Raw genomic sequence first — 86468 nt, 5'->3', positions numbered from 1 at the left:
CTGTCCTTTGTGATCCAGTCAAAGGAGGCAAAACCGCGTGCCGCTTTGCCTGTCGCAGTGGCTGCGTCACAAACCTCGGCGGACAGGGAGGCAATCCGGTCATACAGGCGGGTGTTTCCTGCAAGCCCGAACAGGAAGTCAACGTGGTTGTCTTCGCACCATGTCATCAGACTGTCCCGGGCGAAACCGCTGTCCCCACGCACCAGGATACGCACCCGGGGCCAACGGCTCCTGATCTGCTCCACGATCCGGCGGATGTCTGCCAGTGCTTCCTTCCCCGGGTCCCTGTCTGCCGTGCGCAGGGTAGCGCTGAGGAGATGGTCCCCGCAGAAGACATACAGGGGAAGATAGCAGTTATGGCCGTAATATCCATGAAAGGCGCGGCCTTCCTGATGGCCATGGATACGGTCATCGGTGGCATCCACATCCAGAACGATCCGGGCGGGTGCGTGCTCATGCTGGTCAAGGAAGAGCGTGACGAACAGGGTAGCCAGGGCCTCATGATCAGCAATGATCCGACAGTAACGATCTGCCTTGTGCCCACTGCGCTCCAACCGGTTCAGTGTAGATTTGCCAGCCAATGCTGCGCAGTTTGCCCGGCCTCCTGACAGACGGCCCGAGGTCAGACCAAAGATCAGGTCATGCCGCAGGGCATCGTGATCATTGAGATCTTCATAGCCCAGTGCCAGGCCCATGATCCGCTGACGGACAAGGTCTTCAACCCGGTATTCCACAAAGCCGGGATGCCGCTTATCGCGAAAACAGGCAGCAAAGCGGCGGCTGAGACCCAGAATGTCATCAGCCTGCTTCACCAGAATGACGCCCCCATCCGAACTCATGCGACCCCCGTCAAAACGGGCCACAACACGCCGTCCACAGGAGGCTGGAAACTCATACGCGCCTGCGCTACACTCTGTCTGCATCGGGTTTTCTTATAGCTTACGAAAATTTCTTTTGTGCAAAACAGACTTTTTCATAATCTAACCCGATGTACAACCCTTCTGTGAGATTTCCGCGTCGAGCAGATGTTTGGGGGCGTGGGCCAGTGCGTAACGGTGTGCAACGCCACCATTGGCCTCATGATGGCGCTCAAATACGTCACGCGCCACACCAATCCTGAGCGGCAGCGCTATATCATCATGCCGTCCTTTACTTTTGCCGCGGCAGCGCATGCCGTATTGTGGGCGGGTTTCGTGCCGCTTTTGTGTGATATCGACCCACAGGACTGGATGGCATCGCATGATGCGGAACAGGCATTATTGCAACAGTACAAAAACCAGGTCGCGGCAATATTCCCTTACGCCACCTTTGGTAACGCCGCCGATATGGAATACTATACGGAACTTGAAAGGCGCACCGGCATTCCCGTCGTCATTGATGCCGCAGCCTCGCTTGGCGCGCGCGATGGGCAGGGCCGTGGCTTTGGCCAGGGCTCGCCGCATGCCATTATCTGTTCGCTTCACGCAACAAAAACAATGGGGATTGGCGAAGGCGGCTTCATCTACGCCAACAACCCCGAGATGATCGACGCCCTGCGGGCCATGGGCAATTTCGGGTTTGGCCGGGTCCGCCACGCCACCATGCCGGGCCTCAATTCCAAGCTGCCTGAAATCGGGGCGCTGCTGGCCCTGTCGGGGCTGGAGCAGCTTGATGCGGTGGTCGAGAAAAAATGCAGCATCGAACGACTGTATTACGACCTGCTGCCCGAATTCACGTTCCAGCGCCAGCATGGCACGCGCACGGCCTACCAGTTCCTGCCCGTGCGGCTGCCCGCGCAGTACGCGCCGCACCGCCGCGCCATACTGGAGCGCATGAAGCAGAGGCGCATTGGCACCTCCACCTATTTTTCACCCCATCTGCATGAACAGAGCTATTTCGCCGCCAATAGCGTAGCAGGCGACCTGAGCGCGACAGAAGCCCTGGCCGCCTCCATCGTGTCGCTCCCGCTATGGCATGAAATGACCCCTGAAATGGTGCATTACGTGTGCCGTGAATTCAGGGCCGCCTGCCATGCCCAGATTGTCTGAGCCCCCGTCGTTCCTTCCAACCACGGAAAACGGACCCATGCCCCATGTCCACCCACGCGACAACGCCCATCCTCATTGCTGGCGGCGGCCCCGCGGGCATCGCCATCCTGCTTGCCGCCTCGCGCATCGGCCAGTTGCCCCACCTCCTTGATGCAGGCGTGACCCTGGTTGAACAGGGCAGCACGATCGGCTCCGGCATGCTGGGGCGCTATGTCATCAATTCCGACAGTGCTGCCGAAACCTTTGTCGATGCGATTACAGCCAACCCCGTGCCCGAGTTGGCCCGCCTGACCCATCACCCCCTGGTGGAAATGATCCGCAGCCACGGCAGGCAGCCCCTGCCGCTGCGCATCGTTGCGGATTTTCTTGATGTGGTGGGCCATGTGCTGACCGAACTCATCGCAGCCCATCCCGCCTCGCGCCTGCTCACCGGCTGGCGGCTTGAAACCCTGACCCGGCAGGAAGATGGCAACTGGCTGGCCGACCTTGCCACGACCCACGGGGCGCACAGGCAGCAGGTGTTTGCTGGCAAGGTGGTGCTGGCCCTTGGCGCCTGCCAGCCCGAAGCCCGGCTTTATACCGAGAACGTGGCAGGCCGGCCCCTGCTGCCGCGCTATGCGGGGCGTATCGTACAATCCGATGCCCTGCTGGCGCCTGAAGGCATGCACACGCTGCGCGCCATGCTGGCGGGATGCGAAAAACCCAGGATCACCATTATCGGCGGCGCCAGCAGCGCCCTGTCATCGGCCAATGTCATTCTGCGCGACATGGGCGAGCAGATCGCGCCGGGGCACCTGACGCTCCTGCACCAGTCCCGGCTCAAACTGTTCTACCGCACGGCTGAGGAAGCACAGGCGGACGGGTATGCCGATTTCAGCGCCAGTGACATCTGTCCGGTCAGCCAGTTCGTGCATCGCTTTGGCGGCCTGCGTTATGATTCGCGCACCCTGGCCATGCGCCTGCTCGGCATTGCAGGCGCAGCACCTGAGCCCCGCCTGCACGCACTGCAAATGACACCGGACAATACAGCCCGGATACAGCACATTCTGGATCAGTCCGATGCCATCATCGCCTGCCTTGGCTACAGCCCGCGCCGCGTGCGCGTGCGCGACACTGATGGTACGCCCATCCCCCTTGCGGCAGACCAGCCCCATGCCGCCCTGACCGGGCCGAACTGCGGCATTCTTGATCAGGCGGGGCATGAAATTCCGGGCCTGTTCGGCATTGGCCTGGCCTCGGGCTTCAGGCCATCGGGGGCGATGGGGGGGGAAGCCAGCTTCCGCGGGCAGGTCAACAGCCTGTGGTTGTGGCAGAACGCCATTGGCGAGCGGATCCTCACGCATATCCTGCCCCCTGCGGCCCGTGCGCGTTCATCCCCCGTGCCCGCGCGCCCGTTTGACCTCGCGCGCGGACATGTGCATCTTTGAAAATGAAAGTTTCTGGTGAAGCTTTTTTCAAAAAGCTTTGAATAACGCCGCCTTTAAAAAAAGGCGGCACCCATGCCTACTTCAGGTTCAGCGCAACCGGTCGAAGGCGCCTGCCTTGAGGGCGGTCTCGATTTCCTCAAGCGAACGCCCCCGGGTTTCAGGCACGTAGCGCCAGATGAACACGAAGGCCAGCACGTTCAGCCCCGCATACATCCAGAACGTGCCCGCCGCCCCGAGCGCCTGCACCAAAGAGAGCGTAGTGAGTGAGATCAGCAGATCCGCCGTCCAGTGGGTTGCTGCCACAAGACTCATGCCCTTGCTGCGACACGAGAGCGGATAGACCTCAGCCCCCACCAGCCAGATCGCCACCGACAGGCTGCCCACGTTGAAGATGGCGTAACAGACAACCGCCGCTGCCGTAATCCATGTATTGATTCCATGCGTTGCACCTTGTGCAAACATTGCGCCAAGCACCATGAGCGATACCGCAGCACCGGGCACCAGCCGCAACAGCAGCCTGCGCCGCCCCCACGCATCAACCGCCCAACTGCCGAACGCGGTGGAAATGACCATGGCCACGCCAATGGCGATCGAGGTCAGCAGCGCCGACCCCTCGCCAAATCCTACGCCTGCGAAAATGGTGGGCGCGTAATACAGCACCGCGTTGATGCCGGTAATCTGGCAGAACAGCGCCACCCCTACCGATGCCACCACCGCAGGCCGCACCCAGGGTTGCAGCAGGGCCGACCAGGGGGCCTGCTCATCATGCATGGCCACGATGGCGTCCAGTTCCGCGCGCGCGGCCACGGGGTCACGCCGCAGGCGCTGCAGCACGTCAAACGCGCTTTCCAGCCTGCCCTTCATGGCCAGCCAGCGCGGGCTGCGCGGCAGGAACGACATGCCAGCCAGCAGGATCACCGCCGGAATGACCCCCAGCCCGAACATGAGCCGCCACGACTGCGCGCGGAACAGATAGCCCACGATAAACGAGACCAGAATGCCGGTCACGACGGCCAGCTGGAACAGCACCACCATCTGACCGCGTTTTTCACGCGGGGCAATTTCCGCAATATAGACCGGCACGATCTGCGAGCACATGCCCACGGCCAGCCCCAGGATGAAACGCGCCGCAACCAGCACCCCCACGCCTGGCGCAAACGACGCCACCAGCGTGCCCACGATAAAGACAAGGGCCGCGAACATGATCATGTAGCGCCGCCCCAGCCGGTCTGATAACGGGGCCGCCATCAGGCACCCTGCCAGCGCCCCGGCCACGATGGCCGAGGTCACGACCTGCTGCCCCAGCGTGCCGAGTGAAAAAGCCGGGGTGATCTGCAGCAGGGCGGCCGAAATGATGCCGGTGTCATACCCGAACAGAAGGCCGCCGGTCGCGGCCACGCCTGCAATCAGGTTGACAATGCCGGAGCCGGAAACCGTTTGACTGTGATGCGCCATTATTATGCGTTCTTTCAGCTGCGCCGGGTCAGGGCGGGGCGGCGGTGCGCCCGGGGTTATTGCATCGGTATCTTCACCACCAGCCAGGGGCGCTCTTCCATGTCGTGCCCATCATGGAACACGGGCAGCCGCCCCCACTGGCCCACGGTCAGCCACAGCGCGTTATCCTTGATGGTCAGGCCATCGGGCGCGATCAGGCGCGGGTCATGGGCCACGACCGAAAGCTGCCCGTCAGGCAGGCGGCGCAGTACGGCGTGGCGTTCGATATCGGTCAGGTAGAGGGAATTATCCGGTCCGGTCGCCATGCCATCCACCACGGCGTCCTCCCCTTCATCGCGCACGGCTTGTTCAAGCTGCGCGGGCTTGGTGGCGGGGTTGGCCAGGAGTGCGGTGGGCGCGCTGTACAGCCTGCGGCTGGACAGGGGCTGCCAGTACAGCGTGCTGGAATCCGTGCTCAGCGCAACACCATCGATCCCGCCCTGCCCCATGGCCGGATGCGCCATGTCATAACGCAGCATTTTGCCATCAAGTTCCATGGCAAAGCCCTGCTCTGCGCGGACGGAGGGGGCGTTTTCAAGCACGCGGCGGGCATGGCCGGTGGCAAGATCAACCACGATGATGGCCGGGTGATCCATCTGCGAGGTATCGCTGATGAAGGCGGTGCCCTTCTCGCCATGCGTCAGGTCAACGCGCACGTCATTGACGTGGCTGTCCGCGCGCGTGGCGCCGGTGTCCGGGCCGAGTGCGATGGTGGCAATGATCTGGCCGGTCCCGGGGTCCAGCCCGATCAGCGCCGGGGTGGCGGGTGCTGCCTGCCCGGCCACGGTGCCTTCATCCACGATCCACAGGTGGCCCGATGTATCCACCGTCATGCCAAGGGGGGAAATGAAACGTGCCTGCGTCGCCTCATCGGGGAAAGCGATGGCCTTGCCCTTGACCAGCTGGCCAAGGCGCGGCCCCTTGTGGTCAGCCGCACTGCGGGGGAAGGCTATGACCAGCCGCCCGTCGGGCAGGGCCGCGATGCCGGAGGGCTGCATGTCGGCAAAACGGGCCACCACGGTTACATTGCCGCTTGGCGCTGCGCCATGGTCCACACTGTCCCTGGCATGGGCGCCATGGGGTGCCAGAAGGGCCAGCAGCGCGGCCCCACAGGCATAATGGTGGAAAAGACGGGAGAACAGGCGTGTTTTCATCAAACTCTATCCATTTCCTTATTCTTGCCCGACATGCCTAACATGATCGCCATACGCCCATAACCATCTTTTTCCACACCCTGCCCCGCCTTTACTTTCAGGCGGGGCATGCGGCCATTGCCCCACGCAGGGCGGGATAGAGCGCGCGGTAGCGGGCCAGCGGGGCTGCGTAGGCCTGGGCCATGCCCGCATCAGGCGCGAGTGTCTCCTCACGCTGCGGCGGCTGGCACACGGCGTCCACCGCCTCATCCGTTACAGCAATTCGTGCCAGACGCGCCGCGCCAAAGGCCCCGCCCTGTGCCCCATGGGCCAGGCGGTGCAGCGCAAGCCCGGTAACATTGGCAAGGATCGAAACCCACAGGCGGCTGTGCGAGCCACCGCCAATCACATCCGCACTGGTCAGCACGGACCCGGCATCGGCCAGCGCATCGACCACATCACGAAACGAGAAGGCAACACCTTCAAGCACGGCCTGCGTCATCTCCGCCCGCGTTGTGGCATCCGACAGCCCGGCAAAGCTGCCGCGGATCTGCCCGTCATTATGCGGCGTGCGCTCGCCCGAAAGGTAGGGCAGGAACGTAACAGGCGAAGGCCGCGTAATTTCAGGCGGCAGTTCGGCCAGCAGGGCCGTTTCCGTCATGCCGGTGACGCGCGCCCACCACGCCAGCGATGACGCGGCGGAGAGTGTCACCCCCATCTGGTGCCATGTCGCGGGCACGGCATGGCAGAAGGCATGGATGCCGCCCTGCGGATGCGGGCGAAAGCGGTCGGTCGTCACCCACAGCACGCCTGATGTGCCCAAGGAAAGGAAGGACGATCCCGCCTGCACCGCACCCAGCCCCACGGCGCCGGCGGCATTGTCACCCGCGCCGCCTGCCAGCACGGGGCGGCCCTTCATGCCCCAGCGCCGGGCCAGATCGGCATGGAGCAGGCCCGCCCGCGCCGTGCCCTCGACCACTGCGGGCATGGCGTCACGGCCAAGGCCAGTTGCCGCCAGCGCCGCATCCGACCAGCAGCGCCCGCCAACATCGAGCCATAGCGAACCGGCGGCATCCGACATGTCATCAATCATCTCGCCGCTCATGCGGTAGCGCAGCCAGGCCTTGGGCAGCAGCACATGGCGGGTGGCGGCAAACACCTCCGGCTCATGTTCCGCCACCCAGATCAGCTTGGGCGCGGTAAAACCGGGCATGGCGATATTGCCACATACCTGCCGGCTATAGGGAAAGCGGCGCTCGAATTCGGCGCATTGCGCAACGCTGCGCAGGTCATTCCACAAAATGCACGGCCGCAGCACGCCCCCATCGGCGCCCAGCAGCACCGCGCCGTGCTGCTGGCCTGACAGGCCAATGCCCGCCACCTGCGCCATCTCGCGCGGGTTTGCCGCCGCCAGCGCATCCATGGTGAGCAGCAGCGCCTCCCACCAGTCCTGCGGGGCCTGCTCGCTCCAGCCCGGCTGGGGAGAGGTCACGCGCAGAGGGTGGGCGTGGCTGGCAACAACCTGCTGCCGGTCATCGACCAGCACGGCCTTGAGAGATGATGTACCCAGATCCAGTCCGACAAACATTATTGTTATTCCCGTGCCACAACTGGCATTGCAGTCGCGGCATTGCTGTTTTCTGCTTGCTCAGGACTTTACTCAAGACATACCGGCCACCTTGTGGCAAGCACCGGCTGGACACCTTATGGTGACCGGAACGCGGCAGGACAGAATATTGCTGCTGAAAAGGCAAAGTACCGGGCCTGATGTTCCATGAAGATTTTTGAAAAAAGATTCACCAAAAAATTTTCAGGATCTGCACCACAAATACGGTTCAGAAAAAGTTCCTGAATAAAGTAAAAGTTCTCTGGTGCCGCCTTTTCCCCAAAAGGCGGCGTTTCTGTTGCCAATACAGGCTTTACGCCGTCGCCACCTCATGCCCGATGAAAGCCTCCACAACCTCATTGACGGCCGTTGCACTTTCAAGCTGCGGCATGTGCCCGATGGCGGGCAGGATGTGGCGGGTCACGCTGCCCGGCAGGCCATCAGCCTGTGCCACCGGCAGGATTTCATCCGCCTGCCCCCAGATCAGGGTCGCGGGCATGTCGGCTGCCGCCAGCACGGGGCGCAGGTCATCGCCCTGCTTTCCACCGGGGAAACACGCTTCCGCTACCTTGCGCAGGGCAGCTTCCGCCCCGTCCAGCCGCTTGTAGCGCAGCACGTCATCCGCCATGCGCCGCCCGATCAGCGCCTTGTCATGCACCAGGTATTTCAGCACATCCTGCACACCGCGCACGCGGTCGGCCTCGATGAAGCCGTTGATGAAATCCATGTTGATCTGTGGCCCCAGCCCGGCAGGGGCGATGAGGGTCAGTGACGCCACAAGCGCGGGCTGGGTGCGTGCCAGTGTCAGCGCAATGCCGCCGCCCAGCGAATGACCCATGACATGCACGCGCGAAAGATCGAGATGCGCCAGCAGCTGCGCCGTGACATCGGCAAAGAACGCCAGCGTGCCCGGCCCCACGTCCTTTGACGAGCCACCATGCCCCGGCAGGTCGAACGCAATGACGCGCCGCCCGTGTGCGAGGGCCGCGTGATTGAGCATCCAGTTCTTGAGGTCGCCGCCAAAGCCATGAATGAGCACAAGCGGCGTGCCGTCGCCCGCCCCCCGGTCATGCACGCGCAGGCTGTGCGCGCCCACCTGCATCATTACCGGCTCATCAGCGGCCTCCGCCCCGTCAGGCTGATCGGAGGCGGCGGCAAAATCGGCCTGGAAGCGGGTGATGAACGCATCGATATCCGCATCCGCCACCGCTGCATCAGCCACGATGCCGATCAGCGCGCCCACGGGCAGCATCTCGCCATTGGCGGCCACATGCCGGCGCAGCAGGCCCGCCACCGGGCTTTCAAAGGTATTGGTGATCTTGCTGGTCTCGATATCGACCAGTTCCTCGCCAGCCGTGACCTGCGTGCCGGGCTCGACCAGCCAGCCCGCAATCTTGCCCTCCGTCATGGCAAGGCCGAATTTGGGCATGGTGATGGGAGTGATGTCGGGGGTCATGTCACACTTTCTCCGTTACGCGGTGATTCATGGTCGCGGTGACGGCGGCCTCGATCTTTTCAACGCTGGGCATGTACAGCGTTTCCAGCACCGTGGCGAAGGGCACCGGCGTGTGCGGTGGCACCACGCGGCGGATGGGCGCGCGCAGGGTATCAAACGCCTCCTCCGCCACAAGGGCTGCGATATCGGTGGCCATGTTGCAGCGCGGGCTTGATTCATCAACAATGACCAGCCTGCCGGTATCGGCCACGCAGTCCAGTATGGTCTCGCTGTCCAGCGGCGATGTGGTGCGCGGGTCGATGACCGTGCAGCCTATGCCCTTTTTGGCCAGCCGGTCGGCGGCCTCGTTGGCCATGCCCACCATGCGCCCAAAGGCCACGATGGTCACGTCATCGCCTTCACGCGTCAGGTTGGCCTCGCCAAAGGGGATGGCGTAGGGCTCATCGGGCACCTCTTCCTCAACGTCATACATCACCTTGTTTTCAAGGAAGATGACGGGATCATCATCGCGTATGGCTGAAATGAGCAGGCCCTTGGCCTCGTAGGGGGAGGACGGGATGACCACCTTCAGCCCCGGAATATGCGTAAACAGCGGGTACAGCGCCTGGCTGTGCTGGGCGGCGGCATTGAAGCCCGCGCCGTACATGGCCCGGATGACCAGCGGCGTGCGCGCCTTGCCGCCAAACATGTAGCGGAACTTGGCGGCCTGGTTCATGATCTGGTCAAGGCAGCAGCCGACAAAATCGACAAACATCAGCTCCGCCACCGGGCGCAGGCCGGTCACGGCGGCTCCTGCCGCAGCACCGATATAGGAGGCCTCGGTAATGGGAGTGTCGAGCACGCGGGTCTCGCCAAACTCCTCGTACAGCCCCTTGGTCACACCCAGCACGCCGCCCCAGGCATCGGGCGTGCCGGCCGAGCCACCACGGCCACCGGCCACGTCCTCGCCCATCAGGATGACGGTGGGGTCACGGCGCATTTCCTGGCGCAGGGCCTCATTGATCGCCTGCCGGAAGCTTTTCTTGCTCATTGGTCGTCTCCTTGGTGCCGTGGGGTGGGGTCAGTAACGCACATACACATCGGCCAGCAGGTCGGCTGACTGGGGCAGTGGATCATCCTTGGCCTGCAGCACGGCGGCCTCGATCTCGTCGGTCACGGCCGCATCGACCTCATCGAGCACGCTGTCCTCGAACAGGCCCGCCTGTGTTACGCGCTCGCGGAACAGCTTGAGGCAGTCATGGTCACGCTTGGCCTCGGCCACTTCATTGGGCGCGCGATAGGTCATGGCATCGCCTTCAAAATGGCCATACCAGCGCTGCAGGTGCACATGCAGCATGACCGGCCCCTTGCCCGCGCGGGCATGGGCAATGGCCTCGCCCGCCGCCTCGTGCACGGCAAAGTAGTCCGAGCCATCGCATTCGATATACGGCATGCCAAACCCCGCGGCCCTGTCCTTCTGGGTGCCCGCGCAGGCAAAGGAGGCCGCCGTGGCCTCGCCATAGCCGTTGTCTTCCACCACAAACACGGCGGGAAGCTGCCAGACCGAGGCAAGGTTGAGGCTCTCGAGCGTGGTGCCTTCATTCGAGGCGCCATCGCCATAGAACGCCACCGCAACGCCACCGTCACGCAGGGTCTTGTGCGAGAGTGCGGCCCCGCAGATCAGTGGCGGCCCGCCACCCACAATGCCATTGGCGCCCAGCATGCCGCAGGCGAGATCGGCAATATGCATCGACCCACCCTTGCCCCGGCACACGCCGGTGCTGCGGCCATAGATCTCGGCCATCATGCCCGCGACTTCCACGCCCTTGGCAATGCAGTGGCCATGACCGCGATGGGTGCTGGCAATGGTATCATTATCGGTCAGGTTGGCGCACACGCCCACGGCCGAGGCTTCCTCACCGCAATAAAGATGCACGAAGCCGGGTATCTCACCGGTTGCAAATTCGACATGCAGGCGCTCTTCAAACATCCGGATGGTGCGCATCGCCCGATACGAGCGCAGCAGCGTTTCACGCGCTATTTGCATGGGTCTTTTCCCTGTTTCTTCCCTGGTCCCGTCACGCATGCCACGCGGCACGCAACCGGGCGGTGGGCAGCACACACGCAAGCCCGCCCCACGCGCAAGCACGCAGCCCCAGTGCTTCACGCCCATGTGACGGCGGTGGTACGAAGTGTCGCGAAACCGCGCCATGTGGCCGCGTGTTTAGCCGCCACCCCTCCCAACCCTGCAAAGAGACAGCATGCCGCACGGTTCCGGTTTTCCGCCTGCCTTCCCTGCACGGCCTGCCCCTTGCGTGATCGGCACGGGGCTCGAGGCCTCATGGCGGCGCTGCCAGCATGATTACGCGCTCGACCCCAGCACGCCCGCCCTGCCCGATGTGCTGTCCGGCACGGAACTGCGCCATGCCTGCCAGCACGCAGGCCGCATGCTGTATTTTGCGGGGCCGGAAATGGCGCGGCTGCACCATGCGCTTGAACCCGTGGGCTACACCGCCCTGCTGGCCGATACCGCGGGCGTGGTGCTGACACATAACGTGGCGGGCACGCTGCAGCGCGGCTGCCGCCGGTGGAACCTGTGGCCCGGCGCCGTGTGGCACGAGCGCCATGCAGGCACCAACGGCATTGGCACCTGCCTTGCCGAACAGCGCAGCATCAGCGTGCACCGCAATGAACACTGGCGCAGTTTCCTGCACGGGCTGACCGGCATTGCAACGCCGGTCTATGACGCGACGGGACGCATGGCGGGCGCGCTCAATGCCAGTTCCTACCGCCCCTCGCCCGATGGCAGTCTTGGCGCGCTCATTGCATCATGCCTGTTGCAGGCCGCGCGCCAGATCGAGCAGGCGTTTTTCATGGATCTGTATCGGGGCCATACCATCATGCTGCTCGGGCCGCCGCAGGGGGCATCGGCCTCCGTGCCCATGATGGCGCTCAACCGCGAGCGCCACGTGGTGGGCGCGACCCATGCCGCGCGTGCGCAACTCGGCCTGCCCCCTGCGGGCGATGTCAGCCTGTGCCTGATGGAGGAAACCACCCCCCGCTCCCCGTTGCGCGAAGCCCAGGCCATGGCCATCCGCACAGCGCTTGCCAGCGCAGGCGGCAAAGTGGCGGTGGCGGCAAGGATGCTGGGCATCAGCCGCTCGACCCTGCACCGCAAGCTCCGTGCCCTGGAGGACACGCAGGCGGCCATGCGCCCCTGAGCGGCCCTTCAGGTAATCCGTTCACACACGTTGAAATTCGGGCCACCCGCCACCTGCCACAGTTCATACCACGGCTCGGCCCCGCGCAGGGTCAGCACGGCGCGCCGCATTTCCAGCGGCATGTAGAAATCATCCTCTGGCCAGGACTGGTGCCACCCGCCCACAATGGCATCAACATTGTCGCGGAACAGGTCGCCCCGTTCGGCATAGGCATAGGCATCGTCATAGGCCCTGCCCAATGGCGTAAGGGCGGCGCGCGCGTATTCATGCCGGTGCAGCCCGAGGCTTCCGAGCCATTCCACCACTTTTTCGCTGCCATAAAGGCAGACCGCCTCAAGGGGCGGGAAAGACGTGTCGGCCGTGGCATGAAGCGGCAGGCCGGTGCAGCCCAGTGCCGTAACCTCCTGCTGCGAGCGCAGCACGTTAAAGAACCGCTCGTCCTCCACCGCGCTAAAGCCGATGCTGGCATAGCCCATGGGCATGCCTGTTTGCACAAGCAGCTGGCTGTCGAGTGTCATGACATGGGGGCGCAGGGCTGGCGGGGCATAATCAGGGCGTTCGCCGCGCCAGTATCCGGCAATGTCGCCCCTGCCTTCCACACTGAGGGTAAAGCACGGGCGGCGCAGCTTTTCGCCTTCGGCCAGCAGGTCATCGAGTGTCATGTGGTCAGTGCTCCCGTATCAGGCACGACGGCCTTGATGTCGTGGCCCGCAGCCCAGGCCCCCATGTCCTCACGCCGCAGGGCAGCGGCCATCATGTCGGGAAACAGGTCGGGCGTGCAGGCGAAGACGGGAATGCCCATGCCCGCGACCTGCCCCGCCATGGCCGGGTGGTAGGCGGGATTGCCCGTATCGGTCAGGGCCAGCAGTGCGATCACGTTGACCCCGAGCCCGTGCAGCCAGGCCAGGCGGGTCAGCAGGCCCTGCGCGTCGCCCCCCTCATACAGGTCGGTAATCAGCACAAGATGGGTCTTGCCGGGCTGCTCGATCCGCTCGGCGCAATAGGCCACGGCCTGGTTGATGTCTGTGCCGCCGCCCAGCTGGAGGCCGAAGAGCATGTCTACCGGGTCGGCGAGTTCTTCGGTCAGGTCGATAACGGTCGTATCGAAGCACACAAGCCGTGTTGCAACGCCCGGCAGCGAGGCCATGACGGCGGCGAAAATGGAGGCATAGACCACCGATGTCGCCATGGAGCCGGACTGGTCCACGCACAGGATGACCTCATCAAGATCCACGCTGCGCCTGTTGCTGCTCATGAACCCCACCAGCCGCTCGGGCACGATGCTGCGGCAGGCGGGCTGGTAATGGCGCAGGTTGGCCATGATGGTGCGCGACCAGTCAATATTGGCAAAGCGCGGGCGGGCGGTACGGCGGGTGCGGTCCACCCCGCCGCGAATGGCATCGGCCGTGCGCTGCGCAAGCCGGTCCATCAGGGCTGCGACAACCTTGGCAATGACCGCGCGCGCAGTCTCGCGGGTCTTGTCCGGCATGGCGCCGCGCAGCGCCATGAGGTCGGCCACGAGGTGCACATCCGCCTCGACGGTTGCGAGGAATTCGGGCTCGAGCAGCATCTGGCGCAGCCCCTTGCGCTCGAACGCATCACGCTGGATGACCTGCACGACCGAGGCAGGAAAATAATCGCGGATATCGCCCAGCCATTTCGCAATGCCGGGGGCGGAGTTGCCCAGCCCGCCCCGGCCTTTTTCGCCACCCGTGCCATACAGCGCATCAAGCGCGCGCGACAGGCGCTGCTCACGCGCGGGCAGCGCCGGCATGCCCGGGGCCTCCTCAATGCCCAGCGCAAGGCGCCACCGGCGGCTGCGTTCGGCGGTTTCTTCCATGTTCATGACACCCCTCCCGCATCGAGCAGCGCGAGCACGCGGGCCTGATGCGCGGGCCATAGCGCAGCCACATCAGGCACGGGCGTGTAGTCGCGCGTGGCCTGCGCGGGGGCAAACAGCGCATCAAGCAGGCGCCGCCGCTCGGCGCGGTCAAACGCCGCGAAAACCCGGCGGAACAGGGGCAGGCTGTTCATGAACACATCCTCATCAAGGCTCACGAGCCATGCATCGACCGCCTGGCGCAGCGTGGCGTCATGGATCAGGCGCGGACCGGCCGCCTCAAAAAACCCTTCGAAGAAACCGGCAGCCTGCGCAATCGGCGTGCCGGGCGAGAGCATGCGCGCCATGAGGTCGGTCGTGGCCCCGGCCCCGAGTGCATCGGCTTCATACAGCAGGCGTGCCACCGTGCCGGTAACGAGGCGGGTGGTGCCCTCATCCTCCATCACCTCACGCAGGGCCTGACGCCATCGTGCCGTGATGTCCTGCCCCATCTGCGCCAGGGCTATGGCCTGATCGGCTGCCAGCAGCGCGTGGCGCAGTTCGGTTGCGGCGGCGGCATCAAGGTTACGGGCATCATGCGGCAGCGACAGCGCCGCGCGCACCACCATCTGCGGCATGAGGCCATCAAGATGCGCCACCGTGCCCGCACGCGCCTCGCCATAACGCATGATGGCGGCCATGGGCGGCAGCGTGCGCAGCAGGGCGTGGCAGGTGGTGGTCAGGGCCGCCCTGTTCGCCAGCACGCCAGCGCCTGCGGCAACCGCACGGTCCAGGTCGGCCACAAGGGCCGCGCGCACCAGCTCCGCCAGGCCATCGAGCGTGGGTTCGCGGCCCATGCGCTCCATGAGGCGGCCTGTCGCGGCCTCGGCAATGGTGGCGCCATGCACGAGGTTTTCAACCAGTTGCACCGCAAATTCGGGCTGCCAGCACAGAACCCAGTTCTCGCGGAACGTGCCCCGGCTGCCGCCTGCATCAAGCAGCCTGCCCCAGCCCACATCGAGCACATTGAGCCGGTGCAGCAGGGTGGAGCGGGCCAGACCGCTCGCGCTGCGCAGGTCAACCGACAGGCTGCGCTCCAGTGCTTCAGGCTTGAGGCGGGTCGCCTTGAGCTGGCGTTGCAGATCCTCGATCAGGGGGGCGCGGGGCACGTTGGCCGGGATGGCACCCACATCGGACCCGATGAGCAGGGCCGGGGCGATAGCGTCCCACCGCGTGCGGTAGCCTTCGCACAGGCAGGCGATGACGGCATCGGCCAGTTCCTCGAACCCCGGCGCGGGGCGGTTGCGCAGGGCGGCCAGCGTCCGGGCCAGGCGCTGCGCCTCGATCACGCTGGCAACCGATACGAAATGCCCCTGCGCGCGCAGGGCCGCGACAATGCGCGCAAGCCATGTGACGGTGGCGTTCGCATCACTGTGGGTGGCCCACAGATGCGCGCACCACCCCGGTGCCACAACACCCGCCCCATAACCGCTGGCACGGGCCAGGCGCGGGGCGGTCCACGGCGCCCATGTAGCGCAGACCTTGACCCTGGGCCGCCCGCGCAGCAACGCGCGATCCGCCGCAAGCGGCCTGCGTTCGGCCAGGGCGGGCACATGCCACGCCCCGCACACCACGGCGATGGGGCCATCAAACTCCCTGGCCGCCCGGGCAATGGCAAGGCGCATATGGGCCTCGCGCGCGGCTTCATGCGGGGCGGGGTCCGCCGCCTGGGCCCGCAGGGCTGCCATGGCATCGGCCACGGCGGTAAAAACGGGGCCGGGATGCGGGTTTTCCTCGATCACGTGCGCCCACCATGATTCCCCATCGCGGTAGCCAGCCAGCATTGCCAGCGTGCCGATGGGATCACGGGTGACGGGATCGGGCGGCTCGGCCTGCGCATCGGCCTCATCCGCTTCCCGCGCCAGCACGTCGGCCGCGGGCAGGTCGATGAAGCGGAGTTCCGCCCCATGTTTCACCCCCCAGCAGGCGGCCTGATATTCGGGCGAATATTCGGCAAACGGTGCAAAACTGGCCCGCGTGGGGTCCGCCACCACATAGGACAGCAGGGCCACCGGGGGCACCATGGCCGGGTCACCAAGCAGGGGCAGCAGGTCGGAGGCATCGGCCGGGCCTTCGATCAGCACCACCTGTGGCTGCAGCGCATCGAGCGCCTCGACCAGTCGCCGCGCCGAGCCCGGCCCATGGTGCCGGATGCCGAAAATGGAAACCGCGCCAGCCATCGGGTCAGATCATCTCGGTCAGCGCGGCGTAATATTCCTCGAACCCGGCTTTTTTCTTGAGCACGGTTTCCAGATATTCGCCCAGCACCACGCGGTCCTGCACCGGGTCCTTTACCACCGCGCCGATGATGCTGGCCGCAAGCGTTGCGGGGGTCAGTTTTCCATCATTGAAGAAAGTCGCCTGGCTGATGCCGCCCACCAGCACCGCAATCCCCTCCGCCGTGGACAGCCCGCCCGAAGGGGTCTTGAGCGCCACCTTGCCATCCTCGGTGGCGCCACCGCGCAATTCGCGGAATATGCTCACCACCCGCCCCACTTCCTCGGCCACGTTGGGGGGCGCCGGCAGGTCAAGGGTTGCGGTCATCTCGCCCACGCGCTTGACGATGATGGCGATTTCCTCATCCACGCGCTCGGGCAGCGGCAGCACCACCACGTTGAAGCGCCGCTTGAGCGCGGATGAGAGTTCATTCACTCCCCTGTCGCGGTTATTGGCGGTAGCGATGATGTTGAACCCGCGCCGCGCATGGATGGCGGTATTGAGTTCGGGGATGGGCAGCATCTTCTCCGACAGCACGGTAATGAGGGTGTCCTGCACGTCGCTGCCCATGCGGGTCAGTTCCTCAAGGCGGCAGATCTTGCCTGCCTCCATCGCGCGCATCAGCGGCGTGGGCACCAGCGCCTCGCGGCTCGGGCCATCGGCCAGCAACCTGGCGTAGTTCCAGCCATAGCGGATCTGGTTTTCATCCGTGCCGGCGGTGCACTGGATGACCAGCGTGGAATCTCCCGTAATGGCGGCGGCCAGATGCTCGGACACCCATGACTTGGCCGTGCCCGGCATGCCCAGCAGCAACAGCGCGCGGTCGGTGGCAAGGGTTGCGACCGCCGTTTCGATCAAGGCGCGACTACCTACGTATTTGGGGGTGATGAGCGTGCCATCACCCGCAACACCGCCCATGAGGTAGGTCACGACCTGCCGGGGCGAGAGCTTCCAGCCCGGGGGTTTGTGGCCGCCTTCCTCGGCAGCCAGCGTGCGCAGTTCGCCTGCATAACTTTCCTCGGCGAGCAGCCGCAGTTTTTCGCTCATTCCTGTGCTCCAGTCTTCTCAAGGGCGATATTGAGCCTGAGCATGTCAAGCCGTGAGTCGGCGGCGAGGTAGCCCGCCTGTTCAAGTGCTGCCATGGCCTGCCGGGCAGCGCGGGGCGTGGCGATCAGGCCAAGTGCCAGCAGTTCGGTCGCAAGGTTGGAGGCGGACAGTCCATCCTCTGCCGTGCGTGCCGCCAGCACGGCGCGGAAGGCGGGGGTGTTCACCACGTCATCCAGTTCACCCCCGCCCGCCAGCAGGCCAAGTGCCGAGAAGAATGCCAGCCGCCCCTCAGCCGCAAGCGGGGCGCGGGCCAACCGCGCGCGCGCGGCCACAGGCAGCCTTTCGGCCAGGGCATCATAATCGCGCCTGTATGGCGGCCCGTTGGCCAGTACGGCCTGCAGCAATCCGGGCAGCATCGCATCCGGGCCGCTTCTTGCCGCCATGCTGATGAAATCCATATCCAGGCGCTCATCCACGTTCCATGGCCACAGGCGTGCCAGGTCAGTGGGCGCCAGACTGAGGGCCGCCGCAAAGTCCAGAACAGGCACCTGGTACAGCAACCTCCAGCGGGCGTTTTTCTGCGCCTGTGTTTTGAGCGGCATGGCCTTTATAACCTGCTGGCCGCCTGCCGCGCCCGCGGGTTCGATGGCGAAAAAACCTGTCAGTTCTTCAGCCATCGCCCCATCGCAGGTTCCTGTTTCCTGCCGCGACAGCAGCAGCGTGGCCAGTTCCTTCAGCTTGCGCGCCCGGTCCGTGCTGGCAATATCGCGCAGCAGCGGCACATCATCAGGCCCGGCATCGGCTCCCAGAACGTCCAGCAGGCCCAGGCGCTCATCAGCCGTGAGATGCCTGCGCCTGTTTTCAAACAGGGCACGGGCGCCAGCGGGGTCACTGTGGCGCAGCCGTACAAACGCCGCAAGCCGGGTGGCCGGGCCGAAATCATGCCAGTTTTCCGCGCTCAGGGGCGCATCGGGCGCCATGGGCAGGGTTTCCTGCCCGGCGGCGATGGCGGCGGCCCAGTCCTGCCACGGGGCGTAAAGGGCTGGCACGTCATCCTGCGGGGTCGGCATCCAGTCCGCCGGGTTGAGGCTGTAGCCACGCCGGGCCAGCAGATGCACGAGGCCAAGGGCGCGCACCTCCTTCAATTGACCAAGCACGCGCCGTATCGTCGGCGCCAGGGCCTCTGGCACGGGAGGCAGGGCGAGTTGCGGAATGGGGGGGAAAGCCTTGAGGCTGGCGGGCACTGCCGCCTCCACCATCGCATCGAGGAACTGGCCACCCAGGGCCAGCAGCCGCAGTTCCGCAACCGCCGGGTCCTGGCCCAGCACGGGCTGCCACGCCGTTGCCACGGGAGCCGCCGCCGCCCCCATGGCCCAGCGCGCCAGCACCGGGACCATCATGTCATAAACAGGCTCAGCCATGATACAGGCGCCCCCACGCGCTCCGGGCTGCGAGCAATGCCAGCCGGTCATGCGCCCACAGGCCGATGGCGCGCGCAAGATCAGTGCCAAGCCATACGGGCGGTACATCACCCGCCAGCGGCAGCGTCAGGCTGCCATCGGCGGCACGCCACCACAGTTGTTTCGCTTCATCATGCATGATGCGCCCCGCTGGCAGCATGAGCGGCACCTCAAGGCGCCACGGCTCGGCCAGAAGGGCCGCGTTGATGGCCGCACGCGGCGGCGCGCCCGCAGGCCAGTCGGGCGCATCGGCGGATGGCAGGGCTGCGTGTTCGCGCAATATGGCACGCAGCGGAAAGGGTGCCGGGTAGAAGGCGAGCGTGCCGGTAAAATACGCGCCCGGCGTGAACAGGCTGCTCCGCTGCATGCCAGCGCCCTTGGAAAAAAAATCAACCAGCATGGCAAAGCGCGGACCGTCATCGCCCAGATTGAGCAGCCATGTGGTCTGCACCACCAGCCTGTCGCGCTGCATGTGCTGCTGGCTGACCAGCACTTCCCACACGGCATGAACGCTTTGGGTATCGGGGTGGACCAGCAGGGTGTCCCGCGTCTCGGCCGTGCAGACAAGGCGGCGCAGGTCAGGCCGCTCCGGCTGCGCGCGGAAGGCGCAGGCAAGCTGCACCAGCTTGCCCAGTTCCACCACGCTGGCCTGCAGCCGCGCCCCCGCGGGCAGGGCAAGGATGCGGGCGGGCAGTTCATCCACCCGGCTGGCAAGGGCGGTGGCCTTGCCATCAACCAGCCGGGCCGCGACCTGCCGGCAGCGCTCGGGCATGTTGTCAACAAAGCTGGCCAGCCCCAGCCGGAGCTGGTCGCCAATCCACTGCTCGAGCGTGCGCAGCCCGTCATACACGGCCTGCGTGGTTTCTCCCGCGCGTTTTCTGGCGGCCTCCTTGCGGCGGGCCTCGGCTTTGGGGTCGTCCGGCATAGCCTGCTGCACCTGCCGGGCGGCCTCAAGGTCGGGGGGTGTGCCTGCGGGCCGGGCCGTCGCGGCTGGCGTGGTCGCGGCCTTCGGCCTGCGCCGGGCCAGCCACTCCCCCACCCACTCAGGCGGGGCGCCGGGCGTGAAGGGCGCCTTTTGCCCTGCGCACAGGCAGATCAGCCCAAGCACATGCTTGCACGGAAATTTACGCGAGGGGCAGGTGCATTTACTCCCCATGTCACGCGCATCGACCATGACACGGTAGGGCCGGGCGCCAGAGCCCGCGCATTCGCCCCAGAGCAGGGTTTCATCCGGGCTGTGCCCCAGCCCGGACCATTTGGCGGGCTTGGCCAGTCCAAGCCCCGCGCGGAGGGAGGCCTGATCGACCGCAAGCTGTTCGACAATGCCGGGATCAATCTTCATGATGGTTATGGCCTTCCTCCCGATGGAGAAAGCATATCCATCAATGGTAAACATTCAATACGCTACCGATAAATCATATATATTCAAGTATTTTATGTTCCAATACCGCATGTTAAGATACAAAATGAATGCATAAATTGTTTTTCCATTCTTCGTCTTCATGCACCATGCCACAGACAGGCTGATATTCTCCTGCCCTGTGCCTTATGCTCCTGCACGCCCGATGCGGGCACGGACCAGCGATACGCCCCGCCACAGCACCATGGCCATCAAAGCCGCCGCATAGCTGACGCTGGTGGCGTTATACGTCTTGAACGCCAGCAGGAAATGCACCGCAACCAGCACCGCCACGCCATAGACCAGCCGGTGCAGCCTGCCCCAGCGCCGCCCCAGCCTGCGGATGGACCAGTTATTGGATGTGAGTGCGAGGGGCAGCAGCAGCAGGAAGGCCGCAAACCCCAGCATGAGGAAGGGCCTGCGCGTGATGTCATGCCACAGCACGGCCAGGTTGCCCTGCTGGTCAAGCGCCACGTAAACGCTCACATGCATCAGCGCGTACCAGAAGGCCAGCAGCCCCAGCATGCGCCGGTAGCGCAGCAGGCTGATGCCGCTCACCACCCGCAACGGCGTGACCAGCAATGCCGCAAGCAGGAAACGCACCGCCCACAGCCCCAGCCAGCGCTCGAACACATTGACCGGGTCCGGCCCCAGCCTGTCGTGCGCACCATACCAGAAATAGAGTGCTGCAGGCAGCAGCCCCACCGCCATCAGCACCATGGTCTCGCCGCGCCATGGCAGCAGCGTGCGGGTGCGCCCCGCCCCGGTCAGGCGCGGCATGCTCAGTAAAAGCGGCGCAGGTTCATGGTGCCATAAAGCCCGGCCACCTGCGCACCATAACCGTTGAACATGAGGGTTTTCCTACGACCGCCACCAAAAAATCCGCCTGCGCCAATCACCCGCTCCGAGGCCTGGCTCCAGCGCGGGTGGTCCACATCGGGGTTGACGTTGGCGAAGAAGCCATACTCGGCGGCGTTCATCTGGTTCCATGTCGTGGGTGGCATCTGTTCCACCAGCCGGATGCGGGTAATGGACTTGATGCCCTTGAAGCCATACTTCCACGGCACGACCAGCCTGACCGGCGCGCCGTTCTGGTTGGGCAGGGTCTCGCCATACAGGCCCACGGCCAGCAGGGTAAGCGGGTGCATGGCTTCATCAAGCCGCAGCCCTTCCACATACGGCCAGGCCAGGCTGTCGAGCCCACCCGTCTGGCCCGGCATCTCGGCCGGGCGCACGACCGATTCAAACGCCACGTAGCGCGCGTTGCCCAAGGGCTCGGCCAGAGCGAGCAGGCTGGCCAGCGGAAAGCCATCCCACGGGATGACCATCGACCACGCCTCGACACAGCGCATGCGGTACAGCCGCTCCTCGATCGGCATGGCGGCGATCAGCGCATCGATGTCCCACACGCGCGGATGGGCCACCAGCCCTTCGACCGACACGGTCCATGGCCGCGCATGAAACCGGCCGGAACGGGTTGAGGGATCGGTCTTGTCCAGCCCGAATTCATAGAAATTGTTGTAATGGGTCACATCTTCCAGCGGGGTCGGTTTTTCCGCTGCCTGAAAGGGGCCGGGCCGTGTGTGCAGGGCCTCGGCAAGGGCGCGCGGCCCCGTGCCGACCGCCATGCCCAGCGTGGCCCCCGCCAGCAGCCTGCGCCGCGACAGCCAGACCCCGCGCGGCGTAATCTCGCTTGATGACGGACGCGGATAGGACCATCGGGCCATGAATGCCTTCCCCCTGTGCCTGTTTACGGCACCTTCAACGCATCGCACCCTGCGCGGTATCCCGGCAATACACAATACGGGCCGTAAAACATGACCGGACGTTAAGGTTGGCCCCTTGCCTCAGTCTGGCTCGGGGGATGGTGGCGGCGGCGCGATCTCGCGTTTTTCCAGGCAGGACGGGCACAGGCATGCGCCCCCCGCCTGCGGCAGGGGGTGCACTGCCGGGCGTTGCATGCACCAGCAATCACCCTGCGGATCGCACCCGAACGGTGCCTGACAGATGGCGCAGCAAGCCAGTTCAGCCCCCTTCCCGCCATGCGGGTTTTACATGAATGCCACGAACATCGCGGCACACGGCCACAAAGGCATAGCATGACGATGGTGCGACACTGAAAGGCCGCAGGAGCGGCTCTGGCCTGACATCCGGCCCCGCAGGGCCGGGCGAACGTGCAGGCAGGTGGCTTGACCGCACCACATTACAACGCGCGGTTGCGACAGACGGCAAGCGCTGCGTCCCCCCTGCACCCGGCGCATCAGGGCCACGCAGGGGCATTCCCTGCCGGCTGGCCCTGGCCTGACGGCGCGCCGCGTGGGCAAGCGCCATGGGAAAGCCATGGGTCTGGCCGTAATGCAGGCGTGATGTTTTACGCCCGCTGCCCTTCCATCAGGCGGAAAACGGCGCGTGGCTGGTTCGCAGCGCCTCTGCGGCCTGCCTGCTTTTTCAGGCTGCCCGTCAGCGTTGTGCCTGATCGAGGTGGAATTCCACCGGCACGCTCAGCACGATCGGATCGCCCCTGACCTCGGGCGGGGGCACCGGCAGGGGTTCGGCCCGCCGGAGCAGGTCCAGCGTTTCCGCATCGAGCAGCGCATGGCCTGCGCTCCGTTCGATGCGGGCTGAAAGGACATGCCCCTGCCGGTCCATTGCAAAATGCAGCACCGCAACCCCTTCCTGCCGCCCTGCCTGCGCCTGCGCGGGGTAGCGTTTGTAGTGCTCCAGCCGTGCCAGCAGTGCGGCCTGCCAGGTGGGCAGCGCATGCGTGGCATGGGCCGGGTCGGCCCCCGGCATGGGTGCGGCCTGCGCTGGCGCATGCGGGGCGGCAAGACTGGGCGGCGCCGTTGTGGCCGCGGCTGGGGGCTTGCGGTCAGGGGGGGCATCCCTGACGGGGGGCGTGGGCCGTTTCTTTTTCGGCGGGGTCTTTCGGTCTTCATGGCGGGGCACGACAACGGGCGGGTTGGGCGCGGGTGAAGGGGGGGCCGTGATCTCGGGGGGCGGCAGCGGCGTGGGATCAGGCTGCGAGAGAACCTGCATGGGGCCGGGCGGCGCATCGGTCGGGGGCACGGGGGTGGCGACAGGTTCGGGGGCCAGGTCAATGGCGATGGCCGCTGGCGGGGCCTCAGGCACGGGCATGACCGGGGGCGACTGGCGCATCATCCACCACGTCGCACCCGCCAGCCCGCCCAGAACCACCAGCAGGGATGCGCCCCATACCAGCCCATCGCGCCGGTCAGCCCGCCGCAGGCTGGCGGCGCGCCATAGTGTAAAGGAACCGGGAGTGTCACGGGTCGGGAAAACGGTGGGCATCAGGGTGCCGTGCTCCCCTCACCCGCATTTTGCAGGTTGACCAGGGCGACTTTCAGATAACCCGCCGCGCGCAGCCGGTCCATCACGCCCATCAGCGTGCCGTAATCCACGGTTTTATCCGCACGGAGGAAAATGCGCGCGTCACGGTCGCCCTGCGTTGCGGCGGCAAGGGCTGCGGGCAGGCTGTCGGGGGTCACGTCATCCTCGCCCAGCGCCAGCCCGTGATCGGCCTTTACGGTCAGGAAGACCGGAGCATCGGGGCGGGGCACAGGCTTTTCGGTGGAAGAAGGCAGATCAACAGGCACATTGACGGTGGTGAGGGGCGCCGTGACCATGAAGATCACGAGCAGCACCAGCATCACGTCGATAAAGGGCGTGACATTGATGTCATGCGCCTCATGCACGCTGTCATCACCGTGGCGGATACGCTGCATTGCCATGACCCGCCGCCCTATTCCGCCGCCGCGCGGGCATCATGCAGCGTGTAGCCGCGCAGCACGGCGCTGTCCTGCGCCGCGCGCCCCAGATCGCGCGAAACCAGGCGCATGACCAGCGCGGTGAGATCAGCCACCTGTGCCCGGCACCCCGCCGACTGGCGCATGATGTGGTTATAGATCACCACCGCCGGTATGGCGGCCACAAGGCCGAGCGCGGTTGCCAGCAGGGCCTCGGCAATGCCGGGGGCCACCACGGCCAGGCTCGTGGCCCGGCTGGCCGCAATGCCGGTAAACGCGGTCATGATGCCCCAGACCGTGCCAAACAGCCCGATAAAGGGAGCCGTCGCGCCAATGGTGGCCAGCAGGCCGGTGCCGCGCATGAACCGCCGCCCCTCGGCGGCCTCCAGCCGCTCAAGGTGCAGGACTATGCGCTCCTTCACCCCCTCCGCATCGCCCGCGATATCATGCGACTGCCTGCGCTCGGCCTGCACCGCCACGAGCAGGGTGCGGGCAATGCGGCAGGCGGGCGCGCCATCAGCACCATCCGCCACCGATGCGCACTGGTCCAGCGCGGCGGCGGCGTTGTGCATCTGCCTGCGGGCCAGCAGGAGTTCGACGGTTTTGGCGATCAGGATGGTCCATGTGATGAGGCTGCATGCCACCAGCACGAGCATGACGCCGCGCACCACGGGCCCCGCATGCACGAACATCTCCCACGCGGAGAATGACATGGGCGAAGAAAGGACTGGCGGCATGAATGAATCCTGGATTTTTACTTTGTGAATACAATAACGGCATGCACGCCTGCTGTTCAGGACACACGATCATTCCTGACACAACGGAACAACGCTTTTGTGCCCGCACGGGCATGCCGCACCAGCAGATGGCAAATTCCGGCCCATTATGCAAGTGATAATCAATATCAAATTATTGATGCCATAGCGCAAGCCCCCGTCGCGCCACGGCCCTGCTCGCCACATTTCTTTGATAAAACAGGTCTCTTTACGCTACTTGGCACTCCCGCTGTTACATGATTACATATTATTTCATAAGTTTTTCGTTCTTATTCTTAATTTGACCATGTTGCTCGCAGGCAACACTTAGCTTTGTTCTTTGTTATAATAATGAGAATCATTTGCGTTATGTGTTGCGAGCGATTATCAACACCCCGTTTCCGTCATCATAATCAGACAACACACCCACCATGTAGGGTGCAGCAGGAGTGGTGAATTGAGCCAGCCAGAACTCTCCCCCACCAGGGCACAGGGGCACGGTCTTCGCGTGGCCGTGGCACTGGGCATGTCGGTCGGCCTAGGCGCGGGCGCGGATGAGGCCCATGCCGAGGCCCCGCCCGAACCGACCGATACAGCCGACAGCACCATCAAGCTGTCTGCCGTGCGCGTGGGCGGCCAGGCCCACGCGGAAGATGCCGGCATTGAATCGGGCAATACCAATAGCGAGACCCTGCATATCGCCCGCATGCCCGCCAGCGTGCGCGACACGCCGCAGACCATTACCGTCGTGCCGCAGGAGCTGATCAGGCAGCAGCGCGCCTTCACGCTCGACCAGGCGCTGGCCAACGTGCCGGGCATTACCCTTTCCACCGGCGAGGGCGCGGGCGGGCTGAATGGCGACCAGTTCCGCATTCGCGGGCTGCAGGCGCGTCAGGATATCTATACCGATGGCCTGCGTGATTTTGGCACCTATACGCGCGATACCTTCAACACCGAGAGCGTCGAGGTCATAAAAGGCCCATCGGGCGAATATTTCGGCGCGGGCAATGTGGGCGGTGTCATCAACCAGAGCCAGAAGCATGCCCATGCGGGCACCAGCTACAGCTATGACCAGACCTTTGGCAGCGGGCCGCTCTTTCGTGGCGTGGGCGACATCAACTACCAGATCAATGAGGACATGGCCATTCGCATCAATGGCATGTTCAACAAGCAGGATGTGGTTGACCGCGACAACGTGACCTCAAACCGCTATGGCGCCGCGGTCGATTTTGGCGTGGGCCTGCGCAGCAAAACGTCATGGCACCTGACATGGCAGTGGCTGAACAGCAACAGCAAGCCCGATTACGGCGTGAGCATGATCGATGTCGGCGGCATCTATCGCCCCATTACCGATTATGGCGTGGCCCGTAACACCAGCTACACCCGCAATTTCGACTTTGACCGCTCCAATATCCACACCCTCACCTCCGCGCTCAAATCAGACATCACGCGCTGGTTCACGCTCACCAATGACACGCGGCTGAGCCTGTACGAGCGCGATTACACCGCCACCACGCCTGCCGCGTGCTCGGGGGCATGCGCCGCCGCCATCCTCTCGGGTGGCAATTACGCCCTGCCCTATGGCGCGGGCGGCGGTGCGGCCTACCGGCAGCAGGGCTGGGGCGTGCAGAATGTCATTATGGGGCGCGCGCGCTTCAATACCGGTTTTGTCCATCATGACCTCAAGGCGGGGGTGGACATCAACTACGCCAGTGATTCGCGCTGGCCGGGCAGCTTCACCAACCGCACCAACAACCAGACCATCCGCAACCCGCAATATGCCTATCCGGGCACGTCGCTCAGCTTTCCCGCCACGGGCTACGGCAATGCCAATGCGCGTGACCTCGGGCTGTTCCTGGCCGACCGCATACAGCTGACCCGGCAGCTTTCGCTGTTCGGCACCGCGCGGTGGGATTCGTTCAGCAGCACGTATTACAAGCAGTCAACCGCAAGCGATGGCCGCGCCGAGCAGAAATCCGACCGCTGGAGCCCTTCGGGCAGCATCATGTATTCACCGCTGAAGGATACATCATTCTACTTCACCTTCGCACGCTCGTACAAGCCCGTGGGCACGGATGTGTCCTCACTGGTCACGGTCAAGCCGCAGGCGGGTGACGTGGCGCAGAAAGGCGTCAACCTCTCGCCCCAGCGCAGCGACCTGTTCGAGTTTGGCAACAAGTCCGACTTCTTTCACAAGCGGCTGGGCACCACGGTCGCCTTCTTCCAGATCAGCGAAAACAATTCGCGTTATTATGACGTGAATGGCGACATGGAAACCGGCTTTGCCGATTCCGGCAGTGGCCGCCGCATCCGTGGCGTAGAACTGAGTGCGAACGGCAAGATCACGCGCGACTGGCAGGTCTTCGCCTCCTATTCCTACATGGACGGGCGCGTGACCCACAGCAACACCGGCGATAACGGCAAGGTCGCGCCACAGGTGCCGCACAACAATATGTCGGTGTGGAGTTCGTATGACCTTTCGCGCATGCTGCTGCGCCCACAGTGGGGTGACCTCAAGATTGGCGGTGGCGCACAGTATTCATCAGGCTACTGGGCCGGTCCGGACACGACCAATACAGCCCGCATGCCCTACACCTTCAATCTCAATGGCATGGTTTCATGGGATTACAGGCACTACCATGTCTCGTTCAACGCCAACAACATCACCAACCGGCTCAATTATGCCTCCTCGTTTTCCGGCTCGCGGGCGGTTCCTTCACCGGGGCGTTACTTCCTTGGCAGCATTGGCGTATCATTTTGATACTTCTATATTCCAAAATGAATGACATATACTGTCCAAAACAAGAGAATACCGTGCTGAAATGAATGAATGCGGACAGGCTGCCCCAAATTGCCACGCCCGCCCCATGCCAGGCGTGGTGGAGACGCAGCTCATGCTGGGGCAGATCCATCTTGACCAGGGCCGCAAGGAGGACGCCTTCCTCATGTTCGAGGCGGCCGCACGCAGTGGCGACCCGCGTGCGGTGAACATGCTCGGCCGCGCTTACGAGCGCGGCTGGGGCACCACGCGCAACCCGGCCACCGCGGCCCTCCTTTACACCCATGCGGCAGATAGCGGGTATGGCTGGGCGCTGTTCAACCTGGCCGACCTGTACCTGGCAGGCCAGGGCGTGCGGGCCGATCCGGGGCGTGCCCATGTCCTTTATGTCGCGGCATCGCGCGCGGGGGTTGCCAAGGCCCTGAACATGCTGGGCATCATGGCGGAACGGCGCATGGTGCCCGCGGCGCAGCCCGCAAGCGCGCCGATGTTCTTTCATGCCGCAGCAATGGCAGGCGACTGCTGGGGCTGCGTCAATCTGGCACGGCTGCATCTGGCCGCAGGCCAGACGGCGCAGGCCATGCCGTGGCTGCGCAAGGCGCTGGAATACGGCTTCGGGGATGTCTTTGCCGCCATTGCCACGCTTGTGGCTGCAAGGCCCGAGCCCCTGCTGCGCTCTGTAGCGCAGGAGGCCACAAGGCGGATGATGCCCCCTGCCGATGACAGGTAATGGGGGGCCTTGCCGTAAGTGCCGGATATTTTTCCCGACAGGCTTTTCACCACAACACGATCGCATGACACATGAAAATAATGATAAAGAAATACGCCACGCCCCTTATTACCGGCCTGTTCCTGGTCTCGGCCATTTCCGGCACGGCCCTGTTCTTTCACTGGATGCCGGGCATGTTCCACTCCATGCATGTCTGGCTGAGCATGGTGCTGCTGCTGCCTTTCGTGCTGCATATGTGGCGCAACTGGTCGCAGTTCCTGCTTTACTTCCGCACGCCCTCCATGCTGGTGGCCTGCGGGCTGTCGCTGGTTGCCGCCATTGCCTTCGTGCTCACCACGGGGCATGCGGGCGGCAACCCCGCGCGCCAGCTTTTTCCGCTGCTGACCCATGCGCCGCTCAACACACTGGCCCCCGTGCTGCACGCTACACCCGACGCACTGGCCGAACGCCTGAGCCATGAGGGCTGCACGGTGCATTCCACTGACGAGACGCTGGAACAGATCGCAACGGATTGCGGCCAGAAGTCAAACGACCTCCTGCTGCGCCTGCTGCCGCATCATGGCGATCATGGCGATCATGGCGATCATGGCGATCATGGCGATCATGGCGATCATGGGCATTGAGCACAATGATCCGGTCAACAGGAAATTCCTCATGCTGATTCATATTCCCGGCGTGCTCAGCCGCCATGATGTAGCCCATTGCCGCGCGGTGCTGGGCCGCTCGCAATGGGTTGACGGACGCGTGACGGCGGGCGAGCAGTCCGCCAAGGCCAAGTTCAACCTCCAGATCCCGCATGACAGCGCGGAAAGCCGTGACCTGGCCGACCTGGTGCTGCAACGCCTGGGGTGCAATGCCACCTTCAACAGCGCGGCCCTGCCGCTGCGCGTGTTCCCGCCCCTGTTCAACCGCTATGACGCGGGCATGTGCTTTCACACCCATATCGACAACGCCATCCGTCCCCTGCCGGGCACGGGCCACCGGCTGCGCACCGATGTGTCCTCCACGCTGTTCCTCAGCGAGCTTGATGAATATGACGGCGGCGAACTGATGATACAGGACACCTATGGCACGCAGAAGGTGCGCTTCCCCGCAGGCGACATGGTGCTCTACCCCGCCACCAGCCTGCACAGCGTCAGCCCCGTTACGCGCGGCAGCCGCTGGGCGTCGTTTTTCTGGTCGCAGTCCATGGTGCGCAATGACGTGCAGCGCACCCTGCTCTACCAGTTCGACCAGTCGATCATCGAAACTCGCCGCACCCTGCCCGACAGCCACCCCGCCGTGCTCGGCCTGACCGCCACCTACCACAACCTGCTGCGCCAGTGGGCTGAACTGTAGCCGTACCGGCCTGACACCCTTATGGAAATTCACCGTTTATGGAATTGCGTTGTTTCCATCGCATCCGCAATTGGCATGGCTGGATACGGCAACGCATTCACGATAAAGACAGGCCGGAATACAGGGTGGAAACAGATACAATGAACATGACAGACGCCCGCCACGCCACAAGGCGCTGAGGTGATGGAACCGGACAGGACCATGCGGGGGCGGCTACGCGATATTGTTGCCGGGCTGTCGCTGGCATCGATGAACATTCCGCAGGTGCTGGGCTATACCCGCATTGCCCAGATGCCTGCGGTGACCGGCCTGTACACGGTTCTGCTCCCGCTTGTAGCCTTTGCGGGGTTTGGGGCCTCGCGCCATCTGGTGGTGGCGGCTGATTCCGCCACGGCGGCGATTTTCTCCAGCGCGCTCGGGCGCATGGCCGTGCCGGGCAGCGTGCATTACATGGCGCTGGTCAGCATGGTCGCCCTGCTCAGCGCGGGGTTCCTGCTCGTCGCGCGGCTGTTCCGCCTTGGCTTTCTGGCTGATTTCCTCTCCCGCACCGTGCTGGTGGGGTTCATGGCCGGCGTGGGCGTGCAGGTGGCACTTGCCATGACGCGCGACATGCTGGGCATAGACGTCACGGCCCATAACACCATGCTGCAACTGTTCCAGACAGTGCAGCGCCTGCCACGGCTCAATGGTCCGACGCTGCTCCTCTCGGCGAGCATTGTAGCGGCCATCATGGCGGGCGAGCGGCTGGCGCCCCGCCTGCCGCTGCCACTGCTCACAGTGGTGGGGTCGATCATGGCCAGCATGATGTTTGACCTGTCAGGGCATGGCATTGCCATCATCGGCCCGATTGAGAGCGGCCTGCCGCGCCTGCGCCTGCCTGATGTTTCGTGGAATGAAATGCTGGCCCTGCTGCCGGTCACCACATCATGCGTGTTTGTCATCATTGCGCAGAGTGCCGCAACATCCCGCGCCTTTGCCCAGCGCTTTCATGATCCGGTCAATGACAATGCCGACATTCTCGGCCTTGCCGCAGCCAACGCCGCCGCCGGGCTGAGTGGCACCTTCAGCGTCAATGGCAGCCCGACCCAAACCGCCATGGCCGTGCAGGCGGGCGCGCGCACGCAGCTTGCGCAACTGACCTTTGCCGGCATCACCATGCTCGTGCTGCTGTTCCTGACCGGGCCGCTGCAATACCTGCCGCGCTGCGTGCTGGCCTCGATCGTCTTTACGGTCGCCCTCGGCATGATCGACCGGCGCGCCATGCTGGCCATCTACCGTGAAAGTCCGGGCGAGTGCGGACTGGCGCTTGCCACGGCGGCCGCCGTTATCAGCATCGGCGTGGAACAGGGCATATTCTTGGCCATTGCGCTCTCGCTGTTCCGCCATGTGCGGCACAGTTACGAGCCCCATACCATGCTGCTGTGTTATGATACGCATTCCGGCCTGCTTGAGCCGCAACCTGTCTCGACCGGGGTGCAGACCGCGCCGGGCGTGCTGCTCTACCGGTTCTGCGCGGATCTGTTCTATGCCAACTCGATGCGCTTTGTCAGTGATATCCGCTCCCTCGTGGCCCCTGCGCGCGCGCAGCCTGACTGTATCGTGGTGGATGCCAGCGCGATTACCGATATCGACTTTTCAGCCGCAAGTGACCTGCGCGACCTGTTTGCCAGCCTCAGGCAACAGGGGGTCAGGATCATATTCGGGCGGGTCACGCCCTATCTCCGCGCCGACATGGACCGCCATCGCATCACCCCGGTTATCGGGGCGGAGAACATTTATGCCCAGTTGCATACGGCCATGGCCGCGGCACGGCGTGAACACGCACCCGCCCGCCTGATGGCGCACCGGCAGGAAGCGGCCAGCGGGTCACCTCCGCCCGCACCGCCTGAACACTGCGCCTGCACATGATATTCTCTTTTACCAGAGCGGCTCTCAGTCTTTCAGGGGCTGGAGGATCTGGCTCAGGATGGTCGTGGTGGCTGGCTCGCGGTGGAAATCAAGGCAGCTTTCAATCCCTTCCAGATGCCGCGCCATGAGGGCGGAGGCTTCGACATAATCATGCGCCAGAAGCAGTTCCAGCAGATCGTGATGATCGGAAGACAGGCAACACGTCGTGTTCTGTCGCTCATACATGGTGATGATGAGCGACATGCGCAGAATCAGTTCGCCGGTAATGCTTTTCAGCACTTTGTTACCAAGTTCCTCGATCAGGGTCAGGTGAAACTGGCCGGAAAGATAGATCATGGCAATCGCGTCATGCGCCGCATGGGCCTGGGCTTCCTCCGCCATGATCCGGCGCAGTCGCTCAGCCGCCTGCGCCGATAGCCTGCGGTAAGGACGCGCGAGCAGGCTGACCTCGATCAGGCGGCGGCTGGCCAGCACGTCACGCGCTTCCTGTGGGGAGGGGCGGCTGACAAACGCCCCGCGCCCCGGCTCCAGCGTAACGATGTGCGAGCGCGACAGCAGCAGCAGCACCCGGCGGATCTTGGCGCGGTTGGAGCGAAAGATCTGGGCAAGCTCTTCCTCCGGCAGCTTGCTGCCAGGCGCCAGCTTGCGCTCCAGGACCGCCTTGCACAAGGCATCAGCAATGCGCGCCTCTTCCTTGGCAGATGATCCCATGGCCCGTGCCTCCCCTCCCCTTTTGCTGAAACGCATTTCTGTTGGGGCAGTCTGGCGCTTCCGTCAAGAGCCTTGATATTGTAAACAATAATGGTTGACGAAACACGTTTCCAAATCATACTGACTGACAGAGGCCAGTGATATGGCCCACCTTAATCATGATTGGATGCCTGCCCGTGTCGCGCCTGCTGCTTATCAATCCCAATACCGATACGGACATGACGCAACGCATGGCAGCGTATGCCGAAGCCCAGTTTGCCGGTGCTGTTGCGATTGAGGCGGTCACGGCCCGGTTCGGGGCGCGCTACCTGACCAACCGCGTTTCCGTAACCATTGCAGGCCATGCGGTGCTCGATGCACTGGCATGCGCGCGCGGCCCGTTTGACGCGGTGCTGGTGGCCTGTTTTGGCGACCCGGGGCGCGAGGCGCTGGCCAGCATCTGCCCGGTGCCGGTTGCGGGCATGGCGCAGGCTTCCCTTATGCGCGCGGCACGGCTGCCGGGGCGCTTCTCCATCGTGACCGGTGGCCCGGAATGGAAACCCATGCTCGTGACCCTGGTGCAGGCCATGGGATTGAGCGCGCGACTGGCGTCCATCCGCATACTGCCCGCCGCGGGCAATGTGCTGGCGCAGGGCGGCGCTGCCGCCTGCCGCCAGATTGTGCGCGCCTGCAATGAAGCGGTGCAGGAGGATGGCGCCGCCCGCGTGGTGCTGGGCGGCGCGGGGCTGGCCGGCTTTGCCGCGCGGATTGCGCCCGACGTCACCGCCCCGGTCCTGTGCTCCCTGCACGAGAGCCTGCAGGAAACCTTTAACCTGCTGCAGCACCCCGGGCCGCCGCAGCCCCCTCGGGATTGCATGGAGACGGTGGGCCTGTCCCCCGAACTGCACCGTTATCTGGCCTCTGGCGCGGCCGTGCGCGCCTGCCAGGATTGAAATCCATTTTTGTAAACAATATGCGTTGACACGTATTTTGAACCGATATTATCCTATATCCGTAATGAGAGACATTTCTCTCAAGTATCATTCCATATGATGATCCCGGCCTGCCGGGTGGGATAAAGAATAAGGACACCGGCAATGTACCTTGACGGAAAAAGCCCGACCGGATCGCATCCCTCCAGGCAGGCCCTGCCGCTGCTCCGTTTTTCCGTTCAGGCCCCCGGTCATCGGTTTTTCCTGGTGCTGACAAGCGCGCTGGTGCTCGGTGCGCCACGCGGGGCGGCCCTGGCCCGCACGGTATCGGCCCATGATGGTACACATGCACACGACGCCCATCCCGCCACCGCCCAGCCACAGGGCGTAAAGGCCACGGGCGGGGCCGAGCAGATCCGGGTGGGGGCCAGTGTTGTCCATTCAGCCGATGGCGTGACCGGGCGCGCACCCGGTGGCGGCCTGATCCAGAAACAGACCGCACCCAAGGCCCGCAGCACCGTCACCCCCGACTACATCATGAAGCAGTCACCCGCGCAGAACGCCTATAACGCCGTCAAGCTGCTGCCGGGCATCGTAGTCGCCAATACCGACCCCGCGGGCCATGAGAAATCCGCCCTGAGCATGCGTGGCCTGACACAGGACCAGATTGCCAATGTATGGGAAGGCATGCCGCTGAGCAGTATCGGTGGCTACAACCTTGACGTGGCATGGGTGAGCGATAGCGAGAATATCGGCAGCGTTTCCGTGCAGCCCGGCTCATCCAACCTCGATACGCCCGCCATCAACGGGTCAGGTGGCATGTTCGAGTTCAAGAGCCGCGATCCTTCAAAGAAATTCGGCGGGCTGGCCGATGTGGGCGTGGGCAACCGCGACTATACCCGCCAGTTCCTGCGCGTGGACACGGGTGAATGGGGCAAGACGGGCATCCGGTCCTACATCTCGTTCTCCAACCAGCATGACACGTTCTACCATGGCCCTGGCCAGGAAGACTTCAAGCATATCGACTTCAAGATCCTCAAGGAATGGGGCGATGGCAACCGCGTGTCGCTGGTCGGTGGCTTCACGCGCGGCATTATCGGCAACGAGCCCTACTGGGACATGACCATGGCCAGCTGGAAGCAGAAGGGGCTGAAGAACGAACTGGCCGGTTCCTACAACCTCAATGATGCTGCTGGCGGCACCGATTACTGGAAGCTGAACTGGCTGCATTCCAAGACCTTCAACATCGCCGCCCCCTCGCACTTCAACTTCGGGCGGTTCGGGCTGGATGTCACCCCCTATGTCGCGGCCAACCAGAAGGTTTACGGCTCCGGTTTTGAACTCAACGACCAAGTGTACAATGGCTATGGCAGCAGCCCGCAATCCATTGTCATTCCCGGCCAGCAGGCGGGCCAGTCCTATGGCGTGGCCGAGCAGTACAGCAGCCTGAACGAAATGCGCGGCGGCGTGAACGCCAAGCTGAGCTACAAGGCCGGCAATCACCATATCTATCTGGGCTACTGGTTCGATTACGACAATTCCACCAACCTTGTCGGCTATACCGGGGTCAGCAGCGGGGGCGACCCGGCAACCTCATGGGGGCGGGCGCGCAACTCGCTGCGGCTGGGCAACGGGCAGGTTTTCTATTCCCAGAACTACAGCGACATTTCCACCGTCAACGGCATCTATGCGGGCGATACGGTCACGTTGCTCAACGGGCGGCTTGTGCTTGATGGCGGCATGCGCGTGACCATGATCCACCGTGACGGCACCGACAACATTCCCGGCCTGCAGCGCAAGGTCAGCGCCAACGAGTTCATGCCGCTGCCCACGCTTGGCGGCCATTTCCAGCTCAACAAATACGTGCAGATCTTCGGTGGGGTCTCGACTGGCGCCAAGGCCCCGCCTGACAGCGCCATGATCACCACCATCAACCCCAATACCGGGCAGATCGCCAATCAGGGCCAGACCCACATCCATGATGAATATAATATTACCGAAGAAGTGGGCATGCGCTACACCGGCAAATACATCATCGGGTCCTTCACGTATTTCCATTACAACCTGTCGCATCATCAGGTTTCCACCTCGATGTTCCTCGGTAACGAGGCCATCGGGCAGGTGATTGACGCAGGCAACCAGACCACCAACGGGTTTGACGCGGAAATCGGCACGCGCCCCATCCACCATTTCCGCCCCTATGCATCCATGCAGTATCTGCACTCGACCATCGACAACGATATCCAGGGCCTGCCCACCAAGGGCAAGATGGCGGTCAACACGCCCACATGGGCGGCCTCGCTTGGCGTGGACTGGGATAACGGCATCTTCTTCTGGAATTATGGCCTGAACTACTTCTCCAAACAGTATTCAACCTTCATGAACCAGGAAGCCCTGCCCTCGCTTTACACCATGAATGCCACAGTGGGTGCGCGCCTGCCGCGCAACAGCCTGGTGGGGCGTGGGCTGAGCTTTCTCAAAAGCCCGGAAGTCATGCTGTGGGTCAACAACATGATCGACAGCCACGCCTATTCCGCCATCAACAGCGTCAGCCTGACCAATACCACCATCGGCAAGATCCAGGGCACGGCGCCTACTTATAATACGCTGGGGCGTTTCTCCGCCGTGGTGACCTTCCGGGCCGGGTTCTGAGCGGGCACCGTGCAATGGAATCCATGAGCCCGCATGACCTTCACACGGCCACCACACCCGGGCATAGTGGCCTGCGGGGGAGCAGTGTATGAACATGCAGGCACGACCGGAAGCAGTTCCATCTGATCCAGCCCCGCACGATGACAGGTTACGCAATAGCGATCTGCTCCCTGCAGCAAGGCAGGACTGGAACTGGTACGATTACCTGTCTTTCTGGATGTCGGATGTGCATAGCGTTGGCGGCTATGTCACGGCTGGCAACCTCTTTACACTCGGCCTGCCTTCGGGGCTGGTTTTTGCCGCCCTGCTGGCGGGCGTACTGATTGTAAACGCCCTGTGCAACCTTGTGGCGGTGCCCAGCCAGCGCACGGGCACGCCGTTTCCGGTTGTATGCCGCATGTCCTTTGGCGTGCTCGGCGCCAATATTCCCGCGCTGATCCGCGGCGTGATTGCCGTATGCTGGTACGGCATACAGACCTGGCTGGCATCAAACGCGCTGGTGGTGCTGACCCTGCGGCTTGCCCCCGGCCTGACACCATGGGCCGAGGCCCGGCTACACGGCATGCTGGGGCTTTCAGCCGTAGGGTGGGGCGCATTTGGCCTTTTATGGCTGGTGCAGGCCGCCATTTTCTGGCGGGGGATCGAGACAATCCGACGGTTTATCGAACTGGCGGGGCCTGCCGTATACGCCATCATGATCGCGCTCGACCTGTACCTGCTCCATCATGTGGGGTGGCGCCATTTTTCCTTGCGCATTACGGGTGCGGGCGCCCCGTTGCATGGCAGCGCACTGGCATGGGCCAGCGTGAATGCCGTGGCACTCGTAGTCTCGTATTTTTCCGGCCCGATGCTCAATTTTGGTGATTTTGCCCGCTACGGGCGCAGTGCGGCGGATATCAGGCGCGGCAATTTCTGGGGGCTGCCGTTCAATTTCATCGGGTTTTCAGCCCTGACAATCTGCACCATTGCCCTGACCGCACCCGCTTTTGGCCATGTCATGATCGATCCGGTGGAAACGGTCGCGCATATCGATAGCCTGACTGCGGTCATATTTGGCATGCTGACATTCATCATTGCCACGGCAGGCATCAATATCGTGGCCAATTTCGTCTCGGCCTCGTTCGATTTTTCCAATCTCTCGCCCCGGCATATCAGCCTGCGGAGTGGCGGCATGATCGCGGCCGCCGGATCGATCGTCATCATGCCATGGAAACTGTATGGCAACCCACAGGTCATGCATCTGACACTGGATGTGCTGGCCACGTTTATCGGCCCGCTATTTGGCATCCTTGTCTGTGACTACTATATCGTGCGCCGCCGGCAGGTTGATGTTGCAGCACTTTACACCACCAGTGCGCAGGGCCGTTACTGGTACCGCAACGGGGTTAACCCGGCGGCCGTCCTGGCCCTGCTGATTGCGGTGGTGGCGGGGGGCGCGAGCGTGTTCGTGCCTGCTTTATCGGCCCTGTCCGAATTTGCATGGTTTATCGGATGCCTGACGGGAGGGTTGTGTTACCTGGTCTTGATGAAATCGGACCATGCCATCAATTCACCTTCCTGATGACCAGCATATACGGTAGCGGCGCAGGGCAGGCTTTGGCAGGAGAGCAGCCATAAAGCCGCCACGGGGTACGTGTTCATGTCAGGGCAGCAGGCCGTTTCCTATCGTATTTTTCTGCAGAATATAAAATTGTTTTTCCATCGTGACATAAATAGAAAACCCATTGCGCCACATGCCATCCACATACCCGCCAATAGAGCACACAAAGCGGCGCGACCATCTTGGTATATACAACTAAAAATCGCGGTAGCAATAAAGACCAGACCAAAAAGAGCAATCATGATTTCCCACCAACCGGATCTACCTCTCTGTTTGTAAAAAGCAACCAGTGCGGATAACTGCACCAATAAATAGCTTATCATGATACATATGGCTCCCACGGTGCCAAAAAATGCATAAATATCCATTCCACCAGAGGGGAGCGCCGGCATGACCGGCTTCAACAGGACAAGCAAAAATTGCTGGCATACAATCAAAACGGTAATCCCGAATGGAGAAAGGATATGATCTGACAGGAATGCTGCGCTGGATGCTGGCAAAACACTGCCCGACCCGCTCACGACATGACGCGCGAGATTGCTGCATGCCGTAATGGCCGCGACTGTTCCGGCAAAAGCAGAGCCGAGTGCCGCAAACCCAAAGGCAACCATGCTCCATCGCCCTATATAGTGGCGGGCCATATCAGCAAGGGCATTGGATGATACGGCCAGGGCCGATAGGCCACCAAGGTGCCGCTCAAAGCCATATTGAATAACAGCCATGACACCAACAAACATGATGCCGGATATGATGACACTTGCCGCCAGGGCCTGATGCATCACACGGGGTGAATCTCCATTTTCTTCTGACAGGGTCATGCATGATTCAAATCCTGCCCAGGACAGGAAGGCAATGACAACACCAGAAAGGACAGAAGATATTCTGATGGGCTCCGCGGGCACGACAGTGGGCGCAACAGCAGTATGAGGCTGCATTAAAACAGCGCCGCACAGATAGATGATCAGGATGATTCCCACCCCTTCCATGGCCAGCAGAACATGCATGATAGTATTGGTCTGGCCACGTATGATCATGAGATTGAAAAACAGGACAAGCATAAAAAACGGCAGGTAAGACGTTATATGCATATCCGGATATAACATATAAATAATATCCGAAACAAACGAGGCTGTCACATTTGGGTTGGCCAGTGAAAAACTTGCATAGGCCCCCAGTAGTGCAAGGGATGCAAACTGCCCTGCCCGTTTCCCCAGGACCTGCCCGACCGCAACGTCAGCCATCCCGACATGCCCCCCCATGGAAGCAAGGCGGCCAAAGCTATAGGCAATGGCGGAGATGCCGATCCAGCCAAGCCCGTATACCTTCCACAAGGCAACATGGGTCAGCCCCACCAGCGCCTGCCCATTGGCACACAGGACCACCGTGGGGCTGATGAAAGCCAGGGAAAGCGCCAGAAGCTCGATTAACCCCAGCTTACGTTTCGTGCAGCCGGGTTCCGATGTGCCAGACATGTTGACGCCACCCCACAAGAAAACACAGATACCGTGACAGTCACGGGCATGTCATAAAGCTGTAATGGTAACAGAATGACCATCCCGTTCCGGCCTGGATATCCGTTACGGGATAATAATATAATACCGGACACATATTAAACCAAAATCCATAAAAAATATTTTAAATTTTATTCTGAAATTCACCTGATGAATTCTTTACTTTATGCAATTATGTTGCCTTGTCGCAACATTATTTTTCTTAAACCCGATGCATCCATTATTCCTTCATCAGGCAGCTTGAAATTAACATATTCCATATATAGGATTTTTTTCGGAAAGAACCGGTCAGATACCGTTCATTCCATGCTCTCTTTCGCGCTCCCCCGATCCGGTCCGCGCGTTCAGGCGCGCATCTTCCACTCAACTGGAAGAAAGGAACAAACCCATGAGTCGTCAGAAAACACCGCAACAGCATGACAGGCTTGGCCCTGATATGTCGCCGGTTGCCATGACGGTGATGACGGCTACTCATTCCCAGGAGACATGCCATCCCTGTACTCAGGCGACACTGGCGTTCGGGTGCGATCTGTTACAGGCATCATCTGCCATTCTGTTCTGGGTTGATTCCGCTCAATTTGTTCAGACAATAGAGCTGACCGGTACGGAAGCCGACCTGTTGCCGGAATATTTCAATAACGGCTTCTATACCTACGATCCCCTCAGCATCCGCAAAGTTCTGAATGGATCAAACAATGTGCTCATGCTGGACCATGAGCGTAGCCACAATTCACATGACCACAACCAGATTCATGATACGTTTTTGCAACGTCACGGAATTGTAGACGAAATCAATTTCCTTTTCCGCAATGAAAATGACGCCGTGGCGCTGTTAAGCGTGATGAAGCGCCAGGTGGACCGCACGCCTTTCCCGACTGATTTCCAGTGGGAAGCCCTGCGCCGTTACATGGAATTTACCCTCCAGCAGCATCCACAGATGCGTGACCGGCGGATATGTCGCGTCCTGAAAGAAAAATTCCAGCTTACCAACAAGGAAGTCGAGGTCGTTTTCCTGCTTGAAAAAGGCGCCTCGAACTGGGAAATCTCGGAAATAATGCATATCGGGGTTTCGACCGTAAAAACCCATATTGTCAATATATTGAACAAGACTGGCGTCGGCAGCAGGGCGGCTGTCGCCGCTTACATGCGCTCCTTATGATGCCCCGCTGGCTATCGCTTTAATGAAACACAATGCGGGGAAAATAGAACGATACGATAAAATTCGGCACATCCACGATCTCGCTCACGCGCAGATCCCCGCAAACCGAGCAGAGCATGTAAGCATTGATGGGTGAGATACCATACTGGCACCCCAGCAGGTCGATCATACGGGAAACACTTTCCCGTGCAGCCTGAAACAGGTCGGGGCCGATCCCGGTTGTAACTTCATATCCTGCTCCGTCAAGATGACGTGTAACCGGGCCGGAAGTGGTCAGGCGCGGCGCGGGCAGAGCCGTGCGCTTGAGTAACTCAACACGTATTTCCACATTCATGGCGCTTTCAATTGCGGTTCCGCATACTTCACCATCACCCTGCGCCGCATGCGTATCTCCCAGTGACAGGAGCGCCCCTTCCACCTCTACCGGCAGGTAAAGTACGCTTCCTTCAGCGATATCGCGCAGATCCATGTTGCCCCCTACCCGCCGTGGCGGCACAACGGAATGCAGGCCTGGCTCTGCCGGGGCTACGCCAATCGTGCCAATAACGGGCTTCAATGGCACCCGCACGCCCTTATGGCCAAAAAGCGCAGGCCCCAATGTGACGGGATCGTAGCGCCATAGATAAAGGGATGGCTCGGGAAACTGGTCTGCCAGCAGGCCAAAGCCGGGTATGTTCGCAGTCCAGCCCTGCCCCGATGGATGGAAGCGGTTGACGGTTATTTTAAGCGCATCCCCCGGTTGCGCACCCTCTACATAAACAGGTCCGTTAAGGGGATTGATGCGCCCGAAATCGAGTGCCTCCAGTGTGCGCGCAGTTGCATCCACGTCTATCTGACCGCCAGAAGCATCGGCACACTCGAAGCACAAAACGTCACCAGACCTAGCAACATGAACGGGCGACGTGTCACGGTTCCAGCCAAAATGCGCCTTATGGCGGTGAATGGTATGTACGCAGGCCTGGCACATCTGGCAGAACCTTCTATAAATAAAGGGAAAGCGGCCTGTTTAGAACTGCGCGGAAACCGTGCCGAAATACTGCCGGGGCGCACCGATAAACAGCGTCGGATAGTCACCTGAGAGTGGATAACCCTCGATCCCCATGCCTCCTACATAGGTGGTATTGAAAAGATTGTAGACACCAAAATTAATCTTGAGGTTTTTGGCAAATCCGATATGCCCGAAATTGTAGGTAGCCGAAAGGTTGGCCAGCCAGTAAGCCGGTACGTATGTGTCGTTCACATAAGAAAGCGGCCGACGCCCCGTATAGGTTGCGCTGAACGTAGCGCTGGCATTTTTATACGTGTATGTCGCATTGGTTTTATACATGAACTTGGGGTAGGCAACCTGGTGCTTGCCTTTCAGGCTCACATACTGGCCTTCATATTCAATACCGCCTTCATACTGCGCATCATTATAACTGAAGCTGTTGAATATTTCCAACCCTTTGACCGGGCGTAGTGTTGCAGAAACATCCGCGCCGTTCATGGTTTCCTTACCTGCATTGGTAAAGGTGCTGTAAGGCTGGAAAATATTGCCCGCTTCCGTGCTGACCAGCCGGTTATAATAATCAACATGATAAAAATCGACCGAGGCAGACAGGCGTCTGGAATTGTACCTGTAGCCGACAACATAATCCCATGTCCGTTCAGGCCGCAGGGAGTTCTTGGTATCGTTGAAAACCTGCTGGTTGGAATCTGTCCATGCCCCGCCATTGGGCATGTTCCACGGATAATAAGTATAGGCGCGCATGTTTTCCGCTATATCGAAATACAATTCATGGTGCCGGAGAAAGGTATAATTCATTGAAAAATGCGGGAGAAAAGCATCTGCCGCAGTCAGGTTGCCACGCGGCAGGGCACTGGCTCCTGTATAGGCGGCGTTGTTGTAACTTGCACCACCATGCGTGGTCTGCAGCATGGAGCGAAACCCTGCGCTGACCGTCAGGTTACGCCTGATGTGATATGTATCCTGCAAGAAGAACTGGAAGGTATTGGTATTGTACTCATCGTCGAATTCAGTCGTATAGGGATTGACATATGGCCCCATGGAACTGATCGGCTGCCCCTGCCCCAACAGGGGTTCGCTATACAAACGGGCAGGGAAACTGTTCCAGTTATTTTCATACCAGAAACCAGCCTGGATGTGGTTCGATGCAATATCATACTCAAAGGACTGTATGCCACCGATCCGGCGCATGCCCATATGGCCGACATACTGGCTCATGGGCGAACCGTTGGGGGAAGGAATGGCTTCCTCCATTTCATAGTTGCCACTGGAGACATGGGCATACAGGATTGTTTTTTCTGTCAGGCGCGGTGTCAGATGAAATTCGGCAATAAGGGCGGAAAGGAAATTACGCTGTTTCTGCCCGGCATCATTATAGGTTGCACTTGATTCATCCTGCGCATTACCCAGTTTCTGTATATTGGCTGAATAGTTCCCCTGTGCTGCGGCATAGGCCTCGCCATAGTTCGGGTAAAGGTAATTCAGGTTTCCGCCCAGTGTTTTCAGCATATTCAGGCTTTCCGCCATGTAATTGTACTGGTCCAGTTCGGACCAGTCAAAAATGGCAGAGATTTTGCCTACATCATGAAATGGCTGAACAAGCTTGAAATTGACCTGCTGGGCAAGCTGGTCGCCATAGCCTTTCCATAAATTATCGTCAGTCCGGGCATAGGAGGCATAAAACCTGGTTCCCGAAGCATTCAGCTTGCCACTATCCACCCGGGCAAACGTGCGAAAGGTGTGGTTGCTGCCAAATGTCTGTGATACGCGTCCGCCTGCCTCTTCGTCAGGGTCGCTGGTGCGGTAGGTCAGGGCACCACCCAGGTTTGTTGTGGAGGGCGTGCTGAGCGCCCCCCCACCTTGGGAAAGTTGCATGCCAGCAATATTATCCTGAATCACCGCCTCATTGATATCGAGGCCGTTATATTGCTGGAATCCCTGGTCACCCATGGGTATGCCGTCAAGCGTGGCGCCGATCTGGCTCTGGTTGAAGCCACGGATGTAAAGCGTGTTTGCCACCGTATCGAGGCCGAACGGGTCATCGGATGCAAAGCTTACGCCCGGTGTCGTATTCGCCAGCACGGCCAGCGGGCTGGTGCCGGGAACATAAATGTCCATTGTCTTGCGCGATACGGCCTGCTGCGACCCGCGGGAAACATTATGCGCCGTGGAAACCCTGAGCATTTCAGGCGCTGGGGGCGGCACGGGCGCGCTGGTCGTGGGTTGGGCGGCACGGGTGCCTGCACGACCTGAAGGCTTGACATGGCGCGGTTTGGCTGTCGTCGTATTATCTGCCGCGACTGGAGCAGCATAGCTGCTTTCTCCCCCCAGTCCGATGACAAGGGCGGGAATGGCAACTGCGCATGACAATGCACAAGTAAGATGATACCTGTATTGAAGTATATTCATAAACCTGTACTCCTTTTTATGCCATGCAAGAATGACAATAATTTTTATTTATAAAAATTCATGCCGTGCACATTCCCGATTTCAAGATGCGGTTTTTACAATCCATACGCGATCGCGTTACAGAAATGGATGCCCCAGCAACCCACGGGTTGCGCATGGAAACACAAAGGGTCATGGCGTTACGGAACCTGAAGCGCAAACCCCTTGCGGAACGGCAGCGAATACCGTTATTTCCAATTTCTGTTTGGGAAGAAAAAGCGCAGAGACTTCTACAATTGTGCTGGCCGGGCGATTTGGGCCCACCCATTTGGCCAGCAATGCTGCATGGGCGGAAAGTTCGGCAATATCCGTTGTATAGATGGTCCAGCTTAACAGATGCTCGCGTGTCAGGCCGTCCGCTTTCAGGCAGGCATCAAGCGTTGCCAGCACGAATTCAATCTGCCCGGCCATATCGTCTTCGCTGATGATCTGCAGGTTTTTCAGGCCGCCCCTGAGCGGCGCAACACCGGCATAGTGGACCATGTTGCCGAACTTGACTGACTGGGAAAAACCCATGGCGTCGAAAATATCCGCATCAAGGTAACCGATATCCGGTGCCGTGCGGCTAATATTGGTGCAAGTTTTCATTATTTGCTGCTTTTTGCAAGATCGGCGGCCTGGGTGGAGGTCAGGCTCTTCTGCCCGATGGACGAAGTATTGTGCACTTCATGCGGCATGTTATCACGCACGATCGTCATCGGATCTTCGAAATCACCAACATAACCCAGCGCGAAACAGCCGGTCTGATACCCCATCAGCTTCAGAAGGTCATCAGGCAGCGTTTTCGCGATCTCGACCGGGGTTGTGAGGTACTGGTTTTCTTCCTGCCTCACCCAGCCAACAGCATAGGTAATATTGATGGCCTGACGTATTTTTTCCGATATGTTGGCACCGGCTCCATGCCAGACCTTGCCCGTATAAAACAGCGCGGAACCACGGCGCATTACAGCGGGAACGGCTTCACTGTCATCGTATTTGGTGCGGTCATCCAGATGACTGCCGGGCACGACACGGGTTGCCCCCATTTCTTCCGTATAATCAGTCATGGCCCAAAGAATATTGCACTGCACATCGTAATCCGCGGGAAAAGGGAAAAAATCCCATACGATCTGGTCGAGATGGAGTGCCTGTGCAGGCGAACCCGGAAAGACACTGATGATCTGAGTCAGATGCAACTGGACTGTCGTGGCCTTGTGCAGAAACTGCTTTGCCACCTGCGTGGCGGTATTGTTCATGACAAGTTCACGCGCCGCGGGTGAACGTGCAATCAGGGCGCCCGTCCGTTTTGTGAGTTTCCCGATGAAATTATCGGCCCCGTAGAGAGTATGATCAATATAGGGCTGCATTTCCTTGGTGATCCTGTCCATCAGTTCCGGTGATGCCAGGTCATCTACAATCGCGTAGCCATATTTACGCAGGGTTGCGACCACTTCTTCAGGTGTAGCCGTGGGGGGAAGGTGAATGGCTTCCATGATCGTTTCTCACTTGGGTTGTGACTGAAAACCAGCGTGCGTGTGCTGACGTGGATTTTCAATCCATCTTTGGATCGATAACGCAATGGAATTGCCGGTCACATCCCCCCAATGGAACGGTCCTGGCGCAGGAACCCATCAAGTAGGGACAGGTCATGGCCGCCGGTTCGCGTTCCCGGCCTCCATGCCTTAAAATAATATTGTGGAATAACAGACGTTACGGCACGGAAGGCAAGTCCCAGCGTGTCCCGATCGCCAGTTCAATGCCTGCCCTGCCTGCAATTACGACGGCCTGATGGCGCAAGGTCCAGTATCATGCAGACTCTGGCCGCCACCATGTTAAAGTAACGACGGGTCACAACCAGATACGATCACGGCGCGCACATTCATGCCCGCAATCCAGTTTGCTGCAAGCGTCATTATTGTGGCGGCCAGATTGATGCTTTCCCATGCCCCGGGTAAGATGCCGAGCCTGTTAAAAGCCCTTGCGAGACGGTTTCGTCCCTATAATCCGAAGGAACTGTAGACAGAAGGTCGAATGGCGGATCAGGACAGAAAGAGAAAATTTTCGGGTCGGCCCGACAACTGGATGTCGGAAGAACTGGATGCCCTGATCCTGAAAACCGCCACCCGCCTGTTTGGCGAACAGGGCTACGCCGCCACATCGGTCGAACAGATCGCCGCCGTGGCCAAGGTGGGCAAGCAGACCATTTACCGTCGCCCCCCTCCAAGGAAAACCTGTTCAAGACGGTCATTGCCGAACCGGGAAACAGCTTCCTCTTCGCCGCCTTACCATCGGATAAAATGGTATCCAGCGATCCGCTGCAGGCGCTGTACAAGACCATGCGGATGCTGCTTGACCTGATCCTCAGCCCCGAAACACTTTCGCTGAGCCGCCCCTTCATTTGTGAAGGATGGCGTTTTCCCGATCTGGTGGACCATGCCGGTGCCCATAACCTTTGATCTGCTGGAAAAACTGAGCTGCAAGCTTCTGACCGCCGCCTCCCGCACGGGCCTGCTGAAAGAGGGATGCGAACCTGAAGAAACCGGCCAGGTGCTGGCCACGCTCTGCCTTGGGGGACCACACCAGCAGATGCTTTTCGAGCGCAAGATCCTGACAATGGCAAAGGAGCGCGACGACTATTTAGGCTCAGGACTCATTCTTTGAGGGAAAAGATGAAGCTTGCTGCAATCTGGATTGAGGACATGAACGTATGAGCGCACCGGTCGCACCTGATCGCAACACGTCGCCAGTCTTTCAACTTTGCAAACATGTTTTCGATAAGGTGGCGCTTTTTATACAGGTGCCAGCTGTAAGATGGCTTTGATTTCCGGTTCTTCCTCGGTGGAATGCAGGCGGTAATGTTCCGTCCGGCACGAGATCATCTGATCCGGCTGCTGCCATCCCCAAAGACCCCTTCTGTTCCTTCCAGTAGGTCCGCCAGAAGAACACCTGCCCCTTTGAAGTCACTGACCTGTCCGGCAGTCAGATACAGGCGGACAGGGCGGCCCTGGCCATCACACACGGCATGCAGCTTTGAGTTCAGTCCGCCTTTTGTGCGTCCGATATGGCGGGGAAAAGGCCCTTTTGAGCAGGGACGCCGTCGTCCTGTGTGCCTTGAGGTGTGTCGCATCGATCATCAGGCGTTTTGATCGACCCGCCCGTTCACTCAATGCTGCAAAGATCCGGTCAAAAACACCAGGACGGCTCCAGCGGATGAACCGGTTGTATAAAGTCTTATGCGGACCATACGCTTCCGGCGCATCTTTCCACTGAAGGCCGTTAAGGATCACATAAACGATCCCCGCTCGGAACCGGCCGGTCATCCACGCGCGGCATGCCGTGAGCCAGAGGGAAATACGGCGTAATCCCCTCCAGCTGGCTTTCAGACAGCAAAAACACGTCACTCACAGGCTTACCTTCCACGAGGACCTGTGAATCATGGAATATCGCTCAATTCAATAAATTAATCGGAAGCCTGTGGGCGAGGCGCAAGGAATGGCGGGCTGTCGCGACCCGATACGAGAAGACAGCCACATCCTTTCTCCCTGCTGCTTCTGACAGGCCCTTAATGGCTTCCCCATCCGCCCCCACCAGGCGTTTCGATGGAAATGACTTCTTCTGCCTTCATGGTAACGGATCCTTTACCACCAACGACCTGTTCATTGCCGTCCCGGTCCGTCTTGACATTGCGCCCAACCGCACCGTCCTTACCCCCATGCAGCCCGTAAGGACTGAACCGGCGCCGGTCCGACTGGAACGAGACACGGGCCTCATGCCCGATAACCCGAAGGGACCGGATGACACCACATCCGCCCCTGTGCCGCCCTTCCCCACCGGAGCCTTCGCGCAATTCATAACATTCGACACGCAGCGGATAAGATATTTCCAACGCCTCGATAGGGGTATTCATGGTATTGGTCATGTTGACCTGCACCCCGTCCATCCCCGCCCCATGTGGCCGACCGCCCTGTCCGCCACATATTGTCTCGATATAGGTATAGGACTGCCCGTTTCTCGGATCGACGCCCCCGATGCTGACAAGGTTCATTGTGCCCTGGCTCGCAGCGGGAATGCGATCAGGCGCAATCTGGGCAAATGCCCTGAGAACCGCATCAGTGACCCGCTGCGTTGTCTCGGTATTGCCCGCGCACACGGCGGCCGGGGCCTGCGCATCAAGGAAGCTGCCCTTGGGAATGCGGATATCCAGCAGGCGCAATACGCCTGCATTGGCCGGCAACGTCGCATCAATCAGCAGCTTGACGGCAAAAAATGAGGCTGACTGCGTCATCGGTGCAACCGCGTTGACGTTACCCGCGCATTGCGGCGATGAACCTTCAAAATCAAGCACAAGCCTGTCGGGGGAAATCGTGGCGCGCACGCATATCCTGACGGGATCGGTATTGGAGCCGTCATCGTCAAGAAAATCTTCCGCCTCGTACACGCCGGGCGTCATTTCAGCCAGGCGGCGACGCATCCGGCGTTCGGAATAGTCCAGGATGGCTGCAAATCCGCTTGCCAGCGTGGCATGGCCAAACCGTTCGGCCACCTCCTCCAGCCGGGCGATGCCCACACGGAGCGCGGCAAGCTGGGCGTTCAGGTCGCCGCGCCGCTCTTCGGGCGTGCGCACGTTGCGCAGGAAAATGGCCTGGATGTCTTCCTGGAGCACGCCGGCACGATACAGTTTGACAGGCGGCAGAATGATGCCTTCCTGATATATGCTGCGCGATGCTCCCGGCATCGAACCCGGTTCCATTCCCCCCACATCGGAATGGTGGGCGCGCGTGGCAACGTACGCAACGCATGTGCCATCAATAAACACCGGTGCCAGTAGCGTGACATCAGGCAGGTGGGCGCCTGCTACAAACGGGTCATTGACCATCACGATGTCACCCTGCTCCAGCGGCCCGCTCCGCGCAAGGATCGGTGCCACTGCGCGCATCATGGAGCCAAGGTGCACGGGCACATGCTCGGCCTGGGCAACCAGCTGCGCATGCTGGTCGAACAGGGCGCATGATGCATCCATCCGCTCTTTGATATTGGGGGAGAAAGCGGTCAGCTTGAGCACTGCCCCCATTTCCTGGGCCACCGCTTCAAGTGCATTGCGCAGGACCTCAAGCGTGATCGGGTCAATCGGGTTAGCTAGCGGGGCACTCACAGCGCGACCTCCACAATAATATTGCCTGACGGGTGTACGACTGCACGATCATCGGGATAGAGCACGGTCGTTGCCGAGACTTCCTCAACCACCGCAGGCCCGATAATGACATTACCGGCACACAGGTGTTCACGGCGGTACACTTTCGCCGTATGGAACGACCCCGCCTCGCCTGGCTGCGCGCCTTCAAAATAGATCGTCCGTTCGCCACGGATCGCCTCTGGCCCGCACTGCTCGCCGCCCGCTGGCAGCACGGGCAGGGCGGGCGCATCAATATGCCCGATCGCGGTTGCGCCAAAACCCACAATTTCAATCGGGGCCTGCGGGTCTGCGTGCCCGAAGCGCTGACGGTGCGCTTCATGGAATTTCCCGGGGAGCGTGTGCCACGCAGCCCTCAGGTCCCCTTCCAGCACGATCGAGAGTTCATAACTCTGCCCCCGGTACCTGACATCGGCCCGCAATTCGACCGACCGCCGCGCCTCTGGCACGCTATCGGCCGCCAGCAGGGCATCGCCGCGTGTGCGCAGATCCTCAAGGCGTGCGATGACCGTATCCTCGGCCAGATCGGCATGGGCTGCGATGAACGTCTCGTTCACCTCGTGCCTGAGATCGGACACAAGCTGCCCCAGAGCACACAGGATGCCTGGCGTGGGTGGAACCAGAATGGTCTTCATGCGCAGTTCACGCGCCACTGGCGCGCAATGCATGGGACCAGCCCCGCCAAAGGGAACCAAGGCAAAACTGCGCGGGTCATAGCCCCGTTCGACAGAGACAACCCGGATACCGCGCACGATATTGGCATGCGCCACACGCAGCACGCCGGCCGCCGCCTCGGCTATCGACAGCCCCATGGGGTCGGCCAGATGGACCCGGATGGCGGTCTCGGCCGCCTGCAGATCCATGAGCATGTCCCCACCCAGACGGGTCTGGCTGTCAAAACGGCCCAGCACAATATTGGCGTCCGTTACGGTGGGCAGCGTGCCACCGCGTCCGTAACATGCGGGGCCGGGCACGGCTTCAGCGCTCATTGGCCCCACGCGCAGTGCGCCACCCTCGTCAATCCAGGCAATGGAACCACCACCTGCCCCGATAGCGTTGATATCAATGACCGGCAGTCGGATGGGAACGGTCTCGAGCACTGCGGAACGGGTAATGGCAGGCCGCCCGTTGCGGATAAGGGAGATGTCGGTGCTGGTTCCGCCTATATCCATGGTGATGATGTCATGGATATCGGCAAGGCCCGCCACATGGGCGCTGGCGACTACCCCTCCGGCCGGGCCGGACAATACGGTATGCACCGGCTTGGTACGGGCGCCGTCAATGGTCATCAGGCCACCTGCGGCATCGATCACCATGATTGGCTTGTCCGCGCCCAGGCCCAGTCCTTCGCCCGGGTCACGCAGCAGGTGGGAAAGCGAGCGCAGATAGTTTTCCATGACAGGGCGCAGATAGGCGTTCATTACTGCCGTGCTGCCGCGCTCGAATTCGCGGAATTCGGACACGACTTCCGCCGAAGCACACACGACCACCCCCGGCAGCAGGGCCTCGAGCCTTTCACGCGCCCGGCGCTCATGCGACGGATTTGCGTAGGAATGCAGGAACAGAATCGCAACGGCCTGCACGTCAGCGGCCTTCATTTCATTGGCGATCTGTTCCAGCGCGCCTTCATCCAGGGGCTCGACTTCTTCTCCGGCCGCATTCATGCGCCCGGCAACGGTAAAGCAGCGTTCACGCGGGACCAGCGGTTCAGGCCTCACCACGTCGATATCGAACAGGCTGGGCCTGTTCTGCCGTCCGATGAGCAGGATATCACGAAAGCCCCGGTTGCAAAGCAATGCAGTCCGCGCACCGGTACGCTGGATGACCGCATTGGTCGTGGTGGTCATTCCATGCCCGACATAATCGACATCGGCACCACTTTTCCCCTGAAGGGCCAGAGCTGCCTTGAGGCCCTGCACCGTGCCCACGGCCCGATTGGCTGGTGTGGTCGGCACTTTGGCAACGGTGATGCGGCGGGTCGCCGCATCATATGCAATACTGTCCGTAAAGGTTCCACCGACGTCGGACGCAACGCTTAGCTGCGACAATGCTTGTCTCCTAAAACATAGAATTAACGCGACCCGTGCAGGCCGATATAAGGCCCGGCACACGCCCTGGAGCCTGTGCCAGCCAGTCTGTCATGCCCTGTTTAGAACTCGGCCCTGATGGAACCGAAGAACATCCGCGGTGCCCCGGGCGCCAGCGAGGCATAGGTCAGCGCACCGCTGGAAATGGACATTGGGTTACCATTGGCCCCCATGGTCGAGATGTAATGCGTGTTCGTAAGATTCGTGATGTTGAGGCTGAAGATCAGGTTTTTTACGACCGAAAGCTTCTTGTCATATTTACCGAGGTTAGAGAGCTTGTACTGGATGCCCAGATTCGCCATCCAGTAACCAGGCATCTTCACATCGCCTGTATAGCTGTAATTTCGCGCCCCGATGTAATTTCCATCAATATAGGCGGTGGCATTGTGCCATTCATACGATAGCCTTCCCTTATACATGAACCGCGGATAATTGACGATCTGCACGTTCTTTGTATTGTAGGCAATGCCAGCACTGCTGATATTGTTATCATAAACCGCGTGATCGTAACTGATACTGTTGGTAAGCGCCAGATTACGGATGGGGTTTACGGTAACGCCCACATCCACGCCGTTCATCGTCACGCCACCAACATTCTCGACTACCGACTGGGGGTTGATGATGCTGCCGGATGTAACCTGCTGCAAGCGGTTTTGGAAATTGGTCCTGTAGCCATAGACCGATGCAGAGATAATCTGTGACGAATACCGGTAACCGGCTGCGTATGTCCATGCGGTTTCAGGATGCAGGGCGGCAGCGGATGAGTTGTACGCACTCTGCGTAACCGCGAAGGGCGAGTTGGAAAGGTGATACCCGGATTCCGCGTAGGTATGGACGTTCTCCGAAATATCAATAAAGAACTCATGCCCCGGCAGGAAGCGCCAGTCTACGCTGATATGAGGCAGGAACGGCTTGGAGGTCGTCAGCCCGACCCCGCTCGCGATCTGCGCGCCAGCACCATAAAAATTCGGATTGAGGAAACCATTGCCAACCCGCGTCGTGCTCAGAACGGACTTGAAGCCGAAATGCAGCGAAAGGTTGCGGATCGGGGAATACGTATCCTGAAAGAATGCTGTAAACGTATTGGTATTATATGACTGGTTGAACATTTGCGCAAACGGGTCGGTCCATTTACCTAGCGTCTGCGGCAGTTGCCCCTGCACGACCCCATTGACCACATTCGGCACCGCATAGGCGTTCATGGGTGATTCATAATGGTTGTTTTCATACCACACGCCCGCGCCAAGATGATTATGCGCGATATCGTAATGGGCTGCCGACATGATCCCGAAACGGCGGATCATGGGTTCCTTGATCACTTCTGCCAGGGGCGAACCGGACGGATCGACCATATTGGAATATTCACTCGTGGGCGCAGTCCACGTGGTCTGAGCTTCCTCACCATGGCCATAGGCCGTGGTGGTCCAGCGCAGGTGGTTGGTAATGGCAAGGTCTGCCTTCAGGCCGCCCAGATAGTCAACCTGGTTGGTGCCGCCATCGTAGTACGCAATATCACGCTTGCTGCTCAAGCCATTATAGGATGCCGGATAATTGCCCTGCGCCACCTGCGTAGCCGTTTCATACCCCGAGGCGCCGCCATTGGTATAATCGGTTACCCGGTCGCCCAACGCTGCGAGCACGGCAGGTGATTCACTCTGGTAATTGTTCTGGTGCAGGTCCGACCAGTCAAAGAACGCCGAAATCTCGCTGCTGTCGCCAACGGGCTGTACCAGCTTGGCATTCACCTGCTGCATGAACTGTTCGCCATAGCCCTTCCACTGCGCCGTATCGTTGCGCATGTAGGATGCGAAGAATTTCGTCCCGGTCTTGTTCAGCCGGCCACTGTCGAAGCGGAAGAACGTATGATACGCGTCATAACTCCCGAAACTTTGGGAAACCACACCGCCCATCTTGTCTTTCGGGTCACTGGAACGGTATTGGAGCGCGCCACCAAGGTTGCTGGTCGATGCCACGGCTTCTGCGCCTGCAGACTGCGAGACGTCGATACGGGCGACGTTTTCAGAGGAAATGGCCTGAATGGGATTTAGGCCGTTGTAGTTGCGGTAGGTGAACTCACCAAGCGGGATGCCATCAAGGGTTGCGCCGATTTCCGACTGCTGGAAACCATGCATGAACAACTGGGCCGACCAGTTATCTACGCCCTGTGCATCATTGCCCTGAAACATCACGCCTGGCATTTCCCCCAGGACCTTCAGGGGGTTGGTCCCCGGCACCTCAAGCGCCATGCGCTTTTGCGTGACCGAGGCAATCGCACCACGCGGCACGTAATGCGACTGGACTGAAATTTCTTCAGGTGCGAGGTTTGCATTGACCGCGCTATCATGCCTGGAAGACGATGTGGCATGAGGCCGTGACACAGCCTTGGGCTGCACCTTTTTGGAAGCGGCACTGGCTTCATGGCACACGGCCGTAGCCATGATCGTTGTTGCCAAGAGTGCCTTTGATAGTGGAAAAGTGCGTCTCATCACATATCCTATCGAAGCTGGAAAAGGCTGCCGATCCATCAGTTTTTGACTTGGTGCAGGACGACCTGACCGTTACGTCCCGCCATGGCGCGTCGATGTCAAAAGCACTGCTGAACTATATAACTGGCTTTATTTCGTTCTCCATTCATGCATTTCGGAATGTTCATTTTTACATAAAAAGAGGAACATCTTCATACAGACCAGTTTATTTTATCAAAGAAATAACGGGTATTTCACTGATATGGTAAAACCGGTCAAAACACCACGCTGTTTCGATAAAGTAATGTAATCCGGAAAAAGGCGAAGCTGACAATAAGTTTTCCTTATTCCTGCCCGGTCCGCCTGGCCCCCTTATGCACCGGGCAGGCTGCTGCCCTTACCCTTCAAGGTGCCATGCCGCCTGGTTTCACAATGATCATACCAAGCCACGCAGGTCATTTTTGGATGGCGTTGCATCATGCCTCCCCGCCTGATCCTTCACGCATGATGCGCGGCAGGACACGGCCGGGATTCATAATATTGGCCGGATCAAAAGCCGCCTTGACCGCCTCCATCATCTGCAGCTCAAGATCATCCTTGTAGGTGGCCATCTCCGGCACATGAAGTGCGCCGATACCATGTTCGGCACTGAACGTGCCTTTGAAACGCATGGCCTGATCATATACCAGCTTGTTTACCCGCTTTTTCATCCCGGCCTGATCCTGAACGCCAGCCCAGACGCTTTTTTCAAACATAACATTATAGTGCAGGTTGCCATCACCCAGATGACCCACAATTACTATTTGCGCCTGCGGAAACGCGGTCGCAACCGCTGCGCCGGTTTCCTCAATGAATGCCTTCAGGGCGCGCAGGGGAACGGCGATATCATGTGAAAACCCCATGCCTTCCGTTTTGTTCGCTTCGGTCACGCTGTGGCGTATGGCCCAAAGCGCCTCGCGCTGTGCCATGTTGGCCGGGATCACCACATCCGTGATCAGCCCATCCTCGATCCCGGCTGCAAGCCGTGCCTCGAATTCGGCAAGCTGGGCATCACGATCCGCCCCGCAGGCAATATCCACCAGCAAAAACCAGGGGGCATCCGCATCCAGTGGGCAACTGACGTGCGGAACGTGCTTGAGGACCAGTTGCAATTCACTGCGCGAGATCACTTCCAGGGCAGTCAGCGTGCCGCCAAAGTGCGTCCGTAGCATCTGGGCAACCGCCAGGGTGGCCTCGAGCGTGGGGTGGGACATGAAGGCAGTGATCATTTCAGCCTGCCGGGGAAAAAGCCTGAGCGTGGCCGCCGTAACAACGCCCAGCGTTCCTTCCGCCCCGATAAAGAGCGCACGCAGGTCGTACCCGGTATTGTCCTTGCGCAGCGTGCGCAGGCCATTCCAGACCCGGCCATCTGGCAGCACCACTTCCAGCCCCAGCACCAAATCGCGCATGTTCCCATAACGCAGGACGGCCGTGCCCCCCGCATTCGTGGCGATATTGCCTCCGATCTGGCATGATCCTTCTGCACCAAGGCTGAGTGGAAACAGCAGGCCAGCCGCCTCTGCCGCGTCCTGTACATTGGCCAGGACACAGCCTGCCTCAACCGTCATCGCGCCATCTTCCACGCTTACGTCGATAATCCGTGACATAAGTGACATGTTCAACACGATGCCCATGGATGACAGGGGCGGCACGGAGCCTGCGCATACGCTGGTATTGCCGCCCTGCACATAGACGGGTACCGCATGACGGTGGCACAGCGCCACCACCTGCGATACCTCCGCCGTGCTGCGCGGTCGTACGACACACAGGGCATCGCCCCTGCAGCGCCCCCACCAGTCCTCAAAATAGGGCAGAACCTGCGCACTATCGGAAATTACGCCGTTATCTCCCACACATGCGCGCAGGCTTGCCATGAAATGTTCTGTATTCATCAGGATGTTATCCTTCAAGCAGGTAGGAGCACCGTATCGGATGCAAGCCAGCCCAGATGGATTTCGCTATCTATCTGCAAACTTGCATAATCATTATGGGCACGCGTTTTGAACTGTAGCCGGCCACCGCCCTGCCCGCGCACCGCGACACGTATGAACCCCCCAACAAAATTGACGTTTTCCACAATACAGGCAAAACGGTTCGGGATATCTGCCGCTGGCGCCACACACATGACATGTTCCGGCCGCACCAGAAGCTTGGCATGGCTGCCAACCGGGATGTCGGGCCTGCCGACCACATGGATCGATAGGCCACATTCACTGCGGAAGAGGTTCTCGGCCACGAGACGGCCCGCGAGGATGTTGGATTCCCCGAGAAAGGTTGCCGTAAACTCCGATACAGGCGTGAAATACATTTCCTGCGGGGTACCGATCTGTTCGATCCGTCCCCTGTTCATCAGGCATATCCTGTCAGAGAGGTTCAGCGCCTCCTCCTGATCATGCGTGACATAGACAAACGTGGCGCCGGTTGCACGATGAAGGGCCTTGATTTCATCCTGCATCTGTTCGCGCATGTTTTTATCCAGTGCGCCGAGCGGTTCGTCCATCAGGATGATACTGGGCGAATAGACCAGACAGCGCGCAATCCCGACGCGCTGCTGCTGGCCGCCCGAAAGCTCGCGTGGTTTTCGATGGGCAAAACCTTCCAGCCCCATGCGGTGCAGGATATCCGTGACCGCCTGCCTGATCCGCTCTGCCGGCCAATGACGGATCCGTAGCGGAAACGCAATATTGTCAAAAACATTCATATGGGGCAGCAGCGCATAGTTCTGGAAGACCATACCCAGGCCCCGCTCACGCGCCGGCACGGCCGTTACATCGCGCCCATCAATAAACACACGCCCCCCATCAGGATGGGCCGCGCCATTTATAACATTGAGGATCGTTGACTTGCCCGACCCGCTCGGGCCGAGCAGGCTCACGAATTCCCCCGGTCTTATTGCAAGGTTGATGTTGTCCAGCGCCAGAAAATCGCCATACCGCACCATAACATCCTGCAGGCGCAGGCGATCGGGCGGTGCCACCATATCAGTATCTGTGCTGGACTTTTCCATATGAACCATCAGGACGCCACAGGAACATTATAGGCAAGCGGCAGGCGGCCACCATCGGCATAGATCACCTGCCCGGTAATATAGCTGGCCATTGGCGAAGCCAGGAAAACGGCGATCTCGGCAATTTCCTCGGGCTGCCCCAGACGCCCCATGGGCGTGCGCGAAAGCATGCCGTGCCGCATGTCGGGATTGGCCTGCATGATGTCCCGCAGCAGTTCCGTCTCGATACTGCCTGGCCCGATCGCATTGACACGGATGTTGGAAGGCGCAAGCCCCAATGCCATGACACGCGTCAGCTGGTTCATCCCGCCTTTTGAAACCGCGTAGGGCACGATACCCGGGCTGCATACAATAGCGTTGATGGAACTCATGTTGATGATCGAGCCACCACCCTGCTTGGCCATGACCCTGGCCGCCGCCTGCCCAAGCAGGAAAGGCCCCTTGAGGTTGACGCGCAGCACGCGGTCAAAGTCTTTTTCCTCAAGATCAAGGAAAGCCGCGCTGTGATTGATTCCGGCATTACAAACGGCGATATCAAGCTGTCCGAATGTTGCGACCGTTTTTTCTACCGCGTTATTGACGTCCTGCGCATTGGAAACATCGCAGGCCATGAACAGGCATGTCCCCTGGCCCGAAAGTTCGGCGGCCAGTTCCTCGCCCTTTTCAGCATTGATATCAATAATGACGACCTTCGCCCCATAGGCCACGTAGCGCTTGGCGATGGCTGCGCCAATCCCTTGCGAGGCCCCGGAGATAATTGCAATCTTGTTTGCCAGATCCATGGTATTTTCTTTCACGAGACAGGTTTGAATATTCGGCACGGATTGCATGTGGCCATCAGCCAGATCGCATGCCGGGCATGAGACAGGCGGGAAAACCTCCTAGAAGCTATCCCCGCCCTCAACTGGCCGCACCCGCGATGCCACAAGACATGCAAGAAACGACACAGCAGACAATAATGTCGATGCAACAGCGATCAGGGGAGAAATCTCCCATTGGATACTGCTATACATGCGTACGGGCAGTGTTTCGGTCTGCACGCCTGAAATAAACCAGGCGATGACGACCTCATCAAACGACATGAGCAGCGCAAACAGCCCGCTTGCAATAATGGACGGCCTGATCTGCGGCAGCATGACGCACCAGAACACCCTCTGGCGCCCGGCCCCCATAAGCTGTGCCGCGAATTCCAGCCGGGGGTCGATCTTCCGGATGCCAGCCGTAAGGGTCATGATGACGTAGGGCGTGACATAGACCGTATGCGCCAGGACAAGGCCCGCGAAGGAGTTGATCAGCCCCAGCGTGGAAAAATAGAAGTATATGCCAAGCGATATGATGATGGTCGGTACGGCCAGTGGCGTCATGAGCATGCCACGGATCAAATTCTTGCCCGGAAATGCAAACCGCTCGAGGCCATACGTTGCCGGTATGCCAATGCCGAGCGAAAGTATCGTGGCGGAAAAGGCAATAAAGACACTGTGCCAGACCGATTGCATCCATGCCGGGGAAGACAGGAATTCAGCATACAGCCGCAATGTCGGGTTCGTGCCGCCGCCCTGGCCTGGCCCGGCGATCAGGCCGAACGAAATCAGCATGACAATAATGCTTGGCACCAGCAGGAAGCCATAGACCACACAAGCCAGCCCCGTGGTAAAATACCGGGTACGGCGGGCTGGCCTATCCATTGAATCCAAGTTCATGCCCGGCGCACCTTTCGCAAAGTGGCGGCCATGACGCCGCATAGCCCGATAATGGCCAGCAGGCACATGCCAATGGCCGCAGCGGCGGACCAGTCCAGGGTTTCACGGGTATAGAAATCAACAAGGTTTGCCAACATGACGTCATGCCGCCCGCCCAGCAGCGCGGGAACGACAAAAAAGCCCAGCGAAATGATGAATGTGGACGAGGCCCCCGCAATCACGCCAGGCAGGCTCAGGGGAAGGGTAATCTGCCTGAATACGCGTAGCGGGTGCGCGCCCATAAGGGTTGCGGCCCGCCCGAGTGCCGGGTCAATCGCCAGAAGGCTAGCCAGAACCGGAAAAATAACAAAAGGGACAAGGTAATTGGCCATGCCTATTACAACGGCAAACTTGTTGAACAGTAATGGGAGCGCCACCTTGTGGCCGACCAGGTAACTCAGGGCCGAATTGATCAGACCCCGCCGCCCCAGTATGATGGTAAATGCATAGCTTTTTACCAGAATACTGGTCCAGAACGGCATCAGGACCAGAATCATCATAAGTGCGCGTCGGCGCGGGCTCTGGCGCGCCAGATGAATTGCCACCGGGTAACCCAGCAGGACACTCAGCACCGTTGCCAGGATACTGGTTTCAAACGTGGACCATAACGACTGGAAGAACAGCCTGCTGGACAATAACGTGACATAGGCATAAAAGCTGAAATGCAGACCGTTGAAACTGACATAAAAAATGTAAAGCAACGGAATGCCAACAATGCCCACCATAAATACAGCCGCAGGCCCGATCGTGCACAGAGCACCAGTTCTGTCCCTGGTCATGGCAGGTGTGGTCATGACAGGGTCCATTCCTTGAACCGCCGCTCAAGCCCGCTGTAGTTCTGCGCCCACCATGCATCATTGACGAGTGCATTCCGGCCAGGGTTGATGTCAGGCATCCAGCGCTGTACCCTTTCTGACAGCATGCCCATCGCCTTTTCATTGACCGGACGATTGACAAGCATATCCATCGTTGCAGCCTGACGGTCGGCACGCAGGGCAAAGGCGACGAACTGCATGGCCTCATCCCTGTGCGGCGCGCCTTTCAAAATGGACAGATATTCCAGGAAATTCAGCGTCTGGGCGAATGAAAAATCGATTGAAACGCCGCCGCTCGCCTGCGCGGCCTGAACACGGGAGGCATAGCTGTAACTGAAATCGGCCTCCCCTGCCTCCAGCATGGTAATGGTCTGGGTCGTGGCCTCAACCCATTTTATGATCGAGGGTTTAATCGTGTCGAGCATCCGGAAACCGCGTTCGACATCCAGCGGATAGAGCTGATCCGGGGCCACCCCATCTGCCAGAAGGGCGACTTCAAGCGTTTCGCTAACCCGGTTGCGCAGAGTCCGCAGTCCAGGGAAACGCTTGGTATCGAAATATTCCGCAAAGGTGCGCGGGTGCCGCCCATCAGGGAACTCCCTGGGGTCATAGGCGATGCCACCTGCGGTCAGGCAAAACGGTGCCAGGTCATGTGTGGGCTGCACGGAAAGTTCGGATAACGGAAAGTGTGTTGTATCCAACGCCTCCCAGTACCCTTCACGCGATCCCGTTGCCGCGAGGGGGCCGGGTGAATCAAAGATGTCCCATTCCACGTTGCCCGACAGGATCTGGGCCTTCACCTTGGCCAGGTCTGGTGTATCCACCATCGTGACATGGATGCCCGTCTCCGCCATGAACGGTTCAACCAATCCCTTGCGTACGGCATTATGGTAGCTTCCCCCCCAGCTCACAAAAACCAGTTCCCCGCCGGAGCGTGCAAGGGAGCGGCGTGAAATGAACGGGGCTGCAAGCGCGGACGCACCCCCAAGGCAAAAATTCCGCCGTCTGACCTTATGCGATACTGCCCTGGAGTGTGACATCTGTCCGTCCTTGCACAGGTAAGGAATTAGTCCATGACCGGTCTGGTAAAAGCCCCTGTGGTCAGTTCTCCCCGGCAAGAAATGCCGGAACAAGCTGTGCCAGTTTTTCCTTCAGCATGGCGCTTGCCGGCTGTAGTGGCGGCAGGACCTCACCATAGGGACGGCCCACCAGCGACAGGGCCGCTTTCAACGGTGCCGGATTATGTTCGGAAAACAGGGCCTCGACCACCGGCATCAGGCGTGCATGCAGGGCCAGGGCATCAGCAAGACGGTTCTGGCTTGCCGCCTCGTAAATACGGTTCCAGGCTGACTGGAAAATACATGATGTGGCCAGAAGGCCACCCTTTGCCCCCATCGCCACATGCACCGGGAATACGTTCTCCTCACCCGACAGGATGGAGATCTTGTCTCCCGCCGCTTCAAGAACCTTCAACTGCTGTGACAGGTCATTGTTGCAGGCCTTCATTGCAACCACGCGCGTCTGCTCCGCAAGCGTTGCCACGGTTTCTGGTGTGAGCGAGATGCCGGTACGATACGGTATTTCATACAGCATGATTTCCGCATCGACCGCATCGGAAATGGCTTTGTAGTAATCAACAATGCCGGCCTGCGTTGGACGGGAATAATAAGGCGTCACCACCATCAGCGCGTCGGCGCCAAGGGCACGGGCGTTCCGTCCGGCACTGATCGTATCATTCAATCCTGGTGAAAGAATGCCGCAGATGACGGGAACATCCCCATCTGCCGCCGCAACCGAATACTCCACCATCTGGCTACGCTGGCGGTCGGTCAAGGCCGTATATTCACCCGTGCCGCCATTGGGCGCGATGGCGCTGGCTCCCTGGTCGATCACATGGCGCACCAGGGATGCAACCGCACCCTGATCTATCTGTCCATGCGAATCCAGGGGGGTCGGTGTTGCTGTCACGATACCGGATATGCTGACAATTGAGAGTGGCATGCGAATACTTTCGAGCCGATTATGTTTCAATTTCGATATGGATACAATTTGGATACCGGACTATCGCCTGTCAAGGAATTTCGATCGGATTCCGGTGGTGTTTTTCCTTTATTTAAGCAGCCCTCATATTCATTATCCTTTTTTCGTGATTGAATTGTTGAGTGCTGGCCCAAAGCAATTAGGATCGGCATAATTATGGACAGAACGATATAGGCAGCAGATATATGGCAGGTGATTCAGGATCCCGGGAGGGAGACCGTGTTTATTCAATGTTACGAAAACGCATACTTGCAGTAGATCTGGAACCGGGATCTGTGCTTGACGAGGCCCGTATCGTGCAGGACATGGGCACATCGCGCACCCCCGTGCGTGAAGCGGTCATCCGCCTTGTATCTGACGGCCTTCTCAAACGCGACGGGCGGCAGGTTATCGTCCCGACATTCCAGGTTGCGCAGTTGCGGGCGTTTTTTGAAACATTGCTTCTCTATACACGCGTTACACACCGACTGGCGGCGGAACGGCACAGCGTCAAACAACTGGCCGACATATGGAATGCCGTAAAGGCATTTGAGAAGGAGGCCCGTAACGGCATCGAGTTCGAAATGACGGATGCCAACCATCGGTTCCATCGCACGATTGCTGCCGCATGCGACAACATTTTCTTTCAGGAAGCGTATGAGTCCATCCTGCTCCAGTCACTGCGCCTGTCACGGCACTGTTTTGTTGCCGGGATCAAATCAGAATACAAGCACAGGGAGCATCTTGAAACGATCATGGCCGAGCACAGAGCCATAGCACAAGCGATTGAAGATGGAGATGCAGACCGCACGGATGTTCTGGCAACCGCCCATATCAGCCTGTTCCGGTCATGGCTGAGCGACCAGTTACTCGGGCCTGCCGAACTGCTTAATGAAATGATGTTGTAATGAAAGCAATGCCCGTAACCGGCATGACCGCGTCAGGCAGGTTCGGTATGGTCGCATACGTCGCCACAACGCCCCGGCCTGTTGGCGTTCACAACATTGCTTTCATATCCGGGGCAAGATGCCTGTTCCCCGGCCCTGCGCAGCACACAGGGTATTCCACAACAGGCAGGCGATTGTCATGGGTCCGACGCCACCGGGCACAGGTGTAATAGCGGCTGCCTTCCGGGCTGCTTCATCAAAGGCCACGTCTCCCACAATACTGGCATGACCCTGTTTTTCCACGCGATTGATGCCCACATCAATCACAATGGCGCCCGGCTTGATCCATTCGCCCCGTACCAGCCCTGCATGTCCTGCCGCAACAATCAGTATGTCCGCCCGCCGTGCCTCGGCCGCTACATCGCGTGATTGCAGGTGCGTCATCACAACAGTGCACCCTTCGTTCAGCAACAGGCGGGCGGTGGGGCGGCCAACAATATTCGAACACCCTATAATAACCGCATGCAGGCCTGCCATATCGGGGATGACGCGCCTTAACAGCAAACGACAGCCCACCGCAGTGCACGGGATCATGCCATCTTCCCGCCCGACCGCGAGTTTGCCGGCGTTTACAATATGGAAACCATCGACATCCTTTGCCGGTGCAATGGCGTCAGTCACCACATCGCGGTTCATATGCGCAGGCAAAGGCAACTGCACAAGAATTCCATGCACGGAAGCATCCGTATTAAGCGATGAAATCAGGGCGAGCAGTTCAGCCTGTGTCGCATGAGCCGGCATCCGGTAGGAAATGGAGTGCATGCCCACCGCCTTGACGGCCCGGATCTTGTTGCGCACATAAATATGGCTGGCAGGGTCTTCCCCCACCAGTACCACGGCAAGGGATGGCGTAATGCCCTGCGCGCACAGGCGCGAGACCTCATGCGCTACATGGCCTTTCAGCAAGGCGGCCTCTGCCCTGCCATCAATTACAGTCGCGTGGCCAACACTGGAATTATTGTGCATCAGGATACGAATACAATTGTTTTATTGCCATTCATTACGGTGCGGTGCTCGATATGATACCGCACCGCCCGGGCCAGGACACGGCGCTCAATGTCCCGCCCCTTGCGGATCAGGTCATCGGGGGTGTCGCTATGTGAAATCCGCTCGACATCCTGCTCAATGATCGGCCCTTCATCAAGGTCGCTGGTTACATAATGGGCCGTGGCTCCGATCAGCTTAACACCACGGTCAAAAGCCTGGTGGTACGGACGCGCGCCCTTAAAACCTGGCAGGAAGGAATGATGGATATTGATGCAGTTACCTGAAAGATAGGCTGCCATCTCGTTCGACAGGATCTGCATGTAACGCGCGAGCACCACAAGCTGCGTGCCGGTTGCAACGATGATGTCACGGATCTGCTGTTCCTGCTCGGCCTTTGTCTTTTTGGTTACAGGCAGATAGTGAAACGGAATTCCATGGAAATCTATATTTTCATAGGTTTCCGCCGGATGGTTGGAAATGATGCCGACCGGCTCGATCGGCAGTTCCCCGATACGCCAGCGATAAAGAAGATCAACCAGGCAGTGGTCAAAACGCGATACCAGGAACAGGACCTTCTGCCGCCTGCGCAGATCCACGAGTGACCAGTGCAAGCCGAATGTTTCGGTCAGCGCCTCCAGTGTGGCCCTGATCCGGTTCCGTATAGTCGGGTCATCGGCAATGTCGAATACGATACGCATGAAGAACTGCGTACTCGTGGCTTCGTCAAACTGCTGTGCCTCGGTAATATTGGCGCCCAGTTCAAACAGGCGGGTGCTGACTGCGGCGACGATGCCCGGGCGGTTATGGCAACTGAAGGTTACGGCAAAAAGGGCGTGTGTTGCAGAAGGAAAAATCATGTCAGTTTTGTTCCGATTCCGGAATACCGCCCCGCATGGCGGCAAGAATGTCATGATGCAGGCTGCGGGCCAGACTGCGAAAGACGATGAAGTCATAGGCGGGTTGCCGGTCACGCTGCATGAGAATGACCGGGATATGACCCGCCTGTGTCAGTGCGACGCTGGAAAGCCCGAAACAGCGCGGATGCAGGTCTATCGGGACCAGTTTGGCCGCGATGGCGTGCGCATACGGGCCGCAAAGCGTGAGCGTTACGCGCCCGTCGGTCTGGTCGGTCAGGGCGGCGTGCGCCCCGCAGGCCACCTGCAGTTTTTCCATCAGCCCTGAGCCTTGGGGGGCACAGGCCAGCCACTGGTTCGGGCCGATCCATAAAATGGACAGTCCTTGCTGCCGGGTGGCCGTGCCAGGGGCTGGCGGCAGGCTGGCGCCCAGGGCGTGCAGGACCGCTTCGCGCAGGGCTGGCAGGGAATTGCTGAAGCTGCTGATGCTGACCATTTCCTCCAACGGTGCGGGGGCCAGTGACAGGGCCCCGACCCGACAGGGTTCGGCCGCGATGGGGGCGCAGGGCGAAAGGATATCAGGCATGCAGGCGGCTCCCTTCGGGGTCAACAAAGACGGGCGGCACCACCTGCGCCTCGATCACGGTGCCCGCCAGCGGGTTGTGAACGGCTATGACCTCCCCATGCCGTTGCGGGCCATGCGACAGGAAACCAAGCGCGATCCAGGATTCAACCGTAGGCGACCATGCGGATGAGGAAATCCACCCCTGATCGGATGCGGCATCTGCCGGTGCGCCACGTGGCAGCAGGTGGGCACCGGCCACAAGGGCATCGCTGGCATGGAGCGGCTTCAGCCCTATCAGCGTGGGGCGGGCGGCATCGCACAACGCGGTACGCTGCGCCATGGCCCGCCCGATGAAGTCCTTCTTGCGCGACAGCATCCGCCCCATTCCCAGGTCATGCGCGGTGGTCTGGCCATTCAGTTCCGGGCCTGCCGGATGCCCTTTCTCGATGCGCATCACACCCAGGGCCTCCGTGCCATAAGGGGTTATGCCGTAAGGTGCCCCCACCCGCATGAGCAGGCGCGCCAGCGCGTCGCCATAGCGTGCAGGCACCGCAATTTCATACGCCAGCTCCCCCGAGAAGGAGAGACGGAACAGCCGCCCCCCCACACCATCGCGCAACCGGACGTTTGCGGCCCCCATGTAACCAAAGGCTTCGTTGGACAGGTCAAAGGATTCATCAATGATTTCACGCAGCACATCACGCGAGCGTGGCCCGGCCACGGCAATCTGGGCCCAGGCATCGGTTACGGAGATGAACCGGACATCAAGCCCGGGCCACAGGCACTGGTGGCAGAATTCCAGATGCCGCATGACCGCGCCCGCATTCGCCGTGGTCGTGGTCATGACATAATGGTTCTCGGCCAGACGTGCGGTGGTGCCATCATCAAAGGCAAAGCCGTCCTCACGGAGCATGAGGCCGTATCGCGCCCGCCCCACCGGCAGCTTACGCCATGCATTGACATAAACACGCTCAAGCAGCGTTGCCGCATCAGCGCCCTGGATATCAATCTTGCCCAGGGTCGTAACATCACAGAACCCTACGCTCGAGCGTACAGACCGGACCTCACGGTTGACGGTCTCCTGCCACGATGTTTCATCCGGCCGGGGGTACCACTGCGCGCGCTGCCATATTCCGTTGGATGTCAGGACACAGCCTGCCTCCACCGCCCAGTCATGCGTGGGCGGCAGGCGGTGTGGCTTGAAATGACGCCCACGATGCGTGCCCGCCAGGGCGCCGATCGCGCATGGCTGCACGGGCGGGCGCACGATGGTCGTGCCGGTCTGCGCAATACTCCGCCCCCGCTCCCACGCCATCATGGCCAGGGCATTCACATTGGCCGTCTTGCCCTGGTCGGTTGCCATGCCCAGCGTCGTGTAGCGCTTGAGGTGCTCGACCGCCCAGAACCCTTCACGCGCCGCAAGGCTGACATCCTTGGCCGTTACATCATTCTGGAAATCAATGAACGCCTTGCCAGCCTGCCCTGCCCTGCCCAGCGCATGCCACAATGGCGCGATGGCATAGCCTTCCTTTTCTGCTGCACGGGGCAGCACCATGGCGCAACCAGTGGCCGGGTCAGAGCCCGCGCCCTGCGCCGCTGCGCGCCCAAGCGCATCACCCTGCGCCAGTGCGGCATCCGTGGTCAGGGCGCCCGCCGCGAAACCGGCCAGATGCAGCCCCGGCGCCGGGCTGGAGACGACAAAGGCATTAAGCGCGTCATCATACACCGGATGCGTGCGGTGGTGGGTGGCAAGGGCAATATCGGGGTTCCACCCCCCTGATACCGCCAGCAGGTCGCAGGCAAGGCGGCGGGTCTTCCCTGCGCTGTCGCGCACCTGCACGGCCTTCAGCCCGGTATGCCCGGTCGTGCCTGCAATGGCCCCGCCTGCAAACAGCGCCGCCCCGACCTGCCTGGCCATTGCCTGCGCCGCAGTGGATGACGGCTGTCGGGAATCAACGATTGCGGCAACACGCACACCCGCGTCATGCAGGTCCGCAGCCGCCCGCAGGCCATCATCATTATTGGTATAGATGACGGCCTGGCGCCCCGGCACGACCCCGAAGCGATTGACATAGCTGCGTACGGCCCCTGCCAGCATGATGCCTGGCCGGTCGTTGTCGGGAAAGACGATAGGCCGTTCGATGCCGCCTGTGGCAAGGATGCATTGCCCGGCCACAATGCGCCACAGCCGCTGGCGAGGCTGGCCGGCCTGCGGCACCGCCACATGGTCGGCCACGCGCTCAAGCGCACCAAAGCATCCGCCGTCATAGCGCCCGAAAACACATGTGCGGGTCATGATCCGGACTTCAGGCAGCGCGCGAAGGTATTTTTCAGTATCCTGCGCCCATGCCCAGCCGGGCCGGTCATCGAGCATCACCCGCTCGGCACGCAGCCTGCCACCGGTCAGGCTGTCCTGTTCGCACAGGATCACCCGCGCGCCTGCCCCGGCCGCCGCGCGGGCTGCGGCCAGCCCGGCAGGGCCACTCCCCACGACAAGGACATCGCAGAATGCGGTGGCTTTTTCATAATGGTCCGGATCGGCCTCATCCGCCGCACGTCCCAGCCCGGCGGCCCGCCGGATGATGGGCTCGTATACTTTCTCCCAAAAGGAGGCAGGCCACATGAATGTCTTGTAATAGAACCCCGCGCTGAATACCGGCGCCAGCAGGCTGTTGGCGCCAAGCATATCGTGTTTCAGGGTAGGCCAGCGATTCTGGCTTGTGGCAGCCAGCCCATCAAAGACTTCCGTAACCGTAGCGCGTGAATTGGGTTCCCGCTGTGCGCCCTCGCGCAGCTCCACCAGGGCGTTGGGTTCTTCCGGCCCGGCGGACAGGATGCCGCGTGGCCGGTGGTACTTGAAAGAACGCCCGACCAGACGCACCCCGTTGGCCAGCAGCGCGGATGCCAGTGTATCGCCCGGATGCGCTTCCAACACGCGGCCATCAAATGTGAAGCGGATGGTTTTGTCGCCACGGATGCCATTTCCCCGCGCCCAGCGCATGGGTTGAGTTTTTCCCCTGCGCCCGGTTTCGGGCGGCAGCGATGCGGAAAGATCATTCATGCCTCTGAGACCTCGGAAGCTGTCTGGACGCTGAAGATTTCGTGGGTACGCGTATCGCGCCTGACAACCAGCCAACTGTGGCAGCCTGCGGCATGATACCAATATTCCGCGTGTGGTCCGGCGGGGTTGTCACGCAGGTACACGTAATCCACCCATGCAGCCTCGGGTGCATCCAAATCCGGTCGGCGCACGGTCGCATCCCCACGATAGGTAAATTCTTCCACGCCGCGTGTGCAGCAGTAAGGACAGTGAATACGCATGAGTACCTCAATGCAGATTGGGTTGTGCGCCCATGCCTTTTTCATCAATCACGGCGCCCCGCGCAAAGCGGTCGAGACGGTACGCAGTGGCAACCGGATGGGGTTCGTCGCGTGCAAGAAGATGCGCAAAACACAGCCCCGAGGCTGGCGTTGCCTTGAAGCCCCCGTAACACCAGCCGGCGTTCAGATAGAGTTGGTCAACCGGGGTGCGATCAATGATCGGGCTGCCATCCATGGACATGTCCATAAGCCCGCCCCACTGCCGCAGCAGGCGGATACGGCCGATGCGCGGCATAAGCGCCATCCCGCCCTCGCATACATCCTCGACCACGGGCATGTTGCCGCGCTGTGCGTACGAGTTGTAGCCGTCTATATCTCCACCAAAGACCAGCCCACCCTTGTCGGACTGGCTAATATAGAAATGCCCGGCCCCGAAGGTGACAACGCAGTCAATAAAGGGCTTCAGTCCCTCGGTAACAAAAGCTTGCAATACATGGCTCTCGATAGGCAGGCGCAATCCGGCCAGCGCCGCAACGCGCGATGAATTGCCCGCACAGGCAAGCCCCACCTTTTTTGCACCGATAAAGCCACGTGTTGTCTCGACACCCTCCACCCTGCCGTCCGTGATACGCATGCCGGTTACTTCGCAGTTTTCAATAATATCCACGCCCAGCCTGTCTGCTGCGCGTGCGTAACCCCACGCCACGGCGTCATGGCGTACGGTGCCGCCACGCTGTTGCAGCAATCCGCCCTGAATGGGGAAGCGCGCGTTATCAAAATCGAGGAATGGCAGCTTTCTGCGCACGGCTGATGCATCCAGCAATTGTGCATCCACGCCGTGCAGGCGCATGGCGTTTCCACGCCGTGTATAGGCATTGCGCTGCCCGTCATTATGGAACAGGTTCAGCACGCCACGCTGGCTCACCATGGCGTTGTAGTTGATATCCTGCTCCAGCCCCTCCCATAGTTTCATGGAGCATTCATAGAAAGGCACGTTGCCGGCGAGCAGATAATTGGACCGTACTATGGTTGTATTACGCCCGATATTGCCATTACCCAGCCATGACTTTTCTACTACGGCAACCCGCCTGATCCCGTAGCGCCTCGCCAGATAATACGCCGTTGCAAGCCCATGGCCGCCGCCACCTACGATAACGACATCGTAACTGTCCTGCGGGGTGGCCTTACGCCATGCGGGTTTCCATCCAGTCTGGCCACGCAACGCTTCGCGCAAGACAGATAAAAAAGAATAACGATCGCTGGACATACGGTCTCCGTTTCTCGTTAATGGAAGCAACGTAGCGCTGTCGTTACGACGCGGTATTATAATTTTTCCTTATGGTGTGCTCATGGCTCCTTCCAGCTTTCCATTTGACATGTCCGCGCTCAACGTATTCCTGGCGGTGTGTGAAAATGGCAGCATGGCTTCTGCCGCACGAAGCCTTGGCATAACCCAGCCCGCCGTGTCGCAAACGATTGCCGACCTTGAGGCCAGAACGGCCACCATGCTGTTTGACCGGCGCGTCCGTCCGCTGGCACTGACCGCCACCGGCACCGTGTTGCGTCAATATGCGTCAAACCTCGTTTCGGACATGCACCATATCGCAATGCGCCTGCGCGAGATGCAGACCGGGCGCGTCTCGCAACTCAGGATTGGCGTGGTTGATTCCCTGTCGCGTGCGGTGCTGGTAAACACATCGCATTTCATGCAGACACGGACGGAACACCTGGCTGTCTTTGCTGGCCTGACCGAATCCCATGCCGAGGCGTTGCTGACGCGACAGATTGATTTCATTGTCGGCGTCGATGATCTTGAAGACGTGGCCGGTCTGGAACGATGGCCCCTTTTCGAGGAGCCCTACCTCCTTGTGTGTGGTGAGGATATTCCCCCTCCTTCAACGCGGGAGGAATTGAAAGCCATGTGTTCACAGTATCCATTTATCCGCTTTACGTTACGTTCACGCTCGGGCACGGAGGTCGAGCGTTACCTGCGCCGCCTGCAGATTGATGCGCCGCTGGGGCAGGAATACGACCTTCCCATCGGCCTGCTTGCCGGATGCCAGAACGGCGGCATTGCCATTTCCACACCGCTCTGCATGCAGGAAGCGGGTTACGTGCCGGGGCAGGGCCTATGTGTGCATCCCCTGCCCGCGGGGGGAATCAAGCGACGCCTGACACTGGTGGCGCGCCGGCGGGAATTTGGTCGCCTGCCCCTCGATTTTGCCCAGATGCTGCGTGTATCCTTGCAGGATTATACTCATAGGGTCCTGCATCACCGCTTTGCCGCATTTTCACAATCCATGATCGTACTGTCCTAGGGGCTGATCGACATTCAGGATTTTTTTGTGAAACGGATGTTTTACTGAGCACCGTGTCAGAGCACAGAGTGTGGGATAGGAATCAGGCGGTACGAGTTGAGTGAAGCACAATAGCAACGGATTGCGCCTCTGCTTTTTGGCAAAGTTGGGAATGCAGGCCGCAGTGGGACGGATAACCGCCTGTTCGTGAACGGCTGCCTCTGGATTCTACGCTCTGGCGCGCATTGGCAGGACCTGCCTGAGAGCGGTATGGCAAATGGAAGACGGCGCATTGTCGCTTCAGCAGATGGGCGCAGAAGCTGTCATACCTTGCAATTGCACCCGCAAGATTATCATCCCGTACGATACCAAGGCTTACAGGCGTGCAATCGCATCGAGCGCTGCTTCAACTGCCTCATGCACTGAGGATACTACGCTACTCGATGTGACCGGACGTACCATCCATTTCCGTGGCTTTGTTCACTTCGCCTCAGCCATGATCTGGATGGCCTTAAAGGGTGTTTTATGCACCTTGAGCGCGTATAGCGGCATTTCCAAGTATAAAACATGCGCACGCGATGATCTCCCGGACTTACCGTCCTGCTTGCATTTCCTATGCATGCTGCGGTGTGTTCTGGAACGCAAAAAGCCACCCTTTTGGGGTGGCTTTTTGTTTGTCTTATCAGACGGAGATATCTGGTTGCGGGGGCAGGATTGGCTCTCAAATTGCTGCAATCGCAAGCTGAGAGCAAAGCGGGCTTAATATCCTGTTTCGATGCTCTTTTTTCTGCCTGTGCCTGAGCCCTTACTGAAATCAATGAGCCCCTCCCCTCGTAAAATTGAGGATTTATTTATTCGAAGCTGAGTCCGCGTGCGCCTCATGTCAGTCATTAGAATGGACCTCGCGCCTTCTTGAAACCGGACGTAGCTACGTCACCTTACTCTTCTGTTGAACCGGGTCTCCTTCTGGAACGGAGCAAAAACTATGTTTACGTCAATAGTCTCCTATCGCTCTCTCCAAGCTTAGCGATTGTAGAGTGTCTGCTTCGGGTCATGTACCCATGACGCGCAGGCTGTTCCAATTGAGAAAGATAATCTTGCCTGACACATGACTATCATCCACTCGGGGCTTCTCATGTATCTTCCGAAACAGGGCCATATACGCACTATTTGATTGTCTTCGGCCATTACAGATTGCTCACTTTAGGTCTCATCATGAAGCCTGAAGCAGATTTATGCCGTTGACTCAACGAGTCCTGAGTATAAAAATTGATCGTACCATCATACCTTGTTACTATTTTTACTGGATACAAGCTTCTCTGGTTCCTGCTGACATACTGTGAATATCAAAAGAGTTGCAGTACCTATTACAATCGCAGTGTCTCCTATATTAAAAATATAAGGAAACAGATCTATTTGACCCAAATGTAGATGAAGAAAGTCGACCACTTTCCCGTAGCGTAGTCGATCAATGATATTTCCCAATGCACCACCAAGAATTGCAGCACCTGCGATAGTAGGGCAAGTCGCGCTGACACGTAACAACCAGCACATTAGAATAGCACATATCCCAATTGTTACGGGCAGTATCACTATCCAAGACCAGGCATTGTGAAGGAGTCCGAAAGTGACACCGGGATTCCACGTAAAGACTGCATTCAGCAAGAAAGGAATCAATGTGACCGTACCTCGATCCTGCACGATCGATGATCCTATTACGACGGCTTTTGTAATCTGATCAGTCAGCAAGACGAGACCGGCAATCGACAACACAAAAACAATACGCTTCCATTGGCTCATGACTGTTTCCGTATCATCATTATCATTAGGAATGCTAAATTCATTTTTTTACGTTATCCATGTGTTATCGATTGTCGTCATATGTTCATTTAGATATCATCGATATTTGACTCTAGGACGTTACCCAAATCCTGTTTTTTAGCGGATTATTTTAGCACAACCAACATTATCTGGACAGATGCCTCCTCCCGTTTATAATTAATAGCTGGCATTAGACCGACGTGGCCGCCGCCATAAATGAGACCGATCTCCTGACGGACAAGCATCTAACCAGACTGCTTCGCTGCGCTCGGGAGAGATATGGTGACACTAGATATTGTGTTCTTGCGCGAACAAAATAGCGGCTGATGACTTCCAGATCGCTATCACCCGCAGTTCTCGTAGCCTGCTTTTTGGGGTGCCTACCGGACTGCCTGCTAGCTGAATCATGTCAGTCGTTTCGAACGCCGGAGCGAAGACGTAATCGTCGCAGGCACGGTCATGTCATTCTCGATTCTGAAGAGAATAACCCAGCTTTTGTCTATCCTGCTTGACATCGGCCGGATCAGGACACGACGAAACTGATGGTATCGAGCGTAAAGCTGCCATCTGCTTCAATCTCCAAACAGGTGCGCACCTCGTTAGGTGCCTCCTGTTGTACAGAACGGATCGCCTGGATGCGTTCGGGAGGCATCCGCGTCCGCTCGACCCAGGCGGAAAATTCCATGTGCAATCGACGGGGTGTCATGGCCTGCACGGCAAAGCCCGCACGGCTATCGTAACCCGCCGTCGGGATGATCGGTTTCCGCATCCAATCTGCACGAGGATAAATAGTTAGATCATGCACGCACATTCCTGTGAGCGGTCCGTGTTACCCGGAGACGGGCCGCACAGGCCCTCAAGGAATCCGATGCTTATCACGACCTTCGTAAACCCGAATTATTTTCGGTTCTCATATGAGAACAAGGTAAATATTGACCGAGTATATAACCAATAATAGTATGGATAATATAATTTATGTTCTCATATGAGAACTAACATTGATCGTCGCCAATGGTTGCCCTTCACCTGCGACAAGAACGCACCCCAAGTCGGGACGCGGAGACACCGGGATATTTATCAGTGCGAACAGACGTCAAATCGGCGCTCAGGGCCATCAGCCTGCTAGAACTCCTGTCCAGGCCTGGAGCGGAACTGACACACACGCAGATCGTGGAGTGTCTCGATGTTCCGAAAAGCAGCCTGACGCCGTTGCTCCAGACCCTTGTCGACCAGGGATACGTCTCTCGGGACGGGATCACACATACCTATAGTCTGGGAGAGGCGATCGACCATCTCATGACCCCCGCCCGACACCTGACTTTCCTGCGCGAGCGTCTGGCCCCTGTTGTCATCCAGTTGGCGGAAGATACGGACGAGACAGCGCTGTTCGGTATCCGGCAGGGCCTTGAGGTCCGCGTCATCAACATGGCTCAGGGCAACACGCGTACGCCCTATCAGATCCATGAGGGAGAGCACCTTCCCCTGAAGGCCAGTTCCGCCGGCAAGACAATCTGGGCACATGAGACGCGTACGGTCCGGGTCGCACTGTTCCAGGCGATCGAAGCTGATGAAGAAAACAGTCCCAGCCGTGCGGCCTTCGACCGCGACATGAAGGACGTGGCGCAACGCGGCGTCGCCATTATGCGTGACAAGCTGGCGGTGGGCGTGACCAGCGTTTCCACGCCGCTTTTCACTTCCGATGGACGCCTGCTCGGCGCATTGAGCGTGGGTCTGCTCAGTGCGCGTTATACTGAGGCGATGCACGAGAAGATCGTGTCCGCCCTGCAGCGCGCGGTGACGGCAGCGCAGGAACGCCTCGCATGAGCGCGCCATCCCTGTTTCGGCTCGGTCGGGTGATTGGTGGCGCGGGCCTGTGCGTCATTCCCTTTCTGACGGCTTGTACAGCCGCCCCCGCTCAGAACATCGCCGGCTCATTCTTCCCGTCATGGCTGCTTTGCGCTGCTGGTGGCGCACTCGGAGCCGTCGCCACGCGCGCGGCCCTCGGCGCGACAGGGATTGGGACAGGCGTGCCTTTCCCGTTGCTTACCTATCCTGCCATAGCGGGCAGTATCACCTTGGCGCTCTGGCTCGTGCTCTTCGGTCACTGATGATGAACGGACGGAAAACCGCTGGTATTGCGGTCAGCGTAGCCGCATTCCTGTCATTGGGCGGCCTGTCCCTGCTGGCGGCAGAACGCCTGCACCACCGGCCCCGTACCGATGATGCTTACCTGTGGGCCGATGTCATACACATGGCGCCAGACGTCAGCGGTCGGGTTACGAAACTGGCGGTACGCGATAACCAGCGCGTCCATCGCGACGAGGTGCTCTACGTCATTGATCAGGAGCCATATCAGTACGCCCGTGACCAGGCGCTCGCACAGTTGCATAACCTTCAGGCCCAGCTTGCGATCGAGACTACACAGGTGGAATCCCAGGTTTCACATGCCGATGCAAGCCGGAGCGGTGTTCCGGGCGCGCAGGCGCGTCTGGATCTCGCGCAACGCACGCTGGCGCGTCTGGCGCCACTGGAACGCAACGGCTTCGTGACGGTCGAGCAACTCGATCAGGCGCGTACCGAGGTCGCGACCGCAAAGGCCGCCCTTGACGAAGCACAGCAGGCCGCAATGGGCGCGCGGCAGGCCGTGCGCAGCATCGCGCCTCTTGAAGCGGCTGTGGCCGGTGCGCGATCGGCCCTGTCCCTGGCCGAGCGCAATCTCCGGGTCACGGTAGTACGGGCGCCCTGCGACGGGATCGTGACGGCGCTCGATGTCTCGGCCGGCGAATATGCCGTCGCAGGCCATCCCCTTTTCACCATCGTCAATACGGAAGAATGGTGGGCTGTCGGGAATTTCCGTGAAACCCAGCTCGCCGGAACGCAGACGGGACAGAATGCCGAGGTCTATCTGGTCGGCATGACCGGCCGCCATGTCCACGGGATCGTTGACAGCCTCAACGCTGGCGTTCTGCCCGATGAAGGCACAACCGCCGACGGCCTGCCTCGCGTTCCGCGAAGCCTGAACTGGGTCCGGATTGCCCAGCGTTTCCCGGTGCGTGTCAAACTGATCGACCCACCGCCTGATCTTGTCCGTATCGGCGAGACCGTCAGCGTTGTCATCGACCGATAGACACCATGAGTACAGCCGACATCCGGCGGCACTTAGTGCCACCAGCATTTGATCAGGGTGATCCTCCATCAGGACTCCGCGCGCTCTGGCATGAAATGAAATCCGTGCCCGGACGCGGAAAAAACACGGCCCGACTTGTGTTCATTACCCTGCTCTGCACCGTTATCGGGGAAGTTTTTCGTGTCCCGTTCATCGCGGTCTTTCCGTGGATCGCCTTCCTTCTGGCAGGCAACGATCAGGGAACAACGCTGGCCGTAGCGCCCATGGGCACCGTCATGCTGGTCATCGGTATTGGCGTTACCATCCTGATCTTCATGGTGAGCCTGTCCCAGCCAGCCGTCCGATTGCCCCTGATGGTGCTCATGGCATTCGCCGCGGGCTTCCTGGGACAGGCCACTACCTTGGGTCCCTTCCTGAACATCCTGTGCTTCTGGGTCTTTTTCAATGTGACACTCGGGGATTCGGCTGTCGGGCTGGCGCTCACAACGCCCGTTTTCATCGGTGACACGACCGATTCCCTGGTTCCTGATCTGCTGCTCATGCCACCGGAAGAGGCCCTGGTGCGGATCACGCTCTGGGTCGGTCTGCTCTTCGTCATCGCGGTCACGATCCTGGTTCTGGGGGACCGCCTTATGGGACGAGATCCGGCGCAGGCCGTCAGGGAGGGTCTTTCGTCACGTCTGCTCGCCTGTTCAGCCTTCTGCGCTGGCAAGCCCGATGCCTATCGGGCACTCTTCATGCAGGCGCAGGCAGGGACTGGCGGTCTGGCCCGGCTGCATGCCCTGTCCGTGAAGGTTCACGGTGCAGCACCCTATCATGCCGCAGGACGCGCCCTGATCCGCGATGTCAGCCAGTTGGGCCTGCTCCTGCTGGCTTGGCGCCGCATCATGCCCCGGACGCCCGAAACCGAACCATACCTCGCCAGAATGGCCGCGTTCTGCGAGGCCGCTGCGGCGGCGATCCGTGAAAATCGGCCGGTAAACGGTCTGACAGATACCATGCCAGACGCTCAGCCTGACGCTCCCGGTGTCGAACCGCTAACCCGTGAGCTACACCGCGTCCTGACATTGATTGCGGTGGTTCTGGCGCGCCCTGACCAGCCAGATCCAGCCATTCTTCCCGAAATCATCAGCAGGCCCCGCAGCCTGTTCAAGGCGGATGCCTTTACCAATCCCGCCTATGTCCGGTACGCGCTCCGCCTGACTCTGGCCGTCTGCATCTGCTACGCGGTGGAACGCCTGACTGACTGGGAAGGCATCCATACCGCCATCCTCACCTGCTTTGTCGTGTCGCTGGAGACCCTGGGCGACACGCTGCACAAGATGGTGCTGCGGATATGCGGATGCCTGCTCGGCGCTGCCGCAGGGATCGGGTCGATCCTGCTGCTCATGCCTTATCTGACCGATATTGGTGACCTGCTTCTTCTCCTGCTGCCCGTCGTGACGCTGGGGGCATGGATCAAGTCGGGCAGCCTGCGCATCTCCTATGCCGGAACACAGCTCGTTCTCGCGTTCTTCATGTGCGTTCTGCAAAACTACGGCCCGACCCTGAACATGGAGGCGGGACGGAACCGCGTCGTCGGCATGCTGCTGGCCAACGTCGTCCTGTTCATGTGCAACGCCCTGATCTGGCCCCGCAGTGTCGGCAGCATCGCGCGGCGCCAGATGACAGTTGCGGCTGACCGCCTGGCTGACCTCGCCGTTCATGAAAGCCCCGCAGGTTCTCTCGTCGACCACACCCGTGAACGCCTGCTGGGCGCATTTTCAGCAGCCTCCGGAGCGGCCCGTGGCGCGCTGGTCAATGATATTCTTGAACCGGGCAAGGCACAGCATCATGCCGGACAGCCACTCGACAGCGATCTCGTCACCCGGTTGCAGTTCCTCTCTGTCCCCATCCTGATGACCGCGTCCCTTCCATTCGGCACCCGCACGGACGACAGGGTACGGACGGTTTTCCATCATTATCAGACAGACGTCGCCAACTGGCTCAGACAGTTCGGCCACTGGATCGCAACCGGAGAGGACAGGCTCGGCTTATGGGCAACCCTCCCCATGATCCCATCTGTGATGACGGATGGCATGTCTTCTGAAGATAAGCACCTGTGCACCAGCCTGGCCGTCTGGTCGCGTGTCTTCAGCAGGGAGGCAAGGGATCTGCTGCGCTCTGTGCTTCCCCTGGCGCCGGAAGATGCTGTTCCTCCCTATCCCGAAGAAAGCCACGCCCATGCGTAACAGGCTTCAGCCGTTCCTGTGCCTTCTCGGCATCATGGCGACCGCGCCTATTCTGACCGGCTGCAACGATACGCTGGATCTGGCGCCGGATGCGCCCGATCACGCCTGGCATCCGGATGTCAGCACGCAACAGGCATCCGGCCATCATGGTCTCGTCATACCAAAGGATGTAGCAGATCACGATTATTCGCTGCCAGCCGATCCTGACCTGCCTGTCCGGCAGACTGATATCCTGCCTGACAAAGGCCACCCTTATTCACTGCCCGAGTTGATCGATCTGGCGGAACGTAACAACAAGCAGACCCGTATCGCCTGGGAGCAGGCCCGGCAGGCCGCAATCGGCGTCGGACTTTCGCAGGCGTCCTACCTGCCACAGATCTCGGCCAGCATCCTGGGTGGTTACAACCGCCTTGCGCTTCCGTTGCCGTCATATCTGTCGCAACGCGGATACATGACGTCTGATTCCGAAGCGATCTATCCCAAGCTGACGTTGAGCTACCTCCTGTTCGATTTCGGAGCGCGCGACGCCGGCGTGCGCGAAGCCCGCAATGAATCCTATGCCAGCAACGTCATGTTCAATGCCGCCCATCAGCGCCTTCTGCTCGGTGTCGCGCGCGCCTATTATGCACTTGACGCCGCGACGGCCAATCTCGCTTCCGCCCGCCAGGCCCTGGACAATGCGAACCTGCTGCTGAGGGCCGCGCAGGCCCGACGGAATAACGGGGAAAGCACTATTGTCGATCTGGAAGTCGCCCGCCGCAATGCAGCACAGGCCGATTACCAGCTGCAGCAGGCCGTCGCCATGGAACATTCGGCGCATTATGAGCTGCTCGACGCGATGGGACTGCCGGCGACCACGGCGCTTACAGTCAGTGGCAGTGCCGAAAAGACACTTCCACAGGCCATACCTGGTCATATCCACCAGCTCATGGAGGAGGCGCTGAGGCAGCGTCCGGATATTCAGGCTGGTCTTGCCCGCCTGCGCGCCGCAAACGCCGCCGTGGACGTGGCCCACGCCTCGCTGATGCCCAGGATCTCCATAGGCGCGAATGTCGAAGGCTATATCGGGCAGATGCGGACGCGTGGGACCGATCTCCTCGGTACACCGACGCCTTCTCCCAACGCGGGAATCGTGCAACCGGAAGGCGGAGCTTTCATGCAGTTCGACTGGCCGATTTTCATGGGCGGCCAACGTACAAATGAAATCCGCCTTTCCGAATCCCGGGCGGCACAGGCGAAAGATACTCTGGAGCAACAGACTGATACTGCGACGCGCGAAGTTGCCACGACGGAAGACGCGCTTCAGACAAGCCTGTCACAGGTGAGCGCTGCCATGGCCCTGCGGGCGGCCGCTGACCGCGCTTTTCGGGCTGCAGCACAGGCTTATGCCCATGGCGTTGGTACCCTGACCGATGCATCGAGTACGGCCAGCGCGCTACGACAGGCTCAGGCAGCCTATGCGCAGAGTCATGCCCAGGCCCTGACCAATGCCGTGGCCCTTGCGTTCGTGACTGGATCACTCACGGGCACGCCCTGAACTTCCGAATAGAGTAACCGAGAAAGGCATTTTATGAAGAGACGTTGACCACGATCTTTCCAAAGTGCTTCGCGCTCTGAAGATAGTCATAGGCCTCATATGCCTGTTCGAAAGGAAAGACCCTGTCGATGACAGGATGGATCTCCTGCTGTGTCAGAAATGCATTCATTTCCCGAAAATGATCACCAGAGCCAACAGTAATTCCATCAATACTGGCATTGGTGCTACGGATGCGATCAATATCCGGGCGCGGCCCGAAGCCGGTCAGCACGCCGATCTGGGCAATGTGGCCACCAGCCCCGATCGAGTTGATGGATCGGGGGTAGGTCTCCGGTCCGCCCAGTTCCAGGACATGGCTGACACCATCTCCATGGGTAAGCGTGTTGACAGCTTCATCCCAGTGCGGCGTCCTGACATAATTGATCAGCTCGGATGCACCCAGTTTCCGGGCACGTGAAAGCTTTTCGTCGGAAGACGAGATGATGATGACCTGCGCTTCCCTGGCTACGGCAAACTGAAGCGCAAACAGCGCCACGCCACCCGTTCCCTGAACAAGAACGGTATCGCCTTTGCGCAGATGTCCCCTGACCATGAGCGCCTGCCATGCCGTCACTGCAGCACACGGTAGAGTCGCGGCCTCCTCAAACGAGAGATGCACAGGCTTTGCGATGAGCGACCCGGCCGGGACGCTGACATAGTCCTGCAAAACTCCTTCCGTGTTGGGACCACCAAAGGCCGAACGCATGTAGTCATTTCGAAAGATACCGCCGATCCAGTCCCGAAAGAACGGAATGCATACAGGATCGCCTTCCTTCCAGTCGGCTACGCCCTTCCCTACTGCTGCAACAAGACCTGCAGCATCAGAAAGTGGCACGCGGCCAGCGCCTGCCGTCATGGCCGGATCCCCCAGAAGAAGCAGATCCCGATAATTCAGACTGGCAGCCTGTATTTTCACCAGAACCTCGCCCGGAACAGGCGAAGGATCCGGCGCTTCATCCAGAACGGGACGGACGCCATTTTCGGTATGTTTCAGTCGGTAAAGTCGCATGTGCATATTCTCCGTGCGGTGACGCGACAGGCACGCTAAGGTCTGACAGCGCTGTCAGGGTCAAGGAGAAAATGATGAAGATCGGCGAGCTGGCCCGTCGCACGGGTGTGAGTATCCGCATGCTGCGCTATTACGAGCAGGAAGACCTGCTCGCGCCCGGTCGACAGGAATCCGGCTATCGGGACTATTCGGAAAGCGATGAGATCGTAGTCCGGCGCATCCAGATGCTCACCGAAGCGGGCCTGAAACTGGACGCGATCCGGGAGTTACTGCCCTGTATCCTGACCGATGATCCAAGCTTCCAGCCCTGTGATAACCTGCGCGCCATTCTGCAACGTGAACGACGGAAGATGGACGCACAGATCGACCGCCTTCAGGCCAGCAGGGATATGCTGGGGCGCTACATCGATCAGACCGGTTGACCTGCTACGCCAAGGTCAGGACGGGTTCCAACTGCTGATTGTCCTGTCTTACCGGACGACGGATCGGGCTGTCTGACCAAAGAGGATTTTCTTCCCCTCTTCCGTCACGCTGGGCGCCGCCGACAGGTCTTTCCCCTTCTCGTAGGCCCGTATCGTTGCCGGGCGCGCGGCAATGTTTTCAAACCAGCGCTTCAGGTTCGGAAACTCATCAAGGTTCTGCTGCTGGCGCTGCCACGGCACGACCCATGGATAGCTGGCCATATCCGCAATGCTGTAATCGGCACCGCCGAGGAATGGCACTCGCGCCAGACGCCGGTCCATCACGCCATACAGACGGTTGGTCTCATTGACATAGCGTGTGACGGCATAGGGAATTTTCTCCGGCGCATACTGTCCGAAATGATGGTTCTGCCCCGCCATCGGTCCCAGACCGCCGACCTGCCAGAACAGCCATTCGGTGACTGCCGTGCGGCCCCGGATATCCTCAGGCAGAAACCGCCCCGTTTTTTCTGCGAGGTAGAGGAGGATTGCCCCTGATTCAAAAATACTGATGGCCTCACCGCCGTCTTTTGGGTTCCGGTCAATGATCGCGGGCATGCGGTTATTGGGAGAAATGGCCAGAAATTCCGGCCGGAACTGATCCCCCGCACTGATATCGACAGGATGAATGGTGTAATCCAGCCCCGCTTCTTCCAGAAACAGCGTGATCTTGTGACCGTTCGGGGTCGGCCAGTAGAAAAGATCGATCATGGAACGCGTCCTTTCTCAGAGGGTCGTCGGCTTCAACACGTCAGACAGCCAGATGTTCAGATCCCGGATTTCGGCCTCAATGATTGTATGATCCATGGGATAGGTCCGCCAGGTTATGTCATATCCCCAGCCAGCCAGATGACGGCGCGCTGCGTCAGCAAGAGCCAGCGGAACAATGCCGTCCTGCGTTCCATGTCCCATGAAGATCGGTGTGGCGCGGCTTGCGGCAGTACGTTCCCGGCCGGTTGCGGGTGCCAGAGGCAGATATCCTGACAGATCGGCGATCCCGGCCAAAGGGCGCGAATAGCGCAGGCCGGTCATCAGCGACATTGCACCGCCCTGCGAAAACCCGCCGATCACAATGCGCTCCGGCGCCATTCCCCGCTCGATTTCCCGATCGATCAGCTGCGTGAAATACGCCGCTGCTTCCTTCAGTCCGGCCTCATCCTCCCGCGCCACGAAATTCTGGTCCAGCAGATCATACCAGGCCGGCATCCGCTCGCCCCCACAGACGGAAACCGACCTGACCGGTGCATTGGGCAGGACAAAACGCACGGCGCCAACTGCGCTCAGATCCAGCGCCTGCGCCACGGGCCGGAACGTCTCGCCGCTGGCTCCAAGTCCGTGAATGAGAATGATGGTAGCCACCGGATCGGGGCCGGTCGCAAATTCCAGCGGGACGCGGGGTGTCATCATGATGGCTGCTTCTCCTATATCGCCCGTACCCGGTCACAGCGACGTGACCGCAGGCTTGATAGAGACCATGATACGAATACATACGTATTTATCGCAAGCGTCATGGAGCCTGTCATGAAACTCGAAATCTGGTCTGACTATGCCTGCCCCTACTGTTATATCGGCAAGCGGTTTCTCGAAGCCGCCCTGTCTGAATTCGAACATGCCCGCGAAATCGAGATTGTCTTCCGGGCCTTCGAACTCGATCCGACGTCGGGTCCGGCGGTGACCACCACAACACTCGACCGCATCATGCGAAAATACGGCAAAAGCCGGAGCGACGCCCAAGCCATGATCGACCACATCACGTCCATGGGCGAGCGATGCGGCCTCGACATGCGCTATGCCTCGGTCCGCTACACCAATACTTTCGACGCGCATCGGCTAACCAAATTTGCCGAGCAGCACGGTCGCGGCCCGGACATGACGGAACGGCTGTTCCGGGCCTATTTCACCGACAACGCCCCTCTCGCCGACCATGACGTACTTGCCGGCCTTGCGCAGGATGTCGGTCTTGATGACGACGCCGTGCGCGCCACGCTGACGAGCACCGACTTCGCCAAAGATGTCAGGTGTGATGAAACCCGTGCGTCACAGGCCGGCATTCATGGCGTGCCCTTCTTTGCCTTCGACGGTGCCTACGCTCTTTCAGGCGCTCAGCCGAAAGCACAATTGTTGGCCGCCCTGCGCCAGTCATGGAACAATGCGCGCAAAACCGCGTCCGAGAGCCCTATCAGCGGCATGACCTGCGACAGCACAGGATGCGTCATCCCGCCATCCGGCTCTGGCACTCCCTGAGCAAAAGTCGTCCCGCCGGTATGCCCATCAGACAGGTGCGCCTTGGCGGGAACGATCGTATTCGGCGATCGTCTCCTGCGTGAGCGGGTCGCTGACAAGCGGGCCGAGGATGGAATCCAGCAGACCGGGAAAGCGACTGTCCAGATCCTCGCGCCGCAACTCAAGACGGTATTCCCGACCGATATGACGCTGCCAGACCACACCGCTGTCACGCAGGGCGCGCCAGTGATGCGTCATGGTGGATTTCGGAATCTGCGGGAGCACATCACAGCAGGGATGTTCGCCCCCCACGGCAATCGTCCGCACCGCAGCAAGACGGATGGGATTACCCAATGCCGTCAGCACGGCGTCGAGCCGGATATCCTCGCGTTTCGGATGACGTGCGATCATGCGTGGATTGGTACGCGTATCATGGGAACCGGTCAAGAAAACCCTGCTTCAGAGCCTCCGTCGCAAACTGGTTTCTCGATAAAGCTGGTCTTTTATTCGTATGTACGTCTATGTTCGTATCTTAGAGACTCGTTCATGACGCCCGGAGGCCGCCTTGCCATCCAATTTCCCGCTCCATACCCAGAGGCCAAAGCGGGGCGCCGCCGCACCACGCCCGGCCTGGCTAGCTCTTGTTGCCCTGCTGCCGGGCCTCACAGGCTGCACAGTCGGCCCGACCTACAAGGCACCCCAGCCACCGAATGCCGCAACATTCGGCGAAACATGGTCGGAAACAGCGACCATAGCTTCGTCCAACTCCCCGTATCAGGCCATCGGGAAGTCAGGCTCCGACTGGTGGTATCTTTTTCGCTCACCCCGGCTGGACGCCCTCGTCACAGAGTCACTCCGGAACAACTGGTCGATCCAGGCAGCCCAGGCCAACCTGCGCAAGGCGGCCGAGGGACTCCATGCCGCCCAAGGCAGCCTGATGCCCCAGATCGACGCCACCGGCGCCGAGGGGCGACAGGAATATGGGGCCTCCCTGTTCGGCCCTTGGGCATGGACCTTCCCCGCTTTCTCCGCCTACTCGGCAGGTCTCGACCTTTCGTATGATCCCGATATTTTTGGAGGCAACCATCGTCTGATCGAGATGGCTGGCGCGCAGAAGGATGCCGAACGGGAACGCCGGGACGTCACAATGCTGCTGGTGGTCGGCGACACGGTCCTGACCGCCTTCGAAGCGGCCTCGACAGCAGACCAGATCGCCGTGATCCGGGGTGTGATCGACACCGACCGGGAAACGCTCCGGCTGGCAACGCTCGCCTGGCAAGCGGGCAGGAGACCCCGACTGGATGTCGTGACGGCCGAAGCGCAGTTGGCGCACGACCAGTCTCTCCTGCCGTCGCTGATCAATGCCCATGAAGCCGCGCGAACGACACTGGCCGTCCTGACCGGACATTCGCCCGCCAACTGGACCGCACCGATCCTGACGCTCGCCGATTTCAGCCTTCCGCCAGACATCCCTGTGGTCGTGCCCTCCAACCTTGTCCATGCCCGTCCGGATATCATCGGCGCCGAAGCCATGATGCGCGCGACGAATGCCGAAATCGGTGCCCGGACGGCTGACCTGTATCCCCGCCTGACCCTCAGTGCGGCCGCCGCTGCCGAAGGTCTGATGGGTGGCCCCGCCGGTGCGGCGTGGCGCCTGATCGGCGGCGCTGCTCTGCCGCTGTTCCACGGCGGCACCCTGAAGGCCCGGAAAAAACAGGCGGAAGAGGACTATCGGATCGCTTTCGATCACTACCAGTCAGTGGTCATCAACGGCTTTCGGGAGGTCGCCGATAGTCTGAACGGCCTGAAGAACGCGTCGACGGAACTGGACAACCAGCGGCAGGCCCTGACCTCGGCCGATGATGCGCTGACCCTGAGTCAGGCCGGGTATCAGGCGGGTCGGGAAAACATCCTCCAGCCGATCAACGCCCGCCGGCTCGTTCTGCTCGCACGCCAGAACACGGTGCGGGCACAGACCGAGATGTTCCGTCAGACGGTGCGGATCATGGTGGCGACGGGCGGTGGCCTGGCCGACGCCCATGTCACATCCGATCAGTGGCGATCCGTCCGGCTCGCGGCGCGATGACCGGCATCTGATGCGCGTTCGGCCTCCAATGTCCGGACTTTCCAGCCTTTTATGTACGTATATCCGCGTATAACAATAACTTCAGGAGATATCTGTGCGACGCTTCTCCGTCCCCTGGCGCCATGTCACCGCTCTCGCGGTGCTGATGTCTCTGCCCGCCGCCGGCAGGGCTGCCGACACTCCGGCAACGGCGGTATCCGTCTGGCCGGTCAGACCCGTCCCCTTCGCCGCCCATATCGAGACGATCGGTCAGGTCGAGCCGTTCCAGGGGGTAACGCTCTCCCCTGAAATCGCCGGCCGGATCACTGAACTGGATTTCGATTCCGGGGCGATCGTCCGGAAAGGCCAGCTGCTCCTGGTCCTCAATGACGCACCGGAACAGGGCGAGCTGATCCGCCAGAGCGGCGAATTGCGCGCGGCCGAGGCCGATCTGGCCCGTGCCCGTTCTCTCATCCGGACCGGCGTGGAGAGCCACGAGGATCTGGAGACAGCCACGGCGCGCTTCGAAGCCGCGAAAGGCAACGTCGCCAGAGTGCAGGCGGTGATCGACCAGAAGCATATCCGCGCGCCCTTCGACGGCGCCATTGGGATCAGACGGGTCAATCTCGGGCAGTATCTGAATCCGGGGGATGCCATCGCCACGCTGACGTCCTACGCCCGGATGCGGGTCAACTTCATTCTGGCCGAAGAAAATGCCGCCAGCGTGCATCTTGGCCAGATCGTCCACACCACACTCGACACCGATCCAGACCATCACTTCGACGCAGTTGTTACCGCCATCGACCCGAAAATCGACGGGTCACGAACGCTGTCGGTCCAGGCCCTCCTCAATGATCCCCCACCCGATCTCCATCCGGGAACTTATGCGCATGTGAGTCTCACAGCGACCGTCGCACCACGCATGGTTGTGCCGGAAACGGCAGTTACGTACTCGGCCTATGGCGAAACCGTCTTTGTAGAGCGCCCGTCTGACAAAGGCCTCGCTGTCCACCCGACAGCAATACGCGAAAGCGATCGACGCATGGGCTGGGTCGCCATTGACGACGGGTTGAAGCCGGGCGATCGCGTCGTCAGCAGCGGTCAGAACCGTCTCGTGGACGGCATAACGGTGCGCGAAACTCCTGAGGTTCTTCCTATGGCTGGCCTGGAAGGACTGGCACAATGAGTTTCACTGATCGCTTTCTTCGGCGGCCTGTCCTCGCGATTGTCGTGACGATCCTGATTGTTCTCTTCGGGATCAAGGGCCTCAATTCCATCGCTACACGTCAATATCCAACCCTCGAAACCTCCACGATCCTGATCTCGACCCGCTATCCGGGCGCGTCATCCGACCTCATGCAGGGCTTCGTGACCCAGCCGATCAGCGAGGCCGTCGCGTCCGTCGAGGGCATCGATTACCTTTCCTCCACCACCACGCAGGGCCTCAGCGTGGTGACGGTGCGCATGATGCTGAATTATGATTCCATGCGCGCCCTGACCGACGTGATGTCCAAGGTGAACGCCGTCAAATACCGGTTGCCGGAAGGCGCGTATGATCCGGTCATCAAACGCACCTCGGGCGGCTTTACCGCAGTCGCCTATATCGGTTTTGCCAGCACAACGCGGCCTCTCTACGAAATCTCGGATTATATCCATCGGGTCGCAGCACCGATGCTCTCGGGCATAGAGGGCGTATCCGAAATCAGTTATTTCGGAGAGCAGCGCCTTTCGATGCGCCTCTGGCTCGATCCCGAGAAACTGGCCGCCAACGACATGACGGGCGAGGACGTGGCACGGGCTATCCGGGAGAACAATTTCCAGGCCGCACCCGGCCGGATACGTGGCGTTTATACGATCAGCAATATCAACCTCAACACGGATCTGAAAACGGTCGAGGAATTCCGTGACATGGTACTGCGCTCGACCGGTGGCCGGGTTATCCGGGTGCGGGACATCGGACGCGCCGAACTCGGACCGGACAATACCGATACCAGTTCGCAGACCAGCACGCTTCGGCCGCCGAACG

73 protein-coding genes and 2 pseudogenes (1 of these 75 cut by a window edge) are annotated in these 86468 nt (G+C 60.3%); 28 read left to right on the top strand and 47 right to left on the bottom strand.

The window, feature by feature from the left end:
- Positions 1-923: IS1380-like element IS1380A family transposase (locus DV027_RS06905; RefSeq protein ID WP_130731134.1), on the bottom strand; the 923-nt coding region annotated here is incomplete at its 3' end.
- Positions 924-1037: 114 nt separating this feature from the next.
- On the opposite strand from DV027_RS06905, the gene DV027_RS06900 reads away from it, so the two are divergent.
- Together DV027_RS06900 and DV027_RS06895 are read left to right on the top strand one after the other, a co-directional pair.
- Complete coding sequence (locus DV027_RS06900) at positions 1038-2027, top strand: DegT/DnrJ/EryC1/StrS family aminotransferase (RefSeq protein WP_242621768.1); 990 nt, start codon at positions 1038-1040, stop codon at positions 2025-2027.
- A gap of 44 nt (positions 2028-2071) precedes the next feature.
- Entirely contained in the window at positions 2072-3454 is a 1383-nt protein-coding gene (locus DV027_RS06895; protein ID WP_207303437.1) for a BaiN/RdsA family NAD(P)/FAD-dependent oxidoreductase, read from the top strand.
- A gap of 87 nt (positions 3455-3541) precedes the next feature.
- Here the strand turns inward: DV027_RS06895 and DV027_RS06890 are convergent, their stop codons facing one another.
- The 6 genes from DV027_RS06890 to DV027_RS06860 all read right to left on the bottom strand — a co-directional run bounded on the left by DV027_RS06890 (position 3542) and on the right by DV027_RS06860 (position 11169).
- Positions 3542-4909 (bottom strand): sugar porter family MFS transporter, encoded by a 1368-nt coding sequence (locus DV027_RS06890; protein WP_130731132.1) that lies wholly within the window; start codon positions 4907-4909, stop codon positions 3542-3544.
- A 56-nt stretch (positions 4910-4965) separates the two neighbouring features.
- On the bottom strand, positions 4966-6102 hold the full coding sequence (locus DV027_RS06885; RefSeq protein ID WP_130731131.1) for an L-dopachrome tautomerase-related protein: 1137 nt from the start codon (positions 6100-6102) through the stop codon (positions 4966-4968).
- Between the two features lie 97 nt (positions 6103-6199).
- Positions 6200-7669: a xylulokinase gene (gene xylB, locus DV027_RS06880; RefSeq protein ID WP_130731130.1), complete on the bottom strand. Its 1470-nt coding sequence runs from the start codon at positions 7667-7669 to the stop codon at positions 6200-6202.
- 331 nt (positions 7670-8000) lie between these two features.
- Positions 8001-9143: an acetoin dehydrogenase dihydrolipoyllysine-residue acetyltransferase subunit gene (locus DV027_RS06870; protein WP_130731128.1), complete on the bottom strand. Its 1143-nt coding sequence runs from the start codon at positions 9141-9143 to the stop codon at positions 8001-8003.
- 1 nt (position 9144) lies between these two features.
- Positions 9145-10173 (bottom strand): alpha-ketoacid dehydrogenase subunit beta, encoded by a 1029-nt coding sequence (locus DV027_RS06865; RefSeq protein WP_130731127.1) that lies wholly within the window; start codon positions 10171-10173, stop codon positions 9145-9147.
- 30 nt (positions 10174-10203) lie between these two features.
- Positions 10204-11169 (bottom strand): thiamine pyrophosphate-dependent dehydrogenase E1 component subunit alpha, encoded by a 966-nt coding sequence (locus tag DV027_RS06860; protein WP_130731126.1) that lies wholly within the window; start codon positions 11167-11169, stop codon positions 10204-10206.
- 214 nt (positions 11170-11383) lie between these two features.
- Between DV027_RS06860 and DV027_RS06855 the strand changes: the two genes are divergently transcribed.
- Positions 11384-12343 (top strand): helix-turn-helix domain-containing protein, encoded by a 960-nt coding sequence (locus DV027_RS06855; RefSeq protein ID WP_130731125.1) that lies wholly within the window; start codon positions 11384-11386, stop codon positions 12341-12343.
- An 8-nt stretch (positions 12344-12351) separates the two neighbouring features.
- Here the strand turns inward: DV027_RS06855 and DV027_RS06850 are convergent, their stop codons facing one another.
- From DV027_RS06850 to exbB, 11 genes are all read right to left on the bottom strand, one after another.
- Positions 12352-13005 (bottom strand): hypothetical protein, encoded by a 654-nt coding sequence (locus DV027_RS06850; RefSeq protein ID WP_130731124.1) that lies wholly within the window; start codon positions 13003-13005, stop codon positions 12352-12354.
- Positions 13002-14189 carry a VWA domain-containing protein gene (locus DV027_RS06845; RefSeq protein ID WP_207303436.1) on the bottom strand — a complete coding sequence of 396 codons (1188 nt, stop codon included), beginning with the start codon at positions 14187-14189 and terminating at the stop codon, positions 13002-13004. Before DV027_RS06845 ends, DV027_RS06850 begins: the two co-directional genes overlap by 4 nt.
- Positions 14186-16402, bottom strand: coding sequence for a DUF5682 family protein (locus tag DV027_RS06840; protein WP_130731123.1), 2217 nt, complete (start codon positions 16400-16402; stop codon positions 14186-14188). Before DV027_RS06840 ends, DV027_RS06845 begins: the two co-directional genes overlap by 4 nt.
- Before the next feature lie 4 nt (positions 16403-16406).
- On the bottom strand, positions 16407-17486 hold the full coding sequence (locus tag DV027_RS06835; RefSeq protein ID WP_130731122.1) for an ATP-binding protein: 1080 nt from the start codon (positions 17484-17486) through the stop codon (positions 16407-16409).
- Positions 17483-18907 (bottom strand): DUF5691 domain-containing protein, encoded by a 1425-nt coding sequence (locus DV027_RS06830; protein WP_130731121.1) that lies wholly within the window; start codon positions 18905-18907, stop codon positions 17483-17485. The genes DV027_RS06835 and DV027_RS06830 overlap by 4 nt, the downstream gene beginning before the upstream one ends.
- Positions 18900-20288, bottom strand: a complete 1389-nt coding sequence (locus DV027_RS06825; protein WP_130731120.1) for an SWIM zinc finger family protein — start codon at positions 20286-20288, stop codon at positions 18900-18902. Before DV027_RS06825 ends, DV027_RS06830 begins: the two co-directional genes overlap by 8 nt.
- 204 nt (positions 20289-20492) lie before the next feature.
- Positions 20493-21125: a protein-methionine-sulfoxide reductase heme-binding subunit MsrQ gene (gene msrQ, locus DV027_RS06820; protein ID WP_130731119.1), complete on the bottom strand. Its 633-nt coding sequence runs from the start codon at positions 21123-21125 to the stop codon at positions 20493-20495.
- Positions 21126-21127: 2 nt separating this feature from the next.
- Positions 21128-22072, bottom strand: coding sequence for a protein-methionine-sulfoxide reductase catalytic subunit MsrP (msrP, locus tag DV027_RS06815; RefSeq protein WP_130731118.1), 945 nt, complete (start codon positions 22070-22072; stop codon positions 21128-21130).
- Positions 22073-22805: 733 nt separating this feature from the next.
- Entirely contained in the window at positions 22806-23654 is an 849-nt protein-coding gene (locus DV027_RS06810; RefSeq protein ID WP_130731117.1) for an energy transducer TonB, read from the bottom strand.
- Positions 23654-24088, bottom strand: coding sequence for a TonB system transport protein ExbD (exbD, locus tag DV027_RS06805; protein WP_130731149.1), 435 nt, complete (start codon positions 24086-24088; stop codon positions 23654-23656). Before exbD ends, DV027_RS06810 begins: the two co-directional genes overlap by 1 nt.
- A 17-nt stretch (positions 24089-24105) precedes the next feature.
- Positions 24106-24846 carry a tonB-system energizer ExbB gene (exbB, locus tag DV027_RS06800; RefSeq protein ID WP_130731116.1) on the bottom strand — a complete coding sequence of 247 codons (741 nt, stop codon included), beginning with the start codon at positions 24844-24846 and terminating at the stop codon, positions 24106-24108.
- Between the two features lie 475 nt (positions 24847-25321).
- Between exbB and DV027_RS06795 the strand changes: the two genes are divergently transcribed.
- From DV027_RS06795 to DV027_RS06775, 5 genes are all read left to right on the top strand, one after another.
- The gene (locus tag DV027_RS06795) at positions 25322-27625 is read left to right on the top strand and encodes a TonB-dependent receptor (RefSeq protein WP_207303435.1); all 2304 of its coding nucleotides are present in this window, start codon (positions 25322-25324) and stop codon (positions 27623-27625) included.
- 61 nt (positions 27626-27686) lie between these two features.
- The gene (locus tag DV027_RS06790) at positions 27687-28373 is read left to right on the top strand and encodes a tetratricopeptide repeat protein (protein WP_130731115.1); all 687 of its coding nucleotides are present in this window, start codon (positions 27687-27689) and stop codon (positions 28371-28373) included.
- 71 nt (positions 28374-28444) lie between these two features.
- Positions 28445-28996: a hypothetical protein gene (locus tag DV027_RS06785; protein WP_242621767.1), complete on the top strand. Its 552-nt coding sequence runs from the start codon at positions 28445-28447 to the stop codon at positions 28994-28996.
- Between the two features lie 31 nt (positions 28997-29027).
- Positions 29028-29711, top strand: a complete 684-nt coding sequence (locus DV027_RS06780) for a Fe2+-dependent dioxygenase (protein ID WP_130731147.1) — start codon at positions 29028-29030, stop codon at positions 29709-29711.
- Positions 29712-29894: 183 nt separating this feature from the next.
- Positions 29895-31619 (top strand): SulP family inorganic anion transporter, encoded by a 1725-nt coding sequence (locus tag DV027_RS06775; protein ID WP_130731114.1) that lies wholly within the window; start codon positions 29895-29897, stop codon positions 31617-31619.
- 24 nt (positions 31620-31643) lie between these two features.
- Here the strand turns inward: DV027_RS06775 and DV027_RS06770 are convergent, their stop codons facing one another.
- Positions 31644-32330 (bottom strand): GntR family transcriptional regulator, encoded by a 687-nt coding sequence (locus DV027_RS06770; protein WP_130731113.1) that lies wholly within the window; start codon positions 32328-32330, stop codon positions 31644-31646.
- A gap of 158 nt (positions 32331-32488) precedes the next feature.
- Here DV027_RS06770 and DV027_RS06765 point away from each other — a divergent pair, with 158 nt between their 5' ends.
- The 3 genes from DV027_RS06765 (at position 32489) to DV027_RS06755 (ending at position 37454) form a co-directional block, all read left to right on the top strand.
- Positions 32489-33262: an aspartate/glutamate racemase family protein gene (locus tag DV027_RS06765; RefSeq protein ID WP_130731112.1), complete on the top strand. Its 774-nt coding sequence runs from the start codon at positions 32489-32491 to the stop codon at positions 33260-33262.
- 144 nt (positions 33263-33406) lie between these two features.
- Entirely contained in the window at positions 33407-35893 is a 2487-nt protein-coding gene (locus tag DV027_RS06760) for a TonB-dependent receptor (RefSeq protein WP_130731111.1), read from the top strand.
- 88 nt (positions 35894-35981) lie between these two features.
- Positions 35982-37454, top strand: a complete 1473-nt coding sequence (locus DV027_RS06755) for an NCS1 family nucleobase:cation symporter-1 (RefSeq protein WP_130731110.1) — start codon at positions 35982-35984, stop codon at positions 37452-37454.
- A gap of 101 nt (positions 37455-37555) precedes the next feature.
- On the opposite strand, the gene DV027_RS06750 is transcribed toward DV027_RS06755, so the two are convergent.
- On the bottom strand, positions 37556-38965 hold the full coding sequence (locus tag DV027_RS06750; protein ID WP_130731109.1) for an APC family permease: 1410 nt from the start codon (positions 38963-38965) through the stop codon (positions 37556-37558).
- Positions 38966-39392: 427 nt separating this feature from the next.
- Here DV027_RS06750 and DV027_RS06745 point away from each other — a divergent pair, with 427 nt between their 5' ends.
- A complete protein-coding gene (locus tag DV027_RS06745) occupies positions 39393-40163 on the top strand; it encodes a helix-turn-helix transcriptional regulator (protein WP_130731108.1) in 771 nt (256 codons plus the stop codon).
- Between the two features lie 19 nt (positions 40164-40182).
- On the opposite strand, the gene DV027_RS06740 is transcribed toward DV027_RS06745, so the two are convergent.
- From DV027_RS06740 to DV027_RS06725, 4 genes are all read right to left on the bottom strand, one after another.
- A complete protein-coding gene (locus DV027_RS06740) occupies positions 40183-41130 on the bottom strand; it encodes an acetamidase/formamidase family protein (protein WP_130731107.1) in 948 nt (315 codons plus the stop codon).
- A 39-nt stretch (positions 41131-41169) separates the two neighbouring features.
- Positions 41170-43578 carry a TonB-dependent receptor gene (locus tag DV027_RS06735; protein ID WP_342633708.1) on the bottom strand — a complete coding sequence of 803 codons (2409 nt, stop codon included), beginning with the start codon at positions 43576-43578 and terminating at the stop codon, positions 41170-41172.
- 171 nt (positions 43579-43749) lie between these two features.
- Entirely contained in the window at positions 43750-44205 is a 456-nt protein-coding gene (locus tag DV027_RS06730; RefSeq protein WP_130731106.1) for a RidA family protein, read from the bottom strand.
- Positions 44205-45089, bottom strand: a complete 885-nt coding sequence (locus DV027_RS06725; RefSeq protein ID WP_207303434.1) for a phytanoyl-CoA dioxygenase family protein — start codon at positions 45087-45089, stop codon at positions 44205-44207. Before DV027_RS06725 ends, DV027_RS06730 begins: the two co-directional genes overlap by 1 nt.
- A gap of 538 nt (positions 45090-45627) precedes the next feature.
- Between DV027_RS06725 and DV027_RS17865 the strand changes: the two genes are divergently transcribed.
- From DV027_RS17865 to DV027_RS17855, 3 genes are read left to right on the top strand one after another with little or no spacing between them, the layout of a single operon-like run.
- Entirely contained in the window at positions 45628-45954 is a 327-nt protein-coding gene (locus tag DV027_RS17865) for a helix-turn-helix domain-containing protein (RefSeq protein ID WP_342633707.1), read from the top strand.
- Positions 45894-46052, top strand: a complete 159-nt coding sequence (locus DV027_RS17860) for a TetR family transcriptional regulator C-terminal domain-containing protein (protein WP_242621771.1) — start codon at positions 45894-45896, stop codon at positions 46050-46052. Before DV027_RS17865 ends, DV027_RS17860 begins: the two co-directional genes overlap by 61 nt.
- Positions 46030-46257: a hypothetical protein gene (locus tag DV027_RS17855; protein ID WP_242621766.1), complete on the top strand. Its 228-nt coding sequence runs from the start codon at positions 46030-46032 to the stop codon at positions 46255-46257. Before DV027_RS17860 ends, DV027_RS17855 begins: the two co-directional genes overlap by 23 nt.
- Here DV027_RS17855 and DV027_RS06715 read toward each other — a convergent pair.
- From DV027_RS06715 to dapA, 11 genes and pseudogenes are all read right to left on the bottom strand, one after another.
- A pseudogene (locus tag DV027_RS06715) lies at positions 46247-47001 on the bottom strand (IS5 family transposase). The gene DV027_RS17855 and the pseudogene DV027_RS06715 sit on opposite strands and share 11 nt — an antisense overlap.
- A 157-nt stretch (positions 47002-47158) precedes the next feature.
- Positions 47159-48748 (bottom strand): hydantoinase B/oxoprolinase family protein, encoded by a 1590-nt coding sequence (locus DV027_RS06705; protein ID WP_207303433.1) that lies wholly within the window; start codon positions 48746-48748, stop codon positions 47159-47161.
- Complete coding sequence (locus DV027_RS06700; protein ID WP_130731105.1) at positions 48745-50835, bottom strand: hydantoinase/oxoprolinase family protein; 2091 nt, start codon at positions 50833-50835, stop codon at positions 48745-48747. The genes DV027_RS06705 and DV027_RS06700 overlap by 4 nt, the downstream gene beginning before the upstream one ends.
- Positions 50836-50936: 101 nt before the next feature.
- Positions 50937-53399 carry a TonB-dependent receptor gene (locus DV027_RS06695; RefSeq protein WP_242621765.1) on the bottom strand — a complete coding sequence of 821 codons (2463 nt, stop codon included), beginning with the start codon at positions 53397-53399 and terminating at the stop codon, positions 50937-50939.
- Positions 53400-53815: 416 nt separating this feature from the next.
- A complete protein-coding gene (locus DV027_RS06690; RefSeq protein ID WP_130731104.1) occupies positions 53816-55270 on the bottom strand; it encodes an FAD-binding oxidoreductase in 1455 nt (484 codons plus the stop codon).
- 14 nt (positions 55271-55284) lie between these two features.
- Complete coding sequence (locus DV027_RS06685) at positions 55285-56358, bottom strand: ABC transporter ATP-binding protein (protein ID WP_207303432.1); 1074 nt, start codon at positions 56356-56358, stop codon at positions 55285-55287.
- Between the two features lie 35 nt (positions 56359-56393).
- On the bottom strand, positions 56394-57167 hold the full coding sequence (locus DV027_RS06680) for an SDR family NAD(P)-dependent oxidoreductase (RefSeq protein ID WP_130731102.1): 774 nt from the start codon (positions 57165-57167) through the stop codon (positions 56394-56396).
- Positions 57168-57266: 99 nt separating this feature from the next.
- On the bottom strand, positions 57267-58070 hold the full coding sequence (locus DV027_RS06675) for an ABC transporter permease (protein ID WP_165399129.1): 804 nt from the start codon (positions 58068-58070) through the stop codon (positions 57267-57269).
- An 11-nt stretch (positions 58071-58081) separates the two neighbouring features.
- Positions 58082-58918, bottom strand: a complete 837-nt coding sequence (locus DV027_RS06670) for an ABC transporter permease (protein WP_207303431.1) — start codon at positions 58916-58918, stop codon at positions 58082-58084.
- Complete coding sequence (locus DV027_RS06665) at positions 58915-60072, bottom strand: ABC transporter substrate-binding protein (protein WP_165399128.1); 1158 nt, start codon at positions 60070-60072, stop codon at positions 58915-58917. The genes DV027_RS06670 and DV027_RS06665 overlap by 4 nt, the downstream gene beginning before the upstream one ends.
- A complete protein-coding gene (gene dapA, locus DV027_RS06660; protein WP_130731099.1) occupies positions 60041-60940 on the bottom strand; it encodes a 4-hydroxy-tetrahydrodipicolinate synthase in 900 nt (299 codons plus the stop codon). The genes DV027_RS06665 and dapA overlap by 32 nt, the downstream gene beginning before the upstream one ends.
- A gap of 224 nt (positions 60941-61164) precedes the next feature.
- On the opposite strand from dapA, the gene DV027_RS06655 reads away from it, so the two are divergent.
- Positions 61165-61866: a GntR family transcriptional regulator gene (locus DV027_RS06655; protein WP_130731098.1), complete on the top strand. Its 702-nt coding sequence runs from the start codon at positions 61165-61167 to the stop codon at positions 61864-61866.
- A gap of 102 nt (positions 61867-61968) precedes the next feature.
- Here DV027_RS06655 and DV027_RS06650 read toward each other — a convergent pair whose 3' ends face one another.
- Genes DV027_RS06650 through DV027_RS06625 form a run of 6 tightly spaced genes read right to left on the bottom strand, consistent with a single transcriptional unit; the run spans position 61969 to position 68899 of the window.
- Positions 61969-62871 (bottom strand): bifunctional 5,10-methylenetetrahydrofolate dehydrogenase/5,10-methenyltetrahydrofolate cyclohydrolase, encoded by a 903-nt coding sequence (locus DV027_RS06650; protein WP_130731097.1) that lies wholly within the window; start codon positions 62869-62871, stop codon positions 61969-61971.
- Entirely contained in the window at positions 62871-63749 is an 879-nt protein-coding gene (gene purU, locus DV027_RS06645; RefSeq protein ID WP_130731096.1) for a formyltetrahydrofolate deformylase, read from the bottom strand. The genes DV027_RS06650 and purU overlap by 1 nt, the downstream gene beginning before the upstream one ends.
- 1 nt (position 63750) lies before the next feature.
- Complete coding sequence (locus DV027_RS06640; protein ID WP_130731095.1) at positions 63751-64332, bottom strand: sarcosine oxidase subunit gamma; 582 nt, start codon at positions 64330-64332, stop codon at positions 63751-63753.
- The gene (locus DV027_RS06635; protein ID WP_242621763.1) at positions 64325-67372 is read right to left on the bottom strand and encodes a sarcosine oxidase subunit alpha family protein; all 3048 of its coding nucleotides are present in this window, start codon (positions 67370-67372) and stop codon (positions 64325-64327) included. Before DV027_RS06635 ends, DV027_RS06640 begins: the two co-directional genes overlap by 8 nt.
- Positions 67369-67632: a sarcosine oxidase subunit delta gene (locus DV027_RS06630; protein ID WP_130731094.1), complete on the bottom strand. Its 264-nt coding sequence runs from the start codon at positions 67630-67632 to the stop codon at positions 67369-67371. The genes DV027_RS06635 and DV027_RS06630 overlap by 4 nt, the downstream gene beginning before the upstream one ends.
- Before the next feature lie 7 nt (positions 67633-67639).
- Positions 67640-68899, bottom strand: a complete 1260-nt coding sequence (locus tag DV027_RS06625) for a sarcosine oxidase subunit beta family protein (RefSeq protein WP_130731093.1) — start codon at positions 68897-68899, stop codon at positions 67640-67642.
- A gap of 82 nt (positions 68900-68981) precedes the next feature.
- Here DV027_RS06625 and DV027_RS06620 point away from each other — a divergent pair, with 82 nt between their 5' ends.
- Together DV027_RS06620 and DV027_RS17850 are read left to right on the top strand one after the other, a co-directional pair.
- Positions 68982-69950 carry a LysR family transcriptional regulator gene (locus DV027_RS06620; protein WP_130731092.1) on the top strand — a complete coding sequence of 323 codons (969 nt, stop codon included), beginning with the start codon at positions 68982-68984 and terminating at the stop codon, positions 69948-69950.
- Between the two features lie 120 nt (positions 69951-70070).
- Positions 70071-70246: pseudogene (locus DV027_RS17850) on the top strand (transposase); the annotation flags it as partial.
- Positions 70247-71210: 964 nt separating this feature from the next.
- Here DV027_RS17850 and lspA read toward each other — a convergent pair.
- Together lspA and DV027_RS06600 are read right to left on the bottom strand one after the other, a co-directional pair.
- Positions 71211-71729, bottom strand: coding sequence for a signal peptidase II (gene lspA, locus DV027_RS06605; protein ID WP_130731090.1), 519 nt, complete (start codon positions 71727-71729; stop codon positions 71211-71213).
- Positions 71730-72273: 544 nt separating this feature from the next.
- On the bottom strand, positions 72274-72555 hold the full coding sequence (locus tag DV027_RS06600; protein WP_130731089.1) for a hypothetical protein: 282 nt from the start codon (positions 72553-72555) through the stop codon (positions 72274-72276).
- A 275-nt stretch (positions 72556-72830) separates the two neighbouring features.
- Here DV027_RS06600 and DV027_RS06595 point away from each other — a divergent pair, with 275 nt between their 5' ends.
- Genes DV027_RS06595 through DV027_RS06575 form a run of 5 tightly spaced genes read left to right on the top strand, consistent with a single transcriptional unit; the run spans position 72831 to position 78645 of the window.
- On the top strand, positions 72831-73574 hold the full coding sequence (locus DV027_RS06595) for an IclR family transcriptional regulator (protein WP_165399126.1): 744 nt from the start codon (positions 72831-72833) through the stop codon (positions 73572-73574).
- Positions 73571-73858: a YtcA family lipoprotein gene (locus DV027_RS06590; protein WP_051671960.1), complete on the top strand. Its 288-nt coding sequence runs from the start codon at positions 73571-73573 to the stop codon at positions 73856-73858. Before DV027_RS06595 ends, DV027_RS06590 begins: the two co-directional genes overlap by 4 nt.
- The gene (locus DV027_RS06585; RefSeq protein WP_130731087.1) at positions 73858-74877 is read left to right on the top strand and encodes an efflux RND transporter periplasmic adaptor subunit; all 1020 of its coding nucleotides are present in this window, start codon (positions 73858-73860) and stop codon (positions 74875-74877) included. Before DV027_RS06590 ends, DV027_RS06585 begins: the two co-directional genes overlap by 1 nt.
- Positions 74878-74882: 5 nt before the next feature.
- Positions 74883-77108, top strand: a complete 2226-nt coding sequence (locus tag DV027_RS06580; protein WP_130731086.1) for an FUSC family protein — start codon at positions 74883-74885, stop codon at positions 77106-77108.
- Positions 77065-78645 carry a TolC family protein gene (locus DV027_RS06575; RefSeq protein ID WP_165399125.1) on the top strand — a complete coding sequence of 527 codons (1581 nt, stop codon included), beginning with the start codon at positions 77065-77067 and terminating at the stop codon, positions 78643-78645. Before DV027_RS06580 ends, DV027_RS06575 begins: the two co-directional genes overlap by 44 nt.
- 31 nt (positions 78646-78676) lie before the next feature.
- Here DV027_RS06575 and DV027_RS06570 read toward each other — a convergent pair whose 3' ends face one another.
- Positions 78677-79693, bottom strand: a complete 1017-nt coding sequence (locus DV027_RS06570; RefSeq protein WP_242621762.1) for a zinc-dependent alcohol dehydrogenase family protein — start codon at positions 79691-79693, stop codon at positions 78677-78679.
- A 71-nt stretch (positions 79694-79764) separates the two neighbouring features.
- Between DV027_RS06570 and DV027_RS06565 the strand changes: the two genes are divergently transcribed.
- A complete protein-coding gene (locus tag DV027_RS06565) occupies positions 79765-80115 on the top strand; it encodes a MerR family transcriptional regulator (protein WP_130731083.1) in 351 nt (116 codons plus the stop codon).
- A gap of 48 nt (positions 80116-80163) precedes the next feature.
- Here DV027_RS06565 and DV027_RS06560 read toward each other — a convergent pair whose 3' ends face one another.
- Together DV027_RS06560 and DV027_RS06555 are read right to left on the bottom strand one after the other, a co-directional pair.
- Positions 80164-80865, bottom strand: coding sequence for a glutathione S-transferase N-terminal domain-containing protein (locus DV027_RS06560; RefSeq protein ID WP_130731082.1), 702 nt, complete (start codon positions 80863-80865; stop codon positions 80164-80166).
- Positions 80866-80880: 15 nt separating this feature from the next.
- Positions 80881-81561: an alpha/beta hydrolase gene (locus DV027_RS06555; RefSeq protein WP_242621761.1), complete on the bottom strand. Its 681-nt coding sequence runs from the start codon at positions 81559-81561 to the stop codon at positions 80881-80883.
- Positions 81562-81675: 114 nt separating this feature from the next.
- Here DV027_RS06555 and DV027_RS06550 point away from each other — a divergent pair, with 114 nt between their 5' ends.
- Positions 81676-82398: a DsbA family oxidoreductase gene (locus tag DV027_RS06550; RefSeq protein ID WP_130731081.1), complete on the top strand. Its 723-nt coding sequence runs from the start codon at positions 81676-81678 to the stop codon at positions 82396-82398.
- Between the two features lie 27 nt (positions 82399-82425).
- Here DV027_RS06550 and DV027_RS06545 read toward each other — a convergent pair whose 3' ends face one another.
- Positions 82426-82824 (bottom strand): ArsR/SmtB family transcription factor, encoded by a 399-nt coding sequence (locus tag DV027_RS06545; RefSeq protein ID WP_242621760.1) that lies wholly within the window; start codon positions 82822-82824, stop codon positions 82426-82428.
- Positions 82825-82942: 118 nt separating this feature from the next.
- On the opposite strand from DV027_RS06545, the gene DV027_RS06540 reads away from it, so the two are divergent.
- The 3 genes from DV027_RS06540 to DV027_RS06530 form a co-directional block, all read left to right on the top strand.
- Entirely contained in the window at positions 82943-84463 is a 1521-nt protein-coding gene (locus DV027_RS06540; RefSeq protein ID WP_130731080.1) for an efflux transporter outer membrane subunit, read from the top strand.
- Between the two features lie 94 nt (positions 84464-84557).
- Positions 84558-85628 (top strand): efflux RND transporter periplasmic adaptor subunit, encoded by a 1071-nt coding sequence (locus DV027_RS06535; protein WP_242621759.1) that lies wholly within the window; start codon positions 84558-84560, stop codon positions 85626-85628.
- Positions 85625-86468: the beginning of an efflux RND transporter permease subunit gene (locus DV027_RS06530; protein ID WP_130731079.1), read on the top strand. Its footprint extends 2222 nt past the window's final position; the window shows 844 of its 3066 coding nt (coding positions 1-844); its start codon is at positions 85625-85627; its stop codon lies beyond the right edge, outside the window. Before DV027_RS06535 ends, DV027_RS06530 begins: the two co-directional genes overlap by 4 nt.

The organism is Komagataeibacter xylinus, from assembly GCF_004302915.1.
In the GTDB taxonomy this organism is placed as follows: Bacteria; Pseudomonadota; Alphaproteobacteria; order Acetobacterales; family Acetobacteraceae; genus Komagataeibacter; species Komagataeibacter xylinus_C.
This window is presented reverse-complemented; position numbering and strand designations above follow the sequence as displayed.

What these genes read in the sequence shown, in the direction of transcription:
- DV027_RS06690 (WP_130731104.1), bottom strand. Translation starts at nt 55,270, where the DNA reads ATGAATACAGAACATTTCATGGCAAGCCTGCGCGCATGTGTGGGAGAT.
- DV027_RS06685 (WP_207303432.1), bottom strand. Translation starts at nt 56,358, where the DNA reads ATGGTGGCACCGCCCGATCGCCTGCGCCTGCAGGATGTTATGGTGCGG.
- DV027_RS06575 (WP_165399125.1), top strand. Translation starts at nt 77,065, where the DNA reads ATGCTGTTCCTCCCTATCCCGAAGAAAGCCACGCCCATGCGTAACAGG.
- DV027_RS06810 (WP_130731117.1), bottom strand. Translation starts at nt 23,654, where the DNA reads ATGCCCACCGTTTTCCCGACCCGTGACACTCCCGGTTCCTTTACACTA.
- DV027_RS06765 (WP_130731112.1), top strand. Translation starts at nt 32,489, where the DNA reads ATGATTGGATGCCTGCCCGTGTCGCGCCTGCTGCTTATCAATCCCAAT.
- DV027_RS06865 (WP_130731127.1), bottom strand. Translation starts at nt 10,173, where the DNA reads ATGAGCAAGAAAAGCTTCCGGCAGGCGATCAATGAGGCCCTGCGCCAG.
- DV027_RS06655 (WP_130731098.1), top strand. Translation starts at nt 61,165, where the DNA reads ATGGCAGGTGATTCAGGATCCCGGGAGGGAGACCGTGTTTATTCAATG.
- DV027_RS06640 (WP_130731095.1), bottom strand. Translation starts at nt 64,332, where the DNA reads ATGCCTGATATCCTTTCGCCCTGCGCCCCCATCGCGGCCGAACCCTGT.
- dapA (WP_130731099.1), bottom strand. Translation starts at nt 60,940, where the DNA reads ATGCCACTCTCAATTGTCAGCATATCCGGTATCGTGACAGCAACACCG.
- DV027_RS06650 (WP_130731097.1), bottom strand. Translation starts at nt 62,871, where the DNA reads ATGCACAATAATTCCAGTGTTGGCCACGCGACTGTAATTGATGGCAGG.
- DV027_RS06855 (WP_130731125.1), top strand. Translation starts at nt 11,384, where the DNA reads ATGCCGCACGGTTCCGGTTTTCCGCCTGCCTTCCCTGCACGGCCTGCC.
- exbB (WP_130731116.1), bottom strand. Translation starts at nt 24,846, where the DNA reads ATGCCGCCAGTCCTTTCTTCGCCCATGTCATTCTCCGCGTGGGAGATG.
- DV027_RS06580 (WP_130731086.1), top strand. Translation starts at nt 74,883, where the DNA reads ATGAGTACAGCCGACATCCGGCGGCACTTAGTGCCACCAGCATTTGAT.
- DV027_RS06780 (WP_130731147.1), top strand. Translation starts at nt 29,028, where the DNA reads ATGCTGATTCATATTCCCGGCGTGCTCAGCCGCCATGATGTAGCCCAT.
- DV027_RS06550 (WP_130731081.1), top strand. Translation starts at nt 81,676, where the DNA reads ATGAAACTCGAAATCTGGTCTGACTATGCCTGCCCCTACTGTTATATC.
- DV027_RS06635 (WP_242621763.1), bottom strand. Translation starts at nt 67,372, where the DNA reads ATGAATGATCTTTCCGCATCGCTGCCGCCCGAAACCGGGCGCAGGGGA.
- DV027_RS06570 (WP_242621762.1), bottom strand. Translation starts at nt 79,693, where the DNA reads ATGCGACTTTACCGACTGAAACATACCGAAAATGGCGTCCGTCCCGTT.
- DV027_RS06845 (WP_207303436.1), bottom strand. Translation starts at nt 14,189, where the DNA reads ATGAACATGGAAGAAACCGCCGAACGCAGCCGCCGGTGGCGCCTTGCG.
- DV027_RS06775 (WP_130731114.1), top strand. Translation starts at nt 29,895, where the DNA reads ATGGAACCGGACAGGACCATGCGGGGGCGGCTACGCGATATTGTTGCC.
- DV027_RS06630 (WP_130731094.1), bottom strand. Translation starts at nt 67,632, where the DNA reads ATGCGTATTCACTGTCCTTACTGCTGCACACGCGGCGTGGAAGAATTT.
- DV027_RS06730 (WP_130731106.1), bottom strand. Translation starts at nt 44,205, where the DNA reads ATGAAAACTTGCACCAATATTAGCCGCACGGCACCGGATATCGGTTAC.
- DV027_RS06825 (WP_130731120.1), bottom strand. Translation starts at nt 20,288, where the DNA reads ATGAAGATTGATCCCGGCATTGTCGAACAGCTTGCGGTCGATCAGGCC.
- DV027_RS06850 (WP_130731124.1), bottom strand. Translation starts at nt 13,005, where the DNA reads ATGACACTCGATGACCTGCTGGCCGAAGGCGAAAAGCTGCGCCGCCCG.
- DV027_RS06670 (WP_207303431.1), bottom strand. Translation starts at nt 58,918, where the DNA reads ATGACCACACCTGCCATGACCAGGGACAGAACTGGTGCTCTGTGCACG.
- DV027_RS06725 (WP_207303434.1), bottom strand. Translation starts at nt 45,089, where the DNA reads ATGGAAGCCATTCACCTTCCCCCCACGGCTACACCTGAAGAAGTGGTC.
- xylB (WP_130731130.1), bottom strand. Translation starts at nt 7,669, where the DNA reads ATGTTTGTCGGACTGGATCTGGGTACATCATCTCTCAAGGCCGTGCTG.
- DV027_RS17860 (WP_242621771.1), top strand. Translation starts at nt 45,894, where the DNA reads ATGGTATCCAGCGATCCGCTGCAGGCGCTGTACAAGACCATGCGGATG.
- DV027_RS06740 (WP_130731107.1), bottom strand. Translation starts at nt 41,130, where the DNA reads ATGTGCCAGGCCTGCGTACATACCATTCACCGCCATAAGGCGCATTTT.
- purU (WP_130731096.1), bottom strand. Translation starts at nt 63,749, where the DNA reads ATGATTTTTCCTTCTGCAACACACGCCCTTTTTGCCGTAACCTTCAGT.
- DV027_RS06625 (WP_130731093.1), bottom strand. Translation starts at nt 68,899, where the DNA reads ATGTCCAGCGATCGTTATTCTTTTTTATCTGTCTTGCGCGAAGCGTTG.
- msrQ (WP_130731119.1), bottom strand. Translation starts at nt 21,125, where the DNA reads ATGCCGCGCCTGACCGGGGCGGGGCGCACCCGCACGCTGCTGCCATGG.
- DV027_RS06870 (WP_130731128.1), bottom strand. Translation starts at nt 9,143, where the DNA reads ATGACCCCCGACATCACTCCCATCACCATGCCCAAATTCGGCCTTGCC.
- DV027_RS06830 (WP_130731121.1), bottom strand. Translation starts at nt 18,907, where the DNA reads ATGGCTGAGCCTGTTTATGACATGATGGTCCCGGTGCTGGCGCGCTGG.
- DV027_RS06835 (WP_130731122.1), bottom strand. Translation starts at nt 17,486, where the DNA reads ATGAGCGAAAAACTGCGGCTGCTCGCCGAGGAAAGTTATGCAGGCGAA.
- DV027_RS06860 (WP_130731126.1), bottom strand. Translation starts at nt 11,169, where the DNA reads ATGCAAATAGCGCGTGAAACGCTGCTGCGCTCGTATCGGGCGATGCGC.
- DV027_RS17855 (WP_242621766.1), top strand. Translation starts at nt 46,030, where the DNA reads ATGCCGGTGCCCATAACCTTTGATCTGCTGGAAAAACTGAGCTGCAAG.
- DV027_RS17865 (WP_342633707.1), top strand. Translation starts at nt 45,628, where the DNA reads ATGGCGGATCAGGACAGAAAGAGAAAATTTTCGGGTCGGCCCGACAAC.
- DV027_RS06680 (WP_130731102.1), bottom strand. Translation starts at nt 57,167, where the DNA reads ATGGATCTGGCAAACAAGATTGCAATTATCTCCGGGGCCTCGCAAGGG.
- DV027_RS06840 (WP_130731123.1), bottom strand. Translation starts at nt 16,402, where the DNA reads ATGGCTGGCGCGGTTTCCATTTTCGGCATCCGGCACCATGGGCCGGGC.
- lspA (WP_130731090.1), bottom strand. Translation starts at nt 71,729, where the DNA reads ATGAGCCAATGGAAGCGTATTGTTTTTGTGTTGTCGATTGCCGGTCTC.
- DV027_RS06735 (WP_342633708.1), bottom strand. Translation starts at nt 43,578, where the DNA reads ATGAATATACTTCAATACAGGTATCATCTTACTTGTGCATTGTCATGC.
- DV027_RS06760 (WP_130731111.1), top strand. Translation starts at nt 33,407, where the DNA reads ATGTACCTTGACGGAAAAAGCCCGACCGGATCGCATCCCTCCAGGCAG.
- DV027_RS06555 (WP_242621761.1), bottom strand. Translation starts at nt 81,561, where the DNA reads ATGATGACACCCCGCGTCCCGCTGGAATTTGCGACCGGCCCCGATCCG.
- DV027_RS06895 (WP_207303437.1), top strand. Translation starts at nt 2,072, where the DNA reads ATGTCCACCCACGCGACAACGCCCATCCTCATTGCTGGCGGCGGCCCC.
- DV027_RS06890 (WP_130731132.1), bottom strand. Translation starts at nt 4,909, where the DNA reads ATGGCGCATCACAGTCAAACGGTTTCCGGCTCCGGCATTGTCAACCTG.
- DV027_RS06590 (WP_051671960.1), top strand. Translation starts at nt 73,571, where the DNA reads ATGAGCGCGCCATCCCTGTTTCGGCTCGGTCGGGTGATTGGTGGCGCG.
- DV027_RS06745 (WP_130731108.1), top strand. Translation starts at nt 39,393, where the DNA reads ATGAGTCGTCAGAAAACACCGCAACAGCATGACAGGCTTGGCCCTGAT.
- DV027_RS06675 (WP_165399129.1), bottom strand. Translation starts at nt 58,070, where the DNA reads ATGGATAGGCCAGCCCGCCGTACCCGGTATTTTACCACGGGGCTGGCT.
- exbD (WP_130731149.1), bottom strand. Translation starts at nt 24,088, where the DNA reads ATGCAGCGTATCCGCCACGGTGATGACAGCGTGCATGAGGCGCATGAC.
- DV027_RS06695 (WP_242621765.1), bottom strand. Translation starts at nt 53,399, where the DNA reads ATGGATCGGCAGCCTTTTCCAGCTTCGATAGGATATGTGATGAGACGC.
- msrP (WP_130731118.1), bottom strand. Translation starts at nt 22,072, where the DNA reads ATGGCCCGATGGTCCTATCCGCGTCCGTCATCAAGCGAGATTACGCCG.
- DV027_RS06620 (WP_130731092.1), top strand. Translation starts at nt 68,982, where the DNA reads ATGGCTCCTTCCAGCTTTCCATTTGACATGTCCGCGCTCAACGTATTC.
- DV027_RS06560 (WP_130731082.1), bottom strand. Translation starts at nt 80,865, where the DNA reads ATGATCGATCTTTTCTACTGGCCGACCCCGAACGGTCACAAGATCACG.
- DV027_RS06885 (WP_130731131.1), bottom strand. Translation starts at nt 6,102, where the DNA reads ATGAAAACACGCCTGTTCTCCCGTCTTTTCCACCATTATGCCTGTGGG.
- DV027_RS06785 (WP_242621767.1), top strand. Translation starts at nt 28,445, where the DNA reads ATGAAAATAATGATAAAGAAATACGCCACGCCCCTTATTACCGGCCTG.
- DV027_RS06750 (WP_130731109.1), bottom strand. Translation starts at nt 38,965, where the DNA reads ATGTCTGGCACATCGGAACCCGGCTGCACGAAACGTAAGCTGGGGTTA.
- DV027_RS06770 (WP_130731113.1), bottom strand. Translation starts at nt 32,330, where the DNA reads ATGGGATCATCTGCCAAGGAAGAGGCGCGCATTGCTGATGCCTTGTGC.
- DV027_RS06585 (WP_130731087.1), top strand. Translation starts at nt 73,858, where the DNA reads ATGATGAACGGACGGAAAACCGCTGGTATTGCGGTCAGCGTAGCCGCA.
- DV027_RS06755 (WP_130731110.1), top strand. Translation starts at nt 35,982, where the DNA reads ATGAACATGCAGGCACGACCGGAAGCAGTTCCATCTGATCCAGCCCCG.
- DV027_RS06790 (WP_130731115.1), top strand. Translation starts at nt 27,687, where the DNA reads ATGAATGAATGCGGACAGGCTGCCCCAAATTGCCACGCCCGCCCCATG.
- DV027_RS06565 (WP_130731083.1), top strand. Translation starts at nt 79,765, where the DNA reads ATGATGAAGATCGGCGAGCTGGCCCGTCGCACGGGTGTGAGTATCCGC.